At 60.0% G+C, this 112,242-nt stretch carries 113 protein-coding genes, 1 tRNA gene and 1 pseudogene (2 of these 115 cut by a window edge); 42 read left to right on the forward strand and 73 right to left on the reverse strand.

The window, feature by feature from the left end:
• Positions 1-419 carry the 3' portion of a RidA family protein gene (locus tag ACYQ47_RS31270; RefSeq protein WP_244827491.1) on the forward strand. Its footprint begins 43 nt before the window's first position, so the window shows 419 of its 462 coding nt (coding positions 44-462); the start codon falls outside the window, past its left edge; its stop codon occupies positions 417-419.
• Between the two features lie 659 nt (positions 420-1,078).
• Positions 1,079-3,571, forward strand: coding sequence for a bifunctional diguanylate cyclase/phosphodiesterase (locus ACYQ47_RS31275; protein WP_459908636.1), 2,493 nt, complete (start codon positions 1,079-1,081; stop codon positions 3,569-3,571).
• 3 nt (positions 3,572-3,574) lie between these two features.
• Here the strand turns inward: ACYQ47_RS31275 and ACYQ47_RS31280 are convergent, their stop codons facing one another.
• A complete protein-coding gene (locus ACYQ47_RS31280) occupies positions 3,575-4,033 on the reverse strand; it encodes a CopD family protein (protein ID WP_244827489.1) in 459 nt (152 codons plus the stop codon).
• A gap of 137 nt (positions 4,034-4,170) precedes the next feature.
• Between ACYQ47_RS31280 and ACYQ47_RS31285 the strand changes: the two genes are divergently transcribed.
• Together ACYQ47_RS31285 and ACYQ47_RS31290 are read left to right on the forward strand one after the other, a co-directional pair.
• Positions 4,171-4,638, forward strand: coding sequence for a helix-turn-helix domain-containing protein (locus tag ACYQ47_RS31285; protein WP_250492078.1), 468 nt, complete (start codon positions 4,171-4,173; stop codon positions 4,636-4,638).
• Positions 4,635-5,210 (forward strand): PIN domain-containing protein, encoded by a 576-nt coding sequence (locus ACYQ47_RS31290; protein WP_459908638.1) that lies wholly within the window; start codon positions 4,635-4,637, stop codon positions 5,208-5,210. The genes ACYQ47_RS31285 and ACYQ47_RS31290 overlap by 4 nt, the downstream gene beginning before the upstream one ends.
• Positions 5,211-5,259: 49 nt before the next feature.
• On the opposite strand, the gene parC is transcribed toward ACYQ47_RS31290, so the two are convergent.
• The 11 genes from parC to ACYQ47_RS31345 all read right to left on the reverse strand — a co-directional run bounded on the left by parC (position 5,260) and on the right by ACYQ47_RS31345 (position 22,215).
• Positions 5,260-7,578 carry a DNA topoisomerase IV subunit A gene (gene parC, locus ACYQ47_RS31295; protein WP_459908640.1) on the reverse strand — a complete coding sequence of 773 codons (2,319 nt, stop codon included), beginning with the start codon at positions 7,576-7,578 and terminating at the stop codon, positions 5,260-5,262.
• 65 nt (positions 7,579-7,643) lie between these two features.
• On the reverse strand, positions 7,644-9,623 hold the full coding sequence (locus tag ACYQ47_RS31300; RefSeq protein WP_459908642.1) for a DNA topoisomerase IV subunit B: 1,980 nt from the start codon (positions 9,621-9,623) through the stop codon (positions 7,644-7,646).
• Positions 9,624-9,958: 335 nt separating this feature from the next.
• A complete protein-coding gene (locus ACYQ47_RS31305; protein WP_459908644.1) occupies positions 9,959-11,893 on the reverse strand; it encodes an ATP-binding cassette domain-containing protein in 1,935 nt (644 codons plus the stop codon).
• A gap of 312 nt (positions 11,894-12,205) precedes the next feature.
• Entirely contained in the window at positions 12,206-12,565 is a 360-nt protein-coding gene (locus ACYQ47_RS31310; protein ID WP_459909397.1) for a DUF4399 domain-containing protein, read from the reverse strand.
• A 187-nt stretch (positions 12,566-12,752) separates the two neighbouring features.
• A complete protein-coding gene (locus tag ACYQ47_RS31315) occupies positions 12,753-13,487 on the reverse strand; it encodes a class I SAM-dependent methyltransferase (protein WP_459908646.1) in 735 nt (244 codons plus the stop codon).
• A 116-nt stretch (positions 13,488-13,603) separates the two neighbouring features.
• Complete coding sequence (locus ACYQ47_RS31320; RefSeq protein WP_250464137.1) at positions 13,604-14,404, reverse strand: bestrophin-like domain; 801 nt, start codon at positions 14,402-14,404, stop codon at positions 13,604-13,606.
• Positions 14,405-14,533: 129 nt separating this feature from the next.
• Positions 14,534-15,502, reverse strand: a complete 969-nt coding sequence (locus ACYQ47_RS31325) for a SphA family protein (RefSeq protein WP_250525592.1) — start codon at positions 15,500-15,502, stop codon at positions 14,534-14,536.
• Positions 15,503-15,581: 79 nt separating this feature from the next.
• Positions 15,582-18,161 carry a fused MFS/spermidine synthase gene (locus ACYQ47_RS31330; RefSeq protein ID WP_459908649.1) on the reverse strand — a complete coding sequence of 860 codons (2,580 nt, stop codon included), beginning with the start codon at positions 18,159-18,161 and terminating at the stop codon, positions 15,582-15,584.
• A gap of 18 nt (positions 18,162-18,179) precedes the next feature.
• Positions 18,180-19,844: an arylsulfatase gene (locus tag ACYQ47_RS31335; RefSeq protein ID WP_244827481.1), complete on the reverse strand. Its 1,665-nt coding sequence runs from the start codon at positions 19,842-19,844 to the stop codon at positions 18,180-18,182.
• 43 nt (positions 19,845-19,887) lie between these two features.
• Positions 19,888-20,961 (reverse strand): HAD family hydrolase, encoded by a 1,074-nt coding sequence (locus tag ACYQ47_RS31340; RefSeq protein ID WP_250464131.1) that lies wholly within the window; start codon positions 20,959-20,961, stop codon positions 19,888-19,890.
• Between the two features lie 45 nt (positions 20,962-21,006).
• A complete protein-coding gene (locus ACYQ47_RS31345; protein ID WP_370652093.1) occupies positions 21,007-22,215 on the reverse strand; it encodes a formylglycine-generating enzyme family protein in 1,209 nt (402 codons plus the stop codon).
• 240 nt (positions 22,216-22,455) lie between these two features.
• Here ACYQ47_RS31345 and ACYQ47_RS31350 point away from each other — a divergent pair, with 240 nt between their 5' ends.
• Genes ACYQ47_RS31350 through ACYQ47_RS31375 form a run of 6 tightly spaced genes read left to right on the forward strand, consistent with a single transcriptional unit; the run spans position 22,456 to position 28,833 of the window.
• The gene (locus ACYQ47_RS31350; RefSeq protein WP_459908652.1) at positions 22,456-23,415 is read left to right on the forward strand and encodes an AAA family ATPase; all 960 of its coding nucleotides are present in this window, start codon (positions 22,456-22,458) and stop codon (positions 23,413-23,415) included.
• A gap of 18 nt (positions 23,416-23,433) precedes the next feature.
• A complete protein-coding gene (locus ACYQ47_RS31355; protein ID WP_250492068.1) occupies positions 23,434-24,417 on the forward strand; it encodes a DUF58 domain-containing protein in 984 nt (327 codons plus the stop codon).
• A complete protein-coding gene (locus tag ACYQ47_RS31360) occupies positions 24,414-24,929 on the forward strand; it encodes a DUF4381 domain-containing protein (protein WP_459908655.1) in 516 nt (171 codons plus the stop codon). The genes ACYQ47_RS31355 and ACYQ47_RS31360 overlap by 4 nt, the downstream gene beginning before the upstream one ends.
• A complete protein-coding gene (locus ACYQ47_RS31365) occupies positions 24,916-25,929 on the forward strand; it encodes a vWA domain-containing protein (RefSeq protein ID WP_459908657.1) in 1,014 nt (337 codons plus the stop codon). The genes ACYQ47_RS31360 and ACYQ47_RS31365 overlap by 14 nt, the downstream gene beginning before the upstream one ends.
• 1 nt (position 25,930) lies before the next feature.
• Positions 25,931-27,511: a vWA domain-containing protein gene (locus ACYQ47_RS31370; protein ID WP_459908659.1), complete on the forward strand. Its 1,581-nt coding sequence runs from the start codon at positions 25,931-25,933 to the stop codon at positions 27,509-27,511.
• The gene (locus ACYQ47_RS31375; protein ID WP_459909399.1) at positions 27,511-28,833 is read left to right on the forward strand and encodes a hypothetical protein; all 1,323 of its coding nucleotides are present in this window, start codon (positions 27,511-27,513) and stop codon (positions 28,831-28,833) included. The genes ACYQ47_RS31370 and ACYQ47_RS31375 overlap by 1 nt, the downstream gene beginning before the upstream one ends.
• Positions 28,834-28,842: 9 nt before the next feature.
• On the opposite strand, the gene ACYQ47_RS31380 is transcribed toward ACYQ47_RS31375, so the two are convergent.
• Both ACYQ47_RS31380 and ACYQ47_RS31385 read right to left on the reverse strand, forming a co-directional pair.
• On the reverse strand, positions 28,843-32,007 hold the full coding sequence (locus ACYQ47_RS31380; RefSeq protein WP_459908661.1) for a PAS domain S-box protein: 3,165 nt from the start codon (positions 32,005-32,007) through the stop codon (positions 28,843-28,845).
• A gap of 577 nt (positions 32,008-32,584) precedes the next feature.
• Positions 32,585-32,659, reverse strand: a tRNA-Arg gene (locus tag ACYQ47_RS31385).
• Positions 32,660-32,875: 216 nt separating this feature from the next.
• Between ACYQ47_RS31385 and ACYQ47_RS31390 the strand changes: the two genes are divergently transcribed.
• The 3 genes from ACYQ47_RS31390 to ACYQ47_RS31400 all read left to right on the forward strand — a co-directional run bounded on the left by ACYQ47_RS31390 (position 32,876) and on the right by ACYQ47_RS31400 (position 39,155).
• A complete protein-coding gene (locus ACYQ47_RS31390; protein ID WP_459908663.1) occupies positions 32,876-33,979 on the forward strand; it encodes a site-specific integrase in 1,104 nt (367 codons plus the stop codon).
• 1,242 nt (positions 33,980-35,221) lie between these two features.
• A complete protein-coding gene (mgtA, locus tag ACYQ47_RS31395; RefSeq protein WP_459908665.1) occupies positions 35,222-37,972 on the forward strand; it encodes a magnesium-translocating P-type ATPase in 2,751 nt (916 codons plus the stop codon).
• A 76-nt stretch (positions 37,973-38,048) separates the two neighbouring features.
• On the forward strand, positions 38,049-39,155 hold the full coding sequence (locus tag ACYQ47_RS31400) for a porin (protein WP_459908667.1): 1,107 nt from the start codon (positions 38,049-38,051) through the stop codon (positions 39,153-39,155).
• 473 nt (positions 39,156-39,628) lie between these two features.
• On the opposite strand, the gene ACYQ47_RS31405 is transcribed toward ACYQ47_RS31400, so the two are convergent.
• The 31 genes from ACYQ47_RS31405 to ACYQ47_RS31555 all read right to left on the reverse strand — a co-directional run bounded on the left by ACYQ47_RS31405 (position 39,629) and on the right by ACYQ47_RS31555 (position 65,159).
• Positions 39,629-40,195: a lysis system i-spanin subunit Rz gene (locus tag ACYQ47_RS31405; RefSeq protein ID WP_459908669.1), complete on the reverse strand. Its 567-nt coding sequence runs from the start codon at positions 40,193-40,195 to the stop codon at positions 39,629-39,631.
• Between the two features lie 109 nt (positions 40,196-40,304).
• The gene (locus ACYQ47_RS31410; RefSeq protein ID WP_459909401.1) at positions 40,305-40,931 is read right to left on the reverse strand and encodes a DUF7338 family protein; all 627 of its coding nucleotides are present in this window, start codon (positions 40,929-40,931) and stop codon (positions 40,305-40,307) included.
• Positions 40,932-41,064: 133 nt separating this feature from the next.
• On the reverse strand, positions 41,065-41,562 hold the full coding sequence (locus ACYQ47_RS31415; RefSeq protein ID WP_459909403.1) for a lysozyme: 498 nt from the start codon (positions 41,560-41,562) through the stop codon (positions 41,065-41,067).
• A 70-nt stretch (positions 41,563-41,632) separates the two neighbouring features.
• A complete protein-coding gene (locus tag ACYQ47_RS31420; RefSeq protein WP_459908671.1) occupies positions 41,633-41,947 on the reverse strand; it encodes a hypothetical protein in 315 nt (104 codons plus the stop codon).
• Positions 41,948-42,138: 191 nt separating this feature from the next.
• The gene (locus ACYQ47_RS31425; RefSeq protein ID WP_459908673.1) at positions 42,139-43,182 is read right to left on the reverse strand and encodes a pentapeptide repeat-containing protein; all 1,044 of its coding nucleotides are present in this window, start codon (positions 43,180-43,182) and stop codon (positions 42,139-42,141) included.
• Positions 43,183-43,184: 2 nt separating this feature from the next.
• Positions 43,185-46,283, reverse strand: a complete 3,099-nt coding sequence (locus tag ACYQ47_RS31430) for a phage tail protein (protein ID WP_459908675.1) — start codon at positions 46,281-46,283, stop codon at positions 43,185-43,187.
• Complete coding sequence (locus tag ACYQ47_RS31435; protein WP_459908677.1) at positions 46,271-47,017, reverse strand: C40 family peptidase; 747 nt, start codon at positions 47,015-47,017, stop codon at positions 46,271-46,273. The genes ACYQ47_RS31430 and ACYQ47_RS31435 overlap by 13 nt, the downstream gene beginning before the upstream one ends.
• Before the next feature lie 17 nt (positions 47,018-47,034).
• Positions 47,035-47,730: a phage minor tail protein L gene (locus tag ACYQ47_RS31440; RefSeq protein WP_459908679.1), complete on the reverse strand. Its 696-nt coding sequence runs from the start codon at positions 47,728-47,730 to the stop codon at positions 47,035-47,037.
• A complete protein-coding gene (locus ACYQ47_RS31445; RefSeq protein ID WP_459908681.1) occupies positions 47,727-48,086 on the reverse strand; it encodes a phage tail protein in 360 nt (119 codons plus the stop codon). The genes ACYQ47_RS31440 and ACYQ47_RS31445 overlap by 4 nt, the downstream gene beginning before the upstream one ends.
• Positions 48,083-50,803 (reverse strand): phage tail length tape measure family protein, encoded by a 2,721-nt coding sequence (locus ACYQ47_RS31450; RefSeq protein ID WP_459908683.1) that lies wholly within the window; start codon positions 50,801-50,803, stop codon positions 48,083-48,085. Before ACYQ47_RS31450 ends, ACYQ47_RS31445 begins: the two co-directional genes overlap by 4 nt.
• On the reverse strand, positions 50,793-51,296 hold the full coding sequence (locus ACYQ47_RS31455) for an HK97-gp10 family putative phage morphogenesis protein (protein WP_459908685.1): 504 nt from the start codon (positions 51,294-51,296) through the stop codon (positions 50,793-50,795). The genes ACYQ47_RS31450 and ACYQ47_RS31455 overlap by 11 nt, the downstream gene beginning before the upstream one ends.
• Positions 51,293-51,658: a phage tail assembly protein T gene (locus ACYQ47_RS31460; RefSeq protein WP_459908687.1), complete on the reverse strand. Its 366-nt coding sequence runs from the start codon at positions 51,656-51,658 to the stop codon at positions 51,293-51,295. Before ACYQ47_RS31460 ends, ACYQ47_RS31455 begins: the two co-directional genes overlap by 4 nt.
• Positions 51,659-51,678: 20 nt before the next feature.
• Complete coding sequence (locus ACYQ47_RS31465; protein ID WP_459908689.1) at positions 51,679-52,014, reverse strand: hypothetical protein; 336 nt, start codon at positions 52,012-52,014, stop codon at positions 51,679-51,681.
• Positions 52,015-52,045: 31 nt separating this feature from the next.
• Entirely contained in the window at positions 52,046-52,540 is a 495-nt protein-coding gene (locus ACYQ47_RS31470) for a phage tail tube protein (RefSeq protein WP_459908691.1), read from the reverse strand.
• 66 nt (positions 52,541-52,606) lie between these two features.
• A complete protein-coding gene (gene gp17, locus ACYQ47_RS31475) occupies positions 52,607-52,960 on the reverse strand; it encodes a tail completion protein gp17 (protein ID WP_459908693.1) in 354 nt (117 codons plus the stop codon).
• Entirely contained in the window at positions 52,950-53,273 is a 324-nt protein-coding gene (locus ACYQ47_RS31480; RefSeq protein WP_459908695.1) for a phage head closure protein, read from the reverse strand. Before ACYQ47_RS31480 ends, gp17 begins: the two co-directional genes overlap by 11 nt.
• Positions 53,273-53,842, reverse strand: a complete 570-nt coding sequence (locus tag ACYQ47_RS31485) for a head-tail connector protein (RefSeq protein WP_459908697.1) — start codon at positions 53,840-53,842, stop codon at positions 53,273-53,275. The genes ACYQ47_RS31480 and ACYQ47_RS31485 overlap by 1 nt, the downstream gene beginning before the upstream one ends.
• Positions 53,843-53,867: 25 nt before the next feature.
• A complete protein-coding gene (locus ACYQ47_RS31490) occupies positions 53,868-55,202 on the reverse strand; it encodes a phage major capsid protein (RefSeq protein ID WP_459908699.1) in 1,335 nt (444 codons plus the stop codon).
• Positions 55,203-55,293: 91 nt separating this feature from the next.
• A complete protein-coding gene (locus ACYQ47_RS31495; RefSeq protein WP_459908701.1) occupies positions 55,294-56,253 on the reverse strand; it encodes a S49 family peptidase in 960 nt (319 codons plus the stop codon).
• Positions 56,250-57,512: a phage portal protein gene (locus ACYQ47_RS31500; protein ID WP_459908703.1), complete on the reverse strand. Its 1,263-nt coding sequence runs from the start codon at positions 57,510-57,512 to the stop codon at positions 56,250-56,252. Before ACYQ47_RS31500 ends, ACYQ47_RS31495 begins: the two co-directional genes overlap by 4 nt.
• A gap of 185 nt (positions 57,513-57,697) precedes the next feature.
• Positions 57,698-59,410 (reverse strand): terminase large subunit, encoded by a 1,713-nt coding sequence (locus ACYQ47_RS31505; protein WP_459908705.1) that lies wholly within the window; start codon positions 59,408-59,410, stop codon positions 57,698-57,700.
• 2 nt (positions 59,411-59,412) lie between these two features.
• Positions 59,413-59,889, reverse strand: coding sequence for a terminase small subunit (locus tag ACYQ47_RS31510; RefSeq protein WP_459908707.1), 477 nt, complete (start codon positions 59,887-59,889; stop codon positions 59,413-59,415).
• Between the two features lie 229 nt (positions 59,890-60,118).
• Positions 60,119-60,343, reverse strand: coding sequence for an HNH endonuclease (locus ACYQ47_RS31515; protein WP_459908709.1), 225 nt, complete (start codon positions 60,341-60,343; stop codon positions 60,119-60,121).
• A gap of 266 nt (positions 60,344-60,609) precedes the next feature.
• Positions 60,610-61,065 carry a hypothetical protein gene (locus tag ACYQ47_RS31520; protein WP_459908711.1) on the reverse strand — a complete coding sequence of 152 codons (456 nt, stop codon included), beginning with the start codon at positions 61,063-61,065 and terminating at the stop codon, positions 60,610-60,612.
• Between the two features lie 246 nt (positions 61,066-61,311).
• Positions 61,312-61,554, reverse strand: coding sequence for a hypothetical protein (locus ACYQ47_RS31525; RefSeq protein ID WP_459908713.1), 243 nt, complete (start codon positions 61,552-61,554; stop codon positions 61,312-61,314).
• Complete coding sequence (locus ACYQ47_RS31530; RefSeq protein WP_459908715.1) at positions 61,547-61,915, reverse strand: hypothetical protein; 369 nt, start codon at positions 61,913-61,915, stop codon at positions 61,547-61,549. Before ACYQ47_RS31530 ends, ACYQ47_RS31525 begins: the two co-directional genes overlap by 8 nt.
• Before the next feature lie 397 nt (positions 61,916-62,312).
• Positions 62,313-62,900, reverse strand: a complete 588-nt coding sequence (locus ACYQ47_RS31535; RefSeq protein WP_459908717.1) for a hypothetical protein — start codon at positions 62,898-62,900, stop codon at positions 62,313-62,315.
• The gene (locus tag ACYQ47_RS31540) at positions 62,894-63,334 is read right to left on the reverse strand and encodes a hypothetical protein (protein ID WP_459908719.1); all 441 of its coding nucleotides are present in this window, start codon (positions 63,332-63,334) and stop codon (positions 62,894-62,896) included. Before ACYQ47_RS31540 ends, ACYQ47_RS31535 begins: the two co-directional genes overlap by 7 nt.
• A gap of 42 nt (positions 63,335-63,376) precedes the next feature.
• A complete protein-coding gene (locus ACYQ47_RS31545) occupies positions 63,377-64,480 on the reverse strand; it encodes a hypothetical protein (protein WP_459908720.1) in 1,104 nt (367 codons plus the stop codon).
• Complete coding sequence (locus ACYQ47_RS31550; protein WP_459908721.1) at positions 64,477-64,785, reverse strand: hypothetical protein; 309 nt, start codon at positions 64,783-64,785, stop codon at positions 64,477-64,479. Before ACYQ47_RS31550 ends, ACYQ47_RS31545 begins: the two co-directional genes overlap by 4 nt.
• The gene (locus ACYQ47_RS31555) at positions 64,782-65,159 is read right to left on the reverse strand and encodes a hypothetical protein (protein ID WP_459908722.1); all 378 of its coding nucleotides are present in this window, start codon (positions 65,157-65,159) and stop codon (positions 64,782-64,784) included. The genes ACYQ47_RS31550 and ACYQ47_RS31555 overlap by 4 nt, the downstream gene beginning before the upstream one ends.
• 321 nt (positions 65,160-65,480) lie before the next feature.
• Here ACYQ47_RS31555 and ACYQ47_RS31560 point away from each other — a divergent pair, with 321 nt between their 5' ends.
• The 3 genes from ACYQ47_RS31560 to ACYQ47_RS31570 all read left to right on the forward strand — a co-directional run bounded on the left by ACYQ47_RS31560 (position 65,481) and on the right by ACYQ47_RS31570 (position 66,497).
• Positions 65,481-65,798, forward strand: coding sequence for a type II toxin-antitoxin system RelE/ParE family toxin (locus ACYQ47_RS31560; RefSeq protein WP_459908723.1), 318 nt, complete (start codon positions 65,481-65,483; stop codon positions 65,796-65,798).
• A gap of 3 nt (positions 65,799-65,801) precedes the next feature.
• Positions 65,802-66,092 (forward strand): helix-turn-helix domain-containing protein, encoded by a 291-nt coding sequence (locus ACYQ47_RS31565; protein WP_459908724.1) that lies wholly within the window; start codon positions 65,802-65,804, stop codon positions 66,090-66,092.
• Between the two features lie 102 nt (positions 66,093-66,194).
• Positions 66,195-66,497 (forward strand): HigA family addiction module antitoxin, encoded by a 303-nt coding sequence (locus tag ACYQ47_RS31570; RefSeq protein WP_459908726.1) that lies wholly within the window; start codon positions 66,195-66,197, stop codon positions 66,495-66,497.
• A 437-nt stretch (positions 66,498-66,934) separates the two neighbouring features.
• On the opposite strand, the gene ACYQ47_RS31575 is transcribed toward ACYQ47_RS31570, so the two are convergent.
• The 4 genes from ACYQ47_RS31575 to ACYQ47_RS31590 form a co-directional block, all read right to left on the reverse strand.
• Entirely contained in the window at positions 66,935-67,738 is an 804-nt protein-coding gene (locus ACYQ47_RS31575; RefSeq protein WP_459908728.1) for a ParB/RepB/Spo0J family partition protein, read from the reverse strand.
• Between the two features lie 18 nt (positions 67,739-67,756).
• Positions 67,757-67,918 (reverse strand): hypothetical protein, encoded by a 162-nt coding sequence (locus ACYQ47_RS31580; protein ID WP_459908730.1) that lies wholly within the window; start codon positions 67,916-67,918, stop codon positions 67,757-67,759.
• 60 nt (positions 67,919-67,978) lie between these two features.
• Positions 67,979-68,311: a hypothetical protein gene (locus ACYQ47_RS31585; protein ID WP_459908732.1), complete on the reverse strand. Its 333-nt coding sequence runs from the start codon at positions 68,309-68,311 to the stop codon at positions 67,979-67,981.
• A 313-nt stretch (positions 68,312-68,624) separates the two neighbouring features.
• Positions 68,625-69,134, reverse strand: coding sequence for a YdaS family helix-turn-helix protein (locus ACYQ47_RS31590; RefSeq protein ID WP_459908734.1), 510 nt, complete (start codon positions 69,132-69,134; stop codon positions 68,625-68,627).
• Between the two features lie 69 nt (positions 69,135-69,203).
• Between ACYQ47_RS31590 and ACYQ47_RS31595 the strand changes: the two genes are divergently transcribed.
• From ACYQ47_RS31595 to ACYQ47_RS31605, 3 genes are all read left to right on the forward strand, one after another.
• On the forward strand, positions 69,204-69,596 hold the full coding sequence (locus ACYQ47_RS31595; RefSeq protein ID WP_459908736.1) for a hypothetical protein: 393 nt from the start codon (positions 69,204-69,206) through the stop codon (positions 69,594-69,596).
• 278 nt (positions 69,597-69,874) lie between these two features.
• Positions 69,875-70,807, forward strand: coding sequence for a DUF7666 domain-containing protein (locus ACYQ47_RS31600; RefSeq protein WP_459908738.1), 933 nt, complete (start codon positions 69,875-69,877; stop codon positions 70,805-70,807).
• 100 nt (positions 70,808-70,907) lie between these two features.
• Complete coding sequence (locus ACYQ47_RS31605) at positions 70,908-71,156, forward strand: hypothetical protein (RefSeq protein ID WP_459908740.1); 249 nt, start codon at positions 70,908-70,910, stop codon at positions 71,154-71,156.
• 98 nt (positions 71,157-71,254) lie between these two features.
• On the opposite strand, the gene ACYQ47_RS31610 is transcribed toward ACYQ47_RS31605, so the two are convergent.
• From ACYQ47_RS31610 to ACYQ47_RS31625, 4 genes are read right to left on the reverse strand one after another with little or no spacing between them, the layout of a single operon-like run.
• Positions 71,255-72,919, reverse strand: coding sequence for a PepSY-associated TM helix domain-containing protein (locus ACYQ47_RS31610; protein ID WP_459908742.1), 1,665 nt, complete (start codon positions 72,917-72,919; stop codon positions 71,255-71,257).
• A gap of 24 nt (positions 72,920-72,943) precedes the next feature.
• Positions 72,944-73,237, reverse strand: a complete 294-nt coding sequence (locus ACYQ47_RS31615) for a hypothetical protein (protein ID WP_459908744.1) — start codon at positions 73,235-73,237, stop codon at positions 72,944-72,946.
• The gene (locus tag ACYQ47_RS31620; RefSeq protein ID WP_459908746.1) at positions 73,234-73,503 is read right to left on the reverse strand and encodes a hypothetical protein; all 270 of its coding nucleotides are present in this window, start codon (positions 73,501-73,503) and stop codon (positions 73,234-73,236) included. Before ACYQ47_RS31620 ends, ACYQ47_RS31615 begins: the two co-directional genes overlap by 4 nt.
• A 2-nt stretch (positions 73,504-73,505) precedes the next feature.
• A complete protein-coding gene (locus tag ACYQ47_RS31625; protein WP_459908748.1) occupies positions 73,506-75,707 on the reverse strand; it encodes a TonB-dependent receptor in 2,202 nt (733 codons plus the stop codon).
• A 188-nt stretch (positions 75,708-75,895) separates the two neighbouring features.
• Between ACYQ47_RS31625 and ACYQ47_RS31630 the strand changes: the two genes are divergently transcribed.
• Both ACYQ47_RS31630 and ACYQ47_RS31635 read left to right on the forward strand, forming a co-directional pair.
• Complete coding sequence (locus ACYQ47_RS31630) at positions 75,896-76,201, forward strand: hypothetical protein (protein ID WP_459908750.1); 306 nt, start codon at positions 75,896-75,898, stop codon at positions 76,199-76,201.
• 59 nt (positions 76,202-76,260) lie between these two features.
• A pseudogene (locus ACYQ47_RS31635) lies at positions 76,261-76,476 on the forward strand (IS3 family transposase); the annotation flags it as partial.
• Between the two features lie 45 nt (positions 76,477-76,521).
• Here ACYQ47_RS31635 and ACYQ47_RS31640 read toward each other — a convergent pair.
• The gene (locus ACYQ47_RS31640) at positions 76,522-76,794 is read right to left on the reverse strand and encodes a hypothetical protein (RefSeq protein ID WP_459908752.1); all 273 of its coding nucleotides are present in this window, start codon (positions 76,792-76,794) and stop codon (positions 76,522-76,524) included.
• A 243-nt stretch (positions 76,795-77,037) separates the two neighbouring features.
• Between ACYQ47_RS31640 and ACYQ47_RS31645 the strand changes: the two genes are divergently transcribed.
• Positions 77,038-77,577 carry a TetR/AcrR family transcriptional regulator gene (locus ACYQ47_RS31645; protein WP_459908754.1) on the forward strand — a complete coding sequence of 180 codons (540 nt, stop codon included), beginning with the start codon at positions 77,038-77,040 and terminating at the stop codon, positions 77,575-77,577.
• Positions 77,578-77,631: 54 nt separating this feature from the next.
• A complete protein-coding gene (locus ACYQ47_RS31650) occupies positions 77,632-79,113 on the forward strand; it encodes an FAD-dependent monooxygenase (RefSeq protein WP_459908756.1) in 1,482 nt (493 codons plus the stop codon).
• 163 nt (positions 79,114-79,276) lie between these two features.
• On the opposite strand, the gene ACYQ47_RS31655 is transcribed toward ACYQ47_RS31650, so the two are convergent.
• Positions 79,277-80,938: a histidine kinase famiy protein gene (locus tag ACYQ47_RS31655; RefSeq protein ID WP_459908758.1), complete on the reverse strand. Its 1,662-nt coding sequence runs from the start codon at positions 80,936-80,938 to the stop codon at positions 79,277-79,279.
• Between the two features lie 4 nt (positions 80,939-80,942).
• Positions 80,943-82,574: a hybrid sensor histidine kinase/response regulator gene (locus ACYQ47_RS31660; RefSeq protein ID WP_459908760.1), complete on the reverse strand. Its 1,632-nt coding sequence runs from the start codon at positions 82,572-82,574 to the stop codon at positions 80,943-80,945.
• Positions 82,575-82,934: 360 nt separating this feature from the next.
• Between ACYQ47_RS31660 and ACYQ47_RS31665 the strand changes: the two genes are divergently transcribed.
• The 5 genes from ACYQ47_RS31665 to ACYQ47_RS31685 all read left to right on the forward strand — a co-directional run bounded on the left by ACYQ47_RS31665 (position 82,935) and on the right by ACYQ47_RS31685 (position 85,519).
• Positions 82,935-83,240: a hypothetical protein gene (locus ACYQ47_RS31665; protein ID WP_459908762.1), complete on the forward strand. Its 306-nt coding sequence runs from the start codon at positions 82,935-82,937 to the stop codon at positions 83,238-83,240.
• A gap of 67 nt (positions 83,241-83,307) precedes the next feature.
• Positions 83,308-83,697 carry a hypothetical protein gene (locus ACYQ47_RS31670; protein ID WP_459908764.1) on the forward strand — a complete coding sequence of 130 codons (390 nt, stop codon included), beginning with the start codon at positions 83,308-83,310 and terminating at the stop codon, positions 83,695-83,697.
• Between the two features lie 212 nt (positions 83,698-83,909).
• On the forward strand, positions 83,910-84,311 hold the full coding sequence (locus ACYQ47_RS31675) for a hypothetical protein (protein ID WP_459908766.1): 402 nt from the start codon (positions 83,910-83,912) through the stop codon (positions 84,309-84,311).
• An 18-nt stretch (positions 84,312-84,329) separates the two neighbouring features.
• Entirely contained in the window at positions 84,330-84,623 is a 294-nt protein-coding gene (locus ACYQ47_RS31680; RefSeq protein WP_459908768.1) for a hypothetical protein, read from the forward strand.
• Positions 84,624-85,198: 575 nt separating this feature from the next.
• A complete protein-coding gene (locus ACYQ47_RS31685) occupies positions 85,199-85,519 on the forward strand; it encodes a hypothetical protein (RefSeq protein WP_309961147.1) in 321 nt (106 codons plus the stop codon).
• On the opposite strand, the gene ACYQ47_RS31690 is transcribed toward ACYQ47_RS31685, so the two are convergent.
• Both ACYQ47_RS31690 and ACYQ47_RS31695 read right to left on the reverse strand, forming a co-directional pair.
• The gene (locus ACYQ47_RS31690; protein WP_250464003.1) at positions 85,503-85,673 is read right to left on the reverse strand and encodes a hypothetical protein; all 171 of its coding nucleotides are present in this window, start codon (positions 85,671-85,673) and stop codon (positions 85,503-85,505) included. The genes ACYQ47_RS31685 and ACYQ47_RS31690 overlap by 17 nt on opposite strands.
• Before the next feature lie 66 nt (positions 85,674-85,739).
• The gene (locus ACYQ47_RS31695; protein ID WP_309845172.1) at positions 85,740-87,644 is read right to left on the reverse strand and encodes a bifunctional sugar phosphate isomerase/epimerase/4-hydroxyphenylpyruvate dioxygenase family protein; all 1,905 of its coding nucleotides are present in this window, start codon (positions 87,642-87,644) and stop codon (positions 85,740-85,742) included.
• Positions 87,645-87,883: 239 nt separating this feature from the next.
• On the opposite strand from ACYQ47_RS31695, the gene ACYQ47_RS31700 reads away from it, so the two are divergent.
• Positions 87,884-88,750, forward strand: a complete 867-nt coding sequence (locus ACYQ47_RS31700) for a shikimate dehydrogenase (protein ID WP_459908771.1) — start codon at positions 87,884-87,886, stop codon at positions 88,748-88,750.
• Between the two features lie 75 nt (positions 88,751-88,825).
• On the opposite strand, the gene ACYQ47_RS31705 is transcribed toward ACYQ47_RS31700, so the two are convergent.
• Positions 88,826-89,503, reverse strand: coding sequence for a TetR family transcriptional regulator (locus ACYQ47_RS31705; protein ID WP_244827470.1), 678 nt, complete (start codon positions 89,501-89,503; stop codon positions 88,826-88,828).
• Positions 89,504-89,659: 156 nt separating this feature from the next.
• Here ACYQ47_RS31705 and ACYQ47_RS31710 point away from each other — a divergent pair, with 156 nt between their 5' ends.
• The gene (locus ACYQ47_RS31710) at positions 89,660-90,055 is read left to right on the forward strand and encodes a hypothetical protein (protein WP_244827469.1); all 396 of its coding nucleotides are present in this window, start codon (positions 89,660-89,662) and stop codon (positions 90,053-90,055) included.
• Between the two features lie 18 nt (positions 90,056-90,073).
• Here the strand turns inward: ACYQ47_RS31710 and ACYQ47_RS31715 are convergent, their stop codons facing one another.
• On the reverse strand, positions 90,074-91,555 hold the full coding sequence (locus ACYQ47_RS31715; protein WP_250525582.1) for a sensor domain-containing diguanylate cyclase: 1,482 nt from the start codon (positions 91,553-91,555) through the stop codon (positions 90,074-90,076).
• A 317-nt stretch (positions 91,556-91,872) separates the two neighbouring features.
• Between ACYQ47_RS31715 and ACYQ47_RS31720 the strand changes: the two genes are divergently transcribed.
• The 7 genes from ACYQ47_RS31720 (at position 91,873) to ACYQ47_RS31750 (ending at position 96,724) form a co-directional block, all read left to right on the forward strand.
• A complete protein-coding gene (locus ACYQ47_RS31720) occupies positions 91,873-92,376 on the forward strand; it encodes a YbhB/YbcL family Raf kinase inhibitor-like protein (protein ID WP_250463998.1) in 504 nt (167 codons plus the stop codon).
• Between the two features lie 75 nt (positions 92,377-92,451).
• On the forward strand, positions 92,452-93,819 hold the full coding sequence (locus ACYQ47_RS31725) for an MFS transporter (RefSeq protein ID WP_250463996.1): 1,368 nt from the start codon (positions 92,452-92,454) through the stop codon (positions 93,817-93,819).
• Positions 93,820-93,955: 136 nt separating this feature from the next.
• On the forward strand, positions 93,956-94,507 hold the full coding sequence (locus ACYQ47_RS31730) for a type 1 glutamine amidotransferase domain-containing protein (protein ID WP_250463994.1): 552 nt from the start codon (positions 93,956-93,958) through the stop codon (positions 94,505-94,507).
• 62 nt (positions 94,508-94,569) lie between these two features.
• Entirely contained in the window at positions 94,570-95,103 is a 534-nt protein-coding gene (locus ACYQ47_RS31735; protein ID WP_459908773.1) for a DUF4142 domain-containing protein, read from the forward strand.
• Between the two features lie 113 nt (positions 95,104-95,216).
• Positions 95,217-95,504 (forward strand): DUF1488 family protein, encoded by a 288-nt coding sequence (locus tag ACYQ47_RS31740; RefSeq protein WP_459909406.1) that lies wholly within the window; start codon positions 95,217-95,219, stop codon positions 95,502-95,504.
• Between the two features lie 83 nt (positions 95,505-95,587).
• Positions 95,588-96,157, forward strand: a complete 570-nt coding sequence (locus tag ACYQ47_RS31745) for a glycine zipper 2TM domain-containing protein (RefSeq protein ID WP_244827463.1) — start codon at positions 95,588-95,590, stop codon at positions 96,155-96,157.
• Between the two features lie 114 nt (positions 96,158-96,271).
• Positions 96,272-96,724: a PA2169 family four-helix-bundle protein gene (locus ACYQ47_RS31750; RefSeq protein ID WP_250463990.1), complete on the forward strand. Its 453-nt coding sequence runs from the start codon at positions 96,272-96,274 to the stop codon at positions 96,722-96,724.
• Positions 96,725-96,891: 167 nt separating this feature from the next.
• On the opposite strand, the gene ACYQ47_RS31755 is transcribed toward ACYQ47_RS31750, so the two are convergent.
• A complete protein-coding gene (locus ACYQ47_RS31755; RefSeq protein WP_250463988.1) occupies positions 96,892-97,107 on the reverse strand; it encodes a hypothetical protein in 216 nt (71 codons plus the stop codon).
• Between the two features lie 313 nt (positions 97,108-97,420).
• On the reverse strand, positions 97,421-97,759 hold the full coding sequence (locus tag ACYQ47_RS31760; RefSeq protein ID WP_244827460.1) for a BON domain-containing protein: 339 nt from the start codon (positions 97,757-97,759) through the stop codon (positions 97,421-97,423).
• 473 nt (positions 97,760-98,232) lie between these two features.
• On the opposite strand from ACYQ47_RS31760, the gene ACYQ47_RS31765 reads away from it, so the two are divergent.
• Positions 98,233-99,720 carry an RNA polymerase factor sigma-54 gene (locus ACYQ47_RS31765; RefSeq protein ID WP_244827459.1) on the forward strand — a complete coding sequence of 496 codons (1,488 nt, stop codon included), beginning with the start codon at positions 98,233-98,235 and terminating at the stop codon, positions 99,718-99,720.
• Between the two features lie 137 nt (positions 99,721-99,857).
• Here the strand turns inward: ACYQ47_RS31765 and ACYQ47_RS31770 are convergent, their stop codons facing one another.
• The 4 genes from ACYQ47_RS31770 to ACYQ47_RS31785 form a co-directional block, all read right to left on the reverse strand.
• Positions 99,858-100,766 (reverse strand): YihY/virulence factor BrkB family protein, encoded by a 909-nt coding sequence (locus tag ACYQ47_RS31770; RefSeq protein WP_310395337.1) that lies wholly within the window; start codon positions 100,764-100,766, stop codon positions 99,858-99,860.
• A gap of 114 nt (positions 100,767-100,880) precedes the next feature.
• Positions 100,881-101,231: a chemotaxis protein gene (locus ACYQ47_RS31775; protein ID WP_244827457.1), complete on the reverse strand. Its 351-nt coding sequence runs from the start codon at positions 101,229-101,231 to the stop codon at positions 100,881-100,883.
• Between the two features lie 131 nt (positions 101,232-101,362).
• The gene (otsA, locus tag ACYQ47_RS31780) at positions 101,363-102,823 is read right to left on the reverse strand and encodes an alpha,alpha-trehalose-phosphate synthase (UDP-forming) (protein ID WP_244827456.1); all 1,461 of its coding nucleotides are present in this window, start codon (positions 102,821-102,823) and stop codon (positions 101,363-101,365) included.
• A gap of 190 nt (positions 102,824-103,013) precedes the next feature.
• Positions 103,014-103,250, reverse strand: a complete 237-nt coding sequence (locus ACYQ47_RS31785) for a hypothetical protein (protein WP_244827455.1) — start codon at positions 103,248-103,250, stop codon at positions 103,014-103,016.
• 2 nt (positions 103,251-103,252) lie between these two features.
• Here ACYQ47_RS31785 and ACYQ47_RS31790 point away from each other — a divergent pair, with 2 nt between their 5' ends.
• Positions 103,253-103,435, forward strand: a complete 183-nt coding sequence (locus tag ACYQ47_RS31790; RefSeq protein ID WP_250508772.1) for a hypothetical protein — start codon at positions 103,253-103,255, stop codon at positions 103,433-103,435.
• Positions 103,436-103,458: 23 nt separating this feature from the next.
• Here ACYQ47_RS31790 and ACYQ47_RS31795 read toward each other — a convergent pair whose 3' ends face one another.
• From ACYQ47_RS31795 to ACYQ47_RS31815, 5 genes are all read right to left on the reverse strand, one after another.
• Positions 103,459-103,665 (reverse strand): hypothetical protein, encoded by a 207-nt coding sequence (locus tag ACYQ47_RS31795; protein ID WP_459908774.1) that lies wholly within the window; start codon positions 103,663-103,665, stop codon positions 103,459-103,461.
• A 239-nt stretch (positions 103,666-103,904) separates the two neighbouring features.
• A complete protein-coding gene (locus ACYQ47_RS31800) occupies positions 103,905-105,311 on the reverse strand; it encodes a sigma-54-dependent transcriptional regulator (protein WP_244827452.1) in 1,407 nt (468 codons plus the stop codon).
• Positions 105,312-105,692: 381 nt separating this feature from the next.
• Positions 105,693-105,929: a hypothetical protein gene (locus ACYQ47_RS31805; RefSeq protein ID WP_244827451.1), complete on the reverse strand. Its 237-nt coding sequence runs from the start codon at positions 105,927-105,929 to the stop codon at positions 105,693-105,695.
• Positions 105,930-106,013: 84 nt separating this feature from the next.
• The gene (locus tag ACYQ47_RS31810) at positions 106,014-106,331 is read right to left on the reverse strand and encodes an ElaB/YgaM/YqjD family protein (protein WP_250508771.1); all 318 of its coding nucleotides are present in this window, start codon (positions 106,329-106,331) and stop codon (positions 106,014-106,016) included.
• 55 nt (positions 106,332-106,386) lie between these two features.
• The gene (locus tag ACYQ47_RS31815; RefSeq protein ID WP_459908775.1) at positions 106,387-106,740 is read right to left on the reverse strand and encodes a hypothetical protein; all 354 of its coding nucleotides are present in this window, start codon (positions 106,738-106,740) and stop codon (positions 106,387-106,389) included.
• 599 nt (positions 106,741-107,339) lie between these two features.
• On the opposite strand from ACYQ47_RS31815, the gene ACYQ47_RS31820 reads away from it, so the two are divergent.
• The 3 genes from ACYQ47_RS31820 (at position 107,340) to ACYQ47_RS31830 (ending at position 109,749) form a co-directional block, all read left to right on the forward strand.
• A complete protein-coding gene (locus ACYQ47_RS31820; RefSeq protein WP_244827448.1) occupies positions 107,340-108,410 on the forward strand; it encodes a sigma-54 interaction domain-containing protein in 1,071 nt (356 codons plus the stop codon).
• Between the two features lie 263 nt (positions 108,411-108,673).
• Entirely contained in the window at positions 108,674-109,228 is a 555-nt protein-coding gene (locus ACYQ47_RS31825; protein ID WP_244827447.1) for a hypothetical protein, read from the forward strand.
• A complete protein-coding gene (locus ACYQ47_RS31830; RefSeq protein WP_244827446.1) occupies positions 109,225-109,749 on the forward strand; it encodes a hypothetical protein in 525 nt (174 codons plus the stop codon). The genes ACYQ47_RS31825 and ACYQ47_RS31830 overlap by 4 nt, the downstream gene beginning before the upstream one ends.
• A 319-nt stretch (positions 109,750-110,068) precedes the next feature.
• Here the strand turns inward: ACYQ47_RS31830 and ACYQ47_RS31835 are convergent, their stop codons facing one another.
• Positions 110,069-111,448, reverse strand: a complete 1,380-nt coding sequence (locus tag ACYQ47_RS31835; RefSeq protein ID WP_244827445.1) for an ABC transporter ATP-binding protein — start codon at positions 111,446-111,448, stop codon at positions 110,069-110,071.
• A 12-nt stretch (positions 111,449-111,460) separates the two neighbouring features.
• Positions 111,461-112,242, reverse strand: partial view of an ABC transporter permease gene (locus ACYQ47_RS31840; protein WP_244827444.1) — the final stretch only. Its footprint extends 970 nt past the window's final position; the window shows 782 of its 1,752 coding nt (coding positions 971-1,752); its start codon lies beyond the right edge, outside the window; the stop codon is at positions 111,461-111,463.

A 112,242-nucleotide genomic window follows, 5' to 3' on the forward strand; every position in this document is an offset into this window, starting at 1 on the left:
ACCTGCCCACCGCGGGCGCGCCCGCCGCCGCCTACGTGATGAGCGCGCAGAGCGGCAACACGGTTTATCTGTCGGGGCACATCGCCAAGAAAGACGGCAAGGTTTATACGGGCAAGCTCGGCGACACGCTTTCCACCGAAGAAGGCAAGGCCGCCGCGCGCAACGTGGCCATCGACCTGATCGCGACGCTGCACGCGCATGTGGGCGACCTGAACCGCGTGCGCCGTATCGTCAAGGTGATGAGCCTCGTCAATTCGACGCCAGACTTCACCGAGCAGCATCTCGTCACCAACGGCGCGTCCGAACTCATCGCGGATATTTTCGGCGATGCCGGCAAGCACGCGCGTTCGGCCTTCGGCGTGGCGCAGATTCCGCTTGGCGCATGCGTGGAAATCGAACTGATCGCCGAAGTAGCCTGACGCTTTCGCCTTCGCACCGCACGGTCGCAAGAACCCGGCGTCATCAGGCGCCGGGTTTTTTGTTTGCATGCTTGCCAAGAACGGCTGAAGACGCGTGCGCGGCGAAAGCGCCTCGCCGATACATTCGCGCCTGCCGAAACGATTCGTCGGCAGGCATCGGCAGCCATTTCGTTACGATATTCGATGGCACATTTTGCTTGCGGGACGTCGGTTCATCGGCAAGTCGTGCCACGCGTATACCCCTTGGCCACGCCCCTTTCCGAACTCCGGTCTGTTCGCTAATATCTGAACAATCGGGGACCACAAAAGCTCGAGCGCGATTCGTGTCGTATTCAGCCGCTTGCGCTTCGGCGCAAACGTATGCTGTCAGATAAGTCGCACCCTCATCGTCAAATCCGTGTTGTAGTTGCTTCAGTTGCCGCACGGCTTCAAGTAACCGCCGGGCGCCGAACGCTTCTCACGCGAAGCGCATGGCGCCAGATTCGCCATGCATCGTCGTTCGAAGCGTGGTCGCCCAACTCGCGCGGTATAGTGGCTCGTTTCGCCTCAACGCAAGAAGACATGGTCCGCTTCATACACATCGCGCGCTCGGCAGCTTGCAACCTCTCGTGCTCTTCGTCAGCCGAAGCGTTGCATGCCCTCGCGGGCCCACGCCTTCCATGAAGCGCTCGCGCATCAAGGCCAGCGCCGCGCGCTCCGTGACACCGGGCGCGCGACGGCGGCGCGCACTGCTGCTCATTCCCGTGCTCGGCACACTGGTGCTGGTGTCGTTGTGGGCCGTGATCTTCACGCGGCTCTCGGTGGAACGTGAATCCACCACGCACGAATCCATGGCGTCCGCCGCCATCCTCTCCTCCGCGCTCGAACAGCACACGATCAAGGCGATCCATCAGGTCGATCAGATCACGCGCTTCGTCAAGTACGAATACGAGAAGTCGCCCAGCGAGTTCGATCTCATCGCGACCGTGGACAAAGGCGTCGTGCAGAGCGACACGCTCGTGCAAGTCTCGCTCATCGACGAACACGGCGCGCTCATCGCCACGACGGCCGATCCGCATCCGAAGCCCATCGACTTGTCGGATCGCGAGCACTTCAAGGTTCACGTCCACTCCAACGACGACCTGCTCTATATCAGCCGGCCTGTGCGCGGACGCGTCTCCGGCATCTGGACGCTGCAGATCACGCGGCGGTTGAATCACTCCGATGGCTCCTTCGCGGGCGTGGTCGTCGTATCGGAAGACCCGGCGTACTTCACGAGCGATTTCTATAACGTCGCGTCCATCGGGCATGAAGGCGTGATTGCGGTCGTGTCAGACAACGGCTCGGTGCTCGCGCGCAGTACGGGCGGCGGCGCGGGCACTTCTGGCGTAGCTGGCGTATCCGGCGCCTCTGGCGCTTCGTCTGCGGCCTCCGATGCACGCGCGCCGAACGCCGTAGCCAAGGGCAGCGGCGCGCGCAACGCGAGCGGCCCCGTCCACGGCGAGTTCAGTGCGAGCGGCGTGTATCCGACCTCGGAGCACGCGTCGGGCATCTATGTCGATCCGATCGACGGCGTGAGGCGCATCGTGTCTTACCGGCATATCGACGGCTATCCGCTCGGCGTGCTCGTCGGCCTTTCGGAGCGCGAGGAACTCGTCGACTTCAATCACACGCGCAACGTGTATCTGCTGATGGCGGGCTTCATCTCGCTCGCGATGCTGGGCTTCTTCGCGGTCGCCACTGGTCTCATCGGCAAGCTGCTCGGGCGCGAGCGCGAGATGACGCATCTCGTCGAATACGATTTGCTGACAGGCTTGCGTAATCGCTATTCGACTCTGCGCGGGCTGCGGCAGGACGTGGCGCACACCGAGAACATCGGACGGCTTGCGCTGCTCTTCATCGACCTCGACAACTTCAAGACCGTCAACGACACGCTCGGCCACAACGCGGGCGATATCGTCCTGCAGATGACGGCGTCGCGTCTCGCCGAAACCGTCGGACAAAGCGGCACGCTGTCGCGTATCGGCGGCGACGAGTTCGTGGTGGTCGTCAAGGGCGAGGAAGTGGAGCAGCGCGCGATCACGCTCGCCGACGACATCTCGACCATGTTCGCCACGCCGTTCGATGTGCGCGGCAGTGCGTTCGTGCTGCACGCGAGCATCGGCATTGCGCTCTTTTCGGTATCGAACGAAAGCGAGATCGATCTGCTGAAGAAGGCCGATCTCGCGATGTACAGCGCGAAGGACGCGGGCAAGAACTGCTATCAGTTCTATTCGCCGCAGTTGTCGCATCGCGCGGATCATCTGATGAAGTGGGAGCAGCAGTTGCGCGTCGCGTTGACGGAGCAGCAGCTCTTTCTCGTGTATCAGCCGAAGATCGATCTGGCGCGGCGCTGCATTACCGGGTTCGAGGCGCTCGTGCGCTGGAATCATCCGCAGCATGGGCTGATTCCCGCCAACGAATTCATTCCGGTTGCGGAGTCGACCGGCTTGATCGTCGCGGTGGGCGACTTCGTGGTTCACACGGCCTGCATGCAGCTCGCGCAATGGCAGCGCGAGGGCTACACCGGCTTGTCGCTCGCGGTGAACATATCGGCCGTGCAATTCTGGCGGGGAGACTTGCTTGAGACGGTGGCGCGATCCATCGAGGCGAGCGGCATTCCGTCGGACAAGCTCGAACTCGAGATCACCGAAACCGTGATGGTTGAATACCCCGAGCTCGTGCAGGAAAAGATCATGGCGTTGAAGCGTCTTGGCGTGCGTATCGCGCTGGACGACTTCGGCACGGGCTATTCGTCGCTGTCGTATCTGAACCGTTTTTCGGTGGATACCTTGAAGGTTGATCGCTCCTTCATCCAGGCGATTCCCGAAGACCGCAGCGTGTGCGTGATGGTGTCGGCCATCGTGAATCTCGCGCGTTCGCTCGGCCTGACGGTGGTCGTGGAAGGCACGGAACGCGAAGAGCAGATCGTGTGGCTCGCGGCGCTCGGTCCGGTGGAAGCGCAAGGCTTCCTGTTCTCGCGGCCCGTACCGGCGGATGGCGTGCAGGCGCTGCTCGACCGCTTTGGCGTATGTGGCTTGACACGAGGGGTCATGCCACGCTCGGAGAAAGATGCGGGCCATGCGGGTCAAGAGCCGCCGAGTCCCGCGCTGAGCGACGAACGCGGCGTTTGAGACTCAAAAGCCGCGCGACAAGACGGCAGTACCGATCGTCACCACGCCCAATACCAGGTTGATCACGACGAGGCGCCGCACCGTGCCCACGGCGCGCGCGCCATCGGGCCAGTTCTGCGCCTGCACCGCGCGACGGATGCGCGGAAACACGCCGAAGCGGATGTGCCCGAAGATCAGCATCATCACGATGCCGAGCCCCGCCATGGCGTGCAGCGGCCACGCCGCGTGACCACCGCCGAACTGCCACAGCAGGAAGCCGCCCGTGAGCAGAATCACGAGCACCGACCCCGCGACCCAGTTGAAGAAGCGTGCGAACACGGCTTCCCAGAGCGGCAGGCGCAATTGCGGCGTGAGATCGCCGAGCGCCGGGCGCAGGCAGAAATGCGCGAAGACCATCCCGCCTATCCATATGGCGACACCGAGCAGGTGCAGGAAAAGGGCGGCTTCGATGGCGTGGGTCATGGGTCTTTTGATTATCGGGTGATTAGGTTCGGGAGGAAGGTGCCGAGAGTGACGCGATGTGTAGCCGTTTTGTTGGCTGCGATTTTCGTTTATTTCGAATAAAATGGAAAGCCTTCCGAACGTGCATGAGAACAGCCATGACCCATCCAGCCATATCCGAGACGACGCTGCCGGTCGAACGCGAAGTACAGGTGGCAGGCGAAGGACAGCGCACACTTGCCGCCTATCTCTCGACCGGATTTCAGACTCAACGCATTCAAATTTACGATGACCATGAAAAGGCGCATCAAGTTGAATTGCCAACTTCGGCGCTTCGACTGCTCGTCGATATCCTCGCCGAACTCGCGGACGGCAACGCTGTAAGAGTGGTCCCGGTTCACGCCGAACTGACCACGCAAGAGGCCGCCGATCTGCTCAATGTTTCCAGACCGCATCTCGTCAAATTGCTCGAATCCAATGCGTTGCCGTTTCGCAAGACCGGGAAGCATCGCCGCGTGCGCTTCACGGACCTCATGCGCTACAAAGCCGAGCGCGATCAAGAAAGCGAGCAGGCCATGGAAGCATTAACCCGACAGGCACAAGAACTAGGAATGGGTTACGAATGAGGAGTTCCCGCTTTACGGTTATTTATGATGCGTGCGTGTCGTACCCGGCGCCGTTGCGAGACTTTCTGATGTGGCTGGGTTTGTCCGGGCTTTTCAGAGCGCGATGGAGCGCGCGAATACACGACGAATGGAAGCGCAATCTCTTGCGTAACCGTCCCGACTTGTCGGCACGACAAGTGGACCGCACGCCCGCCCTGATGGATGCCGCCATTCCAGACGCACTCGTCACCCACTACGACGAACTCATCGACGCGCTCGACCTTCCCGATCCCAACGACCGCCATGTGCTGGCGGCGGCGATTCGCTGCGGCGCGAGCGTTATCGTTACGTTCAACGAGCGCGATTTTCCAAACGAAGTCTTGTCGACCTACGACGTCGAGGCGCAGCACCCCGATGTGTTCGTCGACAATCTTTTCGATCTCGACGAAGCCGCCGTGGTGCTCGCGGCCCAACGTCAACGCAGACAGCTAAGGAACCCTTCGCTCGACGTGGACCGTTATCTCGACATCCTGTCGAAGCAGGGGCTCGTCACTACTTGTAAATCTCTCGCGAGATTCCGGTCGGTCTTGTAGAGCGCGATGCCGGAAGCAAACCGGCATCGCGAAGGACCCGCAATCGCCCTCACTCAAACACCGGCCTCAACTCCGCGACCTTCAACGTCCCATCCGGCGTCCTGCCCTTTCTCGCCCGCTTGCCCAGATGCAATTGCAACTGCGAGCCCGACAGCTTCTCGTCCTTCGGCTTGCCGCCGCGTCCGGTGCCGATCATCACCACGCCGCGTGAATCGATGGCAAGCGCCTGACGCAAGGTTTCCTTCGGGTCGAGCGCCATCAGAATCACGCCGCGTCCGCCGCCCGAGAGCGTCTTCATCTCGTCCATGCCGAACACGAGCAGTCGCCCCGTGCTAGATAAACACGCGACATAGTTCGCGCCCGGCACGACCGGCATCGGCGCAAGCGGCAATGCGCCTTCGTCGATCGTCATGAACGCCTTGCCCGCCTTGTTGCGGCTCACCATGTCGCCGAGCTTCGCCATGAAGCCAAAGCCATTGCTCGATGCCAGCAGCAACGGCTGCTCCGCCGTCGCCGCGAAGTAATGCAGCAAGTGCGAGCCCGACTCCAGTTCGATCAGCGACGTGACTGGCACGCCGTCGCCACGGCCGCCCGGCAGCAAGGCGACCGCCACGGAATACACGCGCCCGTTGCTGCCCCAAGCGATGAGCGTGTCCGGCGTGCGCGCCTGGAACACCGCGTAAAGACTGTCGCCCGCCTTGAAAGTAAAGCCCGCCGGATCGAGTCCGTGGCCTTTCAGCGCGCGCACCCAGCCACGCTGCGAGACGACCACCGTCACCGGTTCGTCGACCACGCGCACTTCGAAGGTCGCGCGCTTTTCCTGCTGAATCAGCGTGCGGCGATCGTCGCCATATTGCTTCGCGTCCGACTCGATTTCCTTGATGAGCAGACGCTTCATCGCGGCATCGCTATTGAGCAACTCTTCGAGCTTCGTCTTCTCGGTGCCGAGGTCGGCCAGCTCCTGCTCGATCTTGATCGCTTCGAGCCGCGCCAACTGACGCAAGCGGATTTCGAGGATGTCTTCCGCCTGCCGGTCCGACAGGTTGAAGCGCTGGATTAGCGCCTGCTTCGGCTCGTCCGCCTCGCGGATGATGCGAATGACCTCGTCGATATTCAGGAAGACGATCATCCGCCCTTCGAGAATATGGATGCGGTCGTTCACCTTGTTCAGCCGATGCTGCGTGCGGCGCGTCACCGTCACGAAGCGGAAGCCGACCCACTCGTGCAAGATTTCGACGATGCCCTTTTGCCGCGGCCGGCCATCCGCGCCGACCATCACCAGGTTGATCGCCGCGTTCGATTCGAGGCTCGTATGCGCGAGCAGCGAATGCACGAATTCGGTCTGGTCGATACGGCTCGACTTCGGCTCGAACACGAGCCGCACGGGCGCGTCCTTGCCGGACTCGTCGCGCACGGTATCGAGCAAGCCGAGCAGTGTCTGCTTGGTCTGCAACTGGTCGGGCGTGAGCGTCTTCTTGCCGAGCTTGATCTTCGGGTTGGTGAGCTCCTCGATTTCTTCGAGAACCTTCTGTCCGGACGTGCTCGGCGGCAATTCGGTAATGACGAGTTGCCACTGACCGCGCGCGAGTTCCTCGATCTTCCAGCGGGCGCGCACTTTCAGGCTGCCGCGTCCGGTCTCGTAGGCCGTCGAGATTTCCGCGTGACTCGAGATGATCTGCCCGCCGCCCGGAAAGTCGGGGCCGTTCAGCTTTTCCATCACGCCGGCATGGCCGAGTTTCGGGTCGCGGATCATCGCGACGGCGGCCTGCGCCACTTCGCGCAGATTGTGCGAGGGAATCTCGGTTGCGAGACCCACCGCAATGCCCGATGCGCCATTCAGCAACAAGAACGGCAGACGCGCGGGCAAGAGCTTCGGCTCTTCGAACGAACCGTCGTAGTTCGGCATGAAATCGACGGTGCCCTGATCGATTTCATCGAGCAAAAGGCGCGCAATGGGCGTGAGACGCGCTTCGGTGTAGCGCATGGCTGCCGCGCCATCGCCGTCGCGCGAGCCGAAATTGCCCTGACCGTCGATGAGCGGATAGCGCATCGAAAAGTCCTGCGCGAGACGCACGAGCGCGTCGTAGGCGGACTGGTCGCCGTGCGGGTGATACTTGCCGAGCACGTCGCCGACCACGCGCGCCGACTTCACCGGCTTCGCGCCCGACGCGAGCCCCATCTCGCTCATCGCGTAGAGGATGCGGCGCTGCACGGGCTTTTGCCCGTCGCACACGTCGGGCAACGCGCGGCCCTTGACCACGCTCACCGCGTAGTCGAGATAAGCGCGTTCGGCGTAATCGCCGAGTGTGAGTTGTTCGCCTTCCGGTGCTGCTTGCTGATCGGCGAAGAGATCGTCTGTGATTCCCATCGAATATCCGTTGTTATGCGTTCAGGGCGCGTTGCATGCGGGCGCTATGGGCCAGAATGCGGGCCTCAGATGTCCGCTTCCACTTCGTTGCCCTTCTCTTCGAGCCAGCTTCTGCGCGACGCGGCTTCGCCCTTGCCCATCAGCATGGTCATGCGCGAGACGGTGAGATCGAAGCCGAGATTGCCCAGGCCGACCGGCAGCAAACGGCGCGTGTCGGGGTTCATGGTCGTGTCCCAGAGTTGTTCCGCGCTCATTTCGCCGAGGCCCTTGAAGCGGCTGATGGTCCATGCGGTTTCGCGCACGCCGTCCTTGCGCAGCTTGTCGAGGATGGCTTCGAGTTCGCCTTCGTCGAGCGCGTAGAGTTTCTGCGCGGGCTTCTTGCCGCGCGCGGGGGCATCGACACGAAAGAGCGGCGGACGCGCCACATGCACGTGACCGCGTTCGATCAGTTGCGGGAAGTGCTTGAAGAAAAGCGTGAGCAAGAGCACTTGAATGTGCGAGCCGTCGACGTCCGCGTCCGAGAGAATGCAGATCTTGCCGTAGCGCAGATTCGACAGGTCGATCTTGTCGTCCGGACTATGCGGATCGACGCCGATCGCCACGGCGATGTCATGCACTTCGTTGTTCGCGAAAAGCCGGTCGCGTTCCGTTTCCCACGTGTTCAACACCTTGCCGCGCAAGGGCAGGATGGCCTGGAACTCCTTGTCGCGGCCCATTTTCGCGGAGCCGCCCGCCGAATCGCCCTCGACGAGAAAGAGTTCGTTACGCGCGATATCCGTCGATTCGCAATCCGTCAGCTTGCCCGGCAGCACCGCGACGCCCGAACTCTTGCGCTTCTCGACCTTCTGCCCGGCACGTGTACGCGCCTGCGCCTGGCGAATCACCAGTTCCGCGAGCTTCTTGCCGTATTCCACGTGCTGGTTGAGCCACAATTCGAGCGCCGGACGCGAGAACGACGAAACGAGTTTTACGGCATCGCGACTGTTCAGGCGTTCCTTGATCTGGCCTTGGAACTGCGGATCGAGCACTTTCGCGGAGAGCACGAACGACACGCGCGCGAACACGTCCTCGGCGAGAAGTTTCACGCCCTTCGGCTGAAGGTTATGAAGCTCGACGAAACTTTTAACCGCCTGAAAGAGCCCGTCGCGCAGGCCGGATTCGTGCGTGCCGCCTGCGGGCGTCGGGATCAGATTGACGTAAGACTCGCGCAGAAGCGGCCCTTCCTCGCTCCACGCGACGACCCACGACGCGCCCTCGCCTTCGGCGAAGGTTTCCTCGCTGGAACGCGAGCTTTCCGCGAAACGTTCGCCTTCGAAAAGCGGGATCAGCAAGTCGCTGCCGCCCATGCCTTCGAGCAGATAGCCGCGCAAACCGTCTTCGTATCGCCACGACTGCCGTTCGCCCGTTTTCTCGATGACGAGCGCCACTTCCACGCCCGGCAGCAAGACGGCTTTAGAACGCAACAGGCGCTGCAATTCGCCGAGCGGGAAATTCGGGGAGTCGAAGTACTTGGGATTGGGCCAGGCGCGCACGCGCGTGCCCGTCTTTTTCGCGCCCCGGTCGCCGGGGCGCGTGACGAGTTGCTCGATGACGTCGCCATTGGCGAACGCCAGTTGCGCGATCTTGTTGTCGCGCCAGACCGTGACTTCGAGGCGCGTGGCAAGCGCGTTCGTGACCGAAACGCCCACGCCGTGCAGCCCGCCGGAAAACGTGTAGGCGCCGCCTGCGGCCTTGTCGAACTTGCCGCCCGCGTGCAAGCGCGTGAACACGATTTCGACCACCGGCACGCCTTCTTCCGGATGCAAGCCGAACGGAATGCCACGGCCGTCGTCCTCGACGGACACGGAGTTGTCCGTATGAAGCGTGACGGTGATCTGCTTGCCGTAGCCGCCGAGCGCCTCGTCGGACGCGTTGTCGATGACTTCCTGAATGATATGCAGCGGGTTCTCGGTGCGCGTGTACATGCCGGGCCGCTGCTTGACCGGCTCGAGCCCCTTGAGAACCTTGATCGATGCTTCGCTGTAGCCGGCCGCTTTCGCGCTCATCGCGCGCTCTCGTTGCGCTGCGCGGTGTTGCGTGCCTGACTCGGCCGCGCTGGATTTTTTCGTGGTCATAGTTGAACGTTGACCCGGCATCGTGCGTGCTCGCGGGAATGCCACGACATGCGCCCGAAGTGCCGGCGAATGCTTGATCGATTGCTCGAAACGTTATCTGCCTGGCCGGATGTGCTCGTGCGGAGCGCTCGCCCCGCCCGCCGATCCTTGGCCGCGCTAGGAGAATAGCGGTTTTCGTCCGCGCCGCCCACATCGGACGAATAAAAGGCCAGCCCTGACCGCGCCGATTCCGCGCGGTCGCGGCCAGGCATGCTGAAATGCGTGTGTTACTTGCGCTTGGCTTCGAGCTCTTCCCAGCGCTCGAGCGCAACCATGAGTTCCTCGTCGATCGCTGCGTGCCGCTCCGAAAGACGCGCGCCTTCCTTGGCGTCCTTCGCGAAGATCGAACCGTCTTCCAGCTGCGCGCCGATGCGCTTTTGCTCCTCTTCCAGTTCCGCGATGCGCACCGGCAGCGCTTCCAGCTCGCGCTGTTCCTTGAACGACATCTTGACGCTGCGTTGCGCGTTGCGGCCGGCCGCGCTTTCCTTCGGCGCGTCGTCCTTCGTCGCTTCCTTCGCGCTCTGACGCGCGGCTTCCTCGGCGATACGCTCCGAACGTTCGCGCTGAATCTGCCAGTCCGAGAAGCCGCCGACATACTCGCGCCACTTGCCGCCGCCTTCCGCGGCGAACACGGACGTCACCACGTTGTCGAGAAAAGCGCGGTCGTGACTCACGAGCAGCACGGTGCCGTCGTATTCCGCGAGCAGTTCTTCGAGCAGTTCGAGCGTGGGAATGTCGAGATCGTTGGTCGGCTCATCCAGCACGAGCACGTTGGCGGGCCGCGCAAAGAGCCGCGCAAGCAGCAGCCGATTGCGCTCGCCGCCCGACAGCGAGCGCACCGGCGAGCGCGCGCGTTCCGGTGCGAACAGGAAGTCGCCGAGATAGCTCATCACGTGCTTCTTCACGCCGTTCACTTCGACCCATTCGCTGCCGGGGCTGATGGTGTCGGCGAGCGATTTGTCGAGATCGAGCTGTGCGCGCATCTGATCGAAATACGCCGCCTGAATGTTCGTGCCGGTACGCACGCGCCCTTCGTCGGGCTGCAATTCGCCGAGAATCAGCTTGAGCAGCGTCGTCTTGCCCGCGCCGTTCGGCCCGACGAACCCGATCTTGTCGCCGCGCATGACGGTGGCCGTGAAGGCATCGACGACGGTGCGCCCGCCAAAGCGTTTGGTTACATCGGTCAGTTCGGAGACGATCTTGCCGGATTTCTCGCCCTGCCCGACATCCAGCTTGACGTTGCCTTGCACGTTGCGGCGTTCGGCGCGCTCGTTGCGCATCTCGACGAGCCGCGCAATGCGTCCGACACTGCGCGTGCGGCGTGCTTCCACGCCCTTGCGAATCCACACTTCTTCCTGCGCGAGCAGTTTGTCGAACTTCGCCGCTTCCACCTGTTCGACTTCGAGTTGCTGCGCCTTTCTCGTCTGGTACGCGCTGAAGTTGCCGGGATACGACAAGAGCCGCCCGCGATCCAGTTCGACGATGCGTGTAGCCACGCGATCCAGAAACGCGCGATCGTGCGTGATGAACAGCAGCCCCGTGCGCAGTGTCACGAGCAGGTCTTCCAGCCAGCGGATGCCGTCGAAGTCGAGATGGTTCGTCGGTTCGTCGAGCAAGAGCACGTCGGGCTGCACGACGAGCGCGCGGGCCAGGGCCACACGCTTTTTCATGCCGCCGGACAGCGCGCCCGAACGCGCGTCGCCGTTGAGACCGATCTGCGCGAGCGTGGTCGCGACGCGATTGCGCCAGTTCCAGGCATCGCGCAAATCGAGCGCCGATTGCAGCGCGTTCATGCGCGAGAGCAAGGCGTCGTGCTGCACGCCTTCGGGGGTATCCGCGAGTTCGTGGGCGACGGCGTCGTATTCGTCGAGGAGCGCGCGTGCTTCGGTCAGGCCGGAGGCGACGACATCGAACACGGTGGCGTCGAGATCGAATTCGGGTTCCTGCGGCACATAGACCGTGGAGAGTTCGTTCTGACGCGTGACGAGACCGTCGTCGGGCGCGGCGAGCCCCGCCACGATCTTGAGTAGCGACGACTTGCCCGCGCCGTTGCGGCCGATCAGACCGACGCGTTCACCCGCTTCGAGCGAAAAATCCGCGTGATCGAGCAATGCGACGTGACCGAACGCGAGCTGCGCGTCCGTAATGGAATAAAGCGACATGGGGATGGATGCGAACAGTGCGATACCGGGGAAGCGGCCATTGTACCGATGTTAGGCCCGAGGGTTGGGGCGCTGGCTGAATGGACGAGGATGGCGAGTCGGAAACGCGGCGTGCGCGCGCGGTCGTCGGCGAAGGCCCTGGCCGTATGGATGAGGGCGGCGGCGTTGCTGGTCCGAAACGCATGGACGTGATGCGGCTGATGCAATCGTCGGCTGGATGCGGATGCGGCGTGCCGGTGTAGGGACGAAAGAATCGCGACGGCGGCCTCGGCCATTCCGCAAGGAATCGCCGCTGCCCCCGCCGCCCTCACGTTACTTCACATGAACCTTGATGGTGGAACTCATCTCCGGCCCATACGACTTGTGCTGGCCGTCGCCGAACTGCATGGTGAGCGTGTGATCGCCCGGCGCCAGCTTCACATCGGCTTCCGTCTGGCCTTTACCGAAGTGCAGCGAGGTATCGTTCGCGGGAATCACGGTGCCCTTGGGCAAGGGACCGCTGTCGATGAGCAGATGGTGATGTCCGGTGCCTTCCGTCATCGTGCCGGCTGGCGCGATCTTCATGCCGTCCACGCCGAACTTCACATGCACGGGGCTCGTGACGGTGGCGCCGTCTTTCGGCTCCACGAAGTAGACGCGCGACGATTGCGCATGTGCCGCGCCAGCGAGCATCGAGAGCGCGAATGCGCCGGGCAATAGCGCTTTCGAGAGCGTTTTCTTAAGCATCGTGTTCTCCTTGTCGATAAACCGGCCGATTGCGCGAGCCTTCGCGCCGAGGCCGCGACCAAGGATACACCGCGTGTCGTGAAGTTGTCGTGGCTACTCGCCACGCCAACGTGGCGCGCTCGCGTCCGAGCGTTCACGACGCCACGGCGATCAACTCGGGACTCTCGTCCGTCACCGGCGCACGATCCCAGTTTCCATACCAATCGATCTGCGCAAAACCCGCGTCATCGAGCAGGCGCGCCAACTCATCGCGCGAGCGAAAGCGCAACTCGCTCTTTGCGGATAGCGTCTCGCCATCGTCGAAACGATAGTGCGTCGTGAAGGCCGCGCGTGCGCTGATTAGCGGATCGGGGGTCGCGTGGAGTTCCTGCCACACTTCGACGCCGCGGCCATCCGGCCCGCTCACGCGACGTCGCGAATGTTCCGGCGTCCATCGCTCCCACGCGCGCGCAATGGGATTGCGGCTTTCGAAGGCGATGCGTCCGCCACGACGCACCGCCCGGCGCGCGGCCACGAGCGTGGCGAGAAAGGTGGCGTCGTCGAGAAAGACTTGCGCGACGTGACCCGTCATCAACAAGAGATCGGCAGGGGCGACGAACGGCAAGGCGGAGGCGTCGCCTTCGATCCACGTCACGCGCTCGCCATGCGCACGCGCGCGCGCAACGCGCAACATGGGCGCGGAAGGATCGATGCCCGTGACCTTGTAGCCACGCATCGCCAATTCGCAGGCGAGCAAGCCCGTGCCGCAGCCCAGATCGACGATATGTCCCGCCGATTCGGCTAGCGCGAGATAAAACGCGGTATCGGCGGCGGCGGGATTGAGCGCGTCGTAGAGCGCGACGATGCGTGGATCAGCGTAACTGGACATGAGCGGCTCTGTAGGCGAACGAGTGATGGAGCGCGACGAAGCGCCGCTTAGCGTAACAGGAGATTAGCGCTTCTCGTCGGCGAGCGCGACGAAGCACGCGTCAGCGTAACCGGAGATTAGCGGCTCTGATAAGCCAGCGCGTCGCGCATCGGTTGGCTGTGCACCATGATCGGACCGGAGAACGGCGTGTCGAGATCGAGGATCACGAGCACCGCCGAGGCGATCGACAGCGCGCCCAGCGTGATCGTCACGAGCGACAGCGCGTTGCGCGGCGCGATCAGCCCGAAGCACAGAAAGATGATGAGCAGCCAGCCGACGAGAATCCGGTCGAACGGATAGGAGATCGACCCATGCGCTTCCTCGACGAGCTTCCAGCGCAGCGCAATGAGGTCTTCGAAGCGCGTCGCGCATTCGTCGGCGAGGCGCTGGTGGTAGGCATCGCCCGGTGCGAGCATGCGCACTTCATGCTGGCCACGATTGAGCAATTCGCCGAGTGTGCGGCTCGCGAGATTGTCGGCTCCGCCAAGCGATGTGCCGACCGCCGGATAATCGCCCAAGGGCGGCGCTTCGTCGGGCCAGGTGCTGGCGATCGCCGCAGCGGTGTACGAGCGCAAGAGCGCACGTGCGCGCTCAAGGTCGGCGCCGTAATCGCGCATGGTGTGATCGAGTTCGATGATCGATGTCGCGTAGCTGCGCAAGTCGGTGTTGGTGGTATCGAAGACCGTTTTCGCGGATGCCGTCAGCAAGCCGAGCACGAGCGCCGCGAAGGTCACCAGCATGCCGACCAGCAGTTGCACGAGTTGCACGGTCTCCTGCGCCTTGTGCTCCTCGGGCAGCAACGGCCGGACGATCGCGCCCAAGCCGGTGCTTGCGAGCAGCAACGCGAAAACGAGGACGGCGGATTCGACTTCAGTCATGAGCGCATGGGTCGTGGGCGCGGCGGCGCAACGGTTCGCCGCATTATCGACCAGAAAGCAGGCGCGGTGCAGTTGAAAAAACGCCGGGGACGCAGCGTTTCGACTCGTCGATCGAAGGGCGGCCGCGGCCTAGAAAGCGACGGACATGGTCGCCATCACGCTCGCCGTGCTCTTTAACCGGTTCGTGCTTGCAATCGACGGCACCCATCGCAAGCTCGCCGACAACGGGCGCTTGCCGTCGATCTTGGTGTCGTAGGTGAGGATCGGACCCATCGAAAAGTCGTGCCCCCGAAAGCCGTTCAGCCTGTCCGCGAGCGGTCCCGAGTCGTTGCCCAACTGCTGAACCGTTCCGAGCACGAGGCCAACCCCCAGGCCGTTCGAGAACTTCTTCAGTCCCATTGCATCCAGCGTGAACAATGGCGCGTTCTGATAATCGGTTGCGGTGTTTCGCGTATAGAACTGGAGACCGGCCACGACGTCGAATTCGAGTCCGTATTTCGGCATCAACTGGGTGAACGCGACCTGCGGGACGAAGGTCCAGTTATTCAGGCTGGGATTGGCGAGCGCGTTCGCATCGTAGTGACCGGTGGGCGCCCAGAAATTGAAGCTGAGCGCGATATGCGCCGTCTGGGAAAAGTGATACCCGGCCACGATAGGCGTGAAGTAAAGGTCGAACAGATTCGACGCGCGGTCGCTGCTCGTCGTTCCGAAACGCCCCGCCGAAAACGATGCCGTCACTTCGGTCCATACGTACGGAACCGTGATTCCCGACGCGAAGTCCCATCCCGCGAAGCCGCCCCATACCTTGAGCACCGTCGCGAGCGTGAAGGCGACTTGCCCGTCGATCCCGAGCGAGGTCTTGCCGGCAATCGGGACCTGACGATTGCCGCTGATGGAACCATCGATATAAATTTGCTGCAGACTCACCAGCGTCAGCGGCTCTGGCGGAACAATGCCGATTCCGGACAGCACGCTCATGCCCGCAACGGGCCGCCCCAACGCGCCCTCGGTCGCACGCGAGGATAAAGGCAGCAGGCAGACGCCGACCACGAAAAGCGCCACGGCGAGGCGATGCCAATGGACTCGGAGAGCATGCATGAGGTGGTGTGTCGGTAACGTCATGCCGGTTCATCGCCTCTAGAAAAAACAACGATTTCACGCAAGCAAGATGCGGCGCTCAGTCGTGCGCGCCGAGCACCCAGCGGTAATACGGGTTCGCCTGGTCGGCGCTCAGCACCGCGCGAATTTCCCCCGCCCATGCGTTGCGGTCGCCACGATACGCATCGAGTCCCGCCCGGTAAAACGCATGCAGTGTGTCGCGCTCGCTGTGCAGCGCGTCGGTGAATCCGGCGTCGCCGTTTGCGAGCGGCGGTTCGCTCTGCAACGCCAGCAAGCGCGTCAGCGTCGCCGGAAAATCCGTCGGCTCGACCCACGGCGCGTATTCGATGCGCGGATCGTCGTCGGTGACGGGGCGGGCATCGGCGGCATAGTAGGCAAGTGCGGGGCCGTCCGCGACATAAGTTGCAAGAAGCGCTTCCGCCGAGCCGATGCCCACCTCGTTCAACGCGCGCGCTACGTCGGGCTGTGCCAAGCGCTCGCGAATGCGCGGCACGTCGAGCGTCAACGGCTCCCTGGAGCCGATCAGCATCATCTCGTGGAACTCGGTCGTGAAGAGCGCGGCATGCGGAAACACCTGCATGAAGCTGCGGATGAGCGAGCGCGTTTCCTGCTCGTTTTGCGTCGCGATTGGCAACCATTGCGCGACGATACCGCGCTCGTTCAATCGCGCCGCCGCGAGCCGGTAGAACTGAGTCGAATACAGGTTCACCACGCCCGCCGCCGATGGCGGCGGCGGTTCGAGCGTCACGAGGTCGTAGCGTTCATCGCGCGACAGCAGTTCGCGCCTGCCATCTCCGGCTCGAAGTTCGATGCGCGGATCGGCGCTCACGTCGTAATTGCCCGCGAACGCCGGCGACGCGCGCACGACCGCCGGCAACAATTCGGCGACCACCCGTTTTTCGAGGCCCGGCCACGCGAGCAGCGCGCCCGCCGTGATACCCGTGCCGAGTCCGATGACGAGCGCGGAACGCGGCGCACCGGCATGCACGATGAGCGGCAGCAGCGCTTGCAGACGCATGTAGCGCAGCGACGTCATGGCGTCGCCCGAGTTCGAGACACCTTGAATGTAGAGACGGCGGAACCGTTGCGCCTCAGGGCCTTGTTCGAGCACGGCGACCGTCCCGCCCGAGCTTTCCTCGTAATAGGCAAGGCTGCCGTGATGCGCCTTGGCGAGCAGCACGCCAAGCCGGTCGGACGGCACGACGATCGAGACGGCAACCGAGATCGCCGCAATGCCCGCGCTTGCCCAGATGCCGGCCTTTTGTGCGGAGCGCGCGCTCAGTGCCGCCGACAAGCCGATCAGACTCGCCGCGACCGCAAGCAAGCCGAGCGAGCGGATCAGACCGAGCGACGGAATCAGCACGAAACCCGCAAACAGCGTCCCGCCGATGCCGCCCGCGGTATTCATCGCGACGACGCGCCCTACCCGGCTTGCGATGCCGCTTCCGTGCGCGGTGTCCCCATCGGCGGCCATGGCGAGCGCGAAAGGGAACGCCGCGCCGAGCAAGATCGTCGGCACGAGCACGATCACGCATGCGGCGACGGCAAAGCCCGCGCTCATCGACGCGAGCATGTTGCCCGTCACGCTCAGGCCGAAGTCGGCTGCGTGACGCTGGGCGAGCGAAAGCCAGTCGCCCACGCATGCGACGCCCGCGAACGCGGCCAGACCCGCCAACGCGATCAGCACGCCGAATGCGCTCCACGGGTCGCGTATCCGTTGAGCATGGCGCGCCGCGATCGCGCTGCCGAGCGCAAGACCGAGCAAATACGTGGCGAGCACGATGGAAAAAGCGAAGCTGCGCGTGCTGACGAATTGCCCGATGGCCTGCGACCAGATCACCTCGTAGCCGAGCGCGATGCCACCCGCGACGGCATAGAGCGCAATGGCGATGCGCGAGCCGGAGGAAGCGGCGCTGGCGCGCGCGGCGGGGTCATCGAGCGAACCGTTCTGCACAGCGGCGCGGCGCATGAGCAACATTGCACCGATCGCGGCGCAGGCGTTGAGAAGCGCGGCCGCATAGGCGCTGCCCTGCACGCCTAGCAAAGGAATCAGCACGAACACCGGCAGCAACGCGCCAGCGATGGCGCCCGCGGTATTGGCCGCGTACAACCGCCCGCCCGCGCTACCGATGTCTTGCCGCGACGCGCCGGTTGCACGCATGAGGACGGGCAAAGTGCCGCCCATCGCGATGGCAGGCGCGCCGACCAGCGCGAAAGGCAAGAACCATGCAAGCGGCCCGGCGCGCTCTTGCAGCGTCGCGAAGAGCGCGGCCGAGTGCGCCAGCGCGTGCGTCGCGCCCGGACCGAGGCCAAGCACGGCGAGTTCCAGTCCCGCGTACAGCAACCACGGCCGCATGCTCCGGTCGGCGAGCTTGCCGAAGAGCCATCCGCCGAGCGCGAGTCCCGCAAAGAACGCACTGATCGCAACGGTCACGGCCTGCACTTCGATGCCGACCACGAGCGTGAGTTGCCGCACCCACAACACCTGGTAGATCAGCGCCGCGCCGCCCGATGCAAACAACAGCAACGCAGGCCACGCGAGACGCATGGTGCTCGCGTGATGCGCATCGGCGCTGGCCGGTGCGCGGCGGCTTGCCTTGGTCCGGGCGGATTTGATCGCGGCGCTCAGATCTGTCATCGTCTCTCGGCTCCCGGATCACTTGCCCGCGCTTTCGATGCTCTTCATCAAGTTGTCGGTCATCTGGTCGATACTGAAGCTGCTGGGCCGTTGAGCGGGCGGATATTGCTTGAACGTCGCGAGGAACGGCGCGACCTTCGAGACGGCGTATTGCGCGATATACACGTTCTTCGTGGTCCAGTCGTAATACTGGTCGGAGACGATATCGGCGCGCTCGTAAGGGTCCATGCGCAGATTGAAGATTTTCGGCACGCGCAGACACGTGAACGGGTTCGCCCACACTTCATAGCCGCCCGGCTGGCGCTGCTCGCAGAAGACCACCTTCCAGTCGTCCTGGCGCATTGCGACGAGCAGGCCATCGTCGTTGAAGTAAAAGAACTCGTGACGTGGCGCGTCCTTCGTCTGGCCAGTGAGATACGGCACGAAGTTATAGCCGTCCAGATGCACCTTGAAGTTCTTGCCGCCGATCGCCGCGCCCTTGAGCAAGCGGTCGGCAATGCCGTTGTCGCCCGCGGCGGCGACCAGCGTCGGGAACCAGTCGAGGCCCGAGATCATCTGCCGCGAAACCGTCCCCGGCTTGATCTTGCCGGGCCAGCGGATGATCGCGGGCACCCGGAACGCGCCTTCCCAGTTGGTGTTTTTCTCGCTGCGGAAAGGCGTGGTGGCGGCATCCGGCCATGAGAACTGGTTCGGCCCGTTGTCCGTCGTATAGACGACGATGGTGTTGTCCGCGATCTTCATGTCGTCGAGCGCCTTGAGCAGCTTGCCGACGTCGTTGTCATGCTCGATCATGCCGTCGGCGTATTCGTTGCCCGGCATGCCGCTTTGACCGAGCATGGATGGCCGCACGTGCGTGAACAAATGCATGCGCGTCGTGTTCATCCACACGAAGAAAGGCTTGTTGGCCTTGTTCTGGCGCTGCATGAAGTCGATGGCGGCGCTCGTCGTTTCGTCGTCGATCGTCTCCATGCGTTTGGTGTTGAGCGGACCCGTGTCCTGCACGCGGCCATCCGCGAACGAATGGATCACGCCGCGCGGCGCGTTCGCCTTGACCCACGCCGTGTCGTTCTTCGGATAATAAGGACGCTCCGGTTCTTCCTCGGCGTTCAGGTGATACAGGTTGCCGAAGAACTCGTCGAAGCCGTGCTTGGTGGGCAAGTACTGATCGCGGTCGCCGAGATGGTTCTTGCCGAACTGGCCGGTCGCATAGCCGAGCGGCTTGAGCGCCTCGGCAATGGTGATGTTCTGCGCCTGCAGGCCAACGTCCGCGCCGGGAATGCCCACTTTCGACAGCCCCGTGCGCAAGGTGACTTCGCCCGTGATGAAGGTCGAACGGCCCGCCGTGCAGCTGTTCTCCGCGTAGTAGTCGGTGAAGAGCATGCCCTCGTTAGCTATGCGATCGATGTTCGGCGTTTCGTAGCCAACCACGCCTTTGCTATATGCGCTGATATTGGTCTGCCCGATATCGTCGCCGAAGATCACGAGAATGTTGGGCTTCTTCCCATTCTGATTATTGTTCTGCGCGGCGGCGGGTGCGGGAGCCGGCGCGGGTTTCGCGGGCTTCGCCGCGTTCGGCGTCTGCGCGGTCGAGACGATCGGCGGGACGATCAGCACGCAGATCGCCGCGAGCGCGGCGAGCGCGCCGGTGATATAGCGGAAGCGTCGGAGTTGCGGCTTGGTCATCGTGATTCTCCTTGAGCGCCATACGTCTTTCGCGCGTCGCCCGTCATGGCGCGCTTGCCGGATAAACCGCCTTCCAGTCGTTCTTCATGCTCACGACGATCCACCCGCGCGCGAGCGCCTCGTCCCATGCGCGGTCGAGCTTGCCGATCTTCGACTGGCGGTCGTAGGCGAATTCGCGCGCCGCGTCGTCGTGATGCACGATCAGTTCGAGATGCGGCCCTTCCTGCGCGGCCGTGTATTGCAGCATCTGCAAGTCGCCGTCCGAGTTGCCGAATGCGAGCACGGGCTTTCTGCCGATGTTCCGGTAGATGCCGACGGGCTTGCCGGGACCGTCGTCGACGAAATCGAGCTTCGGTTCGCGCACGAGCGCGGGCTTGCCGTCGCGCACGACGTACTTCACGAGCTGGCTCGACCCGATCACCTGCTCGGGCGGAATGCCGTAGACCTGTTCGGCGAACACGCGCATGAATTCGATCGTTCCTCCGGACACGATGAAAGTCTTGAAGCCATTCGCCCGCAAATAGTCGAGCAGTTCGAGTTGCGGCTGATAGACGAGCGCGGTGTACGGACGCCCGAGCGTCGGATGCTTCGATGTTGCGAGCCACGCGCGAATGGCGCTGTCGTATTCATCGACCGTCATGCCGCTGTTCGCCACCGCGAGCAGTTTCAGCAATGCTTTTTGCTGGCCCGCGAGCGCGGCCTTGTCGCCCGATGCCAACGCCTTGAACGCCGGGTCGCCGCGCCATTCCGGATGGTTCGGCGCGGCCGCCTTCACTTCATCGAGCATGAAGGCAAACTGGAAATAGATAGGTTGTTCGCTCCACAACGTACCGTCGTTGTCGAACACGGCGATACGTCGCGCGGGCGGCAAATAGGTTGGCGATCCTTCGCGCGTGACGGTTTGCACGAAGTCGATGAGCGCTTGCCGAGCGCGGCCGCCGCGCCACGATGGCAGAACGCCTTGCGCCGTCTGCGCGGTACCGGCGCTCACGCCGGCGCTGGCCTGAGCGGACGCGTCGTTGCCGGAGCGCGCGCAGCCCGCCAGGAGCACCGCGAACGCGGCAGTCAGCAGCGCGGCCCGCACGCCAGCAAGAATGTGTCGAAGTCCCCGCCGCACTCGACTCTCCTTTCGCGAAAGCAATGTGTTGCCGCGCCGATGCGTTCAGCGAGCGGCGGTCCGGGTCGGATTCGCCGGCGATGCGCCATGCGCCGCTTGCCAGACGTCCTTATCCACCACGAGTCTGAAACCGAGGTGCGACATGCTGTTGTAGGGGTCGGTGCCGCGCCGCGCGCTTGGCCGATAGCTCAGGCAGTAGTCTTCGTTGCACAGAAACGAACCGCCGCGCGTAACGCGTTTGGGCGCTTCCACGGGTACGCCGGGATCGGCCGGGTCCCATGAACTGGCCGGGCCCGCGGGCTCGTTGACCACCCCGCCTATCGATGCCTCGCGCCTGAACTGATCGGCCCGGTACCAGTCGGCTACCCACTGCCACGCGTTGCCGGTCATGTCGGAGAGTCCGTAGCCGTTGGCCGGAAAACTCCCCACGCGGCTCGTCCCGGCCGCGCCGCCCGCTTTCGCGTTGACGACGGGGAACGGCTGCTTTTCCTGGCCTTGCCAGACGTTGGCCATTTGCTTGCCGTCGGGTGCGAACTGGTTACCCCAGGAATAGGTCGCCTGATCGAGCCCGCCGCGCGCGGCAAATTCCCATTCGGCTTCGGTGGGCAGGCGCTTGCCCGCCCATTTGGCATAGGCCTCGGCGTCTTCGTAGGAGACCTGCACGACGGGATGATCGTCCTTGCCATCGATATTGCTCGACGGCCCCGAGGGATGCCGCCAGTCCGCGCCCGGCACGAAGCGCCACCAGCGCGAATAGTCTTGCAGAGACACCTGTTCCCGTGTGCCGACGAACACCATTGCGCCCGGCGTGAGCGCACTGTCCGGCGGACGCGCCGTGCCGGGTGGCAACTGCACCCGGAGCGTCTCCCAGTCGGGTTTCTTTTCAGCGGTGGTGATGTAGTGCGTGGCCGCCACGAACGCGCCGAATTCGGCGTTCGTCACGTGATGCTCGTCCATCCAGAAACCGTGAACGCGCACCGTATGCGCCGGACGTTCGTTGGCTTGCGCGAGCTTGCTGTCGCTGCCCATCTGGAATTCGCCGCCAGGTATCCACGCCATGCCTTTCGGGCCGCTCACGCCGTCGCCGAGGACGGCATGGACCATCGGCCTGGCAGGCTCGCGCAGCGCGCGGCTCACCGCGAATCCGACGAGCGCCGGACATAGCAGCACGAGCACGGCCCACAGCGCCATGCGCCTTGCGTTGAATTCCGAGCTTCGCCCGGCCGCGTTGTGATTCACCGGTATGTTCGCCATTGCCGTCACCCCGACCGTGTCGCATGGGAGCCAACACAATGGAGCCACCAATATACGAACGAATAAATGTTAGCAATCTTTTTTTCGAGCGATGCCGCAAACGGTAGGCATCCTTGCGAAAGGGCCGACACGGCTTTGACGAAACCGCCTTGCTTTAGTAACTTGTGCAGCACGTGTTCAGACAGCTTCGGGATCATCGCATCAGCAACGCGTGCGCGTTGCACTCTTAGCGAGCGAGCCATGCAAGACCTCATCCGGCGATTCGAGACGAGCATCGGGCAAGCCGTGATCGGCCAGGAGGCCGTCGTGCGCCAGATTCTCATTGCGCTTTTCGCGGATGGGCACGTGCTGCTCGAGAGCCTTCCGGGTCTCGCAAAGACACGTACCGTCAAGGCCATCGCGGCGCGTCTGGCCGCCACGATGAAGCGCATCCAGTTCACGCCCGATCTGCTGCCCTCGGATATCACGGGCGGCGAGACGCTTCTGCAATCGGGCAACGAACGCACGCTCTCGTTCCAGCCGGGTCCCATCTTCGGCAATCTGATTCTCGCGGACGAAATCAACCGCGCGCCCGCCAAGGTTCAATCCGCGCTGCTCGAAGCCATGGAAGAGCGGCAAATTTCAATCTCCGGCAAGACGTACCCGCTGCCGGAGCTCTTCCTCGTGATGGCGACGCAGAATCCCATCGAACAGGAAGGCACTTATCCCCTGCCGGAAGCGCAGATGGACCGTTTTCTCATGAAGGTGCTGATCGGTTATGCGTCGCCCGGCAGCGAGGCGGACATGCTGCGCTTGCTGCGTCGCGAAAGCGAGGGCGCGCCGGCCGCCATGGAAACGCTGACGCAGGAAGATGTGTTCGCCGCGCGCGAAGCCGTCCGGCGCGTCGCGGTGGCGCCGGCCATCGACGAATACATCGTATCGATTGTCAACGCGACGCGTCATGGCGGCGCGCTCGATGCCGACCTCGGCAAATGGATCGAAGTCGGAGCGAGCCCGCGCGGCGCGATCGGACTGGATCGGGCGAGCCGCGTGCATGCATGGCTCGACGAGCGCGATTTCGTCACGCCAGACGACGTGCGCGCGGTCATCCATCCGGTGCTGCGGCATCGTTTGCTGCTGTCCTACGATGCGACCGCCGACAAGGTCGGCGCCGACCAAGTGATAGACCGGCTAGTGGAGAAAGTGGCCGTGCCAGCTTGAGCCTGGAGGAAACCCGCGATGCCGCACGACGCAGCAGACGTTCATGGCCCGCCCGCTTCGGCCATCGGCAGCGTTTATGTCGATGCCGCGCATCTCGCCGGGCTCGAAGGCCGCGCGCGGGGTTTGAGCTTCGTCGCGCCCGCGCCCGTAACGAGCATCTTGTCGGGACGGCAAGCGTCGCGCATGCGCGGACGCGGCCTGAATTTCGAGGAACTGCGCGGCTATTTGCCCGGCGACGACATACGCCATCTCGACTGGCGCGTGAGCCTGCGCACGGGCAAGCCGCATGTGCGGGTCTATACCGAGGAGCGCGATCGGCCGCTTCTGGTCATCGTCGATCAGCGCATGAACATGTTCTTCGGATCGAGCCGTGCGCTCAAGTCCGTGGTCGCGGCCGAAGCGGCGGCGCTCGCCGTGTGGATGGCGTTTGCCGCCGGGGATCGCGTGGGCGGCGTCGTGTTCGGCGACGAAGAAGTGGTCCGCGTGCGTCCGTTGCGAAGTCGCGCGCGCATCGACTTGCTGTTCGGCGCCATCGCGCGGATGAACGCGTCGTTGCATGCCGAGAGTCTCGCGCGAACGAATTACGCGCAACTCAATGCGGCGCTCGAAGGCGTGTTGCAGATCGCATCGCACGACTTTCTGGTGTGCATCATGAGCGACTTTGCAGGCGCCGATGAACGCACGCGCCGGCTGCTCCGGCAGATTGCCGCGCATAACGACGTGATCGCGGCGCTCGTCTTCGATCCGCTCTGGCAAGGCATGCCCGAGCATCGCGCGCTGGTGGTGAGCGAAGGACGCTTGCAAGTGGAACTGCGCATGGAAAACGAACGCGTGCGTGCGCCGCTCGCCAGCCTCTTCAAGGGCCGCGCGGCAGCGATTGCGGAGCTATTGCGCACGAGCGGCGTGCCGTTGATGGCGTTATCGACCGCCGAACCGGTCGTCGATCAGGTGCGGCGCTTATTCGGCGAGCGCGTGCGTCGCGCGGCGCAAGGCGGCCTATGACCACGCCGCTCATGCCCGCCGACACGCCCGCCGCGTTGCAGGCGCTGCGCGAGTTACCGTTGCCCGAGCCCGTGTCGTATATGCCGCGGACCATCGGCTGGCTAATCGTGCTTATCTTGCTCGCGGCGTTGGCGGCGCTCGCCGGATGGTTCGCCTGGCGTCGGCATGAAAGGAGCCGCTACCGGCGCGAGGCGCTTGCCGAACTGGCGCGCATCGAAGCGAAGCTTGCCGACGAAGCAAGCCGTGCGGCCGCGCTTGCCGAGATCGCGCCGCTCATCAAACGTACCGCGCTTGCCGCCGCGCCGCGCGGGCAAGTGGCCGCGCTCAGCGGCGCAACCTGGCTTGCATTTCTGCGCGCCACGCACGGTCACTTCGACGATGCGAGCGGCGCGCTGCTTTTCACCGCGACATATGCGCCGCAAGCGCGACTCGCCGCCATCACGCGACAGGACGCCGACCGTCTCGTTCACGCGGCGCGCGACTGGATCGAGCATCATCATGTGGAAGTTTGAGTACGTGTGGATGTTCGCGCTGCTGCCCTTGCCCCTCTTCGTGTGGTGGCTGGCGCCCGCGTATCGCACGACATCGACGGCCGTGCGCATGCCGTTCTTTCAGGAAATGGCCCATGCTGCCGGCGAGAAACCCGCGCCTGGCGGCGTGCGTCTGCGCCGCAACTGGCTGCAGCGCTTGCTCATGCCCGTGCTCTGGATTTTGCTGCTGGTTGCGGCGGCGCGGCCGGTGTTCCTCGAACCGCCCGTCACGCACGAGTTGCCCGCGCGTGACTTGCTGCTTGCGATCGACCTGTCGCAATCGATGAGCGAGCGCGATTTCATCGATGGCGCGACCGGCGAACGGCTCGATCGCCTGAGCGCGGTCAAGCGCGTAGTCGCCGATTTCATTGCGAAGCGCAAGGGCGACCGCATCGGCCTGATCGTGTTCGGCGACGGTGCTTATCCGCAAGCGCCGCTCACGCTCGATCACGACAGCGTGCTGATGCTGCTCGACGCCATGCGCATTGGCATGGCGGGACCGCGCACGGCTATCGGCGACGCGATCGGGCTGGCGGTCAGACTCATGGAAAACACGCCCGCGCAGGAAAAGGTGCTGATTCTGCTCACCGATGGCAACGACACCGCAAGCGCCATCGCGCCCACGCAGGCCGCGCAGATTGCGAAGCATCACGGCATCGTGGTGCACACCATCGGTATCGGCGATTCGCAGACCGAAGGCGAGGACAAGGTCGATCTCGACGCGCTGACGAGCATTGCCCGGACGACTGGCGGGACGTCGTTCCATGCAATGGGCCGCGCGGAAGACATCGCGTCCGTGTACGCGCAGATCGACAAGATGACACCGGAAAAGATCACGCGCGAGGTGTACAGGCCGCGCCGGGAGTTCTACTGGCTGGCGCTCGCGCTCGCGGTGTCGCTCTTCACGCTGTATCACGGCATTGCCTGTCTCGTTGCGCTCTTGCGCGCGCCGCGTCGCGTGCCCGGGGAGATCGGAGCTTGATATGGCTATCGATCTGACGGCTTTTCACTTCCTGCGCCCGTTATGGCTCTTGCTGCTCATCCCAGCCGTGCTATTACCGTTTGCGTGGTTGCGTCGTAACGATGTGCGTTCACGCTGGCGCAACATCATCGCGCCGCATTTGCTGGAGCATCTGATCGTCGGCGAGCGTGCGAAGCGTGGTTTGCAGCCGATCCATTCGTTGGCCGCGCTGATCGCCTTATCCGCCATTGCCGTGGCGGGGCCGACGTGGCAACAGGAACGTCCGCCCTTCGATCAGGACAAGGCGCCGCTCATGATCGTCCTCGAACTCGCGCGTTCGATGGATGCAACCGATGTCGCGCCAAGCCGTATCGAACGGGCAAGGCAAAAGGTGCTCGATCTCGCGGCAGCGCGCAAAGGCGCGCGCACCGGGCTGCTGGTGTTCGCGGCGAGCGCGCATCTCGTCGTGCCGCCCACGGAAGATCCCGCCTTGCTCGGGCTTTATGTGCCTGCGCTCGCGCCCGAATTGATGCCGCATGACGGCAAGAACGCCGCTGCCGGCCTGGCGCTTGCGGAGCGTGTCTTGCAGAAGGCCGACGACGCAGCGGGCACGATCGTCTTCATGAGCGACGGTTTCGATGAAAGTCATACGGATGATTTCGTTCGGATGGCGAAAGAATCGCGCCACCAGTTGCTTTGGCTCGCGGTCGGCACGGAACGCGGCGGCGCGATCCGTGGAGCGCACGGCGAAATCGCGACTGACGAAGCGGGCCGCCCTGTCACCGGCACGTTCGATGCAGCCGCCATCCGCAAAATCACGCAAGCGGCTTCGATTCCGCTTGCAAGCATGCGCGCGGACGATGACGACGTGCAATGGGTGCAGCACCGTGCGCAGGTGTATCTCGAAGCGGCGCAGGATTCGAAGATCGTGCCGCGCTGGAAGGAATCGGGCTACTGGCTGCTCGCGCCGATTCTCGTCATCGCCTTGTATTGCTTCAGGCGCGGCTGGACGGTGAAGTGGCTGCCGATCATACTAGTTGCGCTTTCAATGGCTTACTTTCCCAGGCAGGCGCAAGCCGCGTCGTTCGAGTGGCTCGATCTCTTCGCAACGCATGATCAGCAGGGTCGCTACAGCTTCGAACATGGCGACTACAAGCGTGCCGCCGCGCGTTTCGACGATCCCATGTGGAAAGGCCGCGCACAGTATCTTGCCGGCGACTTTGCCGGCGCACTCGATACGTTCACCCGACTCGACACGCCGGACGCGTTGTTCTATGTCGGCAACACGCTCGCGCGGATAAAAGATTACGCGGGCGCGATGAAGGCTTACGACGCCGCGATTGCGCATCGCGCGGGGTTCGCGGAGGCGCGTGCAAATCGGAAGCTGGTACAGATGCTCATCGAGGACGACGAGCAGAGTGACGAATCGACCACGCAGAAGCCCGATCAGGTCGAGACGGACAAGAAGAAGATCAAAGGCGGCCAGCGCGTGCTGGTCGAGCAACAGCGTCCATCGGAGGAAACGTGGATGCGTAATCTGAATACATCGCCCGCGGCGTTTTTACATCAGCGCTTCGAACAGGAAGCGGGAGCGAGTCGGTGATGCGATTGCTCCTCGCGATAGGGTTCGTCATTCTCTCGAACGTGTTTTCGATCGCTCACGCGGACGATGCGCCCCGAACCATGTTGCGCGCGCATCTCGAACCGGCTGGCAAGGTGGTGGCGGGCAGCGCGGCGCAACTCGTCGTCGATGCGCTCACGACGACATGGTTCACGGCCGCGCCGGACTGGCCGCTGTTCGACGTGCACGATGCGTTCGTCACGTTGCCTGACGAGAGTGCGCAGAACCTTTCGGAGACCATGGACGGCGTGCGCTGGTTCGGGGTACGGCGCGTCTATCGAATCGTGCCGCGCGCGGCGGGCACTTTCGATGTGCCGCCGTTCGCCATCACGCTGCATCCCGGCGGCGCCGACGGACCGGTCACGCTTACGACGCCCCGGCTGGAGTTGGTCGCAAGCGTGCCGGCGGGGGCCGAAGACATGGCGTCGTTTTTCCCCACGCCAAAGCTTACCGTGACGCAAAGGATCGAACCTTCGGACGGCAAGCTGGAAGTCGGCGGCACCTTGACGCGTGTCGTCACGGAGCGCGCGGAAGGCACCGAGTCGATGCTTATTCCACCGCTCGCTTTTGCGGACATCGCCGGATTGCGCCGTTATTCGAAGCCGCCGGTAACCCGCAACATCACGCAGGACCGTTCGGGATTCGTCGCGGGCGAACGCACGGATACGGTCGCGTATCTCGTCGAGCGTCCGGGAACGTACACGCTGCCGGCAATCGATATCGAATGGTGGAACACGACCACTCGCGCGCGCGAAAAGATTCATCTTCCGGCGCTTAGCTTTCGCGCGCATGCAGCGAGCGAACGGCCGCTTTGGGACATTCCGGGCGGCCTGGCGCGGCATACGGTGATCTACCTCGATGAGAGAGATGTCATGTATGCGTGTGTCGCCCTGGCGGCGATGGCGCTCGCAATCTGGTTTTATCCGCGCATGCGTGTACTGATCGAGCGCGGCTGGCGCCGGTGGGCGGCGTGGCGCAAAGCACGCGCGGAAGGCGAGTTCGCCGCCTGGCGGGCGCTTCGAAAGGCCGCGAGCGCGGGCAGCATGTCGTGCATCGTTCCGGCGCTCTACCGATGGATGGACGTCAATCCGCGTTATCCGCGTCCGGCGCGGCTTCGCAATATCGGCGAGTTCGAACCGAGCGACTTGAAGCGACTGGCGGATTCGGCCATCGTCCATTATCGGGGCACGGGTCGCGCCGATGAAGCGCCACCCACACGTCTGCGCCGTCACACAAAGTCTTGGCGAAGTCGGAGAACGAAGCGCCCGGCGCTGGCTCCGCTCAACGACAACAAAGATCGGTAGAACCGACTCTCACGCGACGTTCTCTTTGTTCGCGATTATCCCGTCGTCTTCGGCCTGCGCATCCTCCGCGCTCTTACTCGTCTCGCGAAGCGCAGCCGTGAGCTCGGCCGGTTTGATCGTATCGAGCACCACGAAGCTGTGTAGCGCCGCCCTGGCGTCGATCTCGAAGCAACGTTTGCCGGAAATTTTCGCCTTGGCGTCGCGAGCTTCGATCTCGGCAATCTCGGTTGCGAGCGGATGAGCCTGTCTCTTAAGAATGGCGCCGAGGCGCGCGTCGACCATCACCCGGTCCATGCTCCAGTAGGCGCGATTCGAAAGCGCGTTTTCGCCGGCGAGCACGCTATCGGCGACGACTTCGAGACCCATCGCCCTGAGCTTTGCGACATCGGAGCGAAGGCTTTCCGTGTTGACGCGCGCCGTGCCGCGTTCGAGCCGCAGTTCGAGGCGGCTCGCGTCCACGCCGCTCTCTCGCAGCGCCAGCGTCAGCGTCTGGGCAAAGTCGCTGGTCAGGAGCTGCTTCGGATAGACCGGCACGCAAACGGTAATCTCGGGCAAGTCCGTGGCGAGCTTGCAGGCCTCGCGCAAGATCCAGTCGCCGAGAGGAACGACGAGACCGCTTTGTTCGGCGACGCGCAGGTAGGTTTCGGTGCCGAGGCGGCCGAGCGTCGGGTGGTTCCACCACGGCTGAATCTCGACGGCGATTGCGTCGTTTGCGGAAACACGCACGCTGCAAGCAAGATCGAACTCACGCGCCTTGATCGCGATCAGCATGTCGTGCGCCAGATGCCGCTCGGTCTCGGCGGAGGTTTCCGCATCCTCGGCGTAGAAGGTGAAGGTGCCACGCTGCTTGCCCTTGGAACGATAGAGCGCGACGTCGGCGAAGCGGAAAAGCTCGTCTTCCTCCAGCGTGTCTTGCGGCGTCAGCGCGATACCGATCGAAAGACCGACCTCCAGCCACCGCTCGCCATGAGCGATCGGCTGCGACACGGACTCGATGAGGCGCTCCGCGAGTTCGACGATCTGCGGCCGCGTGAGATTCGTGGCCGCGACGACAAACTCGTCTCCTCCGATCCGCGCCACGAGCTGCCCTTCCGTCAACTCGCCCGTCAGACGGGCGGCAACGGTGCGCAGGACGAGATCGCCGACTTCATGGCCGAACGTGTCGTTGATCGGCTTGAAGTGATCGAGATCGAGATAGAAGAGCGCGAGCTCGCTGTCGGTCGCCGAAAGCACCTGACGCATGAACTTGCGCAGGCCGAGCCGGTTCGGAAGGCCCGTCGCCGGGTCGTGCTGGACTTCTTTCTGGGCGCGCGAGAGATCGGCGGCGAGCGAGACGTCGGCGGTGATGTCGGCGGCGATCTTGACGATCTTGAAGGGCTTGCCGTTCAGGTCGTAGATCGGATTGTAGGACGCCTGGATCCACACTTCCGCCCCGTTCGCGGCAATGCGTTTGAACTTCGAGGACAGGAACTTGCCCGCGCGCAGATCGCTCCAGAAGCGTGCGTAATCGGCATGCGCGACGGTTTCCTTGTCGACGAACATGCGATGGTGCCGGCCGACGACTTCCGGGAGCGCGTAGCCCATCAGGGTAAGGAAGTTGTCGTTCGCCTCGAGCACATTGCCGTCCATGTCGAACGAGACGACGCTTTGCGACTTGTTGATGGCGGCGATCTGTCCTTCGTAATCACCTTGCCGCAGCTTTTGCCCAGTGACGTCGACGGCGTTCTTGACGACCTTGAAGGTGCGCCCGTTCATGTCGAGGATCGGATTGTAGGAAGCCTGCAGCCAGATCTCGCGGCCATCGCGGCCGAGCCGCTTGAACTCGCCTGCCTGATACTCACCCGCGGCGAGCGTCTGCCAGAACTTCCCATAAGCTTCGCTTTCTCGCTCCTCGGCCGAGACGAACATCGAATGATGGCGACCGATGACCTGGGACAGCCGATAGCCCGTCAGGTCCAGGAAGTTGTCGTTGGCGTCGAGGATCGTGCCGTCGACATTGAAGGCGACGACACTCTGCGACTTGTGGATCGCGGCGATCTGGCCTTGGTGGTCCGCCTGGCGAAGCTTTTCACGCGTGACCACCGTCGCGTATTTGACGATCTTGAAGGGCCGCCCGTCCTGGTCGAGCACCGGGCTGTAGATTGCCTGCAGCCAGATTTCGCGCTTGTCGCGGCCGATCCGCCGGAACTCGCCGCTGCGATGACGGCCGGCGGCCAGATCGCTCCAGAAGATCTCGTAGTCGAGACTGTGCGCGTACGCGGGATCGACGAACATGCGGTGATGACGGCCTTCGAGCTCCTCCATCGTGTAGCCGACCGCTTCCAGGAAGTTGCGGTTGGCGTCGAGAATGGTGCCGTCGGGCGAAAAGGTCACCATGCACTGCGACTTGTCGATGGCGGCGATCTGGCCTTCGAAATCGGCGTTCTGCTTCTTCTCCGACGTGACGTCGACCGCATATTTGACGATTTTGAACGGACGTCCTTCGAGGTCGAGGATCGGATTGTAGGTTGCCCGAAGCCAGACGGCCTTTTCGTCCTTGCGGAATCGCCGATATTCGCCGGAAGCGTGCAAACCCTGCCGCAACCGTTCCCAGAAGGCGGCATAGGACGGGTCCCTGGCCTCGTCGGCGGCGACGAACATTCGATGATGCTTGCCGACGAGTTCATCGAGCCGGTAGCCGGTGGCGTCCAGAAACTTCTCGTTGGCATGAAGGATGGTGCCGTCCATGGCGAAATGGATGACGGCCTGCGAAGTATTGATGGCGGCGATCTGGCCGGCGACGTCGGCGGCCGACATCATGCGGTCAGTGACGTCGCGCACCAGCATGACGGTCTCGCCGACCGCGCCGTCTTCGGTTGCGACCGGTATGCAGGAAACCTCAGTCCAGAAGGACGTGCCATCGCGCTTCAATTGCTGCATCTCGCCGAAGAAGGCTTTGGCGGTTGCGAAGACCGTATCGATCTCGTCCGGCGCGGTGGCGCCTGTCGCGAGCGGCCTGAAGATGCTGCGATTGCGTCCGACGAGCTCCCAGCCCTTGTAGTCGAAGAGCTCCAGGAAGCGCTCGTTGACACGAAGGATGCTGCCGTCGGGCGCGAAGGCGATCCGCCCGAGGCTTCTCTCCAGCGCTTCCTGATCGGCCGGAGTAAAGGAGAATTTGACCGGATTGTTATGCATTGTCACCCGCCAGTAGAAGTTGCGGCGATATGCGCTGATGGCAGGTTGGAACGAAGTTGTCTCATGGATCGAATTCGACGATCACTTAACCTTTTCCCTAAGCGCGAACTTTCTGGATTAACGGCACTGGAAGGAAAAAATTAAACAGGCGGTGAAGATCGATTTGATTGAGGCACGCGTAGTCGACGGGCGCATCTCATGGCGGAAGACGCTCAGGGGAAATGTCGGATGTGCGTGCTGGCTACAGCGTCGGCTTGAACTCGATCCCAGGCGCTTGCAACGATTCCGGCGTGGTTGCGAGCGCGCTTTGGGGTTCGTCGTAGGTGCCGCAGCGTCTCGGCAGACTTGATCGACTCAAGCCGTAGTGGACACATCAAATGGGTGCGTCAACCAATAACTGACGTCCCGCACACGAGGACTGGGGAATCCATGAGGTGGCCTCGCTTTGCGACAGGATGCAAGATCCCGAGCCGAGGCGTATCCATTAGACGGGCGCTTGCCGCTCATGAGCGCGCCCTGCCGATTGGCGTTTTCGAGAGGGCGATGGGGTTTTCTTAGGTGATGTCGGCACCTAGGATGGTCCCCCCGGCAGGAATCGAACCTGCATCTAGCGCTTAGGAGGCACTCGTTCTATCCATTGAACTACGGGGAGATAGACTTGACTACGTGGAAGACTGAGACCTCGTCAGTATCGGCCCGAAGCCTTACCCAGCTTGCGTTTCCGGCTGATCGCGCTTCTTCCTAAATGAAGCACCGTGACACGCAGTGATACCCTATTTACCGCCGTCCTTGCTACAATTTTGCTACGAAATCCGCTTTTCGATCCGAAATCTGATCTGGCACTGCTACAAATCCGAGGGACACCAAGATGGCATCGATCCTGCACATCGGTAGCCGCTGGCGCGCGCAAGTGCGTCGCCGGGGGCAGAGTATAACAAAGACCTTCAAGACCAAATCCGCTGCGCTGTCCTGGGCGCGCGACCAAGAAACAGCGATCGACAAAGGGAACAACGCAGTCGACGCCCGCGCTATCACCGTTGGCGAGCTGATCGTCAAGTATCGCGAGGCCCGCTCCGAATCCGCCCGTCCTATTGCCCCCAAGTCAAACGAGCACTACATCCTCCAGCGCCTCTCGGACGCATTTGGCGACGAGCTGGCCGGACAGCTCAATACGCAGCGCATCGTCAAATTTGCCCAAGCGAGAAAAGCGGCCGGCGCCGGCGAATACACCATCGACATGGATCTATCGAAGCTCGGTACGGTTATGCGGCATACAGCTTCGTTGATGGACATGGTGCTGCCCGACGCGGTGGGCACCGCTCGCCCAGCCCTGCATCATCTGCACTTGATCGGACCCGGCAAGAAACGCGAGCGTCGCCCGACGAAAGCCGAGATCGAAAAGATCTTCGAATGGTTCGCCGAACACCCCGAGCGCGAGCAAGCGATGCCAGATCTATTGCGGGTGGCGATGCAATGCGCATTTCGCCGTGGCGAACTCTTCTCGCTACGTTGGGACGACATCGACGAAGAAAAGCATCTTGCTCTTGTTCGGGACCGAAAACATCCACGCCAAAAAAGTGGTAACAACGAATGGGTGCCGTTGATCGGCGACTCTTTCGAGATCATCATGAGGCAATCGCGCTTTCCAGTCCCGGAGGAATACGCGAGAAAGCGCGCAGTGGATCCTAGCCACCCTCCGCATAAGAACGAGTTTATTTTCCGGTTCGATAAAGGCACCGCAAGCAAATATTTCAAGCAAGCCTGCGATGCAAAGTCAATTTCAGATCTCCGCCTGCATGATCTCAGACATGAGGCGACGAGCGCCCTATTTGAAGCAGGGTGGGAGATTCCCGAGGTTGCAACGGTTACAGGTCACAAAGACTGGCGCAATCTAAAGCGTTACACGAACCTCTGCCCCGCCAAGGTGGCCCGCAAAGGACGTCTCGAAATTGTGAAATCTGAGTCAAGCTAGCATGCCCAGCGCGCCGCCATTGTTTGCGCTTTCTGACGCCCTCATCCATAGAGCTCTATTGATCCGACGACAGGCCACGGGAAGCGCGCCATAAACACCCATGCTCAGGACAATGCCGCGCGCGAGGGTCTTCCGCTACACCGGAAAGCGGAACAACCGATCGCAAGCAGTACGGTAGTGACAGAAGCATCGACCGGTGCTTGCTCAGCTATGTGACTTGGATTTGCTCGCCTTTCCCCAAATTGCGGTGCGTCGTCCCGTCATCAAGCCAGATCGACATCGACGAGAACACCGACGCCGAGCGAACCGTCCTCCTCGCAGAGAAAAAGCCGAGGCCACGCTTGCTCTGGTCCATGCTTCAAAAGAATTTTTTTGTACGCCTCGAACTGTGCCCACTCCGCAATGAGCGAAGTGCTCAAAAGGCGCACTGTAAGTGCCGCATAGTCAATCCTTGCCTCAATCGCTTTACCTTGCTCGTACTTGGCTGATTCTCAGCGTGATTTCTTGACGCCCTACCTTGACGCAGTTACCATCCGTCCGTCTGTCACAACCGAGGCTCAAATCTTGGACTCCTACTGTAGTCGATCGCAGAACGATACGACTGCCTGAGCGCAGAACGCACGACTCAATGAGCCGCCATTCTGCATACAGGCAGGATGGTGCGCGTCGAAGCTTTTTTAGCATCTCCCTCGCACCCACCCTTTTCTCAAACGCATAGGCTTGCGCATTTGCGCTCGTTAATGCTCCCACCGACCGCTGCGGCTCGGGTGGCGAACTCGCGTGCGTCCGACGGTGGGGCGCAACTCTTTCATTTGAGCCTGAATTAGCCAGGCAAGGAGGCACCATGGCGGACCCTGAATTTACATGCCAATCCATTTCTCCTTTAGCCTAAACGTTGTCCGCGTCGGCTGTAACCAGCCCAGTGCATCGAGCCCGAACACTGCCGATGAATGTCCACAGCCGACCTAAGACCATAAACCGAGCGATTGCTCGGACGGAGCATCCTCATGTACTTCGCCCTACTCCTACCAAACCTCGCATTCGGCCACGAGCCCCTCGCGCACCCGCTTCCTCATAGGCCCGTGCGCACCCGTAAGCCCCGAGTGATCGTAAGGCTGCGCAGTTGGTTGCGCAGCCGTGTTCGATCCTGCTAAGCAATACGACCACTTGAGTTTCCCAAAAATCAACACTTAAACGATCAGAGAGTCAGGTAGGCAATCCTATCTGACACGTAAACTTGTCATGAAAAATCAGTTTAACAACCATCGCGCGAAGGCAAATAACAGAGGATTCCTACGTAATTGTCGAGCACGTCGCCCCGTTGAATTTCTTTCAAGAATTACCTACGAGGCCTTCAATAGCATTGAAGTGACGCTGCTGCATACGAACGGTTCGCTTAACGGTTTGATCGAATCTGACGCTGCCGATCGTTTGCGTAGCAAGGGCAAAAACGAGGTAGCGCACGACAAAGCGCCGCACGCCTTTGTTCAATTAGCTTACGCTTTCCGAAACCCATTTGTAGTAATCCTGCTCGTACTCGCGGGCATCAGCTACTGCACGGACGTCTATTTTGCTTCGTCCGACGAACGCGACTGGAACAGCGTGATTATCTTGCTCGTGATGGTCATTGTGAGCAGCCTTCTGCGCTTTTTCCAAGAGTATCGTTCAAATAGGGCGGCAGAACGCCTCAAGTCCATGGTGTGTAGCACTGCGACTGTCGTGCGACGAACCTCCAAAACAGCGAAGCCGGTAAGACGGAAGGTTCTCCTGTCCAGTCTCGTCGTAGGTGATATCGTCGACTTGCAGGCCGGCGACATGATTCCCGCAGATGTTCGCCTTATCGATTCACGGAATTTCATGGTGAGTCAGGCAGCCCTTACGGGCGAAGCCCTACCCGTTGAGAAATACGACACGCTTGGCGCCGTCATGCAAAAATCGGCGACTCGTATTTCGAAGGAGTCACGCGATCCGCTTGAACTTCCAAATATTTGTTTCATGGGCACGAACGTATTTAGCGGAAGCGCGACCGCGGTGGTCGTAGAGACCGGTGCCAACACGTATTTCGGTACTCTCGCCAAAATCGTGATCAGCCGCAAGCGTATCGAAACCAGCTTTGACCGAGGTGTGAATAGCGTCTCATGGTTGCTGATTCGCTTCATGCTGGTGATGGTACCCGTAGTTTTCCTGCTAAACGGCGTCACGAAGGGCGATTGGTTGTCTGCTCTTACGTTTGCGCTGGCGGTCGCGGTCGGCCTCACGCCCGAGATGCTTCCGATGATTGTCTCGGCCAACCTTGCAAAAGGCGCGATCGCGATGTCCCGTCGGAAGGTCGTGGTCAAACGTCTTAATTCAGTCCAGAACTTCGGTGCCATGGATGTACTGTGCACCGACAAGACAGGCACGCTGACACAAGACCGCATCATCCTGGAACATCATCTAAACGTGAATGGCGTTCGAGACGATCGAATCTTGGAGTTTGCTTGGCTGAATAGCTTCCATCAGCGTGGCCAGAAAAATTGTATGGACATGGCGATAGTCGAGCAGGCTGAGAAGTCTGGCTTATCTCCTGTTCTCAATCGCTACAGGAAGGTTGACGAGTTACCGTTTGATTTCGAGCGACGACGCGTTTCAGTCGTGCTCGAGCACGAAGCAGGGTCTCAACTCATGGTCTGCAAGGGCGCAGTCGAAGAGATGCTCGACGTCTGCACATCCTTTCAGGAAGACTCAGGAGTCCGCGCTCTTGACCAATTCGAGCGCGCTGCGTTGCTCACTCGTTCTCAAGTATATAACGAGCAAGGTTATCGAGTACTGTTGATCGCAACACGCGAGATCCCGCCAGACGATGTCAAAACTCATTTTCAACCCGGCGACGAGCGTGAACTCGTCGTTCGGGGTTTGCTGACTTTCCTTGATCCGCCGAAGGATTCGGCAGCCCTTGCGATCCGCGCCTTGAATGAGCACCGCATCAGCGTAAAGGTGCTCACCGGCGACAATCCGATTGTGACAGCGAAAGTGTGCCGCGACGTTGGCCTTGAGCCAGGGACGCCTCTACTCGGCCGTGACATTGAAGATATGACCGACACTGAGTTAGATGCTGCCGTCGAGCGCACGACCGTCTTTGCGAAGCTCACTCCGCTGCAAAAGTCTCGCGTTGTGAACGCCTTCCAGGCAAACGGACACACGGTGGGATTTCTCGGAGACGGAATAAACGATGCAGCTGCCTTACGTGACGCGGACGTCGGGATCTCGGTCGACACGGGCAGTGATATCGCGAAGGAAACCGCCGACATAATCCTGCTGGAAAAAGATCTGATGGTGCTAGAACAAGGGGTCATTACGGGCAGACAAACGTTCGGCAATATCCTTAAGTACCTGAACATGACAGCGAGCTCGAATTTTGGCAACGTGTTCTCAGTGCTCATCGCAAGCGCTTTTCTCCCCTGGGAGCCAATGCTGGCCGTCCAGCTGCTGATTCAGAACCTTATCTACGATCTGTCGCAGATGTTTTTACCGTGGGACAAGATGGACTCCGAGTTTTTAGCGAAGCCTCGGAAATGGGAAGCTGGCAATATCCGCCGTTTCATGATCTGGTTTGGACCTACTTCGTCCGTCTTCGATATCACGACCTTTTGGTTGCTTTGGACAGTATTCGGCGCTGGCGCAACATACTACGCGAACGGAGGTGGCCAGATCATCATGAACTCTGGCTGGTTCGTTGAGGGGCTTGTATCGCAGACGCTAGTCGTTCATATGTTGCGCACGCAACGTATCCCGTTCTTTCAAAGTATGGCCGCCTTGCCGGTAATGCTTTCTACAACTGTCGCGATATTTGTAGCTTGCTGGCTACCGTACTCTCCATTCGCACAGGCGCTTGGCTTCCAAGCGCTAGATCACCGTTACTGGGGGTGGCTCATCGCCACGATCGTTGCTTATATGCTGCTGGCGCAAGCCGTCAAGACTGTCTATATCCGCCGCTACCGACGTTGGTACTGAAGCGCGATCACTTCGATGCGAGCTGCGCGATAGCACATGCGCTCGCCTGGCGAAATAATGCATAGGGAACTTAGAAATGTCTTCAACGAAAAGGATCTTGCGCGCCAGCGCGACGATCAGCACCCTTGTTCTTATGATGGGGACTGCTAACGCCGAAAGCAGCGTATCTCTGTACGGCGAACTGGATGCTGGCCTCGGATGGCTCAACAATGTCGGTGGCCGCAGCCAGTTTAAGGCCGTCAGTGGCCTAATCGATGGCAGCTTTGTGGGGCTGAAAGGATCAAACGACTTTAGCAGCGGTACTCAGGTGGTGTTCCAGATCGAACGAGGAATCTCGGTTATGTCTGGGAACAGCGTCAACGATCACCCTCTTTACTTCGGCATCGCCAGGGAATCCATTGGCACAGTCACGTTAGGCTATCAGTACGATTCTATCCACGATTATCTTGCTCCGCTAACATTGACCGGCGGAACGGGCGGCACTGCGTTCGCGCATCCGTTCGATAACGACAACGCAAATAACTCGTTACTCGCACACAATGCGATCAAATATGAGAAGCAATTAACCAGCGATTGGAAAATAGGCGGCTTTTATGCCTTCTCAAATGTGGCAGGAGATTTTTCCAACAATCGAGCGTATGGGATAGGCGCTAGCTACCAAAACGGCTCATTGAGCGCCGGTGCCGCTTGGTTGCATGTTAGTGGAGCGGGAAATAGTGACGCAGGTGCGTATGACGCCACGCCTCTTCCCGCCCTTCGCCATGAAATAGTCGACTCTTCGGTGCAAACGCAAAACCGTTATGGCATCGGAGTAAATTATTTGTTCGGCGATATTACCCTTGGGGCGGTATGGACCCGGTCAACGTTCGTTGGTATAGCCGATTTAAAAACCGGTAGCAAGATGCCCTCTATCGGGTTCAGCAACTACGAGGTGAACGCAAATTTCCAGTTGACGCCTTCACTTTCGGTAGCCAGCTCGTACACATACACGAAGAGCTCGAACGGTCATTGGCATGCGGGTGGACTGCAGGCGGTTCGACTCATCTCGAAGCGCACCGACGTTTATTCCGAGGTCATCTATCAACACGCGTCGGCAGACGCGCGTGCGCTCATCGCCGGTTTTGACCCGTCAACAAGCCGAACTCAGTTGCTCGTCGGAGCCGGCTTCCGGCATCGATTCTAACTAGAACAAGAAATGCTCGTCCCGAGAGAACGGGTGCCCTTCGGGTCGCTAATCGCGCACTGACAGGGCTCCAGTGCTTCTCTTGGTTAAACAGCCTCCATGACGATAGGCGTGCAAGGAGAGAAAACGTGAAGAATGCACACCAAAACCAGCGCATCGATCAAGTCAGCGAACGCGCATCCATGATGCATGAACTAACTCGGCTGCGTACCGCACTGTCTCTGATCCACGAAATAGCGCACGGACCAGCACGGCCTAATGCACTCAGCGAAATTGCTCGGCTTGCACGATGCGCGCTGATCTCTTCAACACCACCCGATTATCTAGATTGTTAAGGTTAATAGGACAATCACGTGGATTGTATGTCCGTCCCGGAAAATGCCGCAGCCTACCGTCATCAGGCTTGTAACCCGGATGAAATCCGAACTGTCTATCTTAGTTTTTCTGTTATCACGGTAGACATTTCACAGATGCTATTCGAAGCCCTCTCCCGAAAGCCTGCTTCTCGCCACAAGGCCGTGCCGTTGGAGCGTGGCGACGTACTGCTGCAAGTACTCCGCTTTCGCGCGAGCATCGGTGTCCGCGTCGTCTGCTATTTCGAAAAGATATTTTCCAACCTCTGGTGATAGCTCGGCGTAGCGACGGGTTCCATCGCCCACGCCGCCGGCGGCGGCACTTGGATCCGAGGTATGTCCGCAACGCGCGTTTGAGATTGCGATGCGCACCCGACGAGTGCCGTCAGCAATAGCAGCACGATTCTTCGCATTGTCGACTTCATGGGTCTTCCGCTCATGGTGATATTGGTCATCGAGCTTTGCAATATTGGTGATGGCCGCGTTGTGAGCCGCAACCGCCTTGCTCGCTGCCTTCGCTGCGCTCTCCGACAACGAAGCGAGCTTTTGTGCGTTCACCTCGTTGTCGCGGGCGTGAGCAGCCCGCTCGTTGGCGAGTTGACTGCTGTCGAATACGTGGAGGGCGGCCCCGCCAGCCGCGAAGCCAACGGCGCATGCTGTCAGCCCGGTGATGAGATAGGCGGACATCCGGGTGTTCCTATGCAAAGGATGATCAAGGTGGCACACGATGTTTCATCGCTATCCCACCGAGCAAGGATTCATACGTGTGACGGCTGCGGCTGAACACAAACGATCGTCACGTTGTCGGTATTGATAGATACGGTTGAATCGTTACTGCGATCTGGCATCTACCGGGGACACTCCAAAGTTTCCACCCGAAATTGACTCGAGACGCCCAGGTTCCCCATCGCTTCACCGCGTAAAATTGCCAAGCGCGTGTGCCATCGGGGTTCGTCAGAATAGCGAAGTACCATCCGGTCCTTGGGGTGACATTCATTGGCAATGTGCCTGCCATCACCAAGATGGCGCCCTCATGGGCTGTAAATCCCAGCACTTCGAGATCAAACCCATATGCTGGATTGCGCCATAACCACAACACGCGATTGATGTATTGCCGGAGCCCGGTTTGCTTCCCCGGATAAGGCGCCACATTGTCGATGAAGTTTTGATCGCCGTCCAAAGGGTTGTCCGGAGTTTGAAACCAGCGTAACCAACGCGGCAGTGTGCTATTTCCGATTGCGAAGGCGGGTAGGATCGGCGCGATGAGGCATGCAAGCATCATGAAGCAAATGCCGAGCACGGCCAGCGTGATCCAGCGTAAGAACATCGCCATGAACTTCTTGGCTTCACCCAAACACGAGCGCAGCATTTCACGTAACCAATCCAATGCAGCGAGAAAGAACTTCAATACACTATTTGCCATACTCACTGAAACTCCCTTTATAAGGTGCGCGCTCTTCGGCGCGCGGTCACACCCCTCGGAACGTCACGTGCGCGAAGTCACCGCTTGCAAGCCGTGCGGAACCCGCAAGGCAGTCCTCACGACGCGACATCGCTTACAGATCTCGCTCACAGAGCGCACGTTCCTCCGCACGACGCTTCACGAGCCCCGGAAGCACCCTGCCACGCGAGCTCACCCACTGCGCGCGCCCGTCATCTGACTCGTTCATTGCTCGACATGCGTCCTTCCAGTCGTGCGCGTTGAATCGCTTCGCGGTCGTGCTTCTGCAATAGGCCTCACCGCCAACGCTGTAGGCAAAGCTCACTGCGGCGGCGAGTTGATTCGGGTGATCCTTGAGGACCGGCGTGCACTTGAGCACGTCATCGGCGTGCTCCATGAGTTGCCGATTCAAAGACTCCCGGCACTCAGCCGCGCTGTAGTGCTTCCCGACGACAACGTCGTGCGTGTCGCCAGCACACTTCGTGGCAATGCCCACCGGATCAAGATAACCGCGGTGCACGACCCCTTCAAATCGCGGCACGATGCAGTACAACATCGCCGCGGCCGCCGTGCCAACGAGACCCGCAAGCGCGCCTTTCGGTAGATTCGCCATCATTGGTCTCCACAAACAACAAAGCCCCGACTGCCGAGAGCAGACGGGGCTTGATTACTGTTCAATCGAATCAGGCGTGAGCCGACTCGTGCTCGCGCGCGCGTTGGTCGCGTCGGTCTTTTCGCCAGGCGAACACGAAGCTCGCACCGATGTAGGCAAGCGTGGCAATTGCCACCCACCAATTGATGTCGTGGTTGCTCAACCACAACCAGAAGTTTCCGCCCACCACAGGCGTGTTCTTCGCCATGCTCGCTGCAAAGTCATCTTTCATCGCTTCTCCCAGATTGTTTCTTGTGAGCAAGCGCAGGTCATGAACGTTTTCGATAGGTAAAAAAAGCCGCCCGAGGGCGGCTAAAGGTCGTGGTCCCACTTCGATAGACTTCACCGCGCATCGCTCAGTTAGCGCACCGGACGACAGGTGGTTCCCCGATGAAGTCAAACTCGATTCTGAGGACCTCGTTCTCTTTACGCAAGCGCCTACCCCTGCGCAACCAGCACAAACGATCAGTATCCGCCACCCTGCTTGATCGCTCGTTCCGTTTCGCTTTTTGCTCCGCTTTTATAAGGCAACGCGCCTTACCGCTCCATGCCTGCCATCTTCGCTTCGCGTAAGTTTGCACCCGCAAGGTCGGCACCGCGTAGCTTCGCGCGTTCAAGACGCGCGCCATCCAAGTCCGCGCCGCTCAGATCCGCACCCACAAGCGTTGCTCCGGTGAGATCTGCGCTGCGTAGACATGCTCCACTTAAATTTGCGCCCTTAAGCAAGGCCCGAACGAGAATCGCGCCTCGCAGATCTGCCCCGCTCAAATCGGCGCACGACAGATCCGCACCCGTCAGATCGGCATCGATTAACGACGCCCCGGCAATCGATGCATTCGAGAGCGGTGCGGCACCACGCTGCGTGTCGCTCAGGTCGACGTGCCTCAAACTCTGCTTTGAAATGAACGCCCTTTGCAACTCGGCGGCGAGATTATCGCTGCCCATTGTGAGGATGGCCGTGCCGGTGTGGCGGTTCTTGATTACGCTACCGCTTGCCCAGCCAGTATCGTTGCGGATCGCACCATTGAGAATTGCCCCTTCTAAGATTGCGCCCTTAAGGTTGCAATCCCTCAAGTCCGCATCTTTCAAATTCGCCCCGTACAAATTCGCCCCGTTGAGATCTGCGCCTCTCAGGGTGGCTTTCGGCATATTGGCGTTGACGAGATTCACCCCAGTCAGAACCGCGTTACTCAAGTTGGTGAACTCCATATTGGCATTAGTTAAATTTGCTCCGCACAAATTCGCGTCGCTCAAGTTCGCGTCACCGAGGCCCACGCGCTCGAGCTCTGCGCCACGCAGATCAGCGCGTTCCAGATTCGCTCGCAATAAAAGCGCGTCGCTCAGTTTCGCATCAGCCAAACGCGCTCCGCGCAATTGTGCATCCGTCAGCGGCGCACCGTCGTTCCAGTAGCCCTTCTCGAGGTTGATATGACTCAAGTCGAGGCCGCTAGCTACTGCTTTGCTTAACGCCTCCCTAAGCTGCTCCATGTCCTGTATCAAAACGACTTTTTCGTTTCGACGATTCTTATATTTGGTGCCTTTATCCCAGGCCCCTAACTTTCTTACACTCAATTCGCGCATGCTCAACCCTTCTCAAACGCAATGCCGGGGCCATGTTCACTCGGATACCAGGCGCTTGCCGCGAAGTGCGTCCGGTCTCCCTCCTGGCTAGGCACGCCATAACGCACTCTCGCCCACACCTTCCCGGACCTCGACGATCCAAACCGAACCCGAGACTCATTCAACTCTCCGAGTAACGAACGACCATCCTTGAATTGATTCGTATCGCTGAGTCGAACCTCGAGAATGCACTCCAGCGCTTGGGAAACGTATTCCAGACTGCAAGCGATTGTCACTCGTCGATGATCACGGCTGACGGTCAAACCTTTGATATAAACTAGCCCCTGCAGAAGTACTTCGTTTTCGACTTTTTCAGACCGGCGCCCATCCCATACCTCCGCCTGCAGACGTGCGACGAACTTGCCGGGCTTAAGCTCGCCACTCCTCCATTCCAGCTTATTGCTTGGCAGCGTCACCGTTGTCACCTGGCCGCCAGGTGCGATCCATTCCAGAACGTACTGTCTCGCGTTCTCCGCCTGCGCCCATGAGACTACCGCCGTCATGCCGCTACCCCAGCCCCTTCCGGGAACGATCTTCAGATTGGATGGCGGCGTGATCGGAATGTGCGCATGATCGACTTCGTTCGTGATCGCCGAGTGGTCCACGGTGGCATACTTTTCCGGCGCGTGCTGAATCGCGGTAATACTGAAACTCGTGCCGTCGTCGTTCTCTGACACACTTATCACGCGATATAACCTCGGCGCCGTGCTGGCTGATCGCATCGCCCACGCAGCCCCGGGCACCGGCGCTCGCTCCAGCGCACGGCCAAGCTCGACACTCGCACCTCTCACCCGCTTAAGCACGACCTGCTGCGCTCGAGCGTCCGGCAATACCACCGTCATCAAATCACCCGCCTGCGCCTTGACTTCCCGGTCTAGCAACAGCTCATTGCTTGCTTCACTTATGCGACCGCCTGCGCAGAAGTTGGCCCGCAAAGGGTCCGCGATCTCGATGACCTGGCCAGGCAGTGCCAGCGCACCATCAAGGCCGACACTGAAGGTTGCCGTTTCAGTCTCCAGACGCGCTGTCTGCAGCAACCAGTGTCCAGCACGCTGAGCTTGCGAGCGCCTCGTGCAACCGAATGCGGTGATCTCCGCTACGTTGTAGCCGTATAACGCGATGCCATCCGCATCCTCGACGCTTTCGACCGCCTGCTTATACCCGTTATTCGGATCGCACCAGGTCACCATGGCTGCGGTGTGTCGCGACTTAAGCGAGCTGCCTGTGTACTTGAAGACCCCGTTCACAACATTGGAGGGGTTGTAGACATACACCGCGTCGCTTGGCATGTCGGCTGCGCCCCACACTTGCTCGGCACTCCAGTAAGCGATGCCGCGAAAGACGCTTGCAAGTTGCTGAAGGAGCGCGAAGGCCTGCGAGCGCGAGGTGATATAGCAATTGCAGGTGAAGCGCGGCTCTGTGCCACCCGTGCCATCGGGCACGCGTTCGTCGCAATAGCGGGCGATCGCATAAAGAGCGTAGCGCTCGACCATTTGCTCCTGCACCCACTTGCCGGCGCCATAGCGCTTGTTGAGCAGCAGGTCGCGGAAGATCCAAACCGGATTGTCGGTCCAGGCACGCTTGAAGTTGCCCGTCCAAGTACCGTCGTACTTTCGGGTGCGCGGATCGTAATTGCTCGGCACTTCAACCAGCAATCCCCTCACGTCGTATGAGCGAGTCGGCACACGATCGAACTTCGTTGAATCAAATCGCCATGCAGCCAAGGCACTGCATGGATACCGGAACTTGCCGGTGCGGCGCTTGGTGTAGCTCATCACATGCACCGTGCCGTGCTTCAAACCCTCCTCTTTACCTTGTTCAATCTCATCCGTGCGCTTGATCGTGAGCTTGAACCGAGCGCCGCCGACGATGTCGACCGGAAACCGATACGTCTTATGGTAGATCGGGCTCAAGCCCGTGATTTCCACGTTTCGAGCTTCGATCGGGTTGCTTTTCGCGGGCGCATAACTCGGCTCAAATCTAAGCTGGACGGTCGCGTTAGTGTGGCCTTTATTGGAATCCCACCAGAGGTCACTCACCTGCAAAGTGACGTCTACTTCATCGACGTCTGGCTCGCTAACTTCGAGCGCCCAAGGCAAAGACTGAGTGCCTTTTATCGCCTTGCCATCTTTGTACCCATCGGCCAGCCATCTGCGCAGCTCGACCCCCACATGCACCTCGTTGGCCGCGACACCAATCCAGTCAACCGCATCTTGCTTAGCCGTGCCTTGCCGAAATTCAAACTTCTCAATCTCGAAGTTTCGGCTTCCGTCGTCGTTCGCGACCTTGATATCGTTCAAATAAACGGAGTGAAACTGGATGAGTTCAGTCGGAATAGGGCCATAGTTGTTGACAAGGCCTGCGATCTCGCCCTCGGAGATCAAATCAACAACGGTGTAAGCAAGGCGGCTATTAATCGGCGTTTTTTTCTGGTCTCCGAGATCCGCCTCGCTCGAATCCTCCTTAAGCGCACTCCGAACCCCACTTGCGGGCGCATCGAACGCTTCCATGCACGCACTGATTACGTTTGAGCCCACGCGCATGGTGCCGTAAAGCAGGGGCACAGGCCCGCCCTGTCCGCTCACGTTCTGAATTCCCGGCATGCCGTGGTGATTCTTCGCCTGAGGCGTAGGCGTTTGGGGCGAGAGCATCTGGGCGATACCGCCCAGCGCTAACGAGCCGCCCATCAGCATCATGTCGAGGCCGTAGGGGTTGCCCGGGGCGAAAAACATCGATGCCGCACCGGCGGCCGCGAGCGTGACGCCTGCAATCGTCTGCAAAATGCCACCGACCTTGCTCCCTGCGAGGACCGGCGCGATGCGGATGGGCTCAGCGCCGCCGAGCAAATCTAGCTCCGCCTCAGTGACATTACGTTGGCCTACGAACACTGCGTAGCGCACACCCTGCGAATCGCTTCGATAAAGCGCTTGCCAGAAGCCTGGGATCATCGCGCCGAGCGCGCGCAACGCATCACGCGGAGAATGAACGACATACTGATGTTCGCGACCGAACTTCGCCCCAAGGCTGCCATAGAGCCTGATCGATCGAACTAGCTGTTCCATTCAAGTGCCTGTTGGTGACGCAGCACGTGCGTGACATGCTTGCGGTATCGCGGCAACGAGTCTCGCCGCGACAGTTGTTTCCACAGATGATGCAAGATCTCATCGCCACCGAGATACACGGCAGCGTGATTCGGAACGCCACGACGGCTGGCGATCGCCATGAGCAGCACATCGCCCGCACGCAAGACAGCATCGCGACCCACACTCACGAATCCGGCGGCCGCATAGTTGTCGAGATAAAGCGAGGACTGCCCGTCCTCCCACCACATCCCTGAGCGGGCGAAGTCGGGCAATACCATTCCGAGCGCTGCGCGGTAGTACCGGCGCACCAACCCGTAGCAGTCTTGCGTGCCGTGCTCAAAGGGAGCACCAAGCAAAGGAATGTCGTTGTCGACTCGATCGAAGCGATGAAGCCGACCGATGCGAGGTTGCTTGTCTTCGCAGAACACGCTCACTACGAGCCAAGTCGAGACAAGGGACGTCTGACAGGCCAGTATGTCGGCCAAGCTCGGCCAGGCCGTTGCATCTGGGTGTGAGTGAACAACGGCCTGAATCGCGCCGTGTTCCTCAGCTTGCGCGTACGCGCACGGTGAGATTGTGAAGTAGCGCGATGGATCAGGTGCGACGTTCGTGCAAGGTATGTACTGGCCAGCCACAACCAGTCCGCACGATTCATTCGGGTGACACCGCAAGGCGTCAGCTTGGATCGCCGCGCTAAGTTCGCTTCCGATCACTCACGCGCCTCGTGTCATCAGCCTGCGGCACCCGCCGCCGGGAATCCACCAAACGGCAGCGGACCGGATGAACCGAAGCGCACTCTGCAACATGCGAGCCGACTGCCACACGCGTCTTCGTCTTTACTGAGCGTCGGCGAATTGCCCCGTGTGAAGTATTTGTCACCCGTATATCCGCACTCCGGCCCGCGATACGCCCACTGACACACAGCGGCAATGATGCGGCGCGATGGTAACTTCCGGCCCGACAGATCCAGCGCGGAGCTCAGCGTAAACTCTACGACCCCTGCCGTCTCAAGCGTTTTCTGCTCGATGAGCCAGCGCTCCACAGGCAACTCATTATCGCCATCTGCGCTCGTGTCGCTCCCCGAAACCCCGTTCGCATGACCTTTCAAATACTGCGCCAAAGTCCTGCGCCGAAGTATCGGCGCGCCAACCAGATCACAGTACTGCATACACAGCATGGAGACGAAGCCATCTAGATTCGCTACGCTCAGCGTAGGCGTGGGTTGAGCGGCATCGCCCGTACGCGCAAAACCTGAGACACGCATGGGCCACGGGCCATATTCTTTGCCCTTCCATTGGATGATGCCGCCATGTTCATGCGCATGGAATCGCAAAACTTGGCTCCCCCAATGCGTGAGATCAAGCTCGTACAGCTCGACAAGCGCACCTGGCTCCAGACGTTGGACGTCTGTCCTCACGCCGTTCATGGTTCGAATACCTCCTTGAATGTGACGCTCAACTGATATAGATCAGCACCCAGCGCGCGCGTCTGTATGCCCGGCTGGGCATCGACGCGAAACAGTCCCCGAATGCGCAAAGGCGGCGTCCAAAGAAATGGCTCACTGCCGCGTGTCGAATCGAGAAACGCTCGAATCGCCTGGATCTCTTGTCCGTCACCTACAAAGCGCAGCGGCCACGTGTCGGCAATATTGCGAATGCCGTCCGGCACCGCCTGGCTATAGCCATCGCCGAATTGCACCGTTCGCACGCGGTAATGCGTCGTGCCCTCGGCTCCGAGCATGGGCGACCACGTAAACGTGCGTCGCGGCGATGCCGACTTCATCCGAAATGCCCCTGCGAGATAAGGCTCGCGAGACCGCCCTGCCCACCCATCTTGCGCGCGATTTTCTGATCGACGAACGCGCTCACCAACTGTTGCAACTCGCGCGCATCATGATCGCTCAGACCATCCCCGCCATGACTGTGAACTTCAAGATGCACCTGTGCGCCCGCCAATCGCATGTCCGCCGGCGCCGACGCACCCACGGGGCCGCCCGAGGCAAAGTGCGCCACATGATTCGAATTGATCGCATCGAGCAACGCATGGTGCTGGCGTGCCGCGTTTGCGTTGACGACATGCTCGCCGTTGGACAGCATGGCCGGAATGCTGTCGCTCGTGCCGGTGCCGGGGCCCGTAATCAGTCCGCCCTGGGCATGCCCGGCCAGCTTGAACAGCGGCATTTTTTCCACCAGGTTGCCCAGCGCTTGATGCAGGGCGAGTTTCGACAGATCGGCAAGAATCCCGGCGATGAACTCTTTCATATCAAGCTTGCCCTTCGTGACAAATTTCGATACGGCGTCCTCGATGTGCCTGAACGACTCGACCACCGCGTGCTGGGCCGCGTGGGCCTTGTCCTGCGTGTCTTTGAAGAAGTCCGCCACACCTAGCTTCGCGCCGGCAACCCAGTCGCCCTGGACCCGTCGAAGTTCCTCGTAGTGCTTTTTGACGGCCTCGATCGCGTCGGCGTTACCACGCTCGATTTCGGCCAGTTTCGCCAGGTAGTCGCCGCCGTTGAGCAAAGCCTCCGGAGTGATGCGCTTCAGCTCTTCGACGGCTTTTCGATAACGCGCGGCCGCCTCACTTAAGTCGCGGTCCTTGCGATGCTCACCGTGCTGTAGCGATTCAGCGTCTCGATCGCCCAGCTCGCGCGCGTAACGTTGGGTCTGCGTTTGCCTGAATTCGCTCAGGCTCTCGCTGATACGCTGCGAGCGCTCCTCGAACTTCGCCCGCGCCTCGCCCAGCTTGTTGGCTTTTTCAAGCGCCGCATTGTGCTCCAGCTGCGCCCGGATCGCCTTCTCTGAGTGCAGCAGACTTCTCTCATCGGCGCTTGCGATATGCCGCTTGGCCGCCGCCATCTTCTCGTTAAAGCGCGCCAACTCCTTCTGCGCATTCGTGAGCTTTTCGCTCGTGTGCAGCTGCGCTTCAAGCGCCGCACCCTGCTCACGCAGCTGCTCGAGATACCGTGCCCCGGCATCGGCGCGCGGCTCATGCGTCTTTCGCTCGCGCGACTTGTACAGTTCTGCGTTATGGGCAAGCATCTTTTGGCGATCCGCTTCGAGTGCCTTGAGCTCCTCGCGCGTCTTGCCCGCCGCCTCGCCCGCTTTTTTCACCGCCGCGAAGTACTCGTTCGTCTCCTTATTGGCGTCGGCGAGCTTCTCTTGCGGCGAACGCGCCGACTTCATGTAATCGGCGTGATGCTCCAGAATTGACTTGAATGCATCGACGCTCTTCTGATGCGGATCGTTTTTCTGAGCTTCGCCAAGCAGCGTTTGCACAAGACGCTGCGCTTGGGCAATCTGCTTTTCGATCGCCGCCGTATTCATTCCGCCAGGGTTCGAATCAGGATCAAGCAGTGAAGCGCGCAAGGCGGCTAGCTTGTCCTGCGCCTTCACCAAATTGTCGCCTTTGCCCGTGACGGTCCGCCAGAAGCGATCCCACTTCTGGCCGAGCGTCTCATAGCTCTCGACCATCGCGCGATTATCGGATTGCACCGCCTCCCGCGCCTTCTTGCTTGCTGCCTCGACGAATGCAGCCCACGCCCCGGCCTTATCGCCCGAGAGATCAAGAATACGAATATGGTCGAGCTGCTCTTGGCTCAGGTCATGATGATCTTCGCGCCACTTGCGGGCGGCTTCCGTTGCGCGACCATACGACTGCAAGAACTGGCGTGCGGCCTCTTCCACCGATTGGCCCGAAACCTTTGCGTACGCCGCAACGCCTTGCGCTGCTTGCTGCAGATCCGCGCCGGCAACGTGCCCCGAACTGGCCAGCGCCATCAGCGCATCACGCGCATCGCTCGCCGAGACCCCTACCCGACGCGAGAGGATGTCGGCGTACGCCTGCAGCTTGCCTTGCGTGAGCGCTGCATAATTGCCCGTGAGCAACATTGCGCGATCAAGCTTCTCTTGCTGCTCGCTCAGCGCATGAATGGCGTGGTAGGCCACCGTAGCGCTTGCACCCAGGGCGCCGAGCGCGATGCCCGCAGGACCGCACAGCATCGGCAACACGTCGATGCGCTCGCCCAGCACCATGAGCGAACCCACGAAGTTTTTCCAGCGACCCTGCATGGCCTCATGACCGAGCACAAACAACTCGCGCCGCGCGGCGACCGACCCCGCGCCGAGGTGATGCATGGCACTAGCGGCCGCCTCGGCCTTCGTGATCAGCGGTTCGGCCGCCTCGGCAATCCCCAGCTTGGCCGCCTTCAGCCGCATCAGCTCAAACCGGGTTTTTCCGGCCGTGTCGGCAACCTTCTCGAAGCTTCTGACAGCAGCACTTACCTGCCGCGCGGTCGCGGCGCTCCCGCTCTTCGCGGCTTCTTCAAGCGCGCGCGCAGTGATGCTGCTGGCGGCCGCCATTTGCCGCTGACACGCTTCGTACTTGCTCGCGCTTGCCTGCTGGTTCGCCACGAACCCGCTCGCGGCCCGCTTGGTGCGCTCCATGCCGGCTTCGAAGCCGCTCGCATCGACACTGACACGTGTGACGACTTCATTGGTCATCGGCTACCTCTTTGAGCTTCTTCTCGAGCACCTCAGCCATCTTGCGCGCGGCCGCTGTCCTGGTCGCCTCGAACGCCGGGCGAATGAACGGCTGCGCCGGCGTGCGCGAGCTGCCGAACTCAATGTCCCGAATCGCGCGCGCGAGCGTGCGTTCCGTGAGCTTGACCGCGTTGCGCTTGCCCAGTTCGACAAAGCGCCCATAGAAGGCATCCTGGCTCCAGGTGATCAGGTAGGAGGCGAGCATGCCCGGCACCGATTGCTCCTGGTCATAGGCGATGAGCATGTGATCCCGCAAGAACCCCGGCCAATGCGGCCGACCACGACGCATGCCCGCAAGCTCGCCCACCGGTGCACGCCGTTTGATCTCGTCATGGATGATGCGCGCGCCCGCAACGGCCGCCTGGCGAAGCGTGCTTTCGCTAACGGCCTCGTCAAGCGTGCGCAACATTCCCGTCAACGATTCGAGATTCTCGACGCGATAGTTTTGGCTCATCCCTCAATCACCTCGCCGTTGCGAACCACGATGCGCTTCGCACCAGCGCGCTTCGCCGCCTCCAGGTCGATGCCGAACGTGCTGGCGGCGATTTCCTGCGCGCTTCGTATGCGCGGTTTTAGCGACTCACGACTCCACCCTGACCAGGGCGTAAAGTCGGCCGCGTTCAGCGCGGGCGCATCCTTGCCACGATTCATGTTGTATAGAAGGCTCATGAGTGTGCCCACCCGTAAATCCTCAATGTGCTCGCCCCAAGGCTCGTGCTCGAACAACGCCACCCAATCCGCGTACTCGGCGCTGGACACTTCGAGCTTGGCGCGCCGCACCGACATCCCCAGCTTCATTGCGATGCGCATCCACATCAGTTTCTGCGGGTCGGCCTTCAGTTTTTTGAGGTTTGCTCCTGCGCGCGCTGACCGAGCGCGTTCAGGCGCATGGCAATCTGTGCGAGTTCCTCAAGCAACGGCGCACGACCCGCGCGCAACGCGTTCACGTCTTCGGCGCTGAACAGCGCTTGGCCATCGTCGTCAACGACAGTCGCCGCAATCAACGACGCCTCAAACCCGCTATTGCCTGTGCCGCTCTTTACGCCGTCGTACAGTGCGTCGCGCGCGGCCCCCGACAGCTCGCGAAAGCGGATCAACGCGCCATCCAGGGCCTTCACGGGTTCTTCAACGATCAGCGGCGCAAAGGCCGCCAGAATGTGTTCTCTCTTCATGGGTGTCTACCGGCTCGCGCCGGCTGATTGTTTAGGAATGGGGGAAGCTGACTTCCAAGTCACCGCTCACTTCAAGATTGACTGAGCTGGCGAGCATCTGATCAATTTTCGCGGCAATCGGGAAATCTTTGACGTGCGCATCGAATGTAATGACCGTCCTGTCCGACAGCGTGAGCTTGAATTTCAGGATGGATCCGTCCTTTCTGGCATTGAACAATGCCTGATGCGACAGATCTTTCATGTTGACGTGCAACGCAATCGTCACCTGCCCCCAATCCTGCATGCCGCGCTTCTTTTCGCGGCCTTTGCTATTAAGCCGCGTCACGTCAACCAAGTTCGCCGAACCCGTAAAGCTTGAGATGTCGGTGAAATTGGCGACTTCAGCAAACTTGCTGTCATCCTCGTCTTGCTTCCTGTATTCCAGCTTCGTGCCCTGCGATGGCACAGCGCTCGAGCTGTCCGGTGCCCCGGGAGTCGTAGCCTGATTAAGCTTTTTGTCCTCTTGCTGTGTTCGCGTTTCTGCCATTCCTTTGATCCTCCTTTGCAACACTAAAAAGCCACTCTCGAGCCACTTAAAGATTCCACTGGCTCGCTACAGCTCGCTCCAGATGCTCACGTCAAGGCGACTGCCGTAAAGGCGCGTCTCGCGCTCAAAGACTTCCGTGGGCGCGCCGAGCGCAGTCGCACCCACTGCCGGAACCACCAGCGCGCGAACGACCTGTCGCATCAAGGACGATCGACCTTGAGCGGTCGTGTGCCACACCGCGATCTGCACACGCGCGTAGTACTTGTCGAATGCCGCGCCGCTCAGGCCAACCTCGATCTTGCCCCCTGCTACTTGATAAACGATCCAAGGAGGACGCACGTCTTGGTCAGCGACATCCGGAAATACGTGGCCGTCCGCTAGATGCGCCAGTGCCTTGCGAATAAGCTGCTCAGCGTTCATCGAAGACACACACAAGGTCAATGTGCTCGCGCCGCGCGAGATCGGGCTGCACCGCTTCGATACGCATGACCAAGTCGTCAACCGTGACGCGCATGCCTGCACGCAAAGTCTTGCGCAGCGCCTTGCGATATCGAATGCGAACGCTGGCTCGAACCGTACTTACAGGCGCATCCGCCGCGATGATCTCTTTGCCGCTTAGCATGCGCACAGACGCTTTCCGATCGGCAACCCATTCCCACGCGATCGACTCGGCATCCGGATCCACGACACGACGCTCAATGAGCGCGTGACGGGTCAATCGACCTGCCTCCATCAGAACCTCGTTGGCACGCAGATGGGTGCGAGCAATACGTCGGCATAGCCGCCCGGCATCGCCATGACTGCTTGGCCTCGCGCAAACAGTTCGCGATGGTCATACGCCCAGGCAGCAGCAAGCAGCATCCATGAACGCACGGAGGGATAACGAGACAGATCGATGCCGGCCTGATAGGTGATCGTCAAGGCCATAGCATCAGGCCACTGGCTTCCATTTAGCGGCGCAAGTAATGATTCGCGACCGAGCTGCACGAGCTCATACGTGCTCGTGGCGAGCGTCGTCGATTCGCCGCATGCAGAACGAAACGCAAAACTGTCGACGGATAAAACCTGCCCGACCGACAAAGAGAAAGCGCCTGGCGGGAAAGCGGCAAGACGCTCAACATAGCGCGCCTTCCGAATAGCCGCACCGGACTTGCTCTCGGCCGCCTGGCGCGCACCTGGGATCACGATTTGCTCGATAAATTCGCGTTCGTCTTCATCGTCATCGAGGCGACACTGCGCGGCGACCTCGTTGAACGTCAACGGCTCGGCGTCGTCTAGATACTCAACAAGAACAGCCGCCATCACCGTCACCTTCTCTGGCGACCCATCACGCCCGGCTCGTTACGGGTTTTACGTCGGCGCCCCAGCGTACACCGATGAGCATTGCGATTGACTCCACGTGACGGGGCCCGAAGTCATTCTTCGCGATCACACGAATGAGCGTCTGGTCTCGCTGGAAAGCGCTGATCACATTGCCATCCGAGTCCTTGTATGTAGCCTCTTTGCTGTAGTCGATTTCAAGCGTCTCTTCCTCGCCGATGAACACGTCGCCGAAGTCCACGAAGTAGATCTCCGATTCTTTCTCTTCCTTACCAAGCTTCACGGGAACTTGCGTGGTCCGACCGACCGGATACCCCTTGAGCATGCCGCTGTCGAGCTCCGGATAGACCTTGTTGCCATTACCATCACGCATGCTCGACAGGAAGCGGAACACACGCGGCGCCATGATCCAGCCGGGCGAGATCATGTTCGCGTCGGCGCCTTCGAGCGCGAGAATCGCCTTGTTCAGATCGGTCTCGACATTGTGAATCGTCGAACCATCGCTTGCTGCGATCTTGTTGGGGGCGATGGCCCAATGCAGAAGCCCCTTCGGCGTGTTTGCCTCGCCATTGTCGCGAATGAACGCCTTGTCTTCGCGCGCACCAATCGCGCTCGTGAGATCACCAACGACGATTTGGTCGATATTCGGATTCACGCCCGCGTACTTGATGAGATCGTTGGAGATCGGCACCAGCGCAGCGAGTTTTTTCGCCGTCAGCTTCAGGTCATCAAACGATTGTTCCGTCACGCCGATATCGCTGTCGGACCCGATGTAGCCGACGACCGCGCCACCCTTGAGCCGCGGGATCGTGATGTTGCCGTTCGAGAGCGGCAGCGTGCGTGCCCCTAGCCTACGGACAACAGATTTAGGCCGCAGCAGCTCGATCACCTCGCTCGAAAGGTTTGTTGGCACCAGCACCCCGCCCGCGCTCGACGTGAGCGTGTTCAGCGACATCGCGACCTCTTCGCCGAAGCCACGCTTGATTGCCAGCCTTGAGGCGAGTTGCGCATCACCGCGCGCCGCCGCCAGCGCACGTACCATGCGCGCCATCTTGGCACCTTTCACCTCTGGCACCTTCGGTTGCGCTGGGATGCTCGGCACCAAGGGCGCAGCAATCGCGGCCGGCGTCGGGTCCACAGAAACGGCCGCCGCCGCGGCTATGCGCTCAGCCGCCTCAGCTCGCTCGATCTGTCCAGTGAGCTCACTGAATTTCGTGCTCAGCGTTGCAAATTCGGCGTGCTGCTCGGCCGACAGCGCGGTGCCGGCCGCTTCGATCGCCGCCAGCGCCTGCACCTGCTGATTGATATTTGCGCGTTCGCGGCGAAGTTCATTGATATTCAAGTTCGTTTCTCCAAAAAAAAACCGCCCGAAGGCGGCACCACTCGACTCAAAACGCGAACACGCTCAAATGCGGTCCGGGGGCAAGGCACATTCAATAATTGTTTCGCATATTCATTGCCGCGGCCCGAGCAGCCACGCTTGGGCTTCGCTTGCGCCGCGTGCGCGAGGTAGCAATTTCAGCTGCAATCCGATTCACTGCTGCCTGAGGCGTCTCGACGCTATCGGCCAGCCCTGCGCTTACCCCATCCTGGCCGTGATAAACGCCCGCCTGAGTTTCCTTGACCGCCTGCGTGGTAAGTCCTCGGAATTGCGCGATCGCGTCGACAAACTGCGCATATCTGGTTTGCACGACGCTTGTTAGGCGCTCCAGCGACTGGTCGCTCAGCGGCTCATGCGGCGTGAGATCATTCTTGCGATCGCCGGCAAACACCGATGTCACCTTGATACCTTGCTGCTCGTCGCGCTTGGATACATCAAGATGCTTCGCGATCACGCCGATCGAACCCACGCCCGAAGTCTGACTGACGATCACGTTAGACGCTGCGGCTGCAATCAGATAACCACCCGAGAACGCTGAGAAATTAACGATTGCGGTAATCGGCTTCTGTTTCGTGGCCGCACGGATGTCATCGGCAAGCTCGAACGCCCCGGTCGCACTGCCCCCATTGCTATCCACATCAAGAATGATGTGCTCGACTGCCGGATCCGCAACCGCTTGGCTGATCGAAGCGCGCAAGCCCTCGTAGCTGGTCATCGGCTCGCACGGATTGATGTGCGCCGAGCGCGATACGAGGATGCCGGCCACCGGAATGATGTCCAGGCCCGTGTCCGCCACTACCGCGCGCCGGCGCGCGGACGCTGAGGCCATCTGCAGGCCACTGCCGACGTCATCATCGTCGATGACCTGCGGCTGCGTTCCATTCACCGTCAAATTGACGATATTCAAGTGCAAGGCTTGATTAGCCCATTGCACGGCCAACGACATCATCTGGTCGCTGACGAGCTGCGGCTGATTGAAGATCAGATTGGCGAGTCTGATATGTGGCTTCACGACAGGATCCTTTGAACGTCTTCGAGTTGAGCCTTGCTAGGCTTGGCGCTTTCTGGCGGCACGGACAACGGCTTGGATGCGTCCACCATGTTGAGTGGACTCAGATAGATATCGCCGCCGTTTACCGGCGGCATGTTCTCCAACCGACGAATATCGTTGATGGACAGCCAGCCCCACTGGCGCCCCACCGCGTAGGCCGCATACCGCGAGCCCTGATCGCCGCGTAATAACCCCGAGAGGTTGTACTCGATGAAATACTGCTTGCGCTCGGAGGGCAACAAAAGATCACGGGTTTTCGCTTGCTCGTGACGCTTCACCCACGGCAACAGCGTATAGATCACGAACTGGATCTCCTGATGCTCGATGTTGCTGAAGGTGGCCCGCTCAAGCTCGTTCACCATGTGCGCCGGGATCTTGTAGATGCGCGCGATATCCAGTGCGGACAGACGCAGCGCGTCGATGAGCGCGGCATCGACGTTTGTCATCGACAGCGGCCGGAAGGTCATTCCCTCCTGCAAAAGCGCAACCTTCTTGGCATTTCCCGATCCACCGAACTTGGCGTTCCAGCCGTCCGTGATCCGATCAACGCTTGCCTGATCTTTCAGTGGTGCGCTCGTGCTGGGGCGCTCGATGACCCCTGATAACGCCGTACCATTCATGAAAGACTTCCCCGCGTACTGCTGGACGGCTTGCGCATGTCCAATCGCGTTCGCGTGCAACATGATCGGTGATAGGCCCGTATAACTGTCGAGCGACATCCATCGCACGTGATGAACGAGACGCTGCGGCAATGTCCCGATACCTGGGACACAATAAAACGGCTCCGGCGCTTCCGGGCTTCTCTGAATTAAAACGGTCCGATCGTTGAGCGGATAAAGGCCGCAAACGACACCGCATCGATCACGCTCAACGTAGCTAAAGCTGTTGCCACGAAGCGCAAGTGCGAGCTGCGACTGTTCTTCGAACTCAAATGGCGTCTGCCATGTGTTGGGTTGATGCTTCAGGATGGAATACAAAGGGTGATCAACCGCCGGGGTCCTGTCGTCTCCCGAACGCGCATACAGCTCAATGGGCAACTGCGCGACGCTCTCTGCGAGCAACGAGACGCAATTCTGCAAAACGGTAAGCGACAGTGCGCTCGTTGTCGTGACAGTTTGCCCAGATTCGGAGCGCATGCTGCCGAGCAAGGCAGATACCCATCCGCCTGGCCCACTTTGACTAGATCCAAGGCGAGATAGCAACTGCTTGCTGAAGAACATGGGTTATTCCTTAGCCGGCGTTGCAAGCGCCAATCGCGCCGCAGCACGGTCCGCCAGAAAGGCCCAAACCAACAGCAACACACCCGCAGCGATCATTCCCGCCGGCACGCTGATGAGCGCGATCCCCGTGACCAACAGACTGAACCCGAGCAGGCCAGCAACCCATCCAGCGATACTGATCAAATTCAAACGCCTACCCCTTGGTCATAAACTGAGCCGCCAGCGAGCGCCATAGGATTGAGCGCCATGAGCGTCACGGCGTTGAATAGCGCCATCAACGGGTCGATCTTCCCTATGCCGCTAGCCTGCTTCGTGATATTCACGGCGTTGCCAACAGGCACGACGCGCGCATTCCCCACACACCACGCCATAAGTGGCTGAGCGCCGTGGATCAGCACGCCATCAGGCGTCGGACCCTGTGCATCTGCCTTAAAGCCGCTCGCAACAGCAAGACGCCGCTCTGCCGTCTTAATTGCGCCTGACAGCTTCCAGCCCTGTGAGATGCCTATCACCTTGTCTTCTGGGATACCCACCTCAGCCAGCGCATCGAGCACGCTGCCTATGCCGGCCGGGTCCGCCCCGACCTTGTCAAGCAGCCCAGCGTGATAGATTGTCGAAACGATGTCGGCGACGTCCCGAACGTCGTCGCCGATCTGCGCCACCATCGTCAAGTCACCATCGCCTTCGAAATCGCGCAAGCGCGAGGCAATCTCCTTTCGACGCTCAAGGACTGACGGATGCGCCCAGGCGTGCGTCCATGCAAGCCAGTTACGCGTGTCTTTCTCTCGGCCAAGTACCGCAAGTCCAAGCAAGTCATCGAGCCCGCCGCCATCAATACCGACATCGATCACCTCGCTTTTCTTGATCACATCCTCGAGTGTGGTGAGCGGGGCTCGTCCTGCACTTTCCCAGAAATCTGCACCTGCCCACCGATCAGAACGCAGGTTCAGGCCGATCTCGACATTCAAGTGCTTTGCCACGAACTGCTGAAAACTGCCATCCGTCTTGTGCTGGATCTTGCGGAGTTGATCTTCAAGCCACTCAGCGCTCACTGAGCGACCGATATTCGGATTCGTGACGTAGAAGTTGGCCGGGTCGAGGTAACCTTTCGACGTGAGTAGTTTTGCCGGAAACTCGTAGAGCACGCCGAGCGACTTGCGATCGACTATCTTGCCGTCGCGTACTTCGCGGTAGTAGTTCAGCTTTTCGCGGAAAACGCCTGCCGGCGGCTGGTCGCTCTGCGTCGTCAAGATCACGACCCATCCTTCATCACGCGAGATCTGACCGCCCGTCGCTTCCATGAACATGCTTTCGGCGTTCGATTTCTTGCCAAAGAGCCAGTGCTCGTCGATCAGGATCCGCCCTGATTTCTTGCCGGAGACCGTGTCGGTATCGGCTGCAACGACCTTCAGCGACGCGCGTGTCACGCGATGCGTGATGGTTCGAACGTGGTCTTGCACATGAAACAGTGCGGCCAATTCATCGTCAGCGCGAATCATCCCGGCAGCCGGTTTGAAGCTGTTGTCGGCGACTTCCTTCGTCGGTGCCAGAATCAAATGCTCTTCCTCTTCGCGCCAGCAACGGATGACTGCCGTCAGCATGATCCCGGCGGCAATCGTCGACTTAGTGTTCTTTTTGCTGATTAACAGGAAGAACTCACGGATTAACTGATTGCCACTCTCGGCGTCGTACGCGCCGAAGATCGCCGAGACGAAATCGAACACCCATTGCTCGCTGCATTCGCCGAACGTGGGCTTGCCGGGCAGATCGACAACGCGCAGCTCCTTGAAGATCGCCAGCGCCTGAGCGGCCTCATCGCGAAAGATCGGAGCCGGAATGATCGATCGCCCCTCTATTAAACGGGCTTCCCAATCAGGACAGGCTGTCGTCCATTCCATGCTCACACCTTCTTGCCGCCCGCAGCCACGAGCTTCGGCGGCGGCGCAGGTGCAAATTTGCTCGCGACCTTCTTCGCTGCCTCGTCACGCTGCTCTTTTTTACCGCCTTCGCCGAGCTTGTGATGCACGAAAGGCATGAGTGCCTTTGCGGCGTCCACACGTAGCTTCTTCTCCGTTTCCTGGTCATTCATCGCTGCAATCAAGAATGCCTTGGGGTCACGAAAGTTCATCACTGCCGCGAGATCGAACTCAGACTGCTGATCTTCGTCGCGCACGGGTGCTTCACTCTCTGGCAACTTCGAATCACTGGCGATGCGAGCGACGGCGAGATAAAGCACCACGTCCTTATCCTTGGCAAGTCGTGCCCCGGCAGCCGACGCTGTGTTCACGCTGTAGCCGGCGAGAACCGCCGCTTCCTTATTCGACTTACCCGCCAACACAGCGTCGGCGAACAGCCGCTTTTTGCTGGTTAGCGCCACAAATCAACCCCTCCAAATCGTTGGTCTTGCTTTAACATCCCTTTAACATCTTTAACACCGCTTTAACATTTGCCGAATTCGCTCAAAGCCCCGCCAGTAAAGGTGTTTAGTTAATTAGGGCCATGTTAAAGGCTTTAACATTTTTTGTTGAAGGGAGATTTTTTCTGCGCGTGAGAGAACGGTCTGTGTCCGCGTCGGAAAGTCCCCAGACGTTAGATACCCCCTCCCCCTAGCGCCCTATGCACGGACGCTGTCCGAAGCGTTCTGCGGCTTCTGCTGCGGTCTTACGCGCATGGCAATCCGTGCACAGCAATTGCAGGTTCGCATCGTCGTTGCTGCCGCCCGCCTCAAGGGGAACCCGATGATCGACGTGATCGATGCGGTCGATCCAGACTTGACCACAATGCGCGCAGCAGAAGCTGTCACGCAAGGCAATGCGCTTGCGAGTCGTCATCCATCTGCGCCCACGAACGCGCGGCGTGGATCCGGCTTTTGCATGCAGCACGGCCAGCCGACTCGCCTTCGCATTGGCCAGTCGAGGCTTGAGCATTCGCAGCTTGGACATTCGCAGGTTACAACAGAGTGATCGATAAACTAGCCTCGAACGAGGCTAACGCGCAAAACCTGCACCAATGCAAAAGCCCGTATGGTTTGAGCCATGCGGGCTTTAAAGACAGTGATGCAGCCTATCGATTAGAAGCCGATTTTATATCAAAGTGTTCAATCAGCAGTAGAACTATTTTGTTCAATAATTCTTGAACACTGTTCGGACATGAAGCTCTTACTTGCCCGGCGGATTGATTTGCTAAGCGATTCGGCACGTGCCGCAAACCGCCGGGCACGGTTATAGATCGTGCCACGCGCACAGTTTTGCGCGCGTGCCAAAGCCTTAATGTTCGCGTTATACCAGTAGATTCCAAGGAAGCACTCAGCGTCGTGCGCGTAATCGCCTTGTTCGCATAGTGCATGAATTGCCATATTGAAAAACGGCATCTCAGGATCCAAGAACGAGTCCGGCTCCTGCGCTACTGCCCGCCGCGTAGGTTGAAGACGTGCAAGCATGTTGGACTTCACGTACGGCGCGAAAATGCGTCGCGTCAGGCACCAGGCAACCCACCGATGAGTCTTGTCGTCAGCGGCGTTTCGCGCATCTTCATTCAAGCCTTGTTCACTCATAGCCTCTCCACTAATTTCGCTATTGCTCAACGCCGTAAGAAATGTTCCAGTGATCTAGCCAAGCGACTAATTGCTCGCGCAATTCGCGATTGCGAGGATACGGCAACTGGACCTCACCCTCCTCCTCGATCCCTGCGAAAGGACAACCCGGAAATGAGATCCAACGTTGCCCGCAATCAACGCGTCGGACGGCCATCAGCAAAATTGGCCCCGGGAGATCAGACATCTGTATGTAGGTGAACGCGCTCATTCTCGCCTTGCACCCGGCAGCTTCTCGAAATCGACCGTGATGGTGACGACGGCTTCGTACTCTGTTCCGCAGCTTCCCATCCGGCTGCTAAGTTGCACAACGACGCTCGTGCCATCGCCCGCGTGGGGAACGCCGGCGGCGTTACACACGTGATCCGCGAGGATGTGCTTGATCTGCTCTGCATGCAGTATCGCGCGGTGGGTTTGCGTGTTTGTACATCCGGTGTGGATGTTAATCATGCGTTGGCCCTTGTTGATGTCGCGCGTCCGGCGCCATCCATGTGCGATCGCCGCTATCGCGAAACGCCTCAAGCGACTTCCAGTTACTCGCATAAAGGCAATCGACCCATGCGTATTCGTGATTGACCCAATCAGATCTAGGAATCGAGCCGCGGTATCCCACGGGAATGAACGCCAGCGCCTTGGCCTTGTATTCCTCACCGCCGTGATCACGGTGCCGCACACGGCGCAAACCATGCACCATCGTTTCTATTGGCGTCTTGCTCGTCATATACGTGAATCGTCCGCGCATTCCCCTCTCAGTCACAAGACCGACTACGGGGATCTGTACCGTTAATACCATCGGCTGCATCATCTTCATGCGCTTTCCTCTTTCAAACCCATTTTTACAGCGCGCACTCGCTCTGATCGCGCAAATGCGCGGTCCCACGTTGCAAACTTCACCTCGCGCGCCGCCGACCCTTGATCGATCCACGCATGACAGGCGTGGCAGCCTGTTACAGTGAACTCGTGCTTCGCCTTGAGCCCCATTCCCTTGCCGTGCTTGCGTTGGTTTGAGTGGCAGGTCACGACCGACGCTGACGCGAAGGCAGACTCCCGCAAGCCGAATCCAGCATAATTCGCAGCAGCATGCAGCGAGATACTTCGAACTTTCGGCCACCGTCGGCTTCTTGATACGCCGCTTTATCGCCGTGCGCCGCAGGGTGGTCAACCGGTCTGCCGTCTTTCTAATGGCGACGGCTTAAGTCGCGAGTTGATCACCGAATCTCCTCTACGTCCCAACCGCCGCCGTCGCGCGCCTTTCGCGGATATGCCACCTTAAATACGAAGGGAAAGATCCATGCGGCGACCTTCATCTTGACCTTGGCGTCATCGCTGAAGATGGCGCGCGCACCCTTCACGTCGTGCATCTCTAACAACCCTGAAGCGGGAAGCACCGCGTAGTCGACAGTCAGAAAAGTTCTCGGCGCAAGCTTCAGCTTGATCCCTTCAAACAAGTACCATTGGATCTCGCCTGCCCGCCGCTGCTTTTCAAGATACGCCTCGTAACGACGCTCGGTTGCGTTTCGCTCGCCATCGCGCAGACGTCCTAGCGCTCGCAGTCGCATCGTTGCGGCCTCTCGCTGCGATTTCGTCTCGCGCGCCGCCGGTGCAGGCGAAACAACTGAATCGGTGCAAGACATGATCTCGTCGACCTCGCTGTTGGGCTGCGTACCGAACTTCCTTGACAGAGCTCGCTGCTGCGAGTCACGTCCAACCGTGAGGTCCTCGCGAACGCGCGCCGTGCCAATGGTCTTCGTTCCGGCCGGCACATGCACCGGCCACGATGACGAGCGCTTTACCATGCCGCTCCCACCTCCCTCTTTATCAAGGTGAGCAAATACGGGACGCCAAGAAGCGTCGCGACGATGAACTCGCGCTGCCAAGCGAGGATGCCCAGAATGGCCGTCGTCGACACGAAGTCGTAGAAAGCATTCACGGGATAGCCTTGCTCGTAGTCCTTTGCAGGCACGAGGAAAGCAGCGATCCACATGATTTCGGCGATGACGCAGAGGTAGGCGATCGCTACATCCCGCGCCAGCGAGTGACCGCCTCTTATCCACAGATACAAACACACGGCGAGCAACATATCGAAAAAGACTGCTCGGGCAAGCTTTTTTGCGTTCACGACTTCTAACTCCAACGAACGGATTGAAACGGCATGCTGAGTGACCGGAGAGGGATTGCCAGTGCGGTAGGCATGCGCAATTGCGAAAGCCCAAGCAACGCACACGCTCATGACTACCCATCTCGGTGACGGGTTCACAGCTGCGACAGGTGCTCATGCCGCCTCCGTGTTGCCGTTCCTGTCCCGCGGAACATCGTTGAAGTACGCGTAAAGCTGCTCGTATCGCTCCTCGCTCTCGCGACCTACGATGCGTAGCATGTCTTCCATCCACTCGCCCGGACCGGCCACCTTGAACACGCGAGCCTTGAAGCGCATGAATGCCTCGTTCTCGCCCTGCCTCACACCGAGCTGCTTGCCTCGCGCTTCGATGCCACTCGACGTGCGCCACCAGTCCGCTGCAAATGTCTGCGCGCAATCTGACGGCAAGGGCGTCACTGTCTGCACTCTCACCGGGAATAGGCCCGTCCATCCGCGGAGAACGGCCTCCTCGACCGTTACCTCAGGCGACTGACCTTCGGCCGCCAGCGAAAGCAAACGTTTGACCGACACCGCAGCCGCTGCGCGCGTCCACGGCGCATCCCGGGCTTTCGCCTCGCGGTGTTCGCACCACATCGACCAGACATCGGTGGAGATGCCATCTGGCAACTTGAATTCTCGAATCTGTTGATGCGACGCAACTCGCGACGCACGTCGCGCGGGTTGCTGATCTAAGTTCTTCTCTTGTTCTTCTAAAGCTATCTTGGTGTCCAAATTTGGAGGGGCTTCGGGTGAAATTTCACCCCCTTCAACGTGGGATTTGGAGGGGCTTGAAGTGAAATTTCGAGCCCCTTCATATTTGGAGCGGCTTGAAATCTCACCCCTCTTAGTGCGACGAGATTTGGAGGGGCTTGGTTTTTCTCCCTTCTTCCCAAGGTATTCTTCGAGCGTCGGCGGACTCAACGAGTGGGTCTCGCCGCTGCGCGGATCGACGCTCTGCACGATAGTTGTGCCAGAGGGTGCGAGCATCTGATAGATGACGATGCTTTGCGTGCGACCTAGGCGCTTGTCCGTCTCGATCAGGTAGCCAAGCTCGATGAGCCTGCTCCGTGCACGTCGGATGGTCTGAATATTCAGCTCCGTGTCGAGCAGCAGTTCCTCGTTCGTTACCCACGTCGAATAATCTTCGGAAGCCCAGCTTCCGTAAGTTTTCAACAGCGACTTTGCCGCAGAATCGCCTACGAGTTGACGCTTCGCCCATTGATATGCGTACCCGCTCATCGGCTTGCCTCCTCGCAAGGGAGATCGGGCCGATCCCACCTTAATGGCTGCCAGTTTTGATCGATCAAGCCAGCGCCGATCAAACGCTTCTTCACATCGCCGATGATCGCGTGATCGATCCAAAGGCGCTGCGCTACGATGCGTGTGAGCAGTTCGGGCGAGCAAGCATTGTCGGGCGTGCCTTCACCCTTCAGAGCCAGCACCCCGATAAAGTGACGCTGGTCCTCGAACGCAAGACCGATCATCTTCGGGTCGTTGAGGAAGTCCGTGTACATTCGAAACCAGGGCATGTTTTTCGTACTCATGCGGCACCCCCTCGGCCACCGAGCGCATCGGATACTGCGCGAGGGGTATCGAGCTGTTCGAGCAACCGCGCCGTGATCTGCTGTCCCATTTGCGCAAGGAGAAACGTGCGTTCTGTCTCTTCAGACGGCGCACTTTCAACGATCACGCTCAACAGTTCGTGGAGATGCTGAAGCTCGACGATCAACGCAGAAAGAGACTCTTCGCGAATGCCTCCAGAGTTGTCGGATGAAGGCTGCAGGCGCTGCAACGCACTCGCGAGAATGTCGATCGCGCCGTTGGGCTCTGGATCCAGTGCGGCAGCACGGAGAGCGTCATTGATTATTTCGAGGGGAGATTGCCTTTGCTCAGGACGAGCGGGGATATTGGCACGCATAGCGGCCTCCTTGGTCGGGTTAAGAACCCGCTCCCTACTGTCAAATAGGGTGGGCGGGCACATGACAGGGTTGACAGACCGGAGACCAAGGGAACCGGCGAGCCCGAGGGCTCCCCCGCCAAGGCCCGCCCATTGAAGGCGCGCATAAGCGTGCGGACGAAAAAAAAGCCGCTTTCGCGGCGGTTCGTCCGCCTTGGTCAGTTCCGAGCTGTCAAACCCGACCACTGTTGTCTCAGTGATAGGTCGAGTATAGGCAGCGCCGCGCGTAACGGTCAAGATAGCCTCTTGACGATTTATGCTAGAATTTGCATAATTGTTCACATGAAAGACATCATCTGGAAGGGCAGCAGCTATTCGGACTTGTGCGATTTCCCAGTTAATGCGCGACGCGACGCGGGCTACCAGCTCGACAAGCTGCAGCGAGGACTTGAACCGAGCGACTGGAAGCCGATGCCGACCATTGGGCCAGGCGTCCGCGAGATTCGAATCACCGAGCAAAGCGGGGCATTTCGAGTGATATATGTTGCAAATATCGGACGGCACATCTACGTCCTTCACGCGTTTCAGAAGAAGACTCAGCGCACTAGCCTGTCTGATCTGCGCTTGGCCGAAGCCCGATTCAAGCTGATTAAGAGGTAACCCATGCGATCCAGCACCCAACATACGACGCGAGGAAAAAGCGTTTTCTATGACCTGTTCGACGAAAGCGAAGCGGCAGAGCTCGAAATGCGCGCAGTCTTGCTTCAAGGGCTCACGACTTGGTTGCAGGAACAGAAGATGACGCAAGCTGCTGCCGCAGAAATGCTTGGCACGACGCAGGCGCGTGTGTCTGACATTAAGCGAGGAAAGATCAACCAGTTCAGTCTCGACTTGCTCGTCAAGTTGGCTGCGCGGGCTGGTCTGCAGCCTCGCATAGAGCTTGAATCTAGCTGAGCGAGAACGCCTCTGTCTTAAAGCAGCAGTTACAAGTTGAGCATGAAACAACCGCAAAAGCGCTGAGCGGATTGCTTTTTGTCTATTTAACGCAGAAGTAGTATGTTCACGAATCGAATGCGCCCCATTCACCCGGGCGAGTTCCTTCACGAGGATTACCTCGTGCCACTCGACATGGATGCAAACGCCCTTGCCAGCGCGTTGCACGTCTCCGCCGACCTCATCGAAGGCATCGTGCACGAGCGACGCGGCATCTCCGCAGACATTGCGTACCGCTTGGCACGCTACTTCAACACCACACCAGAGATCTGGCTGACTCTTCAGGCAACATACGACTTGAAGACGCTGCCCACGCGCGACGAGATAGACCGTAAGGTCGAACCGCGCGAACCAGCGCAATGCTGAGACGAACGCCTGGTCGAAGACAGTGAGCGCCTTGCGGAGATTCACACCGGCCTGATGCAACCGTAGCGGGCCGTAGCCGTCGCAATGGATGGAATAACGTAGGTAGCAAATGAGGCAGAATCTAATCGACCAACGGCCCTGGGCAAATCGCGTCCCCTTGACCGACAGAGACGGCGAAGTCCGTGAACTGACGGCGGCGGACGCAATGTATTTCAAGCCGGCGACTGAAGTGCTGCCTCCAGCCTTATGCGAACGGCTCGGCCTGACACTGTCAGAAAAGGGTTCTGCTGCAGAACCACCGGGTCGCGCTGGCCAACGTCTGCGCAAGATACGCTGATTAAACGTTCCGAACTGCGGCTGGCGCATGAAAACGGGCTTTGCGAAAAGACCGGGAGCGCTCAATCTCCCAGAAGGTGTAAGCGAGAGAATCGAGCCCGTCATGCTCCGCCCTCACCATCGTGCTCCATGCCCAACACCCAACGCAGTGCTTCCGCGCGTTCGCCCGACGACACTTCAAGCTCGCGTGTGATCTCCTTGCGGCTGCGCAGCTTCGGTTTTGCGTCGCCGATTACTGCCCGTTGCGCACGAGCGCGTGCGTGGCCAACGACCTGCTCACCGGCCGCAACAAGCTCTCGAACTTTCTCACGTTGCTTATCGGGCGAGAGCTTGGAGAGCTGGCGCGCATGAGTGACATTGATCCGCAGGCTATCGACCGCATTGCGGACATCCGCGCAGCAGTCAAGCAGCGCGACCGTACCGCGAACAGTTCCGAGCCCGCAGCCGAAAATCGTTGCGACTTCGCCCTCGCTGTATCCGAGCGCCATCACCCGCCTCATTTTCTCGGCGCGTCCGAGCGGCGTGTCTGCCTCTCGCAACTCGTTTTCACCAATAATCGCAGTCAGCGTCGTGCGCCGCTCTCCGCGGTACACCTGCGCCGGGATCTGGATTGGCTTCTCACCACGAGCGCGCCGCCACTCGTTGACTAGGCGCGCCGCCTTCGTACGTTGCCTGCCCACCGCGACTTCGGTTTCGCCGGTCTCCGTGTTTTTGACGACCAAGATCGGCTGCAGCACACCTTGGAAATCAATGTTCCGAGCAAGATCCTCATTCACCGGCAAGTCGACACGAGGGTCATAGAGCGGCGATGTAACGTCCGTCACTAGCACTAGCCGATCCGGATCGAAGAACAGAAGGTTCGTTTTTCCGGACGCACCATATGCGTCGATTGAGTTCTTTGCCATTCGATTCTTCCTGTGACTTCAGTGATCACACGGCAGCCGGCCATCGGCGCTTTGCTTGGCGCCACACGACAGGCATACCTTTACGGTGTCCGCAGTTAGACGTTCGTTCAGCATCGCCTCGCGCGTTTCGCGTCGATCGTCGCCGTCGATACGTGGATCCGCGCTCTTGACTTCGTCCATTTACAACCCTCTTGCAGAACTAACCCGATGACGCTTGGCTACAGAAAAACTTCAATCTCTTCACCCTTCCGTCACCGTGCGTTTGCTTTTTTCAGCGTTTTCTTTCGCGTTTTTGTCAGATGCGGTGGCTGCTTCTTTCTTTGCCGGCGGCTGATAGCCGTTGCGAAAGCCCGCCATCGGTATTGATTGGCGCGGCTCATCCATAAAAGTGCGGTCGGAAAGCGTTTGATTTTCACCAGTTTCGACATGAAACGCGCCTGGCCTTTCTTGCTTCATTTTTTCCTCGATCACGCGAAGAGTTTCTGGCGTCGCTTGCTTGAGCATTTGTCGGTGACGTTCGATATGCATCAGCTCGTCTCGATACTTGACGTAAAGTTGCAGGTCGTCGTTCAACACTAGAAATCAGCGTTGCCGCGACGGATTAAAGGGAAGCCACGATGATCTATGATTTATGCGGGCGTCCGACACCGATAGAGGAGCGTCGGAATCAGTTGCAGACCGACATGCGTGCCTTATGCGCCCTATGCAGCCGCCCGCGGCCGCTGACTCCGAATCACCTACCTGCGCGGCCTGCGAGAACACAGAAAAAGGATGGCTTAGTCAGGCAGCTATCTATCGACTTGACGGATTAACCATTGGACTCGTTCCAAACTTCGCTAGGTGGTCGCTTACTGGAGGGCCTAGAAGACACCAGACTCACGCCAAATTAAATTTCCTGCGCGGCTCGATAGATCGACTCGTACTGTCTCGCGTGTACCGCTTTCGAATCCGAGGACGCGTCCGCACAGGTAATCCAGAAATTCCAACGCTCCGCCTTTCGCGATGGAGGCCGTTCTTTGCAGTTCGGTTTCGCGAGGACCGCTCGAACAGGTCCCCTGTCGCCATTCCGTAGGGTCCTAACGCGAATGCCGCTGGCAACGGCGCGTCTAGGCGTTCGTTGCCGAAGTCCACAGGCGTCCTCTGGGCCGCATCGAACGGACAAGTGTCGGTTACGAATCCACAGTTCCGGCCAAATTTCGCGCCAATCGTGAGGGCGCAAATCTCGCCGTTTCACCACACCCCGAGTTAGGAATTCGATCACCACGCATCGTGCTGGCGAAATTGGGCAACGACCTGCAGCCAACTGCGACACGTAGGACTGAGAGACTCCGAGCATTGCTGCGAGCCATGCGAGGGTTCCGCGCGGACGTGTTTCAGAATACATTTTTAGGTCCATGACGCAGCGTAGTGTTCGATAAACTAAAAGTCAAGTGACAAACGGCTTAGTGATAACTAAACTATCGGTATGAACTCTACCGACACGCGCCGCGCGCGCCTTAAAGAATGGCTCGGCAATCACCCGACGCCACCAAAGGAGAAGAGCTATTTCTCCCAACTCGTCAACGGAACAGCATCATTCGGTGAGCGGGCTGCCCGCCGGATCGAGCGTCAATACGGGATGGCAGAGGGCTACCTTGACCGTCCATTGCCTGGCGCCCCAAACCCGACAGACACGGCCGCTCAATCAACGCGGAACAGCCAAAGTCCGCCAAACCCGTCGCAATCTATCCTGCGTCTTATGTCGCAACTCACTGAGACACAAAAGGCAGAGATCGCGAACACAATGCAGGCGATGGCGGATCGCAACGAGCGGCTACTGGCCGAACTACTCGCACGAAACACAGGCTCGACGTCTTGACCGGCAAAGAGGTAGCAGCAGTTCGAGCTCGACTCGCCGCAAGGCCAACCGGACAGGGTCACGCTCTGCTAATTGTACAGTTTTCACTTTACTTCATACGTTTAATTTAATAAACTCCGGTTTGATGTCATTGCATGTAACCAGTACGTGCGGCGCGTAGCCATATTCAGCGCCGAGGCTGTCCACGTACATGAAGTAGCTCACTCCAAGATTGGTGAACGAATGCGATCGACATCACTAGTTCAGCCAAATGGATAGTTGTACTAATCGGAGGCGTGATGTTCGGTCGAATTTTTCCTGTTAACGAAGTTGATAAGCGCGCAGCATGCTCTGACGTGCCACTCGATCAAGTCTTGGGAGTACGCTTCACTAGTGACACTGCCCTGCTTCTTCGCACGTGTCGAGAGGATATGTCGTCAAGCAACGGCTTCGTATGGCCCGACGTCGGTGAGACCGCACAAGCGCTCGATTGGGCGCCGACGAGGCGTTGTGGTGAAGGACTGCACGGCTGGCTTTATGGTCATGGGAACTACTACGCTCGAAGCGATCACCACGGCCATTGGCCTCTCGACTCTACGACTAAGTGGCTGGTCGTCGAAGCTCAAACGGACGGCATCATTGTGCTCGATGGAAAATGCAAATTCTCACGCGGTGAGGTGGTCTTTGTTGGCGGCATGAAGGAAGCGACAGATTTCATCATCGCCCATGAGCCTCGCGCTCTCAGCGGGCCGGTGATTGGAGCTCACGTGACGGTCGGTCAGGGTCTGACTGCCACCGTCGGCGCGCTTGGATCGGCAACAACTGGTGACTACGGCGTCGCCGCAGCAGGCGATTTCGGCAGTGCGTGCGCCGGAGACTACGGCAGTGCAGTAGCAGGCATGAGCGGAACGGCAACGGTAGGTTTCAAGGGCTCCGCAACAGCAGGTGACTATGCGCACGCTACAGGTGGCGAGTTTTCTGAGGCGCGTGTCGGCGATTTCGGTAGAGCGACTGTCGGTGATGGCGGCAGAGCGATGGCAGGATTGTCTGGCATCGCTGAATCGGGGCTCGCAGGCACTGCGGGAGCGGGCGAAAACGGTCAGATCCGGATTCGCTATTGGGATCCCATCACTTACCGATATCGCACGAATGTGGGCTATGTAGGCGAGGATGGGCTGCTACCGAACGTCCCCTACAAACTAGATGGCAATTTTCAATTCACAGCGGTATGAACACGTCGGTAACGGGATGCTCGGTGCATCCTTTCCAGCGTATCGTCGCCTGCTCGACTGAAACGTATGTCGCAAGCTCTGGTAAAGGAGACTCCGCGCGATGAAGCTTTTAACACGGGCATTCATTCTTGAAAACTATGGCGTGCGTCTCACCATGACTCAGCTCGCCGGACTTCTCGCGATGTCCGAGGGCACGATTCGCAATCAGGTCAGCGCTCAAACTTTTCCAATCCCAACTTACACGGAGGGTGTCAAGCGATTTGCTGCGTATGATGCTGTGGCTGATTACCTTGACGAAATGTCCACAACTGCTCGGCGGCAAACGCAGCTTAGCGCCCCCGCTCACTAAGTTTTGTTTGATGCTGCCTCTCGTCAAAGTACTTGAATGGGCGTACCTTTCTCAGCGTCAAACGAGGATACCGGACTTCGAAAGCGCCGACCGCTCTGTCAATTCGGCGGAATTTCAGTTTCGGCGCCATGATCTTTCGGCAAGGTCCGAGCGATGCTCGCCCATACGCTATCGGCAGCTCCTCGCCTGACGCGGCGTGCCGTGGCCAATGCCATCCAAGCGAACGCAATGGCACCGCCCATGGCAACGAGATCGACGCCTATCGCTGGAAAGCTTGCGCTCGTCCACGGAGTGCGGCTGGTTGGTAGAAGTAATCCAATCAGGCTCGTTATCGGGACTAACGCCGTTAGCGCTGCGGCACATTGCAGCAAGGTGATGGCTGCGTTACCGGGCCCACGCAAGAATGCCAATGCAAGTGAACTGAAAAATGTTGCGTAGTAAATGCCCATATGCCACGCAGCCAGATTGACCACGTGGCCGTACAGCCATCTGCCAGCAACAATCGTCGCCGAAATGCCGCAGACACACCCGAGACAAACCCCCACTGTCGCAGAGGCCATGTACCGTGTTCTGCGCTTCTGCACGGGGACTAAGCCGTTGCGTCGTTGGGTTTTGCGCCGCGTTTCCACCCACAGCAGATTGCCAGTGTAGAAGAGGAAGGCACCTGCTAAACCGAGAAAGAAATATAGCCACGCAACCACTTTTCCGCCAAAGCTGCCAAAGTGAAGCGCAAAGAAACTCGTAACGGCGGTGAACATCCCGGATTGATGACCGGGTAGATAGTCGGTGCTTTTGACCTCGCCTGAAAAGGGATCGAGCACGATGAACCCACCGGAGAGCGAGCGCATGATGCTTCCAGCGTCTGATCCCCAGGCACGCACCGAAGGGTGAAGGCTATACACATGGTTGTACTGGAGCGTGCGAGGACGAAAGTCAGGCGCAACCTCGGCGATCTTTGCGAGCAGCGCATTAGGCGGAATCATTGTGCGCAGGTCTCGATAGTTCGTGTCTTTGAAATCGAAGGGCTGCTCTCTCTCGGATGTAGCGAGCTTGCCAATGTGGAGCATTTTGTCCTGTAAAGCATAGATGCTGTCATGGAAGGCGAAAATGACAGCGGTCAGCGCGATCACCAAATGGAAAGGCAGACTCACGATACCAATCACGTTGTGCGCGTCGAGCCATGTGCGCTTGAGATTGTGGCCTAGACGCAGCGCGAAGAGGTCTTTGATAATTGTCGGTAGCAGCACGATCAATCCCGACACAAGCGCCAGCGCGTAGAGTACCGCAATCACCCCCATTACAACTCGGGTCTTGTTTGTATCAACGGGTAAGCCCACCACGCGATGCAAGTCATCCAGAAATTGAGGTAGTCGCGACGACTCGATCGGGATGATGTGGACTTTTCCGTCCGCGATCGTTGACATGTACTGCTGGCTTAAGGCACGACCATGGTCATCTAGCTCCAAGCCCGGAAGGCGTTCCTCCCAGGTCATGCGCCCGGGAAAGCGCCCGTCCTCCATCAGATCGATGCGGAATTCGCGGGCGACGGCCGGCCTTTGCGCCAGCGTCTGTTGAATGAGCGGCGGCACCTCACTAAGCGGCACTGTGTGAACGGCTCCGTGGGGCGGCGATACCCACTGGGCAATCGGCTCTTTGAAAACGGTCAGGGCTCCAGCGTAAAAGGCGATAAAAAGCGCCATGCCGGCGCACAAGCCAGCCCAAGTATGAACGGACTTATAAATCCGGAAGATATCAGAACGCACTTTGACCTAATTCAGGAAAACGTCTCAGATGAGCCATTCGACTACAAGCGGAAGCACGCCGGTCGCGCACGACAAGCCAAGCCATAACCACGCTTGAGCGCCGCTGCGAAAGAGGTAGCAAAGGCTTGCCACACCCATCCAGATGGGTGCCACTAGCCACATCGCAAGTTGCGCGCGAGCGCTGACAGCGCTATCTGGGCCAAAGCGTATGAGCAGCGAGCCTGCAATAATTCCGAGTGTGAAGCCGAGTATTTGACCGGCCAAGGTTTTCGAAATCCAGTCGGCATGGATCGCCGGTCGTTTTTTGGCGTAGCTCATGAACGCGGTTGTTTTAAAATGCTGCGTAACGCACCGAGATAAGGATAGACAACGAACATCACAATCGCCGCAGTCACGAACAAGAAAACCCCCGCAATCGGTTGCATGGAGTTAGTCCACAAAACCAAAGCTGCCAGCATTGAGGCAGCACCGCCAATGCGCGTTGGAATCGCCGGTAGCGGCTTTTGTAGCCAGGTTTGATTTTTCGCGCACAAATAGAGCAGAAGCGTGCCAATCGTGAGTGAGAGGAAGGCGAGTGCTGACACAATTAAAAGTCCACGGTTGCTGACGCAAGGAACGTTCGCGGCGCGCTCAAGACAGCGAGGCCGTCGCGCCAACTCGCATCCCAATAGGCGCGGTTTGCTATGTTTTGAACTCTGAAGCGCAGCGTGACGGGCGTCGAGCCCACGCGAGTGGCATATCGCGCGCCAAGATCAAATCGCGTCCACGATGGCAACATCTGAGTGTTGGCGCTATCTAGGTAGATACTGCTCGTGTAAATAGCAAGCGCACTAAGAGTGAAACCCGGTAAGAAGCCAACATCCCATTCAGCGCCCGCGTTCAACTTCCAATGCGGTGACGCAAACGCAGTATTGCCTTGGTTCACGCCCTTGGACGTACGGGTAAGGATACCGTCAGTGTAGGCCACGCCGCCCAGTAGCCGCACACTGCGCACTACTTCTCCAAACACATTGTATTCAACCCCGCGGTTGCGCTGCTGGCCGTCGCCGTCGACGGAATAGCTGTTTCCCGCATAGACGTTGATGATGCTAGGGTTAGTAATTTGATAGAGCGCGAGCGTATGGCTCCAGCGGCCGAGGTCCCACTTCGTCCCGACTTCAATCTGTTTGGTCTTGAGTGGCGGAATCACCGCCCCGTAATTCGTCGCTGCGGGATCGCTTACCGTCGAGCCGCTGGTCAGCCCTTCGATGTAGTTGGCATAGACCGACAGACTGCGCAGCGGCTTGACGACGACCCCAAACATTGGCGTCGTCGTACTGACGTCGTAGGAGCTGGATCGCCGTACTTCCGTGCTGTTTGCCGACACTGGCGAATAGCCTGTGACCTTTACTTCTTGACGGCGTGCCCCGACGATCAGTTTTACGCGGTCGTTCAAGGCTGACATTGTGTCGGCTAAAGAGAAACCTGTAAGGTTCGTATCGGATGTGAGCAACACCGGGTAGCCCGTCGTTGTCAACTGCATCTGAGTGGGCGCGTAGATGTTCGAGGTGTAAAACGGAGTCGGATGCCTAGTCGATGCACCCGCGGCGATACGTAACGTGCTGTAGCCAAATGACCAGTCGTGCTTGATAGGACCAGTATTAAACCGCCCGCGTACTCCTGCCTCACCGGACTTCGTATTGTTGTAACTCTTGCCGGGATTCAGAGTGCCGCTGAAATTGCCTGTCGGCCCCACGTTGCGTGCGGCCGACGACGGGTAGCCGGTCTCATCGTGTCGACGCTCGCCGTAACCGGCATATACGCTCAGCCAGTCAGTTAAATCAAATTCGCCACGAGCGACCGCGCCCACGTCTTTGGAATCGTAGAAGGTGCCCGGGAAAAGGTTTGTGCTTGTACGCGGCGCCTTCGGTATTACTGGCGTACTGAACGACGCGAAAGCTCCAATGCCCCCAGTCGCGTGGTAGCGCGTGTCATAAGCGTCTAACGAAAAACGCGCGCGCTTGCCAAGGTAATCCAGCGCCACCGCCCCGAGCCAACGATTGAGCGATTGACCATCAAGACCGGTGTGCCCGGCGCTACCTTGACCATTGACACGCACGCCCCACTCGCGGTTCAACCCGAAGCGGCGACCCACATCGACATGCGCACCAAACTGCGAGTCGGAGGCGTATGTTGTGGTAACCCGTGCCATTGGCTCTTCTTCGGCTCGCTTGGGCACGATATTGATGTTGCCGCCGACGGCGCCGCCCGGCGACTGCCCGAAGAGCATGGCGGCTGGTCCTTTTAAGACTTCGACACGTTCGGCCATTTCCACAGGAATTCTGCCGTACGGAGAGATGCCATACATTCCGCCAAACGACATGTCATGACCATTCAACAAGAAGCTGCGCACGTTGTAAAACTCGAGACCATACGTGCCGGGGCTGCCTTGTCGGACAGAGACGTCATTCGTTAAAACGTCGCCAATATTTTGCGCCTGCTGGCTCTCAATCAATTCGGACGTATAGCTGCTAAAGCTGAAAGGCGCGCTCATCTGACCGATATTACCGAGCACGCCGAGGCGTGCGCCACGTGCAACTTGTCCTCCGGTGTAGGGTGCGGGTAAATCTTCTGCAGTCTTGGCGGCCGTGACCTTTACAGAGGGAAGCGTTACGACGTTCTCGGCTACAGAAGGGAGTTCGTCCGCCCGAGCGACTACGATGCTGCTTGCTAGCGAGGCAACAGTAAAAGCAACAAAGCAGAGCCTACATAAGAAGGATAACGAAGCAATTCCAAGGATTCCCATCATAGCTACCATCGAGTAAGATTTTACGCAATTCGACAATGCTAATGAGAACCATTCCTATTTAATATAGTACTAGTCCGATTTTTGAGTTGTCATTGTCAGACGACGAATCAGTGAAATCTTGCTGCGCCTTACTGCCGCTAATACGGCGAGATCACGTTTCATGAACGAGCTACATACTAGCTTGAGGGATGATTGATGAAGGCTTTGCTTTTCTTCAAAAGTTTGCGCGCATGCAAGACTTCACCTTGTTCCGAGCGTCGGCAACTCGGTTGATTCCAGTGTTTGCGCTGGTTGCCAAAAGATCGCTGCTGCACTTCCGTGCCGACGAGACACTGAAAGTGACCCATGCGTACACCGCCTTTGTTGCCAGTGTTGGGATGAGACAATCAAGCCTCTCACTCGCGCGTTCTTTCTCGAAAGTACGGCGTGCCCTTACGGTGAATCAGCTTTCCATACTTCTCGAATGTCAGAAGGAATTACTTGTAATCAAGTAAGCGCTGAGCCGCTCTCAATCGCCACATACACCGAGAAAGCTTCTTGACATAGGAGCGTCAATGCGCCGATGGAAAGCTTCTTCAACAGCTTGAAAAACGAACGGGTTCACGCCACGCGCTACCGGACGCATCAGCACGCTAAGGCCGATCTGTTCGAATACATCGAAGTGTTTTACAACCGCAGTCGTCGTCATTCGTCGCTCGGCCTAGTTTCTCCGGAGCAGTTCCTCCGGGACTGGATCAAAGCTCAGCAGACCAACGATGCCGCTGCATAACTCAGGACTGATGGAAGGCGAAAACCCGAGGGAAGCTCAGATCGGTCAATCGCGCACTGCCGACGCATCGTCCATTTCTGCATTCTCTAACGCAAACTCGACAATATTTCGGTTCGCTTCAATTAGACGCCGACCCCAGATGTACGCTGCACGCTCTGCCATTGCCTGAGACGGAAACAACGCCGGCACTGAATATTGCGCAGATATCTCGCGACGCGTCGCCGAAGGCAAATTCCTGAAAACGCGCACGACGCATCTCCAGCCGTCCTGATACTCCTCTACCAAGCACTCAACGATGTAACCGCCGATCCTGTACATGGCGACCTCCGCTATTGATTTCTTCATACAGGCAAATCACGGGCCTAATTAACAGCACAATTCCAAGGCAAGGAAAGCGTCAGCTGTGATGGAGCGCTGGCATATCTCATGTGAGCCGCGTGCTGGCAGCGGTTAGTTCGTTGAAAGCATTCATGGCATAGCATGGCATTGAACAATTTGCCCCAAATAGTAGGAAATGCGCATTCATCTTGATTTGGTAGGTTTACCAGTTAAAATGGATTTATGGTTGATCGCAGAGGTGAAATCATTGATGCCGGTTTGGCGGTGATCCGCGAACTCGGTTTTGCTGGGCTGACGCAGCCGCGTGTAGCGGCCCGGGCAGGGCTTAGGGCTAGTCACTTGACCTACTACTATCCGACGCGAGCCGACCTACTTTCGGCCATCGGTCGAAGTGCGGTTGATCGCCAGCTATCCGCCGTGAGGGCTATGTTTGGCGGCCTTAAATCGCTAGACCACGCGGCAGTGGCGATCGCTGAATTGGTAACTCGGCACGACAACACGCGAGTTTTATTGGCGCTCGCCCAAGCAGGAGATCAGGCGCCTGAAATCCGTATCATGTTCTGCGAACTTGCGGACGGTATCGCAACGGAGATTGATGCTTTTCTCACCCGCGTGACAGACCGCCCGCCGGCGGCACACGCCGCGCGGATGCTGCATGCGGCATCGGTTGGCTTGGCTGTTGTCACACTTGCGACTGGACGCGCTGATGGTCAAGAAGGCGTAGCAAGAATGCTACGCGACCTGCTCACCGCAGTATCGTAATCGTCTGCCCCTCGCAGGCGATTTCTTCGATCAATTACTTAGGATGACTGACATATGAATACTCCTGTGCTGATTGTCGGCGCTGGCCCTGTCGGAATGACACTCGCATCCGAACTTGCCCGCTATGGCATTCCGGTCCGTATCATCGATAAAGCGCCGCATCGAACCGACAAGTCGAAAGCCATGGTTATCTGGAGCAGGACGCTAGAGCTGCTTGATCGGGGGGCTGGCGGCGCCGCACCGTTCGTTAACGCCGGTTTCAAAATTGAGGGCGTCGCCTTCATGGCGAACGAGCGAGTTGTTGGTCGAGTCGACATGGATTCGATTCCAAGCTTGCACAACTACGCGCTGGCGCTACCACAGTCCGAGACTGAGCGACTCTTAGAGGAGCGGCTGATTAGTCAAGGAGTTGACGTCGAGCGGCAAGTCGAAGCAACGATGATCACGCCCGACGAATCCGGCGCGCACGTAGACCTAGTCCATCCTGACGGTCGCAAGGAAGCTGTGCGTGCCGATTGGTTGATCGGTTGCGATGGTGCGCATAGTACGGTGCGCCATGCTCTGAGCGTACCGTTTGCTGGCGAGACGTTGCTAAGCGACTGGTTTCTCGCTGATGTGCATATGAGCGGGTATCCTCGCCCGGATACGGATGCTTCCATATACTGGCACGAGGAAGGCGTCTTACTTATTTTTCCGATTCAAGCGGGGCGTTACAGAATTATCGGCGATCTGCCGGCGACTCAAGATGCAGTACCGCCGACGCCAACACTTGATCAAGTGCAGAAGCTTGTTGATAAGCGCGGACCCGCAGGAACTGAGTTGAAAGATCCTATCTGGCTGTCTGGCTTCCGGATAAACGGTCGCAAGGTCTCAAGCTATCAGCAAGATCACACCTTTCTTGCCGGAGACGCTGCGCACATTCACAGCCCTGCTGGCGGACAGGGAATGAATACTGGCATGCAGGACGCTATAAACCTAGGCTGGAAACTCGCTCTCGTCATCCGCGGCGATGCACACGAGTCCTTGCTCGACAGCTACACTCCCGAACGGAGCGCGGTCGGCGACTCAGTACTTAAAGCAGCTGAACGGTTGACCACTGTTGCGACCATTCGCAACCCGGTAGCACAGCGACTTCGTAATCTCGCCGGGCATTTTGTCTTGGGACTTACGCATTTCACTCGCGGCGTTGCCGAAACGATGTCGGAAGTCGATATCCATTACCCCGATAGCCCGCTCAACGGTCCGCATCAAGGCGGCTTGGTGCCTGGTCAGCGAGTGGCTCCGGTTGAAGGCTATCCTCCAGCGGGCTCAGGCCAAAGACCCTTGTTCGCGGTGTTTGGGGCGCTTAGCAGCGACGTTGAGCAAATGGTGAAGCGGTACCCCAACCTACTCGAAGTGAATATAAGGCCACCCTTGCAGGACAACCTGATTTCGCTTGTGCGCCCCGACGGATACCTCGCGTGCTCCGCAAGCGCAACCGAAGATATTTCAGCCTATCTCGGGCGGTTGAGTGTTCCGGCTAAATTTTCGTCGTGAAGGCCTTCAGCTTCGCATGGTGTCGGTCCATTCACGAATCGCAATGATGTGGCCGCCGGGAAGCCGCCTAGCCGGCGCTTCCCTTCGCTAGGCCTACGGAGCAGGTTGATAGGTCTGAATTCGCGGTCATCCAAGCATGCGGTGCTTCCATTCAGCGTGTCGATTAGGCAATACCAGTGTGCCCGTTGAGCACAATACGCACCTTCCTTGCAAGTTCAGCTCTACCGTAAGGTTTGTGGAGCACATCGAATTCCACGCCTCGCGCGTCAGTGCTTTCTAGAGATGCATCTGCGTAGCCCGTGGTGAGAAGAATCTTGATAGCTGGCTTTTGCTTGCGCGCCTCGCGAGCCAGCACGACCCCATTCATATTGCCAGGCATGATCAGATCCGTGAACACCATATCAATCTCCGGGTGTTCGTCGAGTATCTGCAGCGCCTCTTTACCGTTAAACGCAACGTAGGTAGCGTATCCGATCTGTTCAAGCATTGCTCTGGCAACTTCTGCCACCTCGGGACGATCATCGACAATTAAAATTGTCTCGCTCCCGCCTTGTTCTACCAATTTGATTGGTGGGGAATGTCCTAACTCATCGTCAGCGACAGCAGGAAAGTAGAACCGAAGCGTTGTACCGACGCCGACTTCCGAATAGATGTTCACCGCACCGCCCGACTGCTTTGCGAACCCATATACCATTGATAGACCTAAGCCTGTTCCTTTGCCCTCCTCCTTTGTCGTGAAGAACGGATCCATCACTCTATCAATGATTTCGGGAGGGATTCCAGGGCCGTTATCAGAAACAGCGATCGAAACATAATGACCCGCCGGCAGGTCTGCAAACCCGATTACCTGCCGGCTTTCGAGCTCTACATTCGATGTATGCACGACGACGCTCGCATTCGACTGTCCGCCGAGTGCATCGCGCGCATTTAGAAGCACATTTAGCAACGCGACTTCGAGTTGGGTGCTATCGACCCGACAATTACGCAGTTCGCTGCCGAGTTCCGTGCGCAGCGATACATGGCCACCTAACGTGCGATTTGCCAGTTCGACCAAACCTCTAACAAGAGCATTCAGGTTCACGACACGGCCAGTCAACCGTTGCTTACGCGCGAAGGCCAACAACTGCTGCGTAAGCACTCCGGATTTGGAGACTGCACCCCGGACTTTCTCTATCCCAGCATGCAACGTGAGAGGAGAGGCGCCTCTGTCGACACCCATATCTAGGACATCGAGATATCCCGCCATAACCTGCAGCAGATTGTTGAAATCGTGCGCAATGCCTCCAGTTAGTTGACCCAACGCCTCCATTTTTTGCGACTGGTGAAGAGCATCTTCGGCGTCCCGACGTCGACTAACGTCGAGCTGCGAAGCGAAGAAATAAACGACTTCGCCAGATTCGTTCAGAACAGGGGAAATGAACAGGGCGTTCCAAAACGTCGAGCCATCCTTCCGGTAGTTTAGGATTTCCGTCGATATGTCGCGCCGCTCTGCGATCGCTTCGCGCACCGCTTGAATCGTCTCGCGATCAGTGTCTTTCCCTTGCAAGAACCTGCAGTTGTGACCCACGATTTCGTCAGGGCCATAGCCGGTCATTGTAACGAAAGCTTCATTAGCGAAGATGATCGGGTTATCCGGTTTTCGTGGATCGGTAACGATCATCGGCATCCGTGTCTTCGATACGGCTGCAAAGAAAATATCGTTGTGGTGATCATCGATCGATTGGCTCGTATTTGTGACGCTAGGATCTTTAATGGGCTTATTCAAAGTTTTTTCTCTAGCTGTTAGCAATGGAAACGACATAACGATCAGGCATTTTTCTGCCATTTAATCAACGCAAGCGTTTCCACTTCACCAACTCAAGGATCTTCAGGTCTAGCTCACTAATCACGACCGGCTTTACAAAATGCGCATCAAAGCCGGCTTGCAACGCTTTTTTTTTGTCCAGGTCGCTACCATAACCCGTTACGGCGATAAATACGGTGTGCGACATCGCAGGGAATGAGGCGATCTTCTCGATCAGCTGATAGCCATCGGTGTCAGGAAGACCGATGTCGCTAATCAAAACATCAGGCTGCCGGGCAAGCATCAACTCCAAAGCATCCTCAGCCCGATAAGCTATCCTAACCACATGTCCAGACATTTGATAATAAAGTCCCAACGCCTCTGCTGTATCCGCGTTGTCGTCAACTATCACGATATCAAGTTCTGAAAACGCGCTGGCGGCTTCGGGAACGGTATGTTCGAGCGGTTTATCTGCGTGCCTGAGCGTAAGTATGAAATCGCTGCCGTGGCCTCGCCCATGGCTTTCGGCCTTCAAAGTTCCGCCGTGCCATTCAGCGATCCGGCGGGCCAATGCAAGGCCTAATCCAAGTCCGCCTTTCGCGCGATCCAGCGGCTGCTTTCCCTGCCCGAAAACTTCAAAAATTTCATCCATTTCGTCAGGATCAATGCCAATGCCCGTGTCACAGACATGAATCTCTACACCTTCGGTCCCAGCGCGTACAGTCAGTTCGATCCTGCCGCCCTCTGGCGTATATTTCGCTGCGTTTGTTAAAAGATTCGATATGAGCAGCGGACATTGCGTTTGATCGGCATGCACCCATGGGTCATCGATGACTGTGCAAGTGAACAGATGCTGAGCATCGATGATAAATCCGTGACTCAATTCGACGGCCCGGTCAACCAATGCCTTGGCAGACACAGGTTCGAGCTCAAGTTCCACCGCGCCGAATGACACAAGCGAGGCGGAAAGCATGTGGTCAACAATCTCACTCATATACCGCACGTTCCGACCGATAATTGACTTCGCCCACTTTCGCTGCTCGACGTTGATATGGTCCTGTTGGAGTACTTGTACGGCTGTCGTGATCGGTGCCAGGGGCGCTCGAAGCTCATGAGAAAGCATGGCAAGAAACCGATCGCGATTAATTCGTGCAAGTTCCAAACGCTCTTCGAGTGTACGGATTTCCCGCTGAGCCTGAACACCTTCTAGATGTTTAACAACTTGCTGAGCAAACTGACGAAGCGTCCGAATCTCTCCGCTTTGAAATTGGCGAGGCTGTGTGTCTGTTACGCAAAAGGTGCCAAGCGGATGCCCACCTGGTATGCGGAGAACAACACCTGCGTAAAAGCGCACGCCCCCTGCGTCGTTCACGATTGGATGCGCCGAATAGGCTGGATCGCTTAACGCATCTGGGACGATCAAAAGCTCTCCGGCGGTAAGCGCCATCGAGCAAAGGCAATCCTCGTTCGGCCTATTCTCGCGCACAGCTCCCCAAGCAGCCTTACACCAAGTCGTTGCGTCGTCGACGAAGTTGATGAAGGCACTAGGCATTTTTAATGCCGCAGCAGCCAACTGCACAAGGGAATCGAAGTGTTCTTCGGCCGGCACGCCGAGAATACCCAGCGATCGTAGTTGCGATAGCCGACTTGGATCAGAAATGGCGGATGCGGTCGACATGGTACGAAGAGCTTAAGAAAGAAGCCGTAGGTGTGTCCGACGGAGCAACTGCCGTTCCCTTTGTAACGTCCTCGCTTGTAAAACGAGATCCTTCTTGTTTACAGATCACTGTCGAATTTTTGTCATAGGAGAACGCCTAGAGGGATGGATTGGTCCACTAGGCGCATCGATCCGCGAATTTCCAAGCGGAACTCCTGATCTCCCCAACTCCGCCGCAAACCTTCCTCCGCAAACCAATGCGCGGGAAGGATGGGAGAAGCTTTAATCGGATCAAACGCGCTGCAGACGGTAGCTCGCTAAATGTCATATGGGGGAGGCATGAACGATAATTGCTGCATTGCATCTAAATGAGGATAGTCGGTGAGCTGGCTATGGACGTGGGACGGAATCTCGTTTGGCTATCGCTTCGCGCATGATCAGTTGCGCACGCACGACGGCCGTCATGTTGGTTACTTCGTTAAGAATGAGATCTATGGCGCCGATGGCTTTTACCTCGGCGAACTGATATCAGATGAACGGCTCATCACACGGCAACGCAAGCTAGGACGCTTCAGTTTTCCTTTTCAGCCTCGTGCGGTTCGTGCTGAGCGGACACGACGCCCGGCGCGCGCGGCCCGACTGATGCGTGAGGGTTGCCAGGACTTCCCTGCTCCAGAGTACCTTTGAAGCGTCGGACACTTGTGATGAGACCTTTCCCTAATCATAAGTCCACAATCATCTACAAGAGGGCAGCTTGACTTATCCTTACAACATTCAAGTTGCTATCCACTCTTCGAGTGATGACGATCCGTTCGCCGGACCAGGCAGCAGATACAGCAAAGAGCTCAAACAATTTCTGCGCGTTTCCGAGTCGTTAGGCGCGACGGCCATCCGCCCGCAACTGACCATGGACAGTGCGGAACTTCAAACGGTCCTAGAATTCGCCGCGCCCCTGACGCACGACGCCCTAAACATGCTTGCAGCGGCGGTGATCGCATGGGTCCACGGTCGCCCCGGCCGCCGAACAGAAGTAAGTGGTTTCGGCGTCAAGATCAGAACGAATTCAGTCGAGGACGCAAAGCACCTCATTGACCAACTGGCAACGCTCCAAAAAAACATCGAGACCGGAGGTGAACTTGGTTAAGGTGGTGCTCGTATTGTTGCGGTAGCAGTTATCGACGCTCGCGGTAAATGTAGGCGGGCCAGCGTTCGCCCGATCTATGGAGTTTTTGCGTCGCGATTCGCAATCCGCACGTGTTGCACGTCTATGCGCCGACCGCAGGAAATGCTCCGAGCTAACGAGTCGGTGTAAGCTCAATCACCGCTATCTAAGCGATACACGAATAGGAGATAAAGATGGAGCGTGTAGCCACGCTACGTCTAACGCTGATACGTTCAACCTACGACGAGGCTGCGTTCAGCCCGAATTACCAGCGTGAGCTCAGACAGTTCTATCACTTAGCACGCGCTGATCACACTAGGATCAGCGCCATCGCGTTCAGCGTGCCGGGCGTTTCAGCCGATAGCGGCTACACCGGCGAGTTTGTGGTGCCCCTTAGTCAGGAAATCGGCCCTGTGCTTGCGCGTGCTGCGCTGGCCTGGATAAACAGTCAGGCCGGCCGCATCCTTAGGCTGACCCTTGGATCTCTGGACTTCGATTTGCGCACCTCGAGCGATTTCGAAACGCTTCTCAAACGGGCACAGACACTGCTCGCAAGCTGGGATCCAAGCACCCGATCTGAGAAACCAACGACGTGATTTCCGGAAGACCGCTCCGTGCCCGATAAATCCATTTCCGACCTCCGTGAAGAGGTGGTTGCCGCTCTCGAGGCCCTTGAAGCTCTCGTCATCACCGTCGACTTCGATTGCGAGGATCCAGACAGCGTAGAGGTTGCCATTCAGAAGGTCGAAGCCGAAATCGATGCAGCCGTAGGGCCCGTTCGTGGCCACCCTTTAATTGAGTCAGCGGTCTCTGCGCTGAAGGCCGAGTGCCGGGAAGGGCTCTATAGGCAAGCCGAGCGCGCAGCCCCGATCATCCTGGGCATCACGACAAAGCCGACACTGCATTGACCACTCAGACGGTTTTCATACTGATTCGACCGACATCTCTTCCTTCTCATTGATCCGCCAGGAGATCGATTTCTCTTTCGATCTGCGGCTAAGTCGACTCGATTGAGTGCTTGTTGTTCGTTCAACGGGAATGCACGCCGGTTCGCCATTTAAGGCATTTTGCCGTCAAGTGATAGCACGCTGAGTGTTAAAAGCGTGTACGTTATCGACGCACAAAGTGCGATGCGCTGCAACGCTTCATGTCGGCAATGCTGGGTGGTGTCGGGATACACTGATTCGGCCCATTGCTGCGGAAAAAAAAGCAACGAGGGTGCTACAGATTCGCTACAACGGATTGCCAAAAGCTTGACTGGAAGGCGTAACGCCGATCATTCCACCCCGTGAACTACGGGGAGCGCGCCAGCATCGAGGCGCACGGCTCGCCGTTGCGAGACGGCAAAGCGAGCGCAGAGTATAGCAAACGCCACTCGCGCTAATCGGGACGTCGCGCGGAAAATTCATCACGCTGACGCCAACGGCGTACGTTCAGGGTTTATCCCTATCAAGCTGGATCAGAAACGGCCGCCATCGCAATAATGGACCCTATCCCCGATACCAAGCCACAAGGCGCGTTCTCGGCATTGCTGGCAGACCAGGACCTGACTCATCTCGAGCGGGTGTTGCGGCAGTCATTGTCGCGCGACGCGGGCGGGTACGCGCTGCCACCAGCGTATTGGCGCGAGCGTCTCGCGGCCATCACGCGGCAGGCGCATCTGTCTCACACGCAGTTGCAGACGGTGCATCGTTTGTATTTGTATGTCGACCGGTTCGAAGCCGCCGCAGAGGCACGCGAAGCCAAGCGCCTGGCCGATGCTGCCGATATCGAACCCGGCGCGCCGCTCAGTGCCGATGCCTGAGCCACCACTCCCGCAGCGGATGATGCGCCGCTTGCTCGAGCTCACGTCGCGCCATGCGCTCGCGCCGCGCATCGCGCCAATCGTCGGCCAGCAAGACGATGCTAATGGCGGCAAGCGCCGCGAGGCCCACTAGAAACATCGGTAAGTCGAACATGGCGCCCTCCTTTGAATTGCCGCCATGTCTTCATGATAGGACGCGCAGTCACGCGCGGCCAGCCAATCATCCGCCCGCCGAAGCCCCCTGCCGCGCCCGCTGCTGTTGCGCATGCGCCGCGAGCCGCACGGCCGCATTCGCCGCGCCGTAACCATCGTAACCGCCGCGCCGTTCGATCACTTCCAGGAAGAAGCGCTGATCGAGCTGCTCGGTGTACGCATGAAAAAACTCGCCGCCACGCTCGTCGCGATCGTAAAGAATGTTGTGTTCGTGCATGGCGTCGATCAGTTCGTCGGCCAGGCCGTAGCGCGCAACCAGATCGTCGTAGTAGTTGCGCGGAATGCGCAGGAATTTGACGCCATCGGCTTCGAGTCGAGGAATGGCATCGAAGATATCGGACGTGCTGAACGCCACGTGATTCAAACCTGAACCGCGATAGGTCGTCAGCGACTCCACCACCGCCGTATGCCGGTCCATCGACGCATTCAGCGCAATGCGCACCGACCCGTCGCGGCTGCGTACCGCGCGGCTGCGCACGAGACCGTACGGGTCCGGCACGGTCACGCTCGCTTCGACCTCGAAGCCGAACGCGCTGCGGAAAAACAGCACCCAGGTGTCGAGCGCGTCGGCGGGCAGCGACAAACACACGTGATCGATACGTTCGAGCGGACCCACTTCGTAAGGCCCGTCGATGTCCGTCAAAATGAAATCGGATTCCCACAGCGTGGGACCGCCCGGTTCCTCATCGACGAAATAATCGAGGCTGCCGTCCGGCGACTGCACGCCCGGCACCACGCGCTCGTTCGGTCCGACCTGCCCCGAAAACGGCTTCGACCCATAAGCGGCCGCGCGTTCGAACGCGAGCTTCGCGTCATCGACATGAAATGCGGACGCGCACAGCGACAAGCCGTGCTGCTCGAAGAACGCGCTCGCGAAGGAATCGGCTTCCGCGTTGAGCACGATCGACCCCGCGCCATGCCGGTACAGCGAGACATCCTTCGAGCGATGCTTGCCCGCCAGCCGAAAGCCCAACCTGCCGAGCCAGCCGGCGACATGTTCGCGCGTGGCGGCATCGACGGCGAATTCGAGGAACTGGAAGCCGATATGCGCGGGCGGCGCGGGCGGATCGAAGAGTTCGGCTGGCGCCTGGTCGCCCATCAATGCGCGCGTCTGCTCTTCCAGAAAGCGCAGCGAGCGATGCCCGTCCGCGGCGGTGATGGCCGTGGGCGCGGCGCGAAAACCATCGTTGAAAATTTCGAGCGAGAGCGGGCCGGTATAACCCGCTTCGAACACGCGCGCCGTGAAGCCCGCGACATCGAACGCGCCTTGCCCCGGAAAGCAGCGATAGTGACGGCTCCATTCGAGCACGTCCATGGCGAGCACGGGCGCATCGGCGATTTGCACGAAGGTGATGCGGTCGCCCGGAATCCGCGCGATCTCCTCCACCGAATCGCGGATGGAAAGCGTATGGAAGCTGTCGAGCACGATACCGAGACTTGCGTGATTCACGGCATCGACGAGTTTCCACGCGTGCTTGTACGAGTTGACGTGACGCCCCCACGCAAGCGCTTCGTAACCGACGATCACGCCCGCTTCTTCCGCGAGGCGCGCGAGCTTGCCGAGTTGATCGACGATCAGCGCGTCGTCGCCGATGGTGTCCGGCGACACATTGCTGCACGCCAGCATGCGATCCGCGCCGAGCTCGTGCATCAGCTCGAACTTGCGCTTCGCGCGCTCGGCGTTCTTCGCGAGACGCTCGGCGCTCACGCCCTCGAAGTCGCGAAACGGCTGGAACAGATAGATGGCGAGGCCAAGATCCGCGCACATGCGGCGCACGTCGGCGGGCGTGCCGTCGAAGTACAGCAGATCGTTCTCGAAAATCTCGACGCCATCGAACCCTGCCGCGCGGATTGCCTTCAGCTTCTCGGGCAAGGTGCCGCTGATGGATACCGTCGCAATGGATGTCCGGATTGAACGCAGCATCGCTGCCTCCTCGTTGCATTCAGATGATGCGGGTGGATCGGTGCAGTCCCGTCAGTGTAGGACGTTCGCGGCGCTTGCGGGAAACGGAGCGGTGCGCACGCAATCCACGTCATTGTGCGCAAGCATAACAAACTAACTAGACCGTACAAATACGTGAAAACACCGAAGGACACGGCACCGAGCGCCCGTCACACTGCGCTTACATTATTTGCACTGGAGTATTGCGCATGACCAGCAAAGCGTCTCCCCGCTCCTATCTCGTCGGGCTGATCGGCTCGGGTATTGGCGGCTCGCTCACGCCCGCGATGCACGAGGAAGAAGGCGGCAAGCTCGGGCTCAACTATGTGTATCGACGGATCGACTTGCAGGCGCTCGCGCTCGAACCGTCCGCGCTGCCCGATCTGCTCGATGCCGCCGAACGCATGGGCTTCGACGGGCTCAATATCACGTATCCGTGCAAGCAGAGCGTGATCCCCTTGCTCGACGACCTCGACCCCGACGCCCGCGCGCTCGGCGCGGTCAATACGGTTGTCTTCAGGGATGGCAAGCGGATCGGCTACAACACCGACTGGTCGGGTTTCGCGCGTGCGTTCGAGCGCGGTTTGCCGGGTGTGCCGATGGATCGCGTGGTGCAACTCGGCGCGGGCGGCGCGGGCGCGGCGGTGGCCCATGCCGCGCTGACCATGGGCGCGCGATCGCTCACGCTATTCGATTCGGACGACGCTCGCGCGGCCGCGCTCGCAAGCGAACTCGCCGCGCGTTTTCCCGATCGCGAAGTCAAGAGCGGCGGCGATCTACGCGACGTGTTGCAGATGGCGAACGGCCTGATTCATGCGACGCCCACCGGCATGGCGAAACTGCCCGGCCTGCCCTTGCCCGCCGAGTTTCTGCACAAGGACTTGTGGGTGGCGGAGATCGTCTATTTCCCGCTCGAAACGGAGTTGCTGAAAGCAGCCCGCGCGCTCGGCTGCCGCACGGTGAGCGGCGGCGGCATGGCGGTGTGTCAGGCCGTGGATGCGTTGCGCATCTTTACCGGCCTCGAACCGGATGCCGAGCGCATGTTCGCGCATTTCCAGAGTTTGCTGGAACGCTGAGCCCTTCGGCGCCCTCGAAACCAAAACGGCGGCACTCGCAGAAGTGCCGCCGTTTTGTCTTGGCTCGTCTTGGCTTCAGTCTTCGCGGCGCACGAAGCGCAGCACCGCTTCGATGATCATCTCGCGATGCCGCGCCCGTGAACGCGGCCCGGATGGATCGCGCCCGAACGCCGCGCCCCACGTATGCCGATTCGCCACGCGATGAAAACAGAACGAGCTGATCATCAGATGTAGATCGATCGGGTCGATGTCCTCGCGAAAACGCCCCGCCGCGACACCGCGCGCAATCAGGTCTTCGATGGTCTTGATGACGGTCGAGTTACGCGCCTTGAAGGTCTTCGACTGCTCGATGTATTTCGCGCCATGCACGTTCTCGATAGTCACGAGACGCACGAAATCGCGATGCTTGTCGTGATAGTCGAACGTGAAGCCGATGAACTCGCGCATGGCCTCTTCAGGGTCCAGCTCTTCCAGCCTGAGCTCTTGTTCGAGCGCGCGGATGTCGCCATACACCTGCTCCAGCACGGCTTCATAGAGACCGTCCTTGCTGCCGAAGTAGTAATACAGCATGCGCTTCGTGGTGTTGGTGCGCTCCGCGATTGCGTCGACGCGCGCGCCGGTCAGACCCATTGCCGAGAATTCCTGCGTCGCGATGTCAAGGATGTTCCGCTTGGTCTCCTCAGGATCGTACTTGCGCCGCCCTTCCGAGGACGACGAGGGCGCAGCACTGGCGGCCTTGCTTCCTTTCTTCATTTTTCTGTCTGAGAACGGCATCGAAAATCGATTCTAGCATGGGGTTTCCAAGCGTCTTATGCGCTTCATCCCTATGCGCGGCATTTGTTTTCAAAGGCTTAACCTATAATTTTTCGGTCCCCGATGCGTGGTCCGCATCAATCAAACGAGAATCGAATGAAGCACCTTCAGGTACTTGCCGCATCCTTGCTGGGTCTTGGCGCCTTGCACGCGGCGGCGCAGACGCAACTGCCTCCCGGTCATCCCGCCACGCCGCAACTGCTGGCCGCCGAAGGCGTGATGACGAGCGCGAACATCGCGCGCGGCGCAGCCGACGTGTGTCATATCGACGCTGCCAAGGTGGCGCGTTTCAAGGACATGGCACGCAAGAACTTCCCCGATGCGCCCGACTTCGACGCCGAGTGGAAGCTCGGACTCGCGCAGGCGCAACCGACGGTGGATCGCATCAACAAGCTGCAGACGAGCAATCCGGCGCAATACCAAAAGCAGATCGACGAAGCCTGCCCGGCGCTGAACAAGGGTATCGATGAAGCGACGGCACAGGCTCAATAAGCCGTCGTCCGAAGCGCCCTATTTGCGTTGCGCGTTGGCGTAGTGCAGGCGCTTCTCGACATACATCGCGGCATCGGCGCGTTGCAGCATCGGCTCGATGCGCTCGCCTTCGTGCGCGGTCGCGGCGCCCATCGCGAAACTGAGCGGCATGCCCGAGTAGAACTGATTGTTCACTTCGAGCAACTGGCGAATGCCGTCCATCAGCGCCTCGCCGCCGCGTTCGTCCGTGCCGGGCAGCAGCACCATGAATTCGTCGCCGCCTATCCGCGCCGCCTGGAACGGCTTCTCCACCGCCTTCGAGAGCACTTCGCCCGCGCGGCGCAGCAAGGCGTCGCCGGCCGCGTGGCCGAGCTGATCGTTGACGGTCTTGAGGCCATTCACATCGACCGCGATGGCCGTCACGGGGAACGGACCCTTGCGCTCCAGCCGATTGATTTCATCGGCATAGAACGAGCGATTCTTGAGCTTGGTGAGCACGTCGTGCTTGCCGAGAAACTCCAGATACGCCTCGGCCTTCTTGCGCGCGGTGATGTCCGTGAGCGCGACGAGCACGAGATCCCAGCGCTTCTCGTGCCCCGGAAACACCGAAAATTGCAGGTGCACGTGCACCTCGTTGCCATCGAGCGAATAGTTCAGCACCTCGCGCTGATGAAAGAGCTTGTGCTCCCATAGCTCGATCAACTGCTCCTGAAAGTGCTGCTGCATGTCGTCGCGGAACACTTCCGGCAGACGCGCGAGCAAGGTCGCCTTGTCGGGCGCGGCGAACATGCGCAAGGTGTGCTGATTCACGTCGAGGACGTGAATCTCCTGCATGCATCGTTCGACGAATTCGGGGTGCACGCTCGTAAAGGTACGGAAGTCGACGATACCCCGTTCGCGTACATCGTCAAGCAAGTCTTTCACGGAACTGAAGTCTTCCACCCACAGCGAAACCGGCGAATGCTCGAAAAGGCCGCGCGCATAAAGGCCGCTCGCCGCGGTCTGGCGGCGCATGGTTTCGAGTTCCGTGATGTCCTCGATGGTGACGAGCACACGGCTCCACGTATTCTCGTGCCCCGGCAAGATCGCGGCCTTGAGAAGCACGTCGAGACGCTTGCCGTCGAGCGTGTAGTTGACCGTCTGGCTTACGAAACGCGGTTCGCCGGACCAGAGTTGCTCCAGTTCGTCGATGTGCGTGGTCAGCATGTCGTCGCGAAACACGCGTTCGAGGTTTTGCACGAGATGATCGAGGTCTTTCGCGCCGAACAAGCCGAGCGTGCGCCGATTCACCTTCACCACCCGAATGCGTGAAGAGCATTCGACGATGCGCGCCGGGTCTTCTTCGAGGAACGCGCGCAAGTCGGTGACGCCCGCCGCGCGCCAGCGCTCGAACTGCTCGCGCACGGCGCTGAAGTCTTCGAGCCAGAGCGAGACCGGAGCGAGGTCGAACATGTCGGCATCGTCTTCCGGCACGCTCGCGGGGGTGAACTGTCCAGTGATTGGGCGCGGATCGTTTGGCATAAAAATCCCTTCGGCTTGCGTCGGAGCGCTATTCTTCGCACGATTTGTCTCAATATTGTAGCGCGCCGCTTTTCCGTCCCATCCGCTGATAAGCGAGCAGATTCCGGGCGATTTTCCCGAATCAGGAGCGACGCCCGACTCAATTGAGGGGCGGATGCTACACTCGATCGAATAATGCGCCGCAAGTTCAACTCCCGATCGTAGGCATGCTTGCTGCAATCGGTTGCGTGCTGCCGTATTCAAGCGTGCATCGACACACGTCCGCGGACCCTTTCAGTCCGCCAACTCCCAACACGCGACAAGGAGGCATGACTCTCATGGCTGATTTCCGCATCTGGTCCGACGAATTTCCCGCCAACGGTTACTTGACGCGCGAGCACGAGTTCGATCAGCAGGCTTTCGGCGTCTCGGGCGACAACCTTTCCCCGGCACTGCAATGGGAAGACCCGCCCGCTGACACGCGAAGCCTCGCGCTTACCGTCTACGATCCCGACGCGCCCACCGGCAGCGGCTTCTGGCACTGGGTCGTGGTCAACATTCCCGCCGATGTCCGCTCGCTGCCGCGCAACGCGGGCAAGGCGGATGGCAGCCTCTTGCCAGCGGGCGCGCTGCAAATGCGCAACGACTACGGCACGGTTGGCTTCGGTGGCGCCGCGCCGCCGCGTGGCGACAAGCCGCATCGCTACATCTTCCGTATTCACGCGCTGAAGGCGGATCAACTGCCGCTCGATGCCAACGCGACCAATGCCGTTGCGCGCTTCATGACTCATCTCAACGAGATCGACTCGGCGACGTACACCGGTCTCTATCAGCTGAAATAAGCACCACGCTTCTTCGCCGGACGATGCGCGCATCGTCCGGCCGTTGAACGCGCCGCTCCTACCTTTCGCCTACCGATGGATTCCGAACAAGGTCTTCCCCTGCCGCAGCGTTATTGGGCCATCGCGGTGGTCGCGCTCGGCATTACGCTCGCGGTACTCGACGGCGCCATCGCCAACGTCGCGTTGCCGACCATCGCGCGCAATCTGCTGGCCTCGCCCGCGGATTCCATCTGGATCGTCAACGCGTATCAGCTCACCATCACCATCTCGCTTTTGCCGCTGGCTTCGCTCGGCGACCGCATCGGCTACCGTCGCGTGTATATGGCCGGCCTCGCGGTCTTCACTGTCTCGTCACTGGCCTGCGCGATGTCCGGTTCGCTGCTCACGTTGACGCTAGCGCGCATCGTGCAGGGATTCGGCGCGGCGGGAATCATGAGCGTGAACACCGCGATCGTGCGCATGATCTATCCGCAAAAGCATCTGGGGCGCGGCATCAGCATCAATGCAACCGTGGTGGCGATTTCATCGGTGATCGGTCCGACGGTCGCCTCGGGCGTGCTCTCGGTCGCCACCTGGCCGTGGCTCTTTGCCATCAACGTGCCGATAGGACTCGTGGCGCTTGCCATCGGCACGAAGGCGCTGCCGCGCATGGACGGGCATCGCCGGCCTTACGACTACATCAGCGCGCTGATGAACGCGCTTTTCTTCGGGCTGGCCATCGTCGCGGTCGACGGGCTCGGGCACGGCGAGCATCGGCCGTATGTGATCGGCGAGTTCATCGTGACGGCGGTCATCGGCTACTTTTTCGTGCGCCGGCAATTGCGTCAAAGCGCGCCGCTTTTGCCCGTCGATCTGTTGCGCATTCCGGTGTTCGCACTATCGATTGGCGCGTCGGTGTGTTCGTTCTGCGCGCAGATGCTGGCGTTCGTGTCGCTGCCTTTTCTGCTGCAGAACGGCTTCGGCATGAGTCAGGTCGAAACTGGCTTCCTGATGACGCCGTGGCCGCTCGTGATCGTGTTCGTCGCGCCGCTCGCGGGCGTGCTCGCGGATCGTTATCCCGCTGGTCTGCTGGGCGGCATCGGGCTGGCGGTTCTGACCGTGGGTCTTGCGCTGCTCGCCACGACAGGCCCGCATCCGGATGCGTTCGATATCGGCTGGCGCATGGCTGTCTGTGGGCTTGGCTTCGGGCTGTTCCAGTCTCCGAACAACCGACAAATCATTTCTTCCGCGCCACGGCATCGCAGCGGCGGCGCGAGCGGCATGCTCGGCACGGCGCGGCTGACGGGGCAGACACTCGGCGCGGCTATCGTCGCGTTGATCTTTGGCGTCGAGCCACAGCACGGGCCGCTGATCGCGCTTGGCGTAGGTGCTGGTTTCGCGGCGACGGCGGCTTTGGTTAGTCTCTTGCGGCTGACGGGGAAGCGTAGCGTCGAGACCGTTTGATGGTTCGGCTTTAGCCATGGTTTGGCCGATCACCGACGCGCCCCAGCCCCCACTTGGGCACACCCCTTGCTCCTTTTCGAATCAGGTATCCGCCTCTTGCGGTGCATCAAAATTCGAGCAATGAAGGAGTGAAGCAATGGCAATTTCCCTTGACGGTTACAGGGTCGCGATTCTTGCATTGGACGGCTTCGAGCAAGCCGAACTAATCGAGCCGCAGCGCGCGCTCAAGGAAGCTGGCGCGCAGGTCGATGTCATTTCTCAAAAGCCCGGACAGATCCAGGGCTTCAAGCACGTCGACAAAGGTGACAAGGTCGATGTGGACCAAACCTTCGACGCCGCCAACGCATCCGATTACGACGCCGTCGTGCTGCCGGGCGGCGTGGTCAACGGCGACGCCATCCGCCTGGACGCCAAGGCGCAAAGCTTCGTGAAGGAAGCGGATCAGGCGAAGAAGCCCATCGCCGTGATCTGCCATGGCGGCTGGCTGCCGATCTCGGCGGGCATCATTGCAGGCCGCACGATGACGAGTTGGCCGAGCCTGCAGGACGACATTCGCAACGCGGGCGGCACTTGGGTCGATCAGGAAGTACAGATCGACGGCAATCTCATCACGAGCCGCAAGCCCGACGACATTCCCGCTTTCAACAAGGCACTGATCGACGCGCTCGGCAAGACGCGCGCCGCCTGAAACAAGAAGCGACGGGGCCACCGTATTCAACAAGAATCAACGACCAAAACGGAGTCGAGCCGATGATGCCGCGATCGTTGTTCGCAGGCTGTGCAAGTGCGATAACGCTGGCCGTTGCCTGCGCTGCTCACGCGCAGACCGTCGACGCCGCAATCGCCAAGCTGTCGAGCGTCGACCAGCAGTTCGTGCAAGACGCCGGCACCGCGGGCGCGACCGAAATCGCGGCCAGCAAACTCGCGCTCACGCAAGCAAGCGGCAAGCAGGTAAAGGACTTTGCACAGCGAATGATCGCGGATCATACGAAGCTCGCGAACAGCCTGGATGGAATCGCAAAACACCACGGCATGAGCGAGCCACCGAGCGCGGATTCGTCGGTGATCGGCAGCCTGCAAAATCTTCAGGGCGATGCATTCGACGATGCCTATATCCAAAAGGTAGCCGTCGATGGGCATCGCAAGGCCATGGAGTTGTTCAAGCAAGAAAGCGAGCAAGGCAATGACGCCGCGTTGAAGGCAGTCGCGGCGAAGGCGTTGCCCGTTATCGGCCATCACTACGCCATGGCGCAACAACTGGCGAAGGCAAAGGCGGCGTCATGAGCGTCTTTCAATTCATGGAAGTCATCGATGTATCCGACAGCCCTGCAGCACGGCTGACCCGCGCCGTAGCGGACGCGCATGCAAGACATCGTCCGGCCTATGAGGATTCGACCATGCATATCACCTTTGCAGACGAAAAACCCGTGTTCGATGGCGACGACCTCGCCCTTTACTTCACCGCGCTCGTCGATTCCGAACCCGTCGTGTGCTCGATCAGCGCCGAAGCGCTGGAAGATCATTTCGGCGCTCCATCCGCGCGCGAGGACGATCTGCTTCCCGCATTCGAGCGCGGCGAGGCGCGCATTCGCGCGGTATGCGCCGAAGTGCTCGATGACAACGGCGGCGTGCCCGTCGTGCTGCGTAGCGGCTTGTTCCGCGTCGCGGGACTCGAACCGGATTGAGCAGGACTTACATCGTTAACCCGTTGTCCCGCGAGCGCACGCGCCCGGGCCGAACCACGTAACACTGAAAAGAAGGAGGGAATATGTCCCTGATCATCGCGGGTCGCTTCCAGACTTTTCCCGCTGCAGAAGCCGCGGCACAGCGCCTCTTCGAACGCGGCTTCATCGAAGAAGATGTCACCCTGTTCTTCGTGAATCCGGGCGGTCAACATGCGCGGCATCCGCTGGGTGGCGATGTCGGCACCGACGTTGGCGCGCGCTCCTCGCCCAAGGGCGCGGGTAAGGGCGTGACCATCGGTGCGGTCGTGGGCGCTATCGTCGGCGCGGCGCTCTTCGCCATCTTCAAGGCGCCGCTAATCGTCTCGGCCATTGCAGCGGGTGTCGGCGCTTACGTTGGCTCGCTGGCGGGCGCGATGTCGCATACCAAGACCAAGGAGTCGGCTCACACCGAAGCGGCGCCGCGTCATGCGGGCGTGCTGGTCGCGGTGCATGTGTCGCCGGAGAATTCGAACGATGCCGCCACCATCTTGCGCGATGCAGGCGGCGTCGATGTCGAACGCGCGTCGGGCCGCTGGCAGCAAGGCAAGTGGAGCGACTTCGATCCGTCCAAGCCGCCGAAGCCGGTGGAAAAGTTTGCGGAACATCGTGCCTGAAGCGAATGACTGCGGAAAGCGGTCTGCCGGGCACGCCGCGTGCGTCTACTCGTACCAGAGCCAACGTGCCGGATGTTGCACGATGGCAAGATCCAAACTAATAGGAGGTGTCATATGAGCACGAATGTCGTATCGGTACTCAACGATCTCATCGAAACGTCGAAGGACGGCGAAAAGGGTTTCCTCAAGGCCGCCGAAGAGACGCGTGACGCAAGCCTCAAGCTGCTATTCCAGGACCGCGCGCAAGCCTGCACGACCGGCGCACGCGAGTTGCAGGAAATCGTTCAGCGTCTGGGCGGCACGCCGGAAACGGGCGGCTCGGTTGCAGGCGCGCTGCATCGCGGCTGGGTCGATGTCAAATCGGCCGTCACCGGTCACGGCGATCACGCGATTCTCGCCGAATGCGAGCGCGGTGAAGATTCCGCCAAGAAGAACTATCGCGAAGCACTCGACAAGGATCTGCCCGCCGATGTGCGTGCCGTGGTCGAACGCCAGTATCAGGGCGTGCTCGAGAACCACGACCGTATCCGCGATCTGCGCGATCAGTACGCCGCAGCGAAGTCCTGATTCGGTTTAGCGTCGAAGCCGCGAGGTTGGCGGCTCGTGATGCGACAGTCGCCGCGCCAAGTGCGCGGCGATTTTTTATTGCGGCGCGCATGCATGGAAGCGAAAGCTCAAAGAGAAACGGCCGCTTGCGCGGCCGTTTCAGTGAAGCAGCAGGCAACGACGAAGGCTTAGTGCGGCTGACCCTTGTCGTTCGTCCCGAGCGCGGAAGCCGCAGCGGCCGCCGATGCGCCCTTCAGCTTGTGCGCCTTGTCTTGCTGATGCAGATACGTGCCTTTCTGCTTCTTCGCCGGAGCGGCAGCGGCGTCGGAAGCCGCTTGCGCGAATGCCGTCGTCGAGAATGCGAGTGCCAGCGCGCCAATCAAGGCCATCTTTTTCGTCTTCATAAGAGCTCCATTTGCCGTGGCCCTTGGATGCATCGCGAAGGAAGCATTCGCAGGCCGGCTTTGCGTAACGTCCTCGAACGGACGTACTTCGTTTTAAGGTAGCAAAGATGCTGCGAGGGTATTGCGTGTCATGCCTGTCTGCGACTTTCGCATGGCCGCGCGCACGTTCTCCACGCTGCTCATGCAAGAACCCGCGCTAGAAGCCTGGCTTCATCGTTCAAGAGAGCGATTCGCCAAACTTCCGCGCGGGTTCCGGTACTGCGACTGCTACACCGCGACCCGCCGTGGCGAGCCGGGCATATGCACTATGCCATTAGTTGGCAGCGATTTTAAGATGGTTTTTCACGGAAGCAACACCGGAAACCTGCTTAACGGTTTCTTCGGCGGCGGTCTTGTCTTCCGCCGACGGCACCGTGCCGGTCAGCGAGACGACGCCGGCGCGCGTCTTGACGTGGATATGCGTCGACTTGACGTTCTTCGCTTGCAGCAGTTCGGCCTTGACCTTGGTCGTCACTGCACTGTCATCGACCTTTTGGCCAACGGACGTGTCCGTCGAACCCGAGTTCGTCGTCGTGGTCTGCGCGTTCACGTTCAGCGCGAACACCACACATGCGATACCGCCAGCAGCTTTGAGGAATTGAGTCGTCTTCATGGCAATACTCCATTTTTTCGATTTTCGATACTGCGCGTCCGCGGCTTTGAGCCTATTGCGGAACGCCCCGTGGGTGCTGCTTTTAGTGATGCTCGATCACGTTCGCCGCGTGTTGCACGAATCGTGTCCCCCCTACCGCAACTTGTGTGCCGTGCCCCGTCAAAAGTGCTTAGTGGGTCTCCGCACGCAGCAAAAAAGCACGACGAATCAAAGGGCTTGGCGCATCTCGAAGTCGTCCTCGGCGAGCGCGGCATCGACCCGTCAAGTCCGATCCATAAGCCCGGAAGGGCGCGGCGCTTTTGTCTGAGTGCGTGTAAAAAGTGCGCGAAAGCATCGCTTCGCCAAGTGAAAACAAGCCGTGGACAAAGATCGAAACGTAGATGCAGCAGGCATCCGATGCGCATTGGCATAACCATTGCTTAAGTCCTCGTCACGAACACCTCTCAGTCCAGAATAACGAGGATTAGCAAGCAATGCCGCCTACACTCGAACTTCGCACCAAGCAAAGCCTCGCACTCACCCCGCGCCTTCAGCAGTCGGTACGCCTGCTGCAGTTGTCGTCGCTGGAGTTCCAACAGGAGTTGCGTAACGCGCTGGACACGAATCCGTTTCTCGAATACGACGAGTCGCAAACCGAAGACAACGCCCTTTCCGCCGACAACGGCAATTCGATGAGCGACTCGCCGCTCTCGAATTCGTCCGACAATGCAACCGAAGCGCCAATGGCCTCCGAAAGCAGCATGGACAGCGACTCCGGCGGCGACAACAATTCGCGCGACGACTCCATGAGCGACTACTCGTCCGATCCGTTCGGCCGCAGTTCGACGCGCAACAGCGGCGACGGCGAAGGTTCCGATCCCGCCGACTGGGTACGCATCGAGCCGTCGCTGCATGAGACCTTGCACGATACGCTGCGCCTCTATCAACTCAGCCAGCGCGACCGCGCGATTGCCCAGCTCATCATCGAAGCATTGGATGACGACGGCTATCTGCGTCAGGAACTGAGCGAACTCGCCGATGTGGTCGATATCGAACCGGCGCTGACCGAAGACGAACTCACTATCGCACTCAAGCTCGTGCAGTCGCTCGACAAGCCGGGCGTCGGTGCGCGCAATCTCTCGGAATGCCTGACCCTGCAGCTCGATGCGATGCCCGAAGGCACGCCGGGCCGCGCCGTCGCACGCGAGATCGTGGGACATCATCTGGAACGGCTTGCACGTCGCGAGCAGGCCGAACTGCAAAAGAAGATCGGCTGCAGCGCGGAAGAACTGCGTATAGCGTGTGCGCTGGTGCGTCGTCTCGACCCGAAGCCGGGCGAGAACTACGGCGCGAGCGAAGACAACTACGTGGTGCCGGACGTCATCGTGCGTCAGGTCAAGAAGAGTTGGGTCGTCACGATCAATCCGGCCGTGCTGCCGCGCGCGCGCATCCACCGCATGTACGCGGAATTGTTCGCGCAGTCCGCTGGCGCAAGCCGTTCGCCGCTCGCGCAACAGTTGCAGGAAGCGCGCTGGCTGATCCGCAACGCGCAGCAGCGCTTCACTACGATTCAACGTGTGGCCGAATGTATCGTCTCGCATCAAAAGGCGTTCTTCGATTACGGCGAAATCGCGCTCAAGCCGCTCGTCCTGCGCGATGTCGCCGACGAACTCGGCCTGCACGAATCGACCATCTCGCGCGCTACGGGCAACAAGTACATGTCGACGCCGCGCGGCATCTTCGAATTCAAACACTTCTTCCCGCGCGAACTCAGCACGGAAAGCGGCGGTACGTGCTCGGCTGCCGCCGTACGCGCGCTGCTCAAGGAAATGATCTCGAAGGAAAACTCGCGCGACCCGCTATCGGACGTGAGCCTTGCCAAGATGCTCGCGGATCAGGGCGTGATCGTCGCGCGCCGCACGGTGGCGAAGTATCGTCATCTGATGAAGGTGCCGCCCGCCGAGTTGCGCCGCCAAGCCTGAACGCATGCAGCTTTCACGCGCTGACGCATTGGGCGACGACCCGGTCAAGAGAGTCGCCTCGTAGCCACAGCACGCAGCCGCCCTGTCAACGGGCGGTTTTTTTATGCGCGGCCGAATCGCCGCGTTTAGTCGACGCGCTAACGCCAGCCTGCTTCCCGATGCGTGCGCCTGCGTGCCGCCGTTGCCGCCAGCTCCGCGCCGAGCAAAAACACCGCCGCCGAGTAGTAGAGCCACATGAGGATGATCGCGAGCGACCCCGCCGCGCCGAACATGTTAGCCGTGCCCGCATGCGCGAGATAAAACGCAAACAGTCGCTTGCCCGCCTCGAACAACATGGCCGCCGCGGTTGCGCCTAACGCGGCGTCGCGCCACATCATGCGCGTGGTCGGCAAGAACTTGAGCAGAAGCGTGAACGCGAGCATGAGCATGCCGAGTGAAATCGCGCGCTGCGTGACGCTCGACAGAATGATGAACGGATTGCCGTCGCCGAAAGCCCAATGGCCGAGCACTTCGACGAGCGCATCGAGCACGAGCAACGCAACCACCAACAACCCGGAGCCGACGACCAGGCCGAAAGACATCAGCCGAACGCGCAGCAGCGAGACGATGCTTTCCTTCGCGCTCACGATAGGCGTGGGCCAGATCACGTTGAGCGCGCTATGCAGCGATGAAAACGTCGCCGACGCGCCGATCAGCACGCCGCCCGCCGAAAGCAGCGCCGTGCTGCGCGCGATATCCGCGTGCCACGCGTTGGCGACGATGGCTTCGAGCGCGTGCGCCGCATCGGGGCCGACCACGCCGCTGATTTCATCGAAGAGTCTGCCTTGCACGGCATCCGCGCCGAAGAAAACGCTCGCGACCGCGATGACGATGACGAGCGTCGGCGCCAGCGAGAACGCCGCGAAAAACGAAATCGATGCGGAGAACATCAGGCAATGGTCCTGAATCCATTGCCTGACGGGATCGACGAACCACGCAACCCAGCCGAAACGCGACGTGCGGCCGATAGCGACAGGCGTGGAAGAGGTCGGAACTTCTCGGGTCATCGGCGTGAGCTTGGCGGTTATCAATCGCCGATGTTAACGCCGCTTCGAAAGACGTGCGTAAAACGGCGCGCCGCAAGTGCAACGCGGCACGCCGTATCGATCGTTAATGCGTGCTCAGACCTTGTCTTCGTCGTCCGCGGGGTCGGCGTCTTCGTCGAGCAGGCCGCGCGTTTCGTCCTCGATGTCGTCCGGCAGAATGTCCGCGTCCGGTTCGAGATTGTGGTCGCCATCGGCGGATGCTGCCTCGCCGGTGCCGTAGCGGTCGGTATCGCTCGCGAGTTCGGCTTTGGACTGGCCGAGCGCGTGGGCATCGAGTTCGTCTTCGATGTCGCCCGGATGACGCATTTCGCCCTGCACGTCGGAACCGCTATCCGAGGAATCGCTCGGACCTAACGCGCCTGTGCCGTGCCCCTTGCCAACTTCGATCTCGCCTTCTTCATTGGGATTCAGAGTGCTTCCGCTCATCGTGACCTCCTTCGTTTCGTGTCGAAGGTTGAAGCGCAAGGAGCGTTCCGCGAAAGCCTCTTGGCGTCCAATGGCGCGCACAAATAAAAACCCCGCGCCTTGTCGAGGCGCGGGGTCTTCTGGTTACACGTTCAAGCCTTGGCGGAGGGCCGTCTTGCCTGCGTCGATGTACTCGCGCCCTGGCGCACCGTCTTGACGGTCTGCTCGGTGACGGAAGTCGCGGTTGCGACGCTGCGCAGATCCGACAGGAACGAATCGCGCCACACGGACAGATTGTTCTCGCGCAGCGGCGCCATCATATCGGCGTGACGCGCCTGGCGTTCGGCGAGCGGCATCGACAACGCACGTTCGAGCGCTTCGGACATCTGCGACAGATCGAACGGATTGACGACGAGCGCGCCCGGCAGTTGATCCGCCGCGCCGGCGAATTGCGACAGCACGAGCGCGCCCGGATCGGCCGGGTCTTGCGACGCGACATATTCCTTCGCCACGAGATTCATTCCGTCACGCAGCGGCGTGACATATCCGACCTGCGAAAGTCTGAAAAGCGCCATCAGCAGATTGCGTTCGTATTTGCGGTTGAGATATTGAATCGGCGTCCAGTCGAGTTGCGCAAAACGGCCATTGATACGCCCCGCTTCGCCTTCCAGGTTCTGGCGAATGCGCTGATACGTCTGCACGTCCGAGCGCGTCGGCGGCGCGATCTGCACGAGCGAAACGCGGCCATGCCAGCCCGGCGCGTTGAGCAACAGGCGCTCGAAAGCCTGGAAGCGCTCGACGAGGCCCTTCGAATAATCCAGCCGATCGACGCTCATGATGAGCTTGCGGCCACGCATGCTGTCGCGCAGGCTCTTGACCTGCTTGCGGTTGGAGAACTGATCCGCTGCCTTGGCGATGGCGTCCGGATAGATGCCGATCGGATACGCGCCCACTTTTAGCATGCGGCCAAACGCCTGCAGCATGCCGTCTTCACTCAGATGACCACGTCCGCTACGTTCGACGTAATCGGTGAAGGACTGCTTGTCGGCATCGGTCTGAAAGCCCACGACGTCGTACTGACACATGCCGGCAATCAGTTCCTCGTGCGGTGGCACGGTCCGCATTACTTCCGGCACCGGAAACGGAATGTGCAGAAAGAAGCCAATCGGATTCTGGATGCCGATCTTGCGGCACTCCTGCGCGAACGGCAGCAAGTGATAGTCGTGTACCCAGATGATGTCATCCGGCTTGATGAGCGTCTTGAGCTTCGCGGCGAGTCCCGCGTTCACGCGCATATAGCCCGCGTATTCCTCGCGATCGAAGCGCGACAGGTCGTTGCGGTAGTGGAAAGTCGGCCACAGCGTGGCGTTCGAAAAACCACGGTAATACTGGTCGTAATCGCGGCGCGTCAGGCCGACGGTGGCATACGTCACATTGCCGTTTTTCTCGATGACAGGGTCAGCCGCTTCACCGACGATCTCGCCGCTCCAACCGAACCATACGCCGCCCGTCTCCTTGAGCGCATCCAGAACGCCGATAGCAAGACCGCCCGCGCTGGGCTTGCCTTCCTGGATCGGCGCGACGCGATTCGAAACCACGATCAATCTGCTCATTACCGCATCACCTCTCAGTTGTCGTTGCTTGCTCGAATTGGCGGCTGAAGATATGCAAGAGCCGTGCCTTTTTGAGACACGGGCAGGATGAAAATTCGTATCCAAGTGTTACGAACGAAATCGGACACGCGGTAAGCCGTCGCCGCGTAGAAGTTTTTGCTCTTTCGTCAAAGGAAACGTAGGGATGAAATCAGGAATCCTGCTCCGAACCCAGGTCGCGCTGATAGTCGATTCCCTCGCGGCGCACGCCGCCCTGATTGTGCTCGCCGTCGGGCGGAGCGTCAGGTGCGGGGCGGTTCTGGCTGGCGGGATCGTGTTCGATCGGCGGTGCCGGCGCGGCTTCGCCGCCAGCGGTTTTAGCCGCCTCGGCGCGTGCTTCGCGCTTGGAAGAGTGACGCGCGGAGCGTCGGAGTGCGGGATGCCTCATCAATGCCTCCAGAGAAGAAGGCCGTCGAAAATGACGTCGGCGGCGTCGGACCGATCTTGTCGCAATGCGTCTTTATTAGAAAAATCGACCGGACACTGCTTGCAGCGCCGGTCATTGTTGCTCGCTACGTTGTAATCCCTACCTTCGAGATGGAAACTTATTCAAAGCCTGCACAGATTCAGTGAATGGTCGAAAGTCCGCAATTCCCTCATTGCACGTGCGGCGCTTCATTCGGTCCGGGCGGCGGGTCGCCAATGGGCTGCATCGGTTGTTCGGGCGGCTCGCGAGTCGGATCGGGATTCGTGTCGGGCGGAACCGGCGTGGGCGGCGGCTGATCGGGCGGCGTCACGGGCGGGTCCGGCGGCTGGGGCGTCTGCGCGCTGATTCGAGCGCTATCGGATGCGAAATCGGGCATGTCAGGCTCCTTGCGGTCTTGTGATCGTAATCGCCGCATCCACGCTCCTTTTTCTTGCGGTTTCCCGCGCGTGGATGGCAGTCAAAGGTCAGCAAGGCCTATGCCCTTGTTTCTTCCAAGTTACCCCATCTCGCGCCAGAACTCCGCTTCATTATCGGCTCTGAATCCGCATGCGACAAATAAAAAAGCCCGCGCTTTTGCAAGCAGCGGGCAATGTTTTGTCTAAAGATAAGCGACGTTCAGGTATTTTCGCTATCCGCGTCAGAAAGGTCTCCGCCTTCTCCGACGGCTGCCTTGCCAGCGGCATCCTCGCCGTATTCGACGAGCCGGTTGTACAGCGTCTTCAGGCTGATGCCGAGAATTTCCGCCGCCCGCGTCTTCACGCCGCCGCATTGTTCGAGCGTCGCGAGGATGAGCTGCCGATCAGCCTGCGCGAGCGACGTGCCGAAGGGAATCGTCACGGCCGTGCCCGCCGAAGGACGCGAAAGTGAAATCTGCAGCGGCACGGTGGCCGTGCTATCCGAATCCGTACCCGACATGATGTACGCGCGCTGCACGTAGTTCTTCAACTCGCGCACGTTGCCGGGCCAGTTGTAGGACGCGAGCATTTCACGCACGGCGGCGGGAAACACCTTCTTCGTGTTGTAACGCGAGTTGAGTTCGTCGAGGAACGCCTGCCCGAGCAATTCGACGTCCGTGCCGCGTTCGCGCAGCGGCGGCAGGTTGATCGGGAACACGTTCAGGCGGTGATACAGGTCGAGCCGCAGTTTGCCTTCGAGCACGGCCTGCTCGGGATCGCGATTGGTCGCGGCAATCAGGCGCACGTCCGTTTCGAGTTCCTTCGTGGTCCCGACGCGCATGAACATGCCGGTTTCGAGCACGCGCAACAGCTTCACCTGAAGCTCGATAGGCATCTCGGTGATTTCGTCGAGGAACAGCGTGCCGCCGTTCGCGCGCTCGAAATAACCCTTGTGCTGCCGGTCCGCGCCTGTGAACGAGCCGCGTTCATGGCCGAACATTTCGGATTCGATCAGGTTCGGCGAAATGGCGCCGCAATTCACCGCGATGAACGCGTGCTTGCGTCGCAGGCTCAGCTCGTGCAGCGTCTGCGCGGCGACTTCCTTGCCGGTGCCGGACTCGCCGATCAGCAGCACGGACGCTGCCGTCGGTGCCACGCGGCCGATCTGATCGTAGACCGTCTGCATGGCCGGCGAATTGCCGAGCATCAACCCGAAGCGGCCCATGCGGCGCAACTCGCCACGCAAGGTGCCGATTTCCGCTTTCAGGTCGCCGGCGCGCGGCAGGCGCGAAAGGATCGCCTTCACGCGCTGCATGTTGATGGGTTTGACCAGATAATCCGCCGCACCCATCTTGAGTGCGCTGACCGCGGACTCGACGGTCGCATGGCCGGTAATGACGATGAACTCGACGCCCGAGCGCGGGTCCAGATCCTCGAACAGATCGACGCCGGTGCCGTCGGGCAGCTTGAGGTCGGTAAACACGACGTCCGGCGTCTGCCGCACGAGCTGGATGCGCGCCTCGCGCAAGTCGCCTGCCGTGGCTGTCGTCAGTCCGTCTTCGCCGATGATCGCGGCTAGCGCCTCGCGGGTACTGGGATCGTCATCGACAATCAATACATGTGGCATTGCGTCTCGATATTTCCAAAGCGTTTTCAGGGTCACACGCCAGGTGCGGCGTGGTCTTCTCCGGGCGATGACACGGTGGACTGCCCGGGCCGGTGCGGCTTTCGGTCATGCGCCCGTTGTGGCTCGAGCTTGAAGTGCATGACGCAAAAAGCGCGAGAAATAGAATAATTTCCGATGCGCTGTACGCTTGGGTCTGTCAGCCGTAAGTTTTTCCATTTAGGCAACTTATGGCGGATATTCGTTGATTATAAAGGTTTATCGACATAAAAACGCACGCCGGTCGGGCGTGCGTGGAGTTCGTTCAAACGCGGCGGTGATGAAAACGCCTTCCGGCAGCACTCCGTCGCTCGCAATGGAACGACGGTCGTGAACTACTGCGCGTCAGCTTCGCGGGAAATTCCAGGCGTCTGCCGTGCCGCCTACGCCGTGACCATTCACCTCGTGCGGCGCGGGCAGGCGACTCGACGGCGTCAGCACCTTGCCGCCCTCGTCTTCCCAGCGGTGCAGATCGCGGGCCGTGCGACGTGTGGCGGCATCGCGCGATTGCGCCCATTTCCATGCAAGCACGCTGCCCACCGCGAACAGCGCCCCGAAAATTCCGATTGAAGGACGTGCCATCTCGTTTTCTCCCTTGGTTATCTAAATCGCTGTTTGTGCCTTGATTTCGCCGATGCGCGCTCTTGACTACTCAGCGCGCTTCGATCAGCGGACAACCAGAAGCCCGATGAGAAAGCCCGCGCCCGCCGCGATACCCAGCGATTGCCACGGATTTTCGCGTACATATTTTTCGGTGCACTCGACGCTGGTCTTGTAACGCGTCTGCGCGCTTGCTTGCGCGTCTTCGAGCGCGGAGCGCGCCGAATCGACGTGATCGCGAAGGCGCGTGCGCAAGGCATCGACGCCCTCGCCCGGCAGCGACGCCGAGAGCCGCAACAACTCTTCCGAGTCGTTGAGCAGCACCTTGATGTCTTCGATAATTTTCTGCTTGCCCAACGCAAGCTGGACAGTCGTCTCAGTCATGAAATCAGGTCCTTGCCTTAGAAATGTGGGGGTGAAGTCTGAAGCTTTGCGTATCTCAATGCGTTTCAGCGCCCGCGAGCGCCTTGGCCACACCGTGCATCGTGAAACGCATGCGCAGATTGCGCAGGACGCCGCCGGCCATCAACGCGACGCCAAGCATGCCGAACACGGCGCTCGTGACGTTCGCCGCACGCGAGAGCGCAGGTGTGCCCGCCGCGTAACCGAGCACGGCACACATGAGCGCGGTCACCAGCGCGACCAGAGCCCAATGGTAAATGTCGATCGGCTCGCGCACCGCGAGTTCCTGTCCGCCGCGCGTCGGCCGCACGGGCTTGCTGGCGTTGCCACCGAAGTTGCCGACCATATTGCCGTCGCGCGTGGCGGTGTCGAAGTCGAGCGTATCGTCCATGATGCGTGTTACCTCTCTCGCTGCCGTCCGCTCGCAGTCGCGACGTTCACCGACCGCTTGCTGCGAGCCTGTTCGAATAAGGATAGCGCCGTACTTGCAGCTTTCATGCCAGCCGTCTGTGACGGCGTCCAGGAAATGTTCCGCCCGAAGCGGTCCGCGCAAGCCATCACAAAACCGGGTAAGTATTACGCTGTGGACGTGTAAATTCCCCGAGCGGAACGAGAACCTTGCCGGAAGTCACGCGACGCACATGTGCCAATCAGACAAATTGGGCGATGCCGAACGCCGCACGTTGCCGCAAAGTCGTTGCGAATGGTTAAATAGCGTTTATGAGATGGACTTGTCCGTCTACGGAAAACATCGAGCCGCCTGACGAGCGATCGTACGAATGGATCGCGAGCTTGCTTGCCGTCAAACCAAGCGACGTGTTGCTGCCAGGAAACGCCCGAAACTGGCGGCGTCAAGCCGAACTCAGCTAACGCGGCCGGTTCGCATGCTTGGCGCCGCTCTCGCGCATCGACATGCGCCACCACGCTTGACCGATGCCTGGCCGCCATCCGCTCAACCATATTGGCAGAACTCAGGACATATCAGCACACATGGCGACAACCGATCTGGACCCGCCCATCGCCGTCGGCGATACAGCCGCGCAGAAAAAGCGCAATGCGGGGGAAGTGCCGGGCTTGAGATCGTACGGACTGCTGTACGGCTCATCACCCGTGATGCAGGAGTTGTACACGCAGATCGAACGCGTCGCCGGCACCGATGCGACCGCGCTCATCATCGGCGAGTCGGGCACCGGCAAGGAGCTCGTCGCGCGGACCATCCACGATAAAAGCGCGCGCAAGGACGCACCGTTCATCGCCGTGAATTGCGGCGCGATTCCCGACAACCTCATCGAAGCCGAACTCTTCGGTCACGAAAAAGGCAGTTTCACGGGCGCGGTATCGGGACGTATCGGCTACTTCGAACACGCGAATGGCGGCACGCTTTTTCTCGACGAAGTGACGGAGATGTCGCCCGTGCGGCAGGTGAAGCTCTTGCGCGCGCTCGAAACCGGCACGTTCTTTCGGGTCGGCGGCAACGATCTCATCAGCTCCGACGTTCGAGTGATCGCCGCGACCAACCGCGATCCGATTGCCGCCGTGAAGGAAAACGGCTTGCGCGAGGACTTGATGTACCGGCTCGCCGTGTTTCCGCTGCGCGCGCCGCCTTTGCGCGAACGCGATTCGGACCGCGAACTGCTCGCCCAGCATTTTCTGTCCGAAATGAACGCGCAGGAGGGCACGAGCAAGGCCTTCAGCAAGCGCGCGCTCGACGTGCTGCGCACCTACTCGTGGCCGGGCAACGTGCGCGAACTCAAGAACACGGTGTATCGCGCGTTCATTCTCGCGGAGAAGACCGTGGAGATCGCGCATCCGCATCTGGCATCGCGCGTGAAGAAGCCCGTCACTCAGGGCGATGCGATGAACGTCTGGGTCGGCACACCGCTCGCGGATGCGCAGAAGCAGATCATCCTCGGCACGCTCAAGCATTGCGGCGGCGACAAGCGTCGTGCGGCGAAAGCGCTGGGCGTGAGTCTCAAGACGCTCTACAACCGCCTTGGCGCCTATGAAAACGAGGACACCGAATCAGGCGAAGCCCCTTCCGGCGGCAGCAACGAAAGTTGAGCGTCCGTTGGTCACGGACGAACAAAAGGCGAGTGCGTGAAAGCGTTCTCGCCTTTTTTATGGGGCGTTGAGCAACGCGTTCCCGCTGCTTGCAATTTCTTGCAATTTTCTCGAAGCGGTAATTAGAAGCATGCTTCAAAATGCGCGAAGCTCGCGACATGCACGTGTCGCGCATTCTTACGTGGCGGGGCTTTGGCGGCGATTCCTCAAGGAGATTCGCAGCCTGGCTCACGGCGCCTGGGCAGACGAAGGAAACCAGCAACATGCAGATCAGGGTTGAATGGCGCGGCAAGCGCGCCGCCGCGCTTGCCGCGATCGTGTCGGGCGCTATCGCCTGCGTGAGTCTCAGCGGCTGCAATTCCCTCTATAGCGAAGGCGCGACGGCTGGTGCCGGTATCGCCGGTGCGGCTATCGCGGGCAAGGTGACGAGCAACGCGGCGGTCGCCACGGGTATCGGTCTTGGCGCGGTGGCGGCGGCGCGCGCGGGCGTGCAGTACTCGCAGCGCATCGTGCATACGGACACGCAGGACAAGATCGCGTCGGTCGCCGGCCCGCTCGACGTCGGCTCGGTGGCACCGTGGATCTCGGTGCATTCGGTGCCTATCGAAGACGACGAGAAAGGCCGCGTGACAGTGAGCCGCCAGATCAGCAGTGGTACGCTCGACTGCAAGGAAATCGTCTTTTCCGTCGATCGCGACGCGACCAAGGACCGTGCCGCCGACAGCGCGTTCTACGTGGCATCCGTGTGCCGCGACGGCGACAAGTGGAAGTGGGCATCGGCCGAGCCGGCGACGCCGCGTTGGGGCTCGCTGCAATGACGGAGCGCGTGGCGGTATCCATGACGCTGCGCCTTGGCTGCATCGCGGCTTTCGCGGCGGCGTGCGTCGCGATGAGCGGCTGCGCGTCGATTGGCGCGGCAAGCGGTGCGCTCGCGGGCGTGGCGACGGGCGCGGTGACGACCAATCCGGCTATCGGCCTGGGCGTCGGCATTGCGGTGCAGGCCGCGACCGACGAAGTCGTGAAGCGCGTGACGAAGTCTCTGCATCAGGATCAGCAGGTTGCCATCGCGGTGACGGCGGGCATGTCGGACATCGGCGAGACGCGACCCTGGAAGGTCAAGCACACCTTGCCGGTGGAAAATGGCCACGGCCAGGTGCGAGTGCTGCGCGAGGTCAAGAGCGCGCTTGCGAGCTGCAAGGAATTCGCGTTCTCCGTGGCGGATGGCGACGATCCGAGTTCGCATGAAGACTGGTTCATCGCGACGGCGTGTCAGCAAACCGAGGGATGGAAGTGGGCTTCGGCGGAACCGGCGGTCGAGCGGTGGGGGAATCTACAGTAGGCGGGGAGGCAGCGGAACCGCTTTTTTGCTTCGAGGCTTCGAACAAGAAGCGCGGCGAGTCCGCGCTTTTTTGTTGGCTTCGATTTTGGCGATGGCTTGATGTTGGCGTGCCAGTGCAGTGCGAGCCTGCCGCGCCGCTCGTTGACCGTTGCCGTGCGCCTGCTACTTTCGAAAAAGGCGTGACGAGTCCTCGCTTCTCCTTGCCTCGACCTTCAGCGTTCTCACTTGCCTCCAGCACGACGTGATGATCAAAGCCCCAAAGAAAAACGCGGCGTCCTGAACGGCCACCGCGCCTTTCCCGCAAAAACCACCAATAGCCTCAAGCTTCCACGTCCTCCAGACTCAGCATCTCCGTTTGATCGTTGTACGAGAAGATCTCGCCATAACGACCCCAGTCGATGACCGCATCCAGCGTTTCCTGCGCGGCCTTGTCGGAGAGGAAGTCTTCCAGTTCCTGCTCGAAGCGCACGCGCGGCGCGCGATGCCCCGGCCGCTCGTTCAACACCTTCTTGATCCGCGCCGCGAGCGGCACGTGCCGCAGCAGATGCTCGGCGAACATCATCTTGCGTTCCTGCGTGCCGAATTCCGCGAACACGCGCGCCTGCGGCGTCAGGAAAATATCGCCTTCGCGCACGTCGGCGAAACCGAGATGCTGCAGCACTTCGGCAACCGGAAAGAGTTCATCGACCTCGAGATGCAGCGTGCGCGCGATTTCCGGCATGTCCGCGCGACCGTGATACGGCTCCGCCGCGAGCGTTTCGATGAGACCCGCCATCAGATTGGTCGACACCGACGGCAGCCAGCTTCCGAGCTCGAGTCCCTTCTTCTTCGATTCATCCAGTTGCCGCGCGGTCATCTTCGCGTAAATGTCGTCGACGAGACGCCGGAACGCCGGGTCCAGACGATTGCGCGGATGCTTGAACGGCACCTTGATCTCGGCCATCACGCGGCCCGGATTCGACGACAGCACCAGAATGCGGTCGCACATGAACACCGCTTCCTCGATGTTGTGCGTGACGATCAGCACCGACTTGATCGGCATGCGCCCTTGCGTCCACAGGTCGAGCAAGTCGGTACGCAAGTTCTCGGCGGTCAGCACGTCGAGCGCGGAAAATGGCTCGTCCATGAGCAGCAAGGTCGGATCGACGACGAGCGCGCGCGCAAAACCCACGCGCTGCCGCATGCCGCCCGACAATTCGCGCGGATAGGCATTCTCGAAACCGTCCAGCCCGATCAGGTCGATGGCCGCCAACGCCCGTTCGCGCCGCTCGCGCGCCGCCACGCCCTGCGCTTCCAACCCCGCTTCCACGTTTTGCATGACGGTCAGCCACGGGAACAGCGCGAACGTCTGGAACACCATCGCGACGCCCTTCGCCGGTCCGCGCAAGGGCTCGTTCAGATAAGTGACGTCGCCGGCAGTCGGCTCGATCAGTCCGGCGATGATGCGCAACAGCGTCGATTTACCCGAGCCCGAACGTCCGAGCAGACCGACGATCTCGCCTTCGCGCAGCGAGAGGTTGGCGTCGTCGAGCACGAGCAGTTCGCCCTGGGTCTTGTTGAATCCGCGGCTCACGTTCTGCACGCGCAGGATTTCCGCACCCAGGCGCGGCGGCGTGCCGGGCACGCTGGGCGCCGGCGTCCCCGTCGTGCGCGATGCGCCCGGCGTGTTGGGGTTTTGCGTGTTCTTGGTGTTCTGCATCGGAACTCGTCCTCAATCCAGTCGAAGTCTTGCTTCGGCGTAGGCGTACAGCGGGCGCCACAACAATCGGTTGAACAGCGTGACGAAAAGCGACATCACGGCAATGCCCAGGATGATCTTCGGATAGTCGCCATCCGCAGTGGTCTGCGCGATATACGCGCCGAGCCCGTGCGCGACGACGCTCGTCTTGCCCCACGACACCGCCTCCGCGACGATGCTCGCGTTCCACGCGCCGCCCGATGCCGTGATCGCGCCGGTGATGTAGTACGGGAAGATGCCCGGCAGCATGGCCTTTTTCCACCATTGCCAACCGCGAATCTGGAAGTTGGCCGCGGCCTCGCGGTAATCGTTCGGATACGCCGATGCCCCGGCAATCACGTTGAAGAGGATATACCACTGCGTTCCAAGCACGATCAACGGCGAAAGCCAGATATCCGGGTTCAGATGCCAGCGCACGATGGCGACGACGAACACCGGAAACAGCAGGTTCGCCGGAAACGCCGCGAGAAACTGCGCGACGGGCTGCATCTTCTCGGCGAGCGCGGGGCGCAACCCGATCAGCACGCCGACCGGCACCCACACCACCGACGCAATGCCGATCAGCACGACCACGCGAATCAGCGTGATGAAGCCGAGCACGAACACGTGACCGACATCGCTCCAGCCGACGCCCGTCGACACGAACGAGACCACCTTCCACGTGACGAACGCCGTGACGAGCAGCACGGCCGCGCCCCAGGCGATATCGCCGGTGCGCGTGGACGGCACGGTGGCGCGCAACGGCAGCTTTACGC

This window comes from Caballeronia sp. HLA56 (assembly GCF_054655155.1).

Excerpts from the sequence above, each read along its gene's own strand:
- ACYQ47_RS31275 (WP_459908636.1), top strand. The coding sequence starts at position 1,079 with ATGAAGCGCTCGCGCATCAAGGCCAGCGCCGCGCGCTCCGTGACACCG.
- ACYQ47_RS31280 (WP_244827489.1), bottom strand. The coding sequence starts at position 4,033 with ATGACCCACGCCATCGAAGCCGCCCTTTTCCTGCACCTGCTCGGTGTC.
- ACYQ47_RS31285 (WP_250492078.1), top strand. The coding sequence starts at position 4,171 with ATGACCCATCCAGCCATATCCGAGACGACGCTGCCGGTCGAACGCGAA.
- ACYQ47_RS31290 (WP_459908638.1), top strand. The coding sequence starts at position 4,635 with ATGAGGAGTTCCCGCTTTACGGTTATTTATGATGCGTGCGTGTCGTAC.
- parC (WP_459908640.1), bottom strand. The coding sequence starts at position 7,578 with ATGGGAATCACAGACGATCTCTTCGCCGATCAGCAAGCAGCACCGGAA.
- ACYQ47_RS31300 (WP_459908642.1), bottom strand. The coding sequence starts at position 9,623 with ATGAGCGCGAAAGCGGCCGGCTACAGCGAAGCATCGATCAAGGTTCTC.
- ACYQ47_RS31305 (WP_459908644.1), bottom strand. The coding sequence starts at position 11,893 with ATGTCGCTTTATTCCATTACGGACGCGCAGCTCGCGTTCGGTCACGTC.
- ACYQ47_RS31310 (WP_459909397.1), bottom strand. The coding sequence starts at position 12,565 with ATGCTCGCTGGCGCGGCACATGCGCAATCGTCGCGCGTCTACTTCGTG.
- ACYQ47_RS31315 (WP_459908646.1), bottom strand. The coding sequence starts at position 13,487 with ATGTCCAGTTACGCTGATCCACGCATCGTCGCGCTCTACGACGCGCTC.
- ACYQ47_RS31320 (WP_250464137.1), bottom strand. The coding sequence starts at position 14,404 with ATGACTGAAGTCGAATCCGCCGTCCTCGTTTTCGCGTTGCTGCTCGCA.
- ACYQ47_RS31325 (WP_250525592.1), bottom strand. The coding sequence starts at position 15,502 with ATGCATGCTCTCCGAGTCCATTGGCATCGCCTCGCCGTGGCGCTTTTC.
- ACYQ47_RS31330 (WP_459908649.1), bottom strand. The coding sequence starts at position 18,161 with ATGACAGATCTGAGCGCCGCGATCAAATCCGCCCGGACCAAGGCAAGC.
- ACYQ47_RS31335 (WP_244827481.1), bottom strand. The coding sequence starts at position 19,844 with ATGACCAAGCCGCAACTCCGACGCTTCCGCTATATCACCGGCGCGCTC.
- ACYQ47_RS31345 (WP_370652093.1), bottom strand. The coding sequence starts at position 22,215 with ATGGCGAACATACCGGTGAATCACAACGCGGCCGGGCGAAGCTCGGAA.
- ACYQ47_RS31350 (WP_459908652.1), top strand. The coding sequence starts at position 22,456 with ATGCAAGACCTCATCCGGCGATTCGAGACGAGCATCGGGCAAGCCGTG.
- ACYQ47_RS31355 (WP_250492068.1), top strand. The coding sequence starts at position 23,434 with ATGCCGCACGACGCAGCAGACGTTCATGGCCCGCCCGCTTCGGCCATC.
- ACYQ47_RS31360 (WP_459908655.1), top strand. The coding sequence starts at position 24,414 with ATGACCACGCCGCTCATGCCCGCCGACACGCCCGCCGCGTTGCAGGCG.
- ACYQ47_RS31365 (WP_459908657.1), top strand. The coding sequence starts at position 24,916 with ATGTGGAAGTTTGAGTACGTGTGGATGTTCGCGCTGCTGCCCTTGCCC.
- ACYQ47_RS31370 (WP_459908659.1), top strand. The coding sequence starts at position 25,931 with ATGGCTATCGATCTGACGGCTTTTCACTTCCTGCGCCCGTTATGGCTC.
- ACYQ47_RS31375 (WP_459909399.1), top strand. The coding sequence starts at position 27,511 with ATGCGATTGCTCCTCGCGATAGGGTTCGTCATTCTCTCGAACGTGTTT.
- ACYQ47_RS31380 (WP_459908661.1), bottom strand. The coding sequence starts at position 32,007 with ATGCATAACAATCCGGTCAAATTCTCCTTTACTCCGGCCGATCAGGAA.
- ACYQ47_RS31390 (WP_459908663.1), top strand. The coding sequence starts at position 32,876 with ATGGCATCGATCCTGCACATCGGTAGCCGCTGGCGCGCGCAAGTGCGT.
- mgtA (WP_459908665.1), top strand. The coding sequence starts at position 35,222 with ATGAAAAATCAGTTTAACAACCATCGCGCGAAGGCAAATAACAGAGGA.
- ACYQ47_RS31400 (WP_459908667.1), top strand. The coding sequence starts at position 38,049 with ATGTCTTCAACGAAAAGGATCTTGCGCGCCAGCGCGACGATCAGCACC.
- ACYQ47_RS31405 (WP_459908669.1), bottom strand. The coding sequence starts at position 40,195 with ATGTCCGCCTATCTCATCACCGGGCTGACAGCATGCGCCGTTGGCTTC.
- ACYQ47_RS31410 (WP_459909401.1), bottom strand. The coding sequence starts at position 40,931 with ATGGCAAATAGTGTATTGAAGTTCTTTCTCGCTGCATTGGATTGGTTA.
- ACYQ47_RS31415 (WP_459909403.1), bottom strand. The coding sequence starts at position 41,562 with ATGGCGAATCTACCGAAAGGCGCGCTTGCGGGTCTCGTTGGCACGGCG.
- ACYQ47_RS31425 (WP_459908673.1), bottom strand. The coding sequence starts at position 43,182 with ATGCGCGAATTGAGTGTAAGAAAGTTAGGGGCCTGGGATAAAGGCACC.
- ACYQ47_RS31430 (WP_459908675.1), bottom strand. The coding sequence starts at position 46,283 with ATGGAACAGCTAGTTCGATCGATCAGGCTCTATGGCAGCCTTGGGGCG.
- ACYQ47_RS31440 (WP_459908679.1), bottom strand. The coding sequence starts at position 47,730 with ATGAACGGCGTGAGGACAGACGTCCAACGTCTGGAGCCAGGTGCGCTT.
- ACYQ47_RS31445 (WP_459908681.1), bottom strand. The coding sequence starts at position 48,086 with ATGAAGTCGGCATCGCCGCGACGCACGTTTACGTGGTCGCCCATGCTC.
- ACYQ47_RS31450 (WP_459908683.1), bottom strand. The coding sequence starts at position 50,803 with ATGACCAATGAAGTCGTCACACGTGTCAGTGTCGATGCGAGCGGCTTC.
- ACYQ47_RS31455 (WP_459908685.1), bottom strand. The coding sequence starts at position 51,296 with ATGAGCCAAAACTATCGCGTCGAGAATCTCGAATCGTTGACGGGAATG.
- ACYQ47_RS31460 (WP_459908687.1), bottom strand. The coding sequence starts at position 51,658 with ATGTGGATGCGCATCGCAATGAAGCTGGGGATGTCGGTGCGGCGCGCC.
- ACYQ47_RS31465 (WP_459908689.1), bottom strand. The coding sequence starts at position 52,014 with ATGAAGAGAGAACACATTCTGGCGGCCTTTGCGCCGCTGATCGTTGAA.
- ACYQ47_RS31470 (WP_459908691.1), bottom strand. The coding sequence starts at position 52,540 with ATGGCAGAAACGCGAACACAGCAAGAGGACAAAAAGCTTAATCAGGCT.
- gp17 (WP_459908693.1), bottom strand. The coding sequence starts at position 52,960 with ATGAACGCTGAGCAGCTTATTCGCAAGGCACTGGCGCATCTAGCGGAC.
- ACYQ47_RS31480 (WP_459908695.1), bottom strand. The coding sequence starts at position 53,273 with ATGGAGGCAGGTCGATTGACCCGTCACGCGCTCATTGAGCGTCGTGTC.
- ACYQ47_RS31485 (WP_459908697.1), bottom strand. The coding sequence starts at position 53,842 with ATGGCGGCTGTTCTTGTTGAGTATCTAGACGACGCCGAGCCGTTGACG.
- ACYQ47_RS31500 (WP_459908703.1), bottom strand. The coding sequence starts at position 57,512 with ATGTTCTTCAGCAAGCAGTTGCTATCTCGCCTTGGATCTAGTCAAAGT.
- ACYQ47_RS31505 (WP_459908705.1), bottom strand. The coding sequence starts at position 59,410 with ATGGAATGGACGACAGCCTGTCCTGATTGGGAAGCCCGTTTAATAGAG.
- ACYQ47_RS31515 (WP_459908709.1), bottom strand. The coding sequence starts at position 60,343 with ATGACGACTCGCAAGCGCATTGCCTTGCGTGACAGCTTCTGCTGCGCG.
- ACYQ47_RS31520 (WP_459908711.1), bottom strand. The coding sequence starts at position 61,065 with ATGAGTGAACAAGGCTTGAATGAAGATGCGCGAAACGCCGCTGACGAC.
- ACYQ47_RS31525 (WP_459908713.1), bottom strand. The coding sequence starts at position 61,554 with ATGATTAACATCCACACCGGATGTACAAACACGCAAACCCACCGCGCG.
- ACYQ47_RS31530 (WP_459908715.1), bottom strand. The coding sequence starts at position 61,915 with ATGAAGATGATGCAGCCGATGGTATTAACGGTACAGATCCCCGTAGTC.
- ACYQ47_RS31535 (WP_459908717.1), bottom strand. The coding sequence starts at position 62,900 with ATGGTAAAGCGCTCGTCATCGTGGCCGGTGCATGTGCCGGCCGGAACG.
- ACYQ47_RS31540 (WP_459908719.1), bottom strand. The coding sequence starts at position 63,334 with ATGAGCGTGTGCGTTGCTTGGGCTTTCGCAATTGCGCATGCCTACCGC.
- ACYQ47_RS31545 (WP_459908720.1), bottom strand. The coding sequence starts at position 64,480 with ATGAGCGGGTACGCATATCAATGGGCGAAGCGTCAACTCGTAGGCGAT.
- ACYQ47_RS31550 (WP_459908721.1), bottom strand. The coding sequence starts at position 64,785 with ATGAGTACGAAAAACATGCCCTGGTTTCGAATGTACACGGACTTCCTC.
- ACYQ47_RS31555 (WP_459908722.1), bottom strand. The coding sequence starts at position 65,159 with ATGCGTGCCAATATCCCCGCTCGTCCTGAGCAAAGGCAATCTCCCCTC.
- ACYQ47_RS31560 (WP_459908723.1), top strand. The coding sequence starts at position 65,481 with ATGAAAGACATCATCTGGAAGGGCAGCAGCTATTCGGACTTGTGCGAT.
- ACYQ47_RS31565 (WP_459908724.1), top strand. The coding sequence starts at position 65,802 with ATGCGATCCAGCACCCAACATACGACGCGAGGAAAAAGCGTTTTCTAT.
- ACYQ47_RS31570 (WP_459908726.1), top strand. The coding sequence starts at position 66,195 with ATGTTCACGAATCGAATGCGCCCCATTCACCCGGGCGAGTTCCTTCAC.
- ACYQ47_RS31575 (WP_459908728.1), bottom strand. The coding sequence starts at position 67,738 with ATGGCAAAGAACTCAATCGACGCATATGGTGCGTCCGGAAAAACGAAC.
- ACYQ47_RS31580 (WP_459908730.1), bottom strand. The coding sequence starts at position 67,918 with ATGGACGAAGTCAAGAGCGCGGATCCACGTATCGACGGCGACGATCGA.
- ACYQ47_RS31590 (WP_459908734.1), bottom strand. The coding sequence starts at position 69,134 with ATGGACCTAAAAATGTATTCTGAAACACGTCCGCGCGGAACCCTCGCA.
- ACYQ47_RS31595 (WP_459908736.1), top strand. The coding sequence starts at position 69,204 with ATGAACTCTACCGACACGCGCCGCGCGCGCCTTAAAGAATGGCTCGGC.
- ACYQ47_RS31600 (WP_459908738.1), top strand. The coding sequence starts at position 69,875 with ATGTTCGGTCGAATTTTTCCTGTTAACGAAGTTGATAAGCGCGCAGCA.
- ACYQ47_RS31605 (WP_459908740.1), top strand. The coding sequence starts at position 70,908 with ATGAAGCTTTTAACACGGGCATTCATTCTTGAAAACTATGGCGTGCGT.
- ACYQ47_RS31615 (WP_459908744.1), bottom strand. The coding sequence starts at position 73,237 with ATGAGCTACGCCAAAAAACGACCGGCGATCCATGCCGACTGGATTTCG.
- ACYQ47_RS31625 (WP_459908748.1), bottom strand. The coding sequence starts at position 75,707 with ATGATGGGAATCCTTGGAATTGCTTCGTTATCCTTCTTATGTAGGCTC.
- ACYQ47_RS31630 (WP_459908750.1), top strand. The coding sequence starts at position 75,896 with ATGATTGATGAAGGCTTTGCTTTTCTTCAAAAGTTTGCGCGCATGCAA.
- ACYQ47_RS31640 (WP_459908752.1), bottom strand. The coding sequence starts at position 76,794 with ATGTACAGGATCGGCGGTTACATCGTTGAGTGCTTGGTAGAGGAGTAT.
- ACYQ47_RS31645 (WP_459908754.1), top strand. The coding sequence starts at position 77,038 with ATGGTTGATCGCAGAGGTGAAATCATTGATGCCGGTTTGGCGGTGATC.
- ACYQ47_RS31650 (WP_459908756.1), top strand. The coding sequence starts at position 77,632 with ATGAATACTCCTGTGCTGATTGTCGGCGCTGGCCCTGTCGGAATGACA.
- ACYQ47_RS31655 (WP_459908758.1), bottom strand. The coding sequence starts at position 80,938 with ATGGCAGAAAAATGCCTGATCGTTATGTCGTTTCCATTGCTAACAGCT.
- ACYQ47_RS31660 (WP_459908760.1), bottom strand. The coding sequence starts at position 82,574 with ATGTCGACCGCATCCGCCATTTCTGATCCAAGTCGGCTATCGCAACTA.
- ACYQ47_RS31675 (WP_459908766.1), top strand. The coding sequence starts at position 83,910 with ATGGAGCGTGTAGCCACGCTACGTCTAACGCTGATACGTTCAACCTAC.
- ACYQ47_RS31685 (WP_309961147.1), top strand. The coding sequence starts at position 85,199 with ATGGACCCTATCCCCGATACCAAGCCACAAGGCGCGTTCTCGGCATTG.
- ACYQ47_RS31690 (WP_250464003.1), bottom strand. The coding sequence starts at position 85,673 with ATGTTCGACTTACCGATGTTTCTAGTGGGCCTCGCGGCGCTTGCCGCC.
- ACYQ47_RS31700 (WP_459908771.1), top strand. The coding sequence starts at position 87,884 with ATGACCAGCAAAGCGTCTCCCCGCTCCTATCTCGTCGGGCTGATCGGC.
- ACYQ47_RS31705 (WP_244827470.1), bottom strand. The coding sequence starts at position 89,503 with ATGAAGAAAGGAAGCAAGGCCGCCAGTGCTGCGCCCTCGTCGTCCTCG.
- ACYQ47_RS31710 (WP_244827469.1), top strand. The coding sequence starts at position 89,660 with ATGAAGCACCTTCAGGTACTTGCCGCATCCTTGCTGGGTCTTGGCGCC.
- ACYQ47_RS31715 (WP_250525582.1), bottom strand. The coding sequence starts at position 91,555 with ATGCCAAACGATCCGCGCCCAATCACTGGACAGTTCACCCCCGCGAGC.
- ACYQ47_RS31720 (WP_250463998.1), top strand. The coding sequence starts at position 91,873 with ATGGCTGATTTCCGCATCTGGTCCGACGAATTTCCCGCCAACGGTTAC.
- ACYQ47_RS31725 (WP_250463996.1), top strand. The coding sequence starts at position 92,452 with ATGGATTCCGAACAAGGTCTTCCCCTGCCGCAGCGTTATTGGGCCATC.
- ACYQ47_RS31730 (WP_250463994.1), top strand. The coding sequence starts at position 93,956 with ATGGCAATTTCCCTTGACGGTTACAGGGTCGCGATTCTTGCATTGGAC.
- ACYQ47_RS31735 (WP_459908773.1), top strand. The coding sequence starts at position 94,570 with ATGATGCCGCGATCGTTGTTCGCAGGCTGTGCAAGTGCGATAACGCTG.
- ACYQ47_RS31740 (WP_459909406.1), top strand. The coding sequence starts at position 95,217 with ATGCATATCACCTTTGCAGACGAAAAACCCGTGTTCGATGGCGACGAC.
- ACYQ47_RS31745 (WP_244827463.1), top strand. The coding sequence starts at position 95,588 with ATGTCCCTGATCATCGCGGGTCGCTTCCAGACTTTTCCCGCTGCAGAA.
- ACYQ47_RS31750 (WP_250463990.1), top strand. The coding sequence starts at position 96,272 with ATGAGCACGAATGTCGTATCGGTACTCAACGATCTCATCGAAACGTCG.
- ACYQ47_RS31755 (WP_250463988.1), bottom strand. The coding sequence starts at position 97,107 with ATGAAGACGAAAAAGATGGCCTTGATTGGCGCGCTGGCACTCGCATTC.
- ACYQ47_RS31760 (WP_244827460.1), bottom strand. The coding sequence starts at position 97,759 with ATGAAGACGACTCAATTCCTCAAAGCTGCTGGCGGTATCGCATGTGTG.
- ACYQ47_RS31765 (WP_244827459.1), top strand. The coding sequence starts at position 98,233 with ATGCCGCCTACACTCGAACTTCGCACCAAGCAAAGCCTCGCACTCACC.
- ACYQ47_RS31770 (WP_310395337.1), bottom strand. The coding sequence starts at position 100,766 with ATGACCCGAGAAGTTCCGACCTCTTCCACGCCTGTCGCTATCGGCCGC.
- ACYQ47_RS31775 (WP_244827457.1), bottom strand. The coding sequence starts at position 101,231 with ATGAGCGGAAGCACTCTGAATCCCAATGAAGAAGGCGAGATCGAAGTT.
- otsA (WP_244827456.1), bottom strand. The coding sequence starts at position 102,823 with ATGAGCAGATTGATCGTGGTTTCGAATCGCGTCGCGCCGATCCAGGAA.
- ACYQ47_RS31785 (WP_244827455.1), bottom strand. The coding sequence starts at position 103,250 with ATGAGGCATCCCGCACTCCGACGCTCCGCGCGTCACTCTTCCAAGCGC.
- ACYQ47_RS31790 (WP_250508772.1), top strand. The coding sequence starts at position 103,253 with ATGCCTCCAGAGAAGAAGGCCGTCGAAAATGACGTCGGCGGCGTCGGA.
- ACYQ47_RS31795 (WP_459908774.1), bottom strand. The coding sequence starts at position 103,665 with ATGCCCGATTTCGCATCCGATAGCGCTCGAATCAGCGCGCAGACGCCC.
- ACYQ47_RS31800 (WP_244827452.1), bottom strand. The coding sequence starts at position 105,311 with ATGCCACATGTATTGATTGTCGATGACGATCCCAGTACCCGCGAGGCG.
- ACYQ47_RS31805 (WP_244827451.1), bottom strand. The coding sequence starts at position 105,929 with ATGGCACGTCCTTCAATCGGAATTTTCGGGGCGCTGTTCGCGGTGGGC.
- ACYQ47_RS31810 (WP_250508771.1), bottom strand. The coding sequence starts at position 106,331 with ATGACTGAGACGACTGTCCAGCTTGCGTTGGGCAAGCAGAAAATTATC.
- ACYQ47_RS31815 (WP_459908775.1), bottom strand. The coding sequence starts at position 106,740 with ATGGACGATACGCTCGACTTCGACACCGCCACGCGCGACGGCAATATG.
- ACYQ47_RS31820 (WP_244827448.1), top strand. The coding sequence starts at position 107,340 with ATGGCGACAACCGATCTGGACCCGCCCATCGCCGTCGGCGATACAGCC.
- ACYQ47_RS31825 (WP_244827447.1), top strand. The coding sequence starts at position 108,674 with ATGCAGATCAGGGTTGAATGGCGCGGCAAGCGCGCCGCCGCGCTTGCC.
- ACYQ47_RS31830 (WP_244827446.1), top strand. The coding sequence starts at position 109,225 with ATGACGGAGCGCGTGGCGGTATCCATGACGCTGCGCCTTGGCTGCATC.
- ACYQ47_RS31835 (WP_244827445.1), bottom strand. The coding sequence starts at position 111,448 with ATGCAGAACACCAAGAACACGCAAAACCCCAACACGCCGGGCGCATCG.